The sequence below is a fragment of the Variovorax sp. YR634 genome (genome assembly GCF_900106655.1).
Lineage (GTDB): Bacteria > Pseudomonadota > Gammaproteobacteria > Burkholderiales > Burkholderiaceae_C > Variovorax.
The window spans coordinates 113267-223903 of record NZ_FNOL01000006.1; the positions used below are offsets into that span (position 1 = coordinate 113267).

The 110637-nt window shown below is 66.8% G+C and carries 107 protein-coding genes (2 of these 107 only partly in view); 55 read left to right on the forward strand and 52 right to left on the reverse strand.

Features of this window, described 5'->3' with window-relative positions:
• The 13 genes from BLV60_RS13255 to BLV60_RS13315 form a co-directional block, all read left to right on the forward strand.
• Positions 1 to 1113, forward strand: partial view of a M20 aminoacylase family protein gene (locus tag BLV60_RS13255; protein WP_093055126.1) — the 3' portion only. It extends 93 nt beyond the left edge of the window; 1113 of the gene's 1206 nt are visible here — the last part of the coding sequence; its start codon lies off the left edge, out of view; it ends in the stop codon at positions 1111 to 1113.
• Positions 1114 to 1130: 17 nt separating this feature from the next.
• On the forward strand, positions 1131 to 2132 hold the full coding sequence (locus tag BLV60_RS13260) for a tripartite tricarboxylate transporter substrate-binding protein (RefSeq protein WP_093055128.1): 1002 nt from the start codon (positions 1131 to 1133) through the stop codon (positions 2130 to 2132).
• A gap of 124 nt (positions 2133 to 2256) precedes the next feature.
• Entirely contained in the window at positions 2257 to 2730 is a 474-nt protein-coding gene (locus BLV60_RS13265; protein WP_093055130.1) for a helix-turn-helix domain-containing protein, read from the forward strand.
• Positions 2724 to 4052: a type II toxin-antitoxin system HipA family toxin gene (locus BLV60_RS13270; protein WP_093055132.1), complete on the forward strand. Its 1329-nt coding sequence runs from the start codon at positions 2724 to 2726 to the stop codon at positions 4050 to 4052. Before BLV60_RS13265 ends, BLV60_RS13270 begins: the two co-directional genes overlap by 7 nt.
• Positions 4053 to 4142: 90 nt before the next feature.
• On the forward strand, positions 4143 to 4868 hold the full coding sequence (locus tag BLV60_RS13275; protein WP_093055134.1) for an outer membrane lipoprotein: 726 nt from the start codon (positions 4143 to 4145) through the stop codon (positions 4866 to 4868).
• Positions 4869 to 5008: 140 nt separating this feature from the next.
• On the forward strand, positions 5009 to 5923 hold the full coding sequence (locus BLV60_RS13280) for a dihydrodipicolinate synthase family protein (protein WP_093055136.1): 915 nt from the start codon (positions 5009 to 5011) through the stop codon (positions 5921 to 5923).
• Positions 5924 to 5971: 48 nt separating this feature from the next.
• A complete protein-coding gene (locus tag BLV60_RS13285) occupies positions 5972 to 7105 on the forward strand; it encodes a branched-chain amino acid ABC transporter substrate-binding protein (protein ID WP_093055138.1) in 1134 nt (377 codons plus the stop codon).
• A gap of 22 nt (positions 7106 to 7127) precedes the next feature.
• Entirely contained in the window at positions 7128 to 8063 is a 936-nt protein-coding gene (locus BLV60_RS13290) for a 4-hydroxyproline epimerase (RefSeq protein ID WP_093055140.1), read from the forward strand.
• A gap of 11 nt (positions 8064 to 8074) precedes the next feature.
• Entirely contained in the window at positions 8075 to 9178 is a 1104-nt protein-coding gene (locus BLV60_RS13295; protein WP_093055142.1) for an NAD(P)/FAD-dependent oxidoreductase, read from the forward strand.
• Positions 9175 to 9423, forward strand: a complete 249-nt coding sequence (locus tag BLV60_RS13300; RefSeq protein ID WP_093055144.1) for a (2Fe-2S)-binding protein — start codon at positions 9175 to 9177, stop codon at positions 9421 to 9423. The genes BLV60_RS13295 and BLV60_RS13300 overlap by 4 nt, the downstream gene beginning before the upstream one ends.
• Positions 9420 to 10712 (forward strand): NAD(P)/FAD-dependent oxidoreductase, encoded by a 1293-nt coding sequence (locus tag BLV60_RS13305; RefSeq protein WP_093055146.1) that lies wholly within the window; start codon positions 9420 to 9422, stop codon positions 10710 to 10712. The genes BLV60_RS13300 and BLV60_RS13305 overlap by 4 nt, the downstream gene beginning before the upstream one ends.
• A gap of 29 nt (positions 10713 to 10741) precedes the next feature.
• Positions 10742 to 11428: a GntR family transcriptional regulator gene (locus BLV60_RS13310; protein WP_093055148.1), complete on the forward strand. Its 687-nt coding sequence runs from the start codon at positions 10742 to 10744 to the stop codon at positions 11426 to 11428.
• 82 nt (positions 11429 to 11510) lie between these two features.
• Entirely contained in the window at positions 11511 to 12437 is a 927-nt protein-coding gene (locus BLV60_RS13315; RefSeq protein WP_093055150.1) for a fatty acid desaturase family protein, read from the forward strand.
• On the opposite strand, the gene BLV60_RS13320 is transcribed toward BLV60_RS13315, so the two are convergent.
• Complete coding sequence (locus BLV60_RS13320) at positions 12434 to 13321, reverse strand: EamA family transporter (protein WP_093055152.1); 888 nt, start codon at positions 13319 to 13321, stop codon at positions 12434 to 12436. The genes BLV60_RS13315 and BLV60_RS13320 overlap by 4 nt on opposite strands.
• A gap of 81 nt (positions 13322 to 13402) precedes the next feature.
• Here BLV60_RS13320 and BLV60_RS13325 point away from each other — a divergent pair, with 81 nt between their 5' ends.
• Positions 13403 to 14290 carry a LysR family transcriptional regulator gene (locus tag BLV60_RS13325; protein WP_093055154.1) on the forward strand — a complete coding sequence of 296 codons (888 nt, stop codon included), beginning with the start codon at positions 13403 to 13405 and terminating at the stop codon, positions 14288 to 14290.
• Here BLV60_RS13325 and BLV60_RS13330 read toward each other — a convergent pair.
• The 4 genes from BLV60_RS13330 to BLV60_RS34380 all read right to left on the reverse strand — a co-directional run bounded on the left by BLV60_RS13330 (position 14227) and on the right by BLV60_RS34380 (position 17106).
• Positions 14227 to 15441, reverse strand: coding sequence for an acyltransferase family protein (locus BLV60_RS13330; RefSeq protein ID WP_093055156.1), 1215 nt, complete (start codon positions 15439 to 15441; stop codon positions 14227 to 14229). The genes BLV60_RS13325 and BLV60_RS13330 overlap by 64 nt on opposite strands.
• Before the next feature lie 33 nt (positions 15442 to 15474).
• Positions 15475 to 16509, reverse strand: a complete 1035-nt coding sequence (locus BLV60_RS13335) for a MerR family transcriptional regulator (RefSeq protein ID WP_093055158.1) — start codon at positions 16507 to 16509, stop codon at positions 15475 to 15477.
• Positions 16510 to 16528: 19 nt separating this feature from the next.
• The gene (locus BLV60_RS13340; RefSeq protein WP_093055160.1) at positions 16529 to 16849 is read right to left on the reverse strand and encodes a hypothetical protein; all 321 of its coding nucleotides are present in this window, start codon (positions 16847 to 16849) and stop codon (positions 16529 to 16531) included.
• An 86-nt stretch (positions 16850 to 16935) separates the two neighbouring features.
• Positions 16936 to 17106, reverse strand: coding sequence for a hypothetical protein (locus tag BLV60_RS34380; RefSeq protein ID WP_176928792.1), 171 nt, complete (start codon positions 17104 to 17106; stop codon positions 16936 to 16938).
• 58 nt (positions 17107 to 17164) lie between these two features.
• On the opposite strand from BLV60_RS34380, the gene BLV60_RS13345 reads away from it, so the two are divergent.
• Positions 17165 to 18634, forward strand: a complete 1470-nt coding sequence (locus BLV60_RS13345; protein WP_093055162.1) for an MATE family efflux transporter — start codon at positions 17165 to 17167, stop codon at positions 18632 to 18634.
• On the opposite strand, the gene dbpA is transcribed toward BLV60_RS13345, so the two are convergent.
• The 4 genes from dbpA to BLV60_RS13365 form a co-directional block, all read right to left on the reverse strand.
• On the reverse strand, positions 18600 to 20051 hold the full coding sequence (dbpA, locus tag BLV60_RS13350; protein WP_093055164.1) for an ATP-dependent RNA helicase DbpA: 1452 nt from the start codon (positions 20049 to 20051) through the stop codon (positions 18600 to 18602). The two genes, BLV60_RS13345 and dbpA, sit on opposite strands and share 35 nt — an antisense overlap.
• Before the next feature lie 87 nt (positions 20052 to 20138).
• Complete coding sequence (gene infA / locus BLV60_RS13355; protein ID WP_015867950.1) at positions 20139 to 20411, reverse strand: translation initiation factor IF-1; 273 nt, start codon at positions 20409 to 20411, stop codon at positions 20139 to 20141.
• Positions 20412 to 20469: 58 nt separating this feature from the next.
• Positions 20470 to 20730 (reverse strand): hypothetical protein, encoded by a 261-nt coding sequence (locus BLV60_RS13360; RefSeq protein WP_093055166.1) that lies wholly within the window; start codon positions 20728 to 20730, stop codon positions 20470 to 20472.
• A 390-nt stretch (positions 20731 to 21120) separates the two neighbouring features.
• Entirely contained in the window at positions 21121 to 22380 is a 1260-nt protein-coding gene (locus BLV60_RS13365) for an MFS transporter (protein WP_093055168.1), read from the reverse strand.
• A gap of 84 nt (positions 22381 to 22464) precedes the next feature.
• Between BLV60_RS13365 and BLV60_RS13370 the strand changes: the two genes are divergently transcribed.
• Entirely contained in the window at positions 22465 to 23943 is a 1479-nt protein-coding gene (locus BLV60_RS13370; RefSeq protein ID WP_093055170.1) for a MocR-like pyridoxine biosynthesis transcription factor PdxR, read from the forward strand.
• A gap of 7 nt (positions 23944 to 23950) precedes the next feature.
• On the opposite strand, the gene BLV60_RS13375 is transcribed toward BLV60_RS13370, so the two are convergent.
• A complete protein-coding gene (locus BLV60_RS13375; RefSeq protein WP_093055172.1) occupies positions 23951 to 24427 on the reverse strand; it encodes an Lrp/AsnC family transcriptional regulator in 477 nt (158 codons plus the stop codon).
• Positions 24428 to 24543: 116 nt separating this feature from the next.
• Here BLV60_RS13375 and BLV60_RS13380 point away from each other — a divergent pair, with 116 nt between their 5' ends.
• Positions 24544 to 25842: an aspartate aminotransferase family protein gene (locus tag BLV60_RS13380; protein ID WP_093055174.1), complete on the forward strand. Its 1299-nt coding sequence runs from the start codon at positions 24544 to 24546 to the stop codon at positions 25840 to 25842.
• A 9-nt stretch (positions 25843 to 25851) separates the two neighbouring features.
• On the opposite strand, the gene BLV60_RS13385 is transcribed toward BLV60_RS13380, so the two are convergent.
• Complete coding sequence (locus tag BLV60_RS13385; RefSeq protein ID WP_093055176.1) at positions 25852 to 26907, reverse strand: sugar phosphate isomerase/epimerase family protein; 1056 nt, start codon at positions 26905 to 26907, stop codon at positions 25852 to 25854.
• A gap of 140 nt (positions 26908 to 27047) precedes the next feature.
• On the opposite strand from BLV60_RS13385, the gene BLV60_RS13390 reads away from it, so the two are divergent.
• Entirely contained in the window at positions 27048 to 27929 is an 882-nt protein-coding gene (locus BLV60_RS13390; RefSeq protein ID WP_093055178.1) for a gamma-glutamyl-gamma-aminobutyrate hydrolase family protein, read from the forward strand.
• A gap of 14 nt (positions 27930 to 27943) precedes the next feature.
• On the opposite strand, the gene BLV60_RS13395 is transcribed toward BLV60_RS13390, so the two are convergent.
• Positions 27944 to 28132 (reverse strand): hypothetical protein, encoded by a 189-nt coding sequence (locus tag BLV60_RS13395; RefSeq protein WP_093055180.1) that lies wholly within the window; start codon positions 28130 to 28132, stop codon positions 27944 to 27946.
• A 45-nt stretch (positions 28133 to 28177) separates the two neighbouring features.
• Positions 28178 to 29119: a LysR family transcriptional regulator gene (locus tag BLV60_RS13400; RefSeq protein ID WP_093055500.1), complete on the reverse strand. Its 942-nt coding sequence runs from the start codon at positions 29117 to 29119 to the stop codon at positions 28178 to 28180.
• Positions 29120 to 29247: 128 nt separating this feature from the next.
• On the opposite strand from BLV60_RS13400, the gene BLV60_RS13405 reads away from it, so the two are divergent.
• Positions 29248 to 30105 carry an oxidoreductase gene (locus BLV60_RS13405; protein WP_093055502.1) on the forward strand — a complete coding sequence of 286 codons (858 nt, stop codon included), beginning with the start codon at positions 29248 to 29250 and terminating at the stop codon, positions 30103 to 30105.
• A gap of 12 nt (positions 30106 to 30117) precedes the next feature.
• Here BLV60_RS13405 and BLV60_RS13410 read toward each other — a convergent pair whose 3' ends face one another.
• Both BLV60_RS13410 and BLV60_RS13415 read right to left on the reverse strand, forming a co-directional pair.
• Positions 30118 to 30990 carry an N-formylglutamate amidohydrolase gene (locus BLV60_RS13410; RefSeq protein WP_093055182.1) on the reverse strand — a complete coding sequence of 291 codons (873 nt, stop codon included), beginning with the start codon at positions 30988 to 30990 and terminating at the stop codon, positions 30118 to 30120.
• Between the two features lie 13 nt (positions 30991 to 31003).
• Positions 31004 to 31966: a tripartite tricarboxylate transporter substrate binding protein BugE gene (locus BLV60_RS13415; RefSeq protein WP_093055184.1), complete on the reverse strand. Its 963-nt coding sequence runs from the start codon at positions 31964 to 31966 to the stop codon at positions 31004 to 31006.
• A 124-nt stretch (positions 31967 to 32090) separates the two neighbouring features.
• Here BLV60_RS13415 and BLV60_RS13420 point away from each other — a divergent pair, with 124 nt between their 5' ends.
• Positions 32091 to 33011, forward strand: a complete 921-nt coding sequence (locus tag BLV60_RS13420; RefSeq protein ID WP_093055186.1) for a LysR substrate-binding domain-containing protein — start codon at positions 32091 to 32093, stop codon at positions 33009 to 33011.
• 18 nt (positions 33012 to 33029) lie between these two features.
• Here the strand turns inward: BLV60_RS13420 and BLV60_RS13425 are convergent, their stop codons facing one another.
• On the reverse strand, positions 33030 to 34016 hold the full coding sequence (locus tag BLV60_RS13425) for a tripartite tricarboxylate transporter substrate binding protein (protein WP_093055188.1): 987 nt from the start codon (positions 34014 to 34016) through the stop codon (positions 33030 to 33032).
• A 3-nt stretch (positions 34017 to 34019) separates the two neighbouring features.
• A complete protein-coding gene (locus tag BLV60_RS13430; protein ID WP_093055190.1) occupies positions 34020 to 36983 on the reverse strand; it encodes a DNA topoisomerase III in 2964 nt (987 codons plus the stop codon).
• An 85-nt stretch (positions 36984 to 37068) separates the two neighbouring features.
• Here BLV60_RS13430 and BLV60_RS13435 point away from each other — a divergent pair, with 85 nt between their 5' ends.
• The 3 genes from BLV60_RS13435 to BLV60_RS13445 are packed head-to-tail and all read left to right on the forward strand — an operon-like array spanning position 37069 to position 38728.
• Positions 37069 to 37707 carry an SET domain-containing protein gene (locus BLV60_RS13435; RefSeq protein ID WP_093055192.1) on the forward strand — a complete coding sequence of 213 codons (639 nt, stop codon included), beginning with the start codon at positions 37069 to 37071 and terminating at the stop codon, positions 37705 to 37707.
• A 2-nt stretch (positions 37708 to 37709) separates the two neighbouring features.
• A complete protein-coding gene (locus BLV60_RS13440) occupies positions 37710 to 38525 on the forward strand; it encodes a biotin--[acetyl-CoA-carboxylase] ligase (protein WP_093055194.1) in 816 nt (271 codons plus the stop codon).
• Positions 38526 to 38530: 5 nt separating this feature from the next.
• Positions 38531 to 38728 (forward strand): sporulation protein, encoded by a 198-nt coding sequence (locus BLV60_RS13445; RefSeq protein WP_093055196.1) that lies wholly within the window; start codon positions 38531 to 38533, stop codon positions 38726 to 38728.
• A 13-nt stretch (positions 38729 to 38741) separates the two neighbouring features.
• Here the strand turns inward: BLV60_RS13445 and BLV60_RS13450 are convergent, their stop codons facing one another.
• From BLV60_RS13450 to BLV60_RS13460, 3 genes are all read right to left on the reverse strand, one after another.
• On the reverse strand, positions 38742 to 40184 hold the full coding sequence (locus BLV60_RS13450; protein WP_093055198.1) for a sensor histidine kinase: 1443 nt from the start codon (positions 40182 to 40184) through the stop codon (positions 38742 to 38744).
• 55 nt (positions 40185 to 40239) lie between these two features.
• On the reverse strand, positions 40240 to 40911 hold the full coding sequence (locus BLV60_RS13455; RefSeq protein WP_093055200.1) for a response regulator transcription factor: 672 nt from the start codon (positions 40909 to 40911) through the stop codon (positions 40240 to 40242).
• Positions 40912 to 40974: 63 nt separating this feature from the next.
• Positions 40975 to 41460, reverse strand: a complete 486-nt coding sequence (locus BLV60_RS13460; RefSeq protein ID WP_093055202.1) for a MarR family winged helix-turn-helix transcriptional regulator — start codon at positions 41458 to 41460, stop codon at positions 40975 to 40977.
• Between the two features lie 146 nt (positions 41461 to 41606).
• Between BLV60_RS13460 and recA the strand changes: the two genes are divergently transcribed.
• Genes recA through BLV60_RS13475 form a run of 3 tightly spaced genes read left to right on the forward strand, consistent with a single transcriptional unit; the run spans position 41607 to position 43626 of the window.
• Positions 41607 to 42713: a recombinase RecA gene (recA, locus tag BLV60_RS13465; protein WP_093055204.1), complete on the forward strand. Its 1107-nt coding sequence runs from the start codon at positions 41607 to 41609 to the stop codon at positions 42711 to 42713.
• A 42-nt stretch (positions 42714 to 42755) separates the two neighbouring features.
• On the forward strand, positions 42756 to 43214 hold the full coding sequence (gene recX / locus BLV60_RS13470) for a recombination regulator RecX (RefSeq protein ID WP_093055206.1): 459 nt from the start codon (positions 42756 to 42758) through the stop codon (positions 43212 to 43214).
• Positions 43198 to 43626, forward strand: coding sequence for a polyketide cyclase (locus BLV60_RS13475; protein ID WP_093055208.1), 429 nt, complete (start codon positions 43198 to 43200; stop codon positions 43624 to 43626). Before recX ends, BLV60_RS13475 begins: the two co-directional genes overlap by 17 nt.
• A 9-nt stretch (positions 43627 to 43635) precedes the next feature.
• Here the strand turns inward: BLV60_RS13475 and BLV60_RS13480 are convergent, their stop codons facing one another.
• Genes BLV60_RS13480 through BLV60_RS13515 form a run of 8 tightly spaced genes read right to left on the reverse strand, consistent with a single transcriptional unit; the run spans position 43636 to position 49969 of the window.
• Positions 43636 to 44745: a mandelate racemase/muconate lactonizing enzyme family protein gene (locus BLV60_RS13480; protein ID WP_093055210.1), complete on the reverse strand. Its 1110-nt coding sequence runs from the start codon at positions 44743 to 44745 to the stop codon at positions 43636 to 43638.
• A 5-nt stretch (positions 44746 to 44750) separates the two neighbouring features.
• The gene (locus BLV60_RS13485; RefSeq protein ID WP_093055212.1) at positions 44751 to 45563 is read right to left on the reverse strand and encodes a transporter substrate-binding domain-containing protein; all 813 of its coding nucleotides are present in this window, start codon (positions 45561 to 45563) and stop codon (positions 44751 to 44753) included.
• A 32-nt stretch (positions 45564 to 45595) separates the two neighbouring features.
• Positions 45596 to 46324 carry an amino acid ABC transporter ATP-binding protein gene (locus BLV60_RS13490; RefSeq protein WP_093055214.1) on the reverse strand — a complete coding sequence of 243 codons (729 nt, stop codon included), beginning with the start codon at positions 46322 to 46324 and terminating at the stop codon, positions 45596 to 45598.
• Positions 46308 to 46964, reverse strand: coding sequence for an amino acid ABC transporter permease (locus BLV60_RS13495; protein WP_371127368.1), 657 nt, complete (start codon positions 46962 to 46964; stop codon positions 46308 to 46310). Before BLV60_RS13495 ends, BLV60_RS13490 begins: the two co-directional genes overlap by 17 nt.
• Positions 46965 to 46986: 22 nt before the next feature.
• Positions 46987 to 47670, reverse strand: coding sequence for an amino acid ABC transporter permease (locus tag BLV60_RS13500; protein WP_093055216.1), 684 nt, complete (start codon positions 47668 to 47670; stop codon positions 46987 to 46989).
• 49 nt (positions 47671 to 47719) lie between these two features.
• Positions 47720 to 48961, reverse strand: coding sequence for a UxaA family hydrolase (locus BLV60_RS13505; RefSeq protein WP_093055218.1), 1242 nt, complete (start codon positions 48959 to 48961; stop codon positions 47720 to 47722).
• Between the two features lie 14 nt (positions 48962 to 48975).
• Complete coding sequence (locus BLV60_RS13510) at positions 48976 to 49302, reverse strand: UxaA family hydrolase (protein WP_093055220.1); 327 nt, start codon at positions 49300 to 49302, stop codon at positions 48976 to 48978.
• A gap of 7 nt (positions 49303 to 49309) precedes the next feature.
• Positions 49310 to 49969 (reverse strand): RraA family protein, encoded by a 660-nt coding sequence (locus BLV60_RS13515; RefSeq protein ID WP_093055222.1) that lies wholly within the window; start codon positions 49967 to 49969, stop codon positions 49310 to 49312.
• Between the two features lie 229 nt (positions 49970 to 50198).
• Between BLV60_RS13515 and BLV60_RS13520 the strand changes: the two genes are divergently transcribed.
• Both BLV60_RS13520 and BLV60_RS13525 read left to right on the forward strand, forming a co-directional pair.
• Positions 50199 to 50969, forward strand: a complete 771-nt coding sequence (locus BLV60_RS13520) for an SDR family oxidoreductase (RefSeq protein ID WP_093055224.1) — start codon at positions 50199 to 50201, stop codon at positions 50967 to 50969.
• Positions 50970 to 50979: 10 nt separating this feature from the next.
• Entirely contained in the window at positions 50980 to 51822 is an 843-nt protein-coding gene (locus tag BLV60_RS13525) for an IclR family transcriptional regulator (protein ID WP_093055225.1), read from the forward strand.
• A 23-nt stretch (positions 51823 to 51845) separates the two neighbouring features.
• Here BLV60_RS13525 and yiaA read toward each other — a convergent pair whose 3' ends face one another.
• Positions 51846 to 52283, reverse strand: a complete 438-nt coding sequence (yiaA, locus tag BLV60_RS13530) for an inner membrane protein YiaA (RefSeq protein WP_093055227.1) — start codon at positions 52281 to 52283, stop codon at positions 51846 to 51848.
• Between the two features lie 129 nt (positions 52284 to 52412).
• On the opposite strand from yiaA, the gene BLV60_RS13535 reads away from it, so the two are divergent.
• Positions 52413 to 53141: a hypothetical protein gene (locus BLV60_RS13535; RefSeq protein WP_093055229.1), complete on the forward strand. Its 729-nt coding sequence runs from the start codon at positions 52413 to 52415 to the stop codon at positions 53139 to 53141.
• A 17-nt stretch (positions 53142 to 53158) separates the two neighbouring features.
• Here the strand turns inward: BLV60_RS13535 and argC are convergent, their stop codons facing one another.
• On the reverse strand, positions 53159 to 54082 hold the full coding sequence (gene argC, locus BLV60_RS13540; protein ID WP_093055231.1) for an N-acetyl-gamma-glutamyl-phosphate reductase: 924 nt from the start codon (positions 54080 to 54082) through the stop codon (positions 53159 to 53161).
• A 203-nt stretch (positions 54083 to 54285) separates the two neighbouring features.
• On the opposite strand from argC, the gene sucC reads away from it, so the two are divergent.
• The 10 genes from sucC (at position 54286) to BLV60_RS13590 (ending at position 65773) form a co-directional block, all read left to right on the forward strand.
• Positions 54286 to 55452, forward strand: a complete 1167-nt coding sequence (sucC, locus tag BLV60_RS13545) for an ADP-forming succinate--CoA ligase subunit beta (RefSeq protein WP_042577345.1) — start codon at positions 54286 to 54288, stop codon at positions 55450 to 55452.
• A gap of 10 nt (positions 55453 to 55462) precedes the next feature.
• Positions 55463 to 56356, forward strand: a complete 894-nt coding sequence (gene sucD, locus BLV60_RS13550; protein WP_007828710.1) for a succinate--CoA ligase subunit alpha — start codon at positions 55463 to 55465, stop codon at positions 56354 to 56356.
• Positions 56357 to 56460: 104 nt separating this feature from the next.
• On the forward strand, positions 56461 to 57144 hold the full coding sequence (locus BLV60_RS13555; RefSeq protein WP_093055233.1) for a TerC family protein: 684 nt from the start codon (positions 56461 to 56463) through the stop codon (positions 57142 to 57144).
• Positions 57145 to 57172: 28 nt separating this feature from the next.
• Complete coding sequence (locus tag BLV60_RS13560) at positions 57173 to 57982, forward strand: Stp1/IreP family PP2C-type Ser/Thr phosphatase (RefSeq protein WP_093055235.1); 810 nt, start codon at positions 57173 to 57175, stop codon at positions 57980 to 57982.
• A 66-nt stretch (positions 57983 to 58048) separates the two neighbouring features.
• Entirely contained in the window at positions 58049 to 58702 is a 654-nt protein-coding gene (locus BLV60_RS13565) for an FHA domain-containing protein (RefSeq protein WP_093055237.1), read from the forward strand.
• Between the two features lie 51 nt (positions 58703 to 58753).
• The gene (locus tag BLV60_RS13570; RefSeq protein WP_093055239.1) at positions 58754 to 61009 is read left to right on the forward strand and encodes a CHASE2 domain-containing protein; all 2256 of its coding nucleotides are present in this window, start codon (positions 58754 to 58756) and stop codon (positions 61007 to 61009) included.
• A gap of 29 nt (positions 61010 to 61038) precedes the next feature.
• The gene (locus BLV60_RS13575; protein WP_093055241.1) at positions 61039 to 61842 is read left to right on the forward strand and encodes a 3',5'-cyclic-nucleotide phosphodiesterase; all 804 of its coding nucleotides are present in this window, start codon (positions 61039 to 61041) and stop codon (positions 61840 to 61842) included.
• Between the two features lie 208 nt (positions 61843 to 62050).
• Complete coding sequence (locus BLV60_RS13580; RefSeq protein ID WP_093055243.1) at positions 62051 to 62551, forward strand: pilin; 501 nt, start codon at positions 62051 to 62053, stop codon at positions 62549 to 62551.
• A 103-nt stretch (positions 62552 to 62654) separates the two neighbouring features.
• Positions 62655 to 63925, forward strand: a protein-coding gene (locus BLV60_RS13585; protein WP_218132225.1) for an IS3 family transposase whose coding sequence is annotated in 2 segments (ribosomal slippage) — positions 62655 to 63014 and positions 63017 to 63925 — 1269 coding nt in all. Because the reading frame shifts where the segments join, the coding sequence is not laid out codon by codon here.
• Between the two features lie 123 nt (positions 63926 to 64048).
• A complete protein-coding gene (locus BLV60_RS13590) occupies positions 64049 to 65773 on the forward strand; it encodes a PglL family O-oligosaccharyltransferase (RefSeq protein WP_093055245.1) in 1725 nt (574 codons plus the stop codon).
• 44 nt (positions 65774 to 65817) lie between these two features.
• Here the strand turns inward: BLV60_RS13590 and BLV60_RS13595 are convergent, their stop codons facing one another.
• The 7 genes from BLV60_RS13595 to moaC form a co-directional block, all read right to left on the reverse strand.
• A complete protein-coding gene (locus tag BLV60_RS13595) occupies positions 65818 to 69954 on the reverse strand; it encodes a pilus assembly protein (RefSeq protein ID WP_176928793.1) in 4137 nt (1378 codons plus the stop codon).
• Positions 69955 to 69979: 25 nt separating this feature from the next.
• Entirely contained in the window at positions 69980 to 70660 is a 681-nt protein-coding gene (locus tag BLV60_RS34385; protein ID WP_176928794.1) for a pilus assembly PilX family protein, read from the reverse strand.
• On the reverse strand, positions 70654 to 71820 hold the full coding sequence (locus BLV60_RS13600; RefSeq protein ID WP_093055249.1) for a PilW family protein: 1167 nt from the start codon (positions 71818 to 71820) through the stop codon (positions 70654 to 70656). The genes BLV60_RS34385 and BLV60_RS13600 overlap by 7 nt, the downstream gene beginning before the upstream one ends.
• Positions 71821 to 71828: 8 nt before the next feature.
• Positions 71829 to 72317: a type IV pilus modification protein PilV gene (pilV, locus tag BLV60_RS13605; protein WP_093055251.1), complete on the reverse strand. Its 489-nt coding sequence runs from the start codon at positions 72315 to 72317 to the stop codon at positions 71829 to 71831.
• 12 nt (positions 72318 to 72329) lie between these two features.
• The gene (locus tag BLV60_RS13610) at positions 72330 to 72959 is read right to left on the reverse strand and encodes a GspH/FimT family pseudopilin (RefSeq protein ID WP_093055253.1); all 630 of its coding nucleotides are present in this window, start codon (positions 72957 to 72959) and stop codon (positions 72330 to 72332) included.
• Positions 72960 to 73436: a type IV pilin protein gene (locus BLV60_RS13615; protein ID WP_371127369.1), complete on the reverse strand. Its 477-nt coding sequence runs from the start codon at positions 73434 to 73436 to the stop codon at positions 72960 to 72962. It lies immediately after the preceding gene.
• A gap of 177 nt (positions 73437 to 73613) precedes the next feature.
• A complete protein-coding gene (gene moaC / locus BLV60_RS13620; protein WP_093055257.1) occupies positions 73614 to 74096 on the reverse strand; it encodes a cyclic pyranopterin monophosphate synthase MoaC in 483 nt (160 codons plus the stop codon).
• Between the two features lie 53 nt (positions 74097 to 74149).
• Here moaC and BLV60_RS13625 point away from each other — a divergent pair, with 53 nt between their 5' ends.
• Positions 74150 to 75715, forward strand: a complete 1566-nt coding sequence (locus tag BLV60_RS13625) for a M48 family metalloprotease (RefSeq protein WP_093055259.1) — start codon at positions 74150 to 74152, stop codon at positions 75713 to 75715.
• A gap of 24 nt (positions 75716 to 75739) precedes the next feature.
• Here BLV60_RS13625 and BLV60_RS13630 read toward each other — a convergent pair whose 3' ends face one another.
• From BLV60_RS13630 to BLV60_RS13640, 3 genes are all read right to left on the reverse strand, one after another.
• The gene (locus tag BLV60_RS13630) at positions 75740 to 76093 is read right to left on the reverse strand and encodes a phage holin family protein (RefSeq protein WP_093055261.1); all 354 of its coding nucleotides are present in this window, start codon (positions 76091 to 76093) and stop codon (positions 75740 to 75742) included.
• 88 nt (positions 76094 to 76181) lie between these two features.
• On the reverse strand, positions 76182 to 76646 hold the full coding sequence (locus BLV60_RS13635; protein ID WP_093055263.1) for a hypothetical protein: 465 nt from the start codon (positions 76644 to 76646) through the stop codon (positions 76182 to 76184).
• 70 nt (positions 76647 to 76716) lie between these two features.
• Complete coding sequence (locus tag BLV60_RS13640; protein ID WP_093055265.1) at positions 76717 to 77466, reverse strand: TerC family protein; 750 nt, start codon at positions 77464 to 77466, stop codon at positions 76717 to 76719.
• Positions 77467 to 77957: 491 nt separating this feature from the next.
• Here BLV60_RS13640 and BLV60_RS13645 point away from each other — a divergent pair, with 491 nt between their 5' ends.
• Together BLV60_RS13645 and BLV60_RS13650 are read left to right on the forward strand one after the other, a co-directional pair.
• Complete coding sequence (locus BLV60_RS13645; protein WP_093055267.1) at positions 77958 to 78428, forward strand: DUF3717 domain-containing protein; 471 nt, start codon at positions 77958 to 77960, stop codon at positions 78426 to 78428.
• 2 nt (positions 78429 to 78430) lie between these two features.
• A complete protein-coding gene (locus BLV60_RS13650) occupies positions 78431 to 78736 on the forward strand; it encodes a putative signal transducing protein (RefSeq protein ID WP_093055269.1) in 306 nt (101 codons plus the stop codon).
• A 10-nt stretch (positions 78737 to 78746) separates the two neighbouring features.
• Here BLV60_RS13650 and BLV60_RS13655 read toward each other — a convergent pair whose 3' ends face one another.
• Together BLV60_RS13655 and purB are read right to left on the reverse strand one after the other, a co-directional pair.
• Complete coding sequence (locus BLV60_RS13655; RefSeq protein ID WP_093055271.1) at positions 78747 to 79307, reverse strand: YaeQ family protein; 561 nt, start codon at positions 79305 to 79307, stop codon at positions 78747 to 78749.
• Positions 79307 to 80686, reverse strand: a complete 1380-nt coding sequence (gene purB, locus BLV60_RS13660; RefSeq protein ID WP_093055273.1) for an adenylosuccinate lyase — start codon at positions 80684 to 80686, stop codon at positions 79307 to 79309. The genes BLV60_RS13655 and purB overlap by 1 nt, the downstream gene beginning before the upstream one ends.
• 130 nt (positions 80687 to 80816) lie before the next feature.
• On the opposite strand from purB, the gene BLV60_RS13665 reads away from it, so the two are divergent.
• Entirely contained in the window at positions 80817 to 81428 is a 612-nt protein-coding gene (locus BLV60_RS13665; RefSeq protein ID WP_093055275.1) for a glutathione S-transferase N-terminal domain-containing protein, read from the forward strand.
• 44 nt (positions 81429 to 81472) lie between these two features.
• Here BLV60_RS13665 and BLV60_RS13670 read toward each other — a convergent pair whose 3' ends face one another.
• From BLV60_RS13670 to BLV60_RS13685, 4 genes are all read right to left on the reverse strand, one after another.
• Entirely contained in the window at positions 81473 to 82687 is a 1215-nt protein-coding gene (locus tag BLV60_RS13670; RefSeq protein WP_093055277.1) for an SAM-dependent methyltransferase, read from the reverse strand.
• Entirely contained in the window at positions 82684 to 83484 is an 801-nt protein-coding gene (locus tag BLV60_RS13675; protein WP_093055279.1) for a DUF1365 domain-containing protein, read from the reverse strand. The genes BLV60_RS13670 and BLV60_RS13675 overlap by 4 nt, the downstream gene beginning before the upstream one ends.
• On the reverse strand, positions 83481 to 84827 hold the full coding sequence (locus BLV60_RS13680) for an NAD(P)/FAD-dependent oxidoreductase (RefSeq protein WP_093055281.1): 1347 nt from the start codon (positions 84825 to 84827) through the stop codon (positions 83481 to 83483). The genes BLV60_RS13675 and BLV60_RS13680 overlap by 4 nt, the downstream gene beginning before the upstream one ends.
• 293 nt (positions 84828 to 85120) lie before the next feature.
• Positions 85121 to 85735, reverse strand: coding sequence for a glutathione peroxidase (locus BLV60_RS13685; protein ID WP_093055284.1), 615 nt, complete (start codon positions 85733 to 85735; stop codon positions 85121 to 85123).
• Between the two features lie 129 nt (positions 85736 to 85864).
• On the opposite strand from BLV60_RS13685, the gene BLV60_RS13690 reads away from it, so the two are divergent.
• The 3 genes from BLV60_RS13690 to BLV60_RS13700 all read left to right on the forward strand — a co-directional run bounded on the left by BLV60_RS13690 (position 85865) and on the right by BLV60_RS13700 (position 88232).
• Complete coding sequence (locus tag BLV60_RS13690) at positions 85865 to 86722, forward strand: ferritin family protein (RefSeq protein ID WP_093055286.1); 858 nt, start codon at positions 85865 to 85867, stop codon at positions 86720 to 86722.
• An 80-nt stretch (positions 86723 to 86802) separates the two neighbouring features.
• Entirely contained in the window at positions 86803 to 87684 is an 882-nt protein-coding gene (locus BLV60_RS13695; protein ID WP_093055288.1) for an RNA polymerase sigma-70 factor, read from the forward strand.
• An 86-nt stretch (positions 87685 to 87770) separates the two neighbouring features.
• Entirely contained in the window at positions 87771 to 88232 is a 462-nt protein-coding gene (locus tag BLV60_RS13700) for a carboxymuconolactone decarboxylase family protein (RefSeq protein WP_093055290.1), read from the forward strand.
• Positions 88233 to 88238: 6 nt separating this feature from the next.
• On the opposite strand, the gene BLV60_RS13705 is transcribed toward BLV60_RS13700, so the two are convergent.
• Together BLV60_RS13705 and glnE are read right to left on the reverse strand one after the other, a co-directional pair.
• Complete coding sequence (locus tag BLV60_RS13705; RefSeq protein WP_093055292.1) at positions 88239 to 89396, reverse strand: septal ring lytic transglycosylase RlpA family protein; 1158 nt, start codon at positions 89394 to 89396, stop codon at positions 88239 to 88241.
• Complete coding sequence (gene glnE / locus BLV60_RS13710) at positions 89389 to 92184, reverse strand: bifunctional [glutamate--ammonia ligase]-adenylyl-L-tyrosine phosphorylase/[glutamate--ammonia-ligase] adenylyltransferase (protein ID WP_093055294.1); 2796 nt, start codon at positions 92182 to 92184, stop codon at positions 89389 to 89391. The genes BLV60_RS13705 and glnE overlap by 8 nt, the downstream gene beginning before the upstream one ends.
• 25 nt (positions 92185 to 92209) lie before the next feature.
• Between glnE and BLV60_RS13715 the strand changes: the two genes are divergently transcribed.
• From BLV60_RS13715 to BLV60_RS13730, 4 genes are read left to right on the forward strand one after another with little or no spacing between them, the layout of a single operon-like run.
• Positions 92210 to 96385: a YhdP family protein gene (locus BLV60_RS13715; RefSeq protein WP_093055296.1), complete on the forward strand. Its 4176-nt coding sequence runs from the start codon at positions 92210 to 92212 to the stop codon at positions 96383 to 96385.
• Positions 96382 to 97197: a carbon-nitrogen hydrolase family protein gene (locus tag BLV60_RS13720; protein WP_093055298.1), complete on the forward strand. Its 816-nt coding sequence runs from the start codon at positions 96382 to 96384 to the stop codon at positions 97195 to 97197. Before BLV60_RS13715 ends, BLV60_RS13720 begins: the two co-directional genes overlap by 4 nt.
• Positions 97198 to 97199: 2 nt before the next feature.
• Positions 97200 to 99245 carry an ATP-binding protein gene (locus BLV60_RS13725; protein ID WP_093055300.1) on the forward strand — a complete coding sequence of 682 codons (2046 nt, stop codon included), beginning with the start codon at positions 97200 to 97202 and terminating at the stop codon, positions 99243 to 99245.
• A 48-nt stretch (positions 99246 to 99293) separates the two neighbouring features.
• Positions 99294 to 99920: a response regulator transcription factor gene (locus tag BLV60_RS13730; protein WP_093055302.1), complete on the forward strand. Its 627-nt coding sequence runs from the start codon at positions 99294 to 99296 to the stop codon at positions 99918 to 99920.
• A gap of 4 nt (positions 99921 to 99924) precedes the next feature.
• On the opposite strand, the gene BLV60_RS13735 is transcribed toward BLV60_RS13730, so the two are convergent.
• The 3 genes from BLV60_RS13735 to BLV60_RS34390 all read right to left on the reverse strand — a co-directional run bounded on the left by BLV60_RS13735 (position 99925) and on the right by BLV60_RS34390 (position 101590).
• Entirely contained in the window at positions 99925 to 100488 is a 564-nt protein-coding gene (locus BLV60_RS13735; RefSeq protein ID WP_093055304.1) for an OmpA family protein, read from the reverse strand.
• An 84-nt stretch (positions 100489 to 100572) separates the two neighbouring features.
• Positions 100573 to 101232 (reverse strand): YiaD family glycine zipper/OmpA-like lipoprotein, encoded by a 660-nt coding sequence (locus BLV60_RS13740; protein WP_093055306.1) that lies wholly within the window; start codon positions 101230 to 101232, stop codon positions 100573 to 100575.
• 196 nt (positions 101233 to 101428) lie between these two features.
• Positions 101429 to 101590 (reverse strand): hypothetical protein, encoded by a 162-nt coding sequence (locus tag BLV60_RS34390; protein ID WP_176928796.1) that lies wholly within the window; start codon positions 101588 to 101590, stop codon positions 101429 to 101431.
• On the opposite strand from BLV60_RS34390, the gene BLV60_RS13745 reads away from it, so the two are divergent.
• Positions 101589 to 102737, forward strand: coding sequence for a murein transglycosylase A (locus BLV60_RS13745; protein WP_093055308.1), 1149 nt, complete (start codon positions 101589 to 101591; stop codon positions 102735 to 102737). The genes BLV60_RS34390 and BLV60_RS13745 overlap by 2 nt on opposite strands.
• Positions 102738 to 102886: 149 nt before the next feature.
• Positions 102887 to 105127, forward strand: coding sequence for a PhoX family protein (locus BLV60_RS13750; RefSeq protein WP_093055310.1), 2241 nt, complete (start codon positions 102887 to 102889; stop codon positions 105125 to 105127).
• A gap of 17 nt (positions 105128 to 105144) precedes the next feature.
• Here BLV60_RS13750 and BLV60_RS13755 read toward each other — a convergent pair whose 3' ends face one another.
• Positions 105145 to 105618, reverse strand: a complete 474-nt coding sequence (locus tag BLV60_RS13755; protein ID WP_093055312.1) for an Lrp/AsnC family transcriptional regulator — start codon at positions 105616 to 105618, stop codon at positions 105145 to 105147.
• Positions 105619 to 105723: 105 nt separating this feature from the next.
• On the opposite strand from BLV60_RS13755, the gene mdeB reads away from it, so the two are divergent.
• The 3 genes from mdeB to BLV60_RS13770 form a co-directional block, all read left to right on the forward strand.
• On the forward strand, positions 105724 to 108378 hold the full coding sequence (gene mdeB, locus BLV60_RS13760; RefSeq protein WP_093055314.1) for an alpha-ketoglutarate dehydrogenase: 2655 nt from the start codon (positions 105724 to 105726) through the stop codon (positions 108376 to 108378).
• Positions 108379 to 108437: 59 nt separating this feature from the next.
• Positions 108438 to 109214, forward strand: a complete 777-nt coding sequence (locus tag BLV60_RS13765) for a FadR/GntR family transcriptional regulator (protein WP_093055316.1) — start codon at positions 108438 to 108440, stop codon at positions 109212 to 109214.
• A gap of 143 nt (positions 109215 to 109357) precedes the next feature.
• Positions 109358 to 110637 carry the 5' portion of an MFS transporter gene (locus BLV60_RS13770; RefSeq protein WP_093055318.1) on the forward strand. 49 nt of this gene lie beyond the right edge of the window, so the window shows 1280 of its 1329 coding nt (coding positions 1–1280); its start codon is at positions 109358 to 109360; the stop codon falls past the right edge of the window.

Consider the following 110637-nt stretch of genomic DNA (forward strand, 5'->3'; position numbering starts at 1 on the left):
CATCGCACTTCCGAGAAGGTCGCGAACCTGCTGACCGGATGGGGCATCGAGGTGCACCGAGGCATCGCCGGCACGGGACTCGTCGGCGTGCTGCGCAAGGGCACGGGCTCGCGCACCATCGGCCTGCGCGCCGACATGGACGCGCTGCCATTGCACGAAGCCAACGAGTTCGCCCACAAGTCGACCAACCCCGGCCGCATGCACGCCTGCGGCCACGACGGCCACACGACGATGTTGCTGGCCGCCGCATGGCACCTGTCGCAGCAGGGCCCCGGCGACTTCGACGGCACGGTGCATTTCATCTTCCAGCCCGCCGAGGAGATGGGCAAGGCCGGCGCCAAGAAGATGATCGACGAGGGCCTGTTCGAGCGCTTTCCGTGCGACGCGGTCTTCGGGCTGCACAATTTTCCGGTGGGCGACGTGGGGCGCTTCGCGCTCAACGAAGGCGCGCTGATGGCGTCGAGCAACACGTACAAGATCACCGTGCATGGGCGCGGCACGCACGCGTCGATGCCGCACACGGGCATCGACCCGGTGGCGGCGGTGGTCACGCTCGCGCAGCAGCTGCAGACCATCGTGGCGCGCACCATTCCGAGCACCGAGCGTGCGCTGCTTGCGGTCACGCAGCTGCAGGGCTCCGATGCGCCGAACGTGATTCCCGACGTGGCGACGGTGGGCGGCACCATCCGCACTTTCTCCATCGAGGCCATCGACAAGATCGAGGCCCGCCTGCGCGAGGTGGCCGCGGGCGTGGCGGCGGCGCATGGCTGCACGGCCGAGGTGTATTTCAACCGCTCGTCGCCGCCGACCGTGAACCACCCGGCCGAGGCGCGTTTTGCCGCCGGCGTGATGCGTGAGGTGGTGGGCGACGACATGGTGACCGACAACTTCCCCGCCGTGATGGGCGCCGAAGACTTTGCGCACATGCTGCTCGCACGGCCCGGCTGCTATGCCTTCCTGGGCAATGGTGACGGCGACCACCGGCTGGACGGCCACGGGCCCGGCCCTTGCATCATTCACAACACCTCGTTCGATTTCAACGACGAGATCATCCCGATCGGTGCCAGCTACTTCGTGAAGCTGGTGCAGCGCTGGCTGCCGTCGGGCGTTTGAATTTTTCACTGTCGACGATGACGAAGAAAGAAGTGGCCACCCAGATGACCTCCACCCCGCTCACCCGACGTTCATTGACCGCGCTCGCAGCCGCGGCGGTGCTCTGTGCCGTTGCACCGGCGCATGCGCAGCAGCGCGTGATCCACATCGTCGTGCCCTTCGCCACCGGCGCGGTGCAGGACACGGTGGCGCGCGCCTTCAACAACGAGCTGGGCGCGGCGCTGAATGCCAGTGCCATCGTCGAGAACCGCGCGGGCGCGGGTGGCACCGTGGGCGCGGCCCTGGTGGCGCGCGCGCCGGCCGACGGCAACACGCTGATCCTGGCGGCCGCGAGCCACAACATCGCGGGCTTTCTCTACAACAAGCTGAGCTACGACCCGCTGAAGGATTTCGTCGGCGTGGCCAACGTCGGCAATGCGGGCTATGTGCTGGCGGTGGCGAGCGGCATGAATGTGTCGAGCACGGCCGACTTCATCAAGGAGGTCAAGGCCAACCCCGGCAAGTACAACTACGCCTCGGCGGGCAACGGTAGCGCCACGCACCTCGCGATGGCGTCGTTTCTGGCGAAGGCAGGGCTGCAGATGACGCACATCCCGACCAAGTCGACCGGCGAGGCCGTCAACGAGGTGCTCGCGGGCCGCGTGCAGGCGGTGATCTCGTCGAGCATCGGCGTGATCGGGTTCCAGGACGACGCGCGCATGAAACTGCTGGCTTCCACCGGCCAGTCGCGCAGCCCCTTCCTGCCGAAGCTGCCGACCGTGGCTGAAAGCGGGCTGCCGGGCTACGCCTTCGATTCGTGGATCGGTCTGCTCGCGCCGGCCGCCACGCCCAAGGCGGAGGTCGAGCGCCTGAACGCCGCGGCCAACAAGGTGCTGGCCGACCCGGCGATCCAGGAGCGCTTCAAGCGCTTGGGTGTGGAGCCGCGCAGCCAGAGTGCGGAGGAATTCCAGAAGCTGCTGCGTTCGGATTGGGATGCGATGGGGGTTGTGGTGAAGGCTTCCGGGGCGAAGATCGACTGAGGCGGTGATCGAATAACGGCCAGGCCTTGTTTCGAGGAAAAACAAGACAGGGCTTGTAATTTTGGAAAATATCCCAAAGCTGATATTTTGACAAAATAAGCTACAGCCGATATTCTGGTCGGCGATGGACTATCCCCTTCGCTTCGTCGACCAGCTGCGGCCGCACCTCAAGGCACTGCGGAAGAAGCGCGGCCTGACGCAGGCGCAGGCAGGCGCGCTGGTCGGTGTCAGCCAGGCCCGGATCGCGGAGATCGAAGCGAATCCCGGGGCGGTCAGCTTCGAGCAACTGATGAAGTTGATGGCGGCGTTGGGGGCATCCTTTTCCCTGCAGGACGGGACGTCCCCAAGTCCCATCGCGGACGCCGCGCAGCAGCATTCCGGGAAGCGCGACTCGCTGCCGGACGATGCCGTGAACCTCCCGGAGGGATGGATCGCCAAGAGGATGAGCGATCAATCGGTGCTGGTCCGCCTGCCTTCCGGGCAATCGAGCGCTCCAGGCACATCGCTTCGTGCGCTTCAGGCGCTGAATCCCGGCAAGGACATCAAGCCGACGTCTCGCCGGAGCTTCGTCGTCCGGCCGAAGAAGGAGTCATGGTGACGCAGGCGCTCGGCGCGTGGATGAACGGGGAGCCCGTTGGCACCTGGTCTGTCGACCACGGCGTCCACACCTTCCGGTACGACCCACGATGGCTCGAATCGCCCCGGCGGCGCTCGCTGTCGTTGTCGATTCCGCTCACCGGCACGCTCGAAGTCCGCGGCGAGGTGGTCCGCAACTACTTCGACAATCTGCTGCCCGACAACGACAGGGTTCGCGCGCGCCTGCGCAATCGCTTCAAGCTCAAGGACGCCAAGACTTTCGACCTGCTCGAAGCCATCGGCCGCGACTGTGTCGGGGCCGTGCAATTGCTGCCCGAAGGCGCCGCTCCGCAGGGCTGGAATGCCGTGAACTGCGAGCCCCTGGACGAAGAGCAGATCGCCGCGCTGCTGCAAGCCGTTCCGTCCGAAGACACCCCGGAAGGCATGCGCGACGAAGACCTGTTTCGCATTTCCCTTGCCGGTGCGCAGGAGAAGACCGCCCTGACTTTCTGGAACGGCGAATGGTGCCGGCCGCATGGCGCCACGCCCACCACGCACATCATCAAGCTGCCGCTGGGATTGATCGGCGGCTCCAAGCGCGTGGACGCCTCGGACTCGGTGCAGAACGAATGGCTGTGCGCACAGATCGTCGAGGCACTCGGCCTGCAAGTGGCGCCGACATCCATGGCCACTTTCGGCGGGCAGACGGTCCTGGTCGTGGAGCGGTTCGACCGCGAGTGGATGGACGGTGGCGCCTGGATCGCGCGCCTGCCGCAGGAAGATTTTTGCCAGGCCATGGGCCTGCCGTCCGACAGGAAGTACGAGCAGCACGGCGGCCCCGGCATGAGCAAGTGCCTGCAGCTTCTGCAAGGCAGCGGGAGCGTGGATGACGGCGCCCGGTTCCTGCTCGCGCAATTGGCCTTCTTTCTGCTCGCCGCCACCGACGGCCATGCCAAGAACTTTTCGATTCACCTCCTGCGCGGCGACGCCTACGAGATGACGCCGCTCTACGACATCATTTCGATGTGGCCGTACTTCGGCAACGGGCCCAATCAGTTCCAGCCGCGCAAGGCGGGTCTGGCCATGGCCATCCGTTCCAAGAATGCGCACTATGTCTTTCACACCATCCAGGCTCGCCACTGGCATGGGCTGGCCATGAAGAACGGTGGCATCGACGTCTGGAACGCCATGCTGGACATGGTGGCGTCGGTGGATGACGCACTGAGCGAGGTCGAGGCCCTGTTGCCGTCGGATTTCCCCGCATGGACCTGGGAGTCCATCTCGCGGGGCATGCGAAGCGAGGCCGAGCGGTTCCTCTCAGGTGTGACCGACATCGCTGTGTAGGACGCCGGTCAATTGACAACGCGCCGCCCGCGTTCATGCTTCCTGATGGGTTTCGGGGCATTCCGCTTCGGACCGTAAAAGGGGCTTTTCATGGATCCGACGTCGCCATTCAACCCGCCTCCGGGCCAGCCGGCGGGCAAGTCGCCCAAGGCGCTGTGGGCCGTGATCGGCGCATTGAGCGTGGCCGTGGTGGCGCTTGGCGGCGTGTTGCTTCACCGGCAGGAGCCGGTCGCGAGTGCGAGTGTTCCGCCGCCAGTCGTTGCCGCAGCATCACCCGCCGCACCGGACGATTTCAAGCCTGAAGCCATGCCGCCAGCGCCCGCAGTGCCGTCCACGGCGGCAGGCCCGGCGCCACAAGCGAGGGCGGCTGCGCCGATGCCCGCTCCCATGCCAGCCCCGGCTGTCGAGCCCGGACCTGCGCCAGGCGTGATGAATGCACCACAGGTCGCTGCCGCGCCTCCCGCCCCGCCACCTTGCGCGGTCTGCGGCCATGTCGAATCGGTTCGCCCGGTTCAGAAGCGCATCCAGAACACCTCGGGCGTGGGGGCCGTGGCCGGCGGCGTGGTGGGTGGCCTCGTCGGCAACCAGTTCGGCCATGGCAATGGGCGCGTCGCGACCACGGTGCTCGGCGCGGTGGGCGGCGGCTTCGCGGGCAACGAGATCGAGAAGCACGTGCGCACGGTCACGGTCTACGAGGTGGGCGTGCGCATGGACAACGGCACGCTGCGCACCGTCGAGACGAAGACCGCGCCGCCCATCGGCAAGCCGGTGACGCTCAAGCGGGGCCTGCTGCGCCCCGCGGACGGCCGCAAGTAGCGCGACCTACCCGCTCCCGGATATCACAGAAAAACTGGGCGCGGAAGAGCGCATGCCCGAAAGATATCTTGACCATATATCCTTAATATATTTAAAGTGCGACGCTTCCACACCACCGCACATCCACAAGGAGCGATCAAGTGAGCAATCCCCGCTGGCAAGGCATCTTCCCCGCCGTCACCACCAAGTTCCACGCCGACGAGAGCATCGATGTCGAGGGCACGGCCCGTCACATCGACTTCCAGATCCGCAACGGCATCCACGGCCTCGTCACTTGCGGCTCGCTCGGCGAAGCCAGCACGCTGACGCTGGAAGAAAAGCTGCAGGTCGCGAAGATCGCGCTCGAAGCTGCCGACGGCCGCATTCCCGTGCTGGCCAATGTGTCCGAGACCAGCACGCGCGAAGCGCTGCGCTACGTGGACGGCGCCAACAAGCTCGGCGTGGCCGGCTTCATGGTGATGCCCTCGGTGATCTACGTGGCCGACGCGCGCGAGGCGATGCTCAATGTGCGCACCATCGCCAACGCGGCGCAAAAACCCATCATGGTCTACAACAACCCGGTGGCCTACCGCGTCGACCTGAAGCCCGAGCACATGGTCGAGCTGGCCGACTGCGAATGGATCGCGGCCATCAAGGAAAGCACCGACGACATCCGCCGCATCACCGACCTGCGCAACACCGTGGGCGACCGCTACCAGTTGTTCCTGGGCGTGGACGACCTCGCCTACGAAGGCCTGGCGCTCGGCTGCGACGGCCTGCTGGCCGGCGTGGGCTGTGCCTTCCCGCGCGAGACCGTGGCGCTGTACGACCTGATGAAGGCCGGCAAGTTTTCCGAAGCGCTCAAGCTCTACCAGTGGATGACGCCGATGCTGCATCTCGACGTGTCGACCAAGCTGGTGCAGAACCTCAAGCTCATCGACGTGCTGGTGGGCGTGGGCAGCGAGCACATGCGCCGTCCGCGCCTGCCGCTCATCGGCGAGGAGCGCGCCTTCATCGAAGCCATCGTCAAGAAGGCGCTCGCGACGCGGCCCACTCAGTACCAGTCGGTCATGTAATCGCACACAACGAACGTCCTTTTCATCGTCCCCAACCTAGGAAGAAGCATGAAGACAAAAGCAGGCATGGTTCCGTTTCTAAGCCTCGTGGCCCTCGCCCTCGCAGGCCAGGCATACGCGCAGGAGCAGGTGGTCAAGATCGGTCACAGCGGCCCGCTGTCGGGCCCCAATGCCTTCGCGGGCAAGGACAATGAAAACGGCGTGCGCCTCGCCGTCGAGGAGCTCAACGCGAAGAAGCTTGTCGTCGGCGGCAAGACGCTGAAGTTCGAAATGGTGTCGGAAGACGACCAGTGCGACGCCAAGACCGGCGTGAGCGTCGCGCAGAAGTTCGTGGACGACGGCGTCAAGTACGTCATGGGCCCGTACTGCTCGGGCGTGGCCATCCCGGCTTCGCGCATCTACAGCGAAGGCGGCACCATGGTCTCGACCGTGGGCACCAACCCGAAGGTGACGCAGGGCGGCTACAAGAACCTCTACCGCATCATCGCGAGCGACAACCAGATCGGCTCCAGCATGGCCGTGTATGCGGCCAAGGTGCTGAAGGTGACCAAGGTCGGCGTGATCGACGACCGCACCGCCTTCGGCCAGGGCCTCGCCGAAGAGTTCACCAAGGAAGCGAAGAAGCAGGGCCTGACCGTGGTCGGCCAGGAGTTCACCACCGACAAGGCCGTGGACTTCACCGCCATCCTGACCAACATGAAGGCCAAGGCGCCAGAGGCCATCTTCTTCGGCGGCTATGCCCCGCAGGCCGCGCCCATGGCGCGCCAGATGAAGCAGCTGGCCGTGCCCGGCAAGCTGCTGGGCGGCGACACCGTGTGCAGCCCCGCCACCGGCAAGCTCGGCGGCGATGCGGTCAACGACCTGGTGTTCTGCGCGCAGGGCGGCTCCATCCTCGAGAAGGCGCAGAGCGGCCCGGCGTTCAAGGAAAAATTCAAGAAGCGCTTCAACGCCGACCCTGATGCCTACGCAGCTTCGTACTACGACCAGGTGCTGTTCATCGGCGAGTCGATGAAGAAGGCCAACTCCATCGACCCAGACAAGGTGGGCGCGGAGCTCTACAAGGCAACGTACAAGGGCGTGGCCGCAACCTATGCCTACGACGACAAGGGCAACATGAAGCAGGCGCCCATCACCGTGTTCACGTTCAAGAACGCGGCCCCGGTGCCCATCGCCAGCTACTGAACGAACGAACGGACGACGCCACATGCAACGCATCCAGGTCATCGACTCGCACACGGGCGGCGAGCCCACGCGCCTTGTGATCGGCGGCTTCCCCGATCTGGGCGGCGGCAGCATGGCCGAGCGCCGTGCGCTGCTGGCCGACCAGCACGACAAATGGCGCGCGGCCGCCGTGCTGGAGCCGCGCGGCAGCGACGTGGTGGTGGGCGCGCTGCTGTGCGAGCCGGTGTCGCCGGATGCGGCTGCCGGCGTGGTCTTCTTCAACAACGCCGGCTACCTCGGCATGTGCGGCCACGGCACCATCGGGCTGGTCGCAAGCCTTGCGCACATGGGGCGCATCGGCGTGGGCGAGCACCGCATCGAAACGCCCGTGGGCACCGTCACGACCACGCTGCACGAAGACGGCTCGGTGAGCGTGCGCAACGTGCCCGCGTACCGGCATCTGCACCAGGTGGCGGTCGAGCTGCCGGGCCATGGCACCGTGCGCGGGGATGTGGCCTGGGGCGGCAACTGGTTCTTCCTGGTGAGCGAACACGGCCAGCGCGTGGCGAGCGACAACCTCACGGCGCTGACCGACTACACCGCGGCATTGCGCAAGGCGCTCCCGGCCCAGGGCATCACGGGCGCGGATGGCGCGGAGATCGACCACATCGAACTCTTCGCTGCAGATGATGAAGGCGCCGACAGCCGCAACTTCGTGCTGTGCCCCGGCAACGCCTACGACCGCTCGCCCTGCGGCACCGGCACCAGCGCCAAGATCGCCTGCCTCGCGGCCGACGGCAAGCTTGCGCCCGGCGAGGTGTGGAAGCAGGCCAGCGTGATCGGCAGCGTCTTCGAGGCCAGCTACGCGATGGACGGCGACAAGGTCATTCCCACGCTGCGTGGCCGCGCGCACATCAGCGCGGAAGCCACGCTGCTGATCGACGACGAAGACCCGTTCGGCTGGGGCATCCGGCTCTGACGCCGCGCGGCATGGACGCGGATGTCATCGTCATCGGCGCCGGCATCGTCGGCGCGGCTTGCGCGCAAGCGCTTGCACAGGCGGGGCGCCGTGTGCTGGTGCTCGATGCGCGCATCGGCGGCGCCACCGGCGCGGGCATGGGCCACCTCGTGGTGATGGACGACAACGCGGCCGAACTCGAATTGAGCCGCCATTCGGTCGCGCAATGGGGCGAGCTTGCACCGCGCATGAGCGAAGACTGCGCGTACAGCGCCTGCGGCACGCTGTGGATTGCCGCCAACGACGAAGAGATGGCCGAGGCCGAACGCAAGCAGCAGCGGCTGCGCGCGCACGGCATCGACAGCCGGCTGCTCGATGCGCGCGAACTGGCGAGCGCCGAGCCCGCCTTGCGCAAGGGCCTGTCGGGCGCGCTCGAAGTGCCGGGCGACGGCATCCTCTATGCGCCGAATGCGGCGCGCTGGCTGCTTGCGCAGGCCGCTGATTCGGTCCGTGTGGAGCACGCGAAGGTCGATGCCATCGACGACGACGGCGCGCTGCGCCTCGCGGACGGCAGCCGCCGCACCGCGCCGCAGATCGTGCTGGCCAACGGCATCCAGGCGACGACGCTGTGCCCTGAGCTTCCGATACGCCCGAAGAAAGGCCACCTGCTGATCACCGACCGCTATCCGGGCACGGTGCATCACCAACTGGTCGAGCTCGGCTACGTAACCAGCGCACACCACAGCGACGGCGACTCGGTCGCCTTCAACGTGCAGCCGCGCCCCACGGGGCAGCTGTTGGTCGGCTCGTCGCGCCAGTTCGATACGACCGACCTGACGGTAGAAGCGCCGATGCTGGCGCGCATGCTCCAGCGCACGCTGGACTACCTGCCGGGGCTCGCGAATCTCAACGCCGTGCGTTCGTGGACCGGTATGCGTGCGGCGTCGCCCGATGGGTTGCCTTTGCTGGGCAAGCACCCTTGGCGCGAGAAGCTCTGGCTTGCTGTTGGGCACGAAGGCCTGGGCGTGACCACGGCGCCGGGCAGCGCGCATCTGCTTGCTGCGCTGATGACCGGCGCGACTCCTGATTTCGATGCGGCGCCATACGCACCGCGCGGACTGCGGGAGATCGCATGAGCGCCCACACCCTGTTGAACATCGACGGCCACCTGGTCCGCGTGAAGGCGGGCAGCTCGGTCGCCGCCGCGTTGCGTGTGGCTGGTGGCATGGGCGTGGCGCGCATATCCGTCACAGGCCAGCAACGCGCGCCGTTCTGCGGCATGGGCGTGTGCCAGGAGTGCCGCGTGCTGGTCGATGGCCGGCGCAGGCTCGCATGCCAGACGGTCTGCGCCGAGGGCATGCGCGTGGAGACCGCGGAATGAACATGGAACATTGCGATGTGCTGATCGTCGGCGCAGGCCCGGCCGGCATGGCTGCTGCAGTGGCTGCCGCGCCGAGCGGTGCATCGATCGTCGTCATCGACGACAACCCCGCGCCCGGCGGACAGATCTGGCGCGACGGCCCCGGCGCGACGCTGCCGCCAGCAGCGCGCAAGTGGCGCGATGCACTCGAGCGTCACGCCAACATCCGCGTGCGCAGCGGCACCCGCGTCGCTGCCGCACCTTCGCCCAACGAGCTGCTGCTCGAAGACGCGGAACGCGCCACGCGCATGCAATGGCGCAAGCTCATCCTCTGCACCGGCGCGCGCGAGCTGCTGCTGCCCTTCCCCGGGTGGACGCTGCCCGGCGTGACCGGCGCGGGCGGCCTTCAGGCGCTCATCAAGGCCGGCATGCCGGTCGAGGGCGAGCACATCGTCATCGCGGGCAGCGGCCCCTTGCTGCTTGCTGCCGCCGCGACGGCACGTGCGGCGGGTGCGAAAGTGCTGCGCATCGCCGAACAGGCTTCGTTCGCCTCGGTCGCTCGCTTCGGTGCCAGCCTCGCGCGCTGGCCGGGCAAGGCCGCGCAGGCAGTGACGCTCGCCGATCCGCAGTACCGCACTTCGTCGCGCATTGTCTCGGCGCAGGGTGCGACGCAGGTCGAGTCGGTTCGCCTTCGACAAGGCAGCGGCAGAGAAGTCGAGATCGCCTGCGAGCGCATCGCCTGCGGCTTCGGCCTCACGCCCAACACGCAGCTGGGGCAACTGCTCGGCTGTGCCCTCACGCCCACGGGCCCAGGTGCGCAGGCCCTGGCGATCGATGCCTTGCAGGCCACCAGCGTCGCCGGCGTCTATGCAGCGGGCGAGTGCACCGGCTTCGGCGGAAGCGAACGTGCGCTGGCACAGGGCACCGTCGCCGGCCATGCCGCTGTCGGCAACGAGCGCGCTGCAAAGACGCACGAGGGCGAACGCGCCCGCTGGAACGCCTTCGCCGCCCAGCTGCACCGCAGCTTCGCGCTGGCCGCCGACATCAAGGCCATGCCGCAACCCGACACGCTCGTGTGCCGTTGCGAAGACGTGCCCTTCTCCGCGCTGGCAGGCTGCAGCGGCTGGACAGACGCCAAGCTGCACCGCCGCTGCGGCATGGGCGCCTGCCAGGGCCGCGTTTGCGGCGATGCCGCGCAATTCCTCTTCGGATGGACTCCGCCCGTGCCGCGCCCGCCGCTGTCGCCGGTCCGCATAGCGACACTCGCGGGTCTCGTGGGTCTGGCGAACGACGGCGACGCCCGACAATGACGCCGCCGCATCCGCGGAAAAAGAAAACCATGGCCGCCCCGAAGAAGACTGCTCCAAAGAAGACAAGCTTGCGCCCACCGCCCAAGCGCCGCGCCGCCGACATGGCCTACGACGCCATCGAAACGCTGCTGTCGACCATGCTGCTGAAGCCCGGCAGCCAGGTCGTCGAGGCCGAACTCGCCGAGCGCACGGGGCTGGGCCGCACGCCGGTGCGCGAGGCGCTGATGCGCATGGTGTCCATCGGCCTCATCGTGCAGCAGCCGCGCCGCGGACTGCTGGTGTCGGCCATCGACCTGGCCGACCATCTCGACGTGATCCAGACCCGCCGCGTGCTCGAACTGCTGATTGCCGCCTGCTCCGCGCGCCGGGCCACCGCGCAGCAGCGCAAGGAAATCGTTCATTGCGCCGAGATGATGGTCGAGGCCGCGGGCCGCGGCGACCTGAACGACTACATGCAGGCCGACCGCGCGCTGGACCTCGTCAATCACCAGGCGAGCCACAACGATTCCGCGGTGAAGGCGGTGGTGCCGCTGATCGTGCAGTGCAGGCGCTTCTGGTACGCGTACCAGCATGAAGGCGAGATCGTCGAGGGCGCGAATGCGCACCTCGAACTGGCGCAGGGCATCGCGACGGGCGATGAGGCCGCGGCCATCGCGGGCGCCAACCGGTTGATGGACTATCTCGAAGTCTTCGCCCGCAAGATCATCGACAAGTAGCGGCGAGTAGGCCGAAGGGCCTCGCCCGGCACCCGGGGAATTCCGCGTGTTCCACAGCGGCTCGCGGCGCCATACTGGCTTCATGGCCACCGCTCCCCGTGCCCAACCCGAAGACTTCTTCACCACCGACGAGTGGCAGTCGCTCACCGCGCGTTCGTCGTGGAAGGGCCTGTGGCTGGTGCTGCACTGCTGGGGCGTGATCGGCGTCGCCATGCTGGTGGGCATCGTGTGGCCGTGGACCATTCCGCTGGTGGTGCCCATCGTCGGCGCGCGGCAGCTGGGGCTCTTCATCCTCATGCACGACGCGGCGCATGCGGGGCTGCACCGCAATCGCAAGGTCAACGACTGGGTGGGCTACTGGCTGTGCTCGTCGACACTGCGCGACTACCGGCCGTACCACCTGCAGCACCATCGCTTCGTGCAGCAGACCGAAGACCCCGACCTCGTGCTGTCGGCGCCCTTCCCGATCACTCGGGCCTCGATGTGGCGCAAGGTGGTGCGCGACCTGAGCGGGCAGACTTTCTACAAGCAGCGCTTCGGGCACATCGCCGAGGGCATTCGCAAGCGCGCGGCGGGCGAGTCGGCCTTGAAGGTGCTGGGCCGGGAGCTTGCGAAAGACCGCCGCTTTCTCGTCGCCAACGGCCTCGGCTTCCTGGCCTTCGCCGTGGCCGGCTACTGGTGGGCATGGCTGCTGATGTGGCTGCTGCCGATGGCGACGTGGCTGCCGCTCGTGAGCCGCGTGCGCAACATCGCCGAACACGCGCTCGTCGCGCAGAACGAGGCCGATCCGCTGCGGCAGGCCCGCACCACGCACGCCGGCTGGCTCGAACGCATCCTGGTGGCGCCCTACTGGGTCAACTACCACTGCGAGCACCACATGTTCACCAACCTGCCCTGCTGGGCCCTGCCGAAGGCGCATCGCCTGCTGCAGCGGCAGGGCGCGATCGTGCGCATGGAAGTGCAGCCCGGCTACCTGAGCCTGCTGAAGCACGCCACGGCGCTTGCCTAACGGGTGGCCGCAGCAGGCCGCACCTGCGGCTGCGCGCCGCGCTGCGCATGCTGGCTGAGCCAGATGCTCGCGATCACGATGCCGATGCCCGCCACCTGCCACGCCGAAAGGCTCTGCCCCAGCAGCGCCCAGCCGAGGATCACGGCCGTCACCGGGCTGAGAAAGGCCAGCGGCGCGATCGCTGATGGCTCAAGCTTGGCCACACCACGGAACCACACGATGTAAGTCAGCGCGGCGCCCACGAGGCCGAGCCAGCCGAAGCCGATCCAGTTCTGCACCGTGAGCGCGGGCAGTGGCGGCTCCAGCAGCAGCGCCACCGGCAACAGCAGCAGGCCGCCCGCGGTGAGCTGCCAGGCGGTGAAGGTCAGCGCCGACACCGGCGGCTGCCAGCGGCGGCTCAGCACTGTGCCGAAGGCCATCGACACGGCCGCGGCGACGGCTGCGGCAATGCCGATGGCGTCGAGCGCTGCATTCGGCGTGAGCACCAGCAGCGCGACTCCGCCGATGCCGACCACCGCCGCCGCCACCGACAGCGCACGCACCGGCGAGCCCAGGAAGACGCTCGCGAGAAACACCACGAGCAGCGGCTGCACCGAGGTGATCGTCGCCGCCACACCGCCCGGCAGTCGATACGCCGCGAGGAACAGCATGGCCCAGAGGATCGAGAAATTCAGCGCCCCGAGCACGAAGATGCGGCCCCACCAGGCGCGTTCGGGCAGCTTGCGCACGATCAGCAGCAACAGCAGGCCCGCGGGCAACGCGCGCAGCAAGGCGACGGTCAGCGGGTAGTTCGCCGGCAGCAGCTCGGTGGTGACGATGTAGGTGCTGCCCCAGATGGCGGGCGCGGTCGCGGTGAGGAGGATGTCGGTGGTGCGGCTGGTCATGCCTCGAATCTAGTGAGTTGACCCTTGGTTGTGAATGCTCGAATAATGAATTGATTCTTTACTGTCGGTCGTCAATCCAGCATGGACCATCTCACGGCTCTCAAGGTCTTCCGCACCACCGCCGCCGCGGGCAGCTTCGCCGGCGCCGCGCGGCAGATGGGGCTCTCGGCCGCGGCCATCAGCAAGAACATCGCGGAGCTGGAGGCGCATTTGAAGGTGCGGCTCATCAACCGCACCACGCGGCAGATGAGCCTGACGGAAGCGGGCGCAGCCTACTTCGAGCGCCTGTCGCGCATCCTCGACGAACTCACCGAGGCCGATGCCGCGCTCGCGCCCATGGGCAGCAGCCCCGGCGGCGTGCTGCGCGTGAGCGCACCGCTGACCTTTGCGCTCACCTCGCTGTCGCCGGCCATTCCCGAGTTCATGAAGCGCTACCCGAACCTGCGGCTCGAACTCAACCTGCAGGACAGCCGCTCGGACATCATCGGCGAGGGCTACGACCTCGCCATCCGCGGCAGCGACCGGCTGGAAGATTCGAGTCTCGTCGCGCGCAAGCTGATGACCATGACCCACGTGCTGTGCGGCGCGCCCGGCTACTTCGCCTCCGCCGGCCGGCCTGCGCAGCCCGAAGACCTGAAGGCCCACGAGTGCGTGCAGTTCACGCTCTCGGGCCACGCGAACAAGTGGACCTTCAGCCGCGCCGGCCGCAGCGTGGCGGTGCCCATCGACGGGCGCTACAAGGTCAGCTCCAGCATCGCCGTGCGCGACGCGCTGCTTGCGGGCTTCGGCCTGAGCCTGATCCCGCGCATCTATGTCGAGAGCGAGCTGGCTTCAGGCCGGCTGCAGGCTGTGCTCGAAGACTGGGAGGCCGACCGGACGCCGATCTACGCCGTCTACCCTTCGCGTCACTTGGCAGCCAAGACCCGCGCCTTCGTCGACTTCCTGGTCGAGCGCTTTTCCGCGCGCTGACCGTTCAGCAGCGAGCCGAGGCGGGTGTGGCGCACCAGCAGCTGGTAGCTGGCGAGCGCCACCAGCGACGTGGCCGCGATGTTCAGGCCCATCTTCGCAACCGCGCCGAGGGGCGCGTTGAACAGCAGGATGCCGAAGCCGATGGTGCCGAGCATGTGCACCAGGTACACCCAGTACGAGCTTTGCGACAGGTAGGCCAGCACGGCGTTCTGGCGTGGCAGGTAGCGCACGAAGCCGCCGATCAGGGCCAGGCTCCAGAGCCATGCGGTCGCGTTGTAGACGAAGGCGATCCAGAACTCGGGATGCGGCAGCGACTGGAGACGGTTGCCGCGGAATGCACCCAGCAACACCACCGTTGCCACCAGGAATGCGAGGCCGGCCACCGCGTGGCCTTTGCAGCGCGACGCGAACAGCGCCAGCAGCCGCTCCTGCTGGCCGTGCACGTACCAGCCGACCACGAAGAAGAGCCCGCTCTGCACCCATTCGGCCAGCGGCGGCAGGAACGAGCCGCTTTCCGTCACCATGCCGGACGGATAGAAAGTGCCGACGAGCGCCAGTGGCAACGCCAGCACAGCGAAGCCCCAGCGCCGTTCGGCCAGCGTCACGAAGCTTCGGGCCAGCGTCTCGCGCAGCCGTGTCGGCACGAAGCGCTGCAGCCGCACGCCGGCCCAGGCCATCACGCTGAACCAGAACAGCTGGTACAGGAACCACAGGTGCATGGTGTTGAAAGGCGAGCCGCCAGGCTGCCGCGCGGGCGCCAGCGCGGGGTCGATGCCCGGCACGCCGCGCGCCGTCAGGTGGATGTAGACCATCGCCAGCACGGTGGTCGCCACGAACAGCGGCGGCCAGAAAATCGCGAAGGGCAGCGCCAGCCGCAGCGCGCGGTTTCGCAGCATGCCGCCGGCGCCGCGCCGCGCGACCAGCAGCGCAACGAAGAAGCCGGCCAGTACGAAGAACACCGGCATGCGGAAGCTGTGGATGAAGAGCAGCAGCAGGTCCGCGACCGGCGATGTCTTCGGGTCGCGCCATGGCAGCGGCGAATTGATCGTGAGGTGGTTGATCGCCACGTGCAGCACGATGCCGAGCCACATCATCAGGGCGCGGAGGTTGTCGAGCGCGTGGAGCCGTTGGGGCGTGGTTGGGTTGTTCATGCGGCCACTGTCGGGCCTCACGCAACGTCAGGGTCAAGCGCTGCCGGCGGGCGGCGGCGGATTTTTCTGCTGCAGCACGGCCATGGCGCGCATCAGGTACTCGCGCACTTCGGGCGTGGTCACGGCGGCCGCCTGCAGCACCGGCTCCGCGTTCATGGCCCGCATCAGGCGTGCCGCCAGGCCGGGGTCGTGGTTGGTGAACGCGGCGAACAGGCGCGCCCATTCGCGCGCGATGGCCTGCACCGACTCGTCTTCAGGAGGGACGGCGCGCGCCCGCAGCACGGCGAGTTCGCCCGCCAGGCGCCGCCATTCGTCCTCGGGCGGGCGGCTCAGGTGCGCGAGATCGTCGGTGCTCAGGTGGCGCAGCAGCGCGGCCATGCGCATGCCGATGGCTTCGCCGATGTACTCCACCAGTTCGGCGGGAGGCCCGTCGTCGCTGCGAGCCACGGGCTCGCGCCGGTACATCTCGCCCCAGCGCGTGATGAGGTCGAAACTGCCGTCCATCCACTGGCCCATCAGCGTCATCCAGCGGGCGGCCAGCGGCTGCACCTCGGGGGCGCCGGCCGGCACGCCGCGCGACATCAGCGCGGCCACCTCGGCCACCAGCGGCGGCCACCGGTCGGCCACGTCCTTCCAGTTGGCCATGAACGACCTGATCTCGGCGGGGCTGAAGTAGCGCCCGTAGGTGGTCATCTTCTCGAGCGTGTCCAGCCAGTCCTTCATGTCGGGCTGGGCGCCTTCGTCCAGGCGCTGCTGCAACAGGCCGAGGCGTTCGCGCAAGGCAGTGGCCTGTGCGATCTGCTGGTCGAGCGATTCGATCTGCCGCGCGATGATGGTTGGCAGCGAGCTGCTCTCCGCGCCCAGCAGGGCGCCGATCTCCGCCAGCGGCAGGCCCAGCAGCCGCAGTGCCTGGATCGCGTGCAGGCGGGCGATGTCGGCCGCGTTGTAGAGCCGGTAGCCGGCCTCGGAGCGTGCCGAGGGCGCGAGCAGGCCGATGGCGTCGTAGTGGTGCAGCGTGCGCACCGTGAGGCCGGTGTGCCGGGCGAGTTCTCCGACCTTGAGCAGCATGGGTCGCTCCGGCGGGGGCTCAGTCCGCTTCGGGCGCCGGCTCGGGCCCTTGCCAGCCCAGCAGCTCGGCCAGCCGCTGCACGATCCAGCCCGCCTCGGCCGCCGATACGCCCGATTCAGGCGTGGCCAGCCCGGCGTGGATGCGCCGCAGGATCTCGCTTTCGACCGGCACCTCGGTGTGGTGCTGGATCTGCGCATGGCCCACGAGGTGGCTGGCGAGGTCTTCGCAGATCTCGTAGCGCTCGCGCACCACGCCGATCGGCTCGCTCAGGCGCTGGCGCGCGTCGGTGTACACCGCGAAGAACGAGGGAGGGATGAGGATCTGGTTGTCGTCGGACATTGCGATTTAAAGCTGCCCCAATGACAAAACGCGCCCTGAGGCGCGTCTGTCGTGGCTCAGGTGGGAGCCAGGCGGGGGCTGATGGATCAGCCGCCCTTCTTGGCGCGCTTGCCAGGGTTCTTCTTGCTGCGCGTTGCGGTGCCGCGTTCCAGGCTGACCTTCTGGCCGCCACCGGAGCGAGGCGCCGTGTAGCCGGGCAGGGGCGTCGGCTTCGGGGTGGCAACGCGGTCGGCTTCGGTACGAATTTTCTTGGGCATGAAAAGCTCGGGTAAAAGTAATGTTCGAGCCGCAATTAGGCCACATCGAGAATTTCACATGCCAATAGCCGAAACAACCGGCGGTGTCGAGCGCGCGCGCTTCGTTTCGGGGTCGCTGCTGCGGCACGTCTGCGTGATGGCGGGCACCGGGGCCATCGGACTGATCGCGGTGTTCGCGGTCGACCTGATCAACCTGTTCTACATCTCGCTGCTCGGGGAGAAAGCGACGGCAGCGGCGGTCGGCTTCGCGGGCGTTGTGGGCTTCTTTCATGCGTCGCTGTGCATCGGGTTGACCATCGGCATCGCGGCGGTGGTGTCGCGCACGGTGGGGGCGGGACGCACCGAGGACGCGCGGCGCATCGGCACCTCGAGCCTCGTGCTGATGACGGCGGTGTCGGTGGTGGTGGGCACGGGCACGGCCTTCTTCCTGCACCCCGCGCTGCAGGCGCTCGGCGCCGAGGGCGAGACGGCGCGGCTCGCGCAGCGATACCTCTCGGTGACGGTGCACACGCTGCCCCTGCTGGGCATCGGCATGGCGACTTCCGCGCTGCTGCGTTCGATCGGCGACGCACGCCGCGCGATGACGGTGACGCTCGCGGCCGCCTTCGTGACGGCGGTGCTCGACCCGATATTGATCTTCGGCTTCGGGCTGGGGCTCGACGGCGCGGCCATCAGCGCGGTGGTCTCGCGCATGGTGCTGGCGGCCATCGGGCTGCATGGCGTGATGGTGAAGCACCGCATGCTCGGGCGCTTCGATGCGCAGCGGCTGGCCGGCGATGCGCGCGCGCTCGGCACGGTGGCCGGGCCGGCTGTGCTGACCAATCTTGCGACGCCCGTGGGCGCAGCCTTTGTCACGCATGCGGTCGCGCAGTTCGGGCCGTCGGCGGTGGCGGGCGCGGCCACCATCGACCGGCTGACGCCGGTGGCCTTCGGGCTGGTCTACGCACTCAGCGGCGCGGTCGGGCCGATCCTTGCGCAGAACCTGGGCGCAGGGCAGTACCGCCGCGTGCAGGAGGGGCTGCGCGACAGCCTGCTGTTCATGGTGGCGTCGGTGGCCGTGGCATGGCTGGTGCTGGCACTGGGCCAAGGCGTGCTGATTCGCGCGTTCTCGGCCGACGGGCTGGCGGCGGAGCTGATCTCGCTGTTCTGCAGCTGGCTGGCCGCGAGCTTCTTCTTCGCGGGCGGGCTGTTCGTGGCGAACGCGTCGTTCAACAACCTCGGGCATCCGCTGTTGTCGACGGCGTTCAACTGGGGGCGCGCCACGCTGGGCACGATTCCATTTGCCTGGTGGGGCTCGCACTACGGCGCGGCCGGCGTGCTGATCGGGCAGGCCGTGGGCTCGTCGATCTTCGGGTTGCTGGCGGTGGTGGTGGCGTTCCGGCTGGCCGCGAAGCTGGCGCGGCAGGAGGCGCCCGATGCGGCGCCGGCTCCGGTGCTCGACGCACCGGTGGCGCCGACCTCGCCGCTCGTCACGCCGCAGCCTGCTGCGGCTGCTACAGGTCCTGCAGCGTCAGCAGCCGCACCTTGACCGACTTGCCCTTCACGCGGCCGCTGGACAGCTTGCGCGCCGCCTCTTCGGCGATGGCGCGGTCGACCGCCACGTAGGTCGAGAACTCGTTGACGTTGATCTTGCCGACCTGGTCCTTCGCGTAGCCGCAGTCGCCCGTGAGCGCGCCCAGCACGTCGCCGGCGCGGATCTTTTCCTTGCGCCCGCCCACGATCTGCAGCGTGGCCATCGGCGGCTGCAGCGGTGCGCCCTTGCCCGGCGTGAGCTCGGCCAGTTCGTGCCATTCGGACTCGCGGCCTTGCAGCTGCTCGATCTTTCCGACGCTGCCCATCTCGTTCATGCTGGCCAGGTTCAGCGCCAGGCCCTCGGCGTCACCCGACTGGCCCACGCGGCCGGTGCGGCCGATGCGGTGGACGTGGATCTCCGAATCGGGCGTCACGTCGACGTTGATCACCGCTTCGAGCTGCGCAATGTCGAGCCCGCGCGCCGCCACGTCGGTTGCCACCAGCACCGAGCAGCTGCGGTTGGAGAACTGCACCAGCACCTGGTCGCGCTCGCGCTGCTCCAGTTCGCCGAACAGCGCCAGCGCGCTGAAGCCCTGTGCCTGCAGCACCTCGACGAGGTCGCGGCACTGCTGCTTGGTGTTGCAGAAGGCCAGCGTGCTCACGGGGCGGAAATGGTCGAGCAGCAGGCTCACGGTGTGCAGCCGCTCGCTGTCCTTCACCTGGTACCAGCGCTGGCGGATCTTGCTGCCTTCATGCTGGGCCTGCACCGTGATCTGCTCGGGGTTCTTCATGAACTGCTGCGCGAGCTTGGCGATGCCTTCGGGATACGTGGCCGAGAACAGCAGCGTCTGGCGTTCCTTGGGGCACTGGCGCGCCACCTTCACGATGTCTTCGAAGAAGCCCATGTCCAGCATGCGGTCGGCTTCGTCGAGCACCAGCGTGTTGAGCGCCGAGAGGTCGAGGTTGCCGCGCTCTAGGTGGTCCATCAGGCGGCCGGGCGTGCCGACCACGATGTGGGCGCCGTGCTCCAGGCTGGCGATCTGCCCGCGCAGTGCGACGCCGCCGCAGAGCGTGACGACCTTGATGTTTTCCTCGGCGCGCGCAAGGCGGCGGATTTCGGTCGTGACCTGGTCGGCCAGCTCGCGCGTCGGGCACAGCACCATCGACTGCACCGCGAAGCGGCGGGGGTTCAGGTTGGAGAGCAGCGCCAGGGCGAAGGCGGCGGTCTTGCCGCTGCCGGTCTTGGCCTGGGCGATCAGGTCCTTGCCGAGCAGCGCCGGCGGCAGGCTGGCCGCCTGGATCGGCGTCATCTGCGTGTAGCCGAGCTGCGTGAGGTTGGCCAGCATCTGTGGCGAGAGCGCCAGCGCGGCGAAGCCGTTGTCGGCAGGGGCCTGGGCTTGCGGGCCGCCGGCTGTGGGATTGGGTGTGGTCATCGTTCAGCAGCCGGACAGACGCACGAATGACAAAGGCCTTGCCGGCGCCCGTCGCGGGGCGCCGCAAGGCCTTTCGTCAGTCGCGGATCAGCGGCGGGGTGCGTTGTTGTTGCCGGAGTTGGTCGGCGGCGGGCCGCGACGTTCCAGGTGACGGAAGGTGATACGTCCCTTGGTCAGGTCGTAGGGCGAGAGTTCGAGCGACACCTTGTCACCCGCCAGGATGCGGATGTGGTGCTTGCGCATCTTGCCGCCGCTGTAGGCGATCAGCTGATGGCCGTTGTCCAGCGTGACGCGGTAGCGCGAGTCGGGCAGGACTTCGGTCACTGCGCCGTTCATTTCGATCAGTTCTTCCTTGGGCATGTGTGGTTACCTCTGAATCGTTCGATGTGTGTTGGAGATGGAATTGGGCGTAATTGTTTCAGCCCGCGCACGGAAGCGCGAGAGGGGCATTGCGGGGAGCGCGTTCGCGCACCCAGCCGAGGCCCTGGTCGATGGCGTAGCCGACGGCGGCTGCGTGGCTGGCAAAGCGCGGCGTGAAGCGCATCACGCGGTCGTGCATGCCGCTGCCGTGGCCGGAGCGGATCGAGACGGAAGCGGCGTAGTTGCCGTCGTCCTGGTGTCGAATGAGTGGGGAAACAAGGTACTTGCCCACCGCGATACTGTGTTGAATGATGTCCATGAAGCCTTGGCGCGCCGCGCGGATACAGAGCGCGAAGTGCCTGAAAAATAATTGAAAACGGGCGTGGGCCGGCCGGAATGGCGCGGCGGACGCGCTATTCGCTTCAACAGGAACGAAGGCAGTGGTGGCAATCATGGGCGCCCGGTCTGGCGCTCCAACACACTGTGAAAGCCGGCTTGGGAGTGAGAGGCCTGAATAATCCAAGGACAGTGCAGGTCAGCCGGCGGTATTGACGAAATTCTTCGTCGTGGTATCGAAACGAACCCGACATTATAGCTTGCGAGGCATGACAATTGCCGGTCTTAAAAACAACGATCCCATGAAAAAGGCCCCGAAGGGCCATGATTGGAGAGTTGTTTGCTATCAAAAGTATAGTTATTCAGCGGCCGATCAAGCCGTAGCAGCCGCTGCCAGCGCCGAACCGGCCGTCCGCGCCTTGTGCGCCGCGCGTAACAGCAGCATCAATCCCGCGAACTGGAAGGCCGCCCCCACCCAGCCCACCGCGCTGACGCCGACCAGCTCGATCGCCGCGCCGCCGGACACCGAGCCCGCCGCAATGCCGAGGTAGATTGCCGAGGCGTTGAGCGACAGCGTCATCGGTGCGCGCTCCGGTGCCAGCCGGATCAGTCGCACCGCCTGCGCCGGCCCGAAGCCCCAGCCAGCGAAGGCCCACAGCGCCGACAGCCCCACGATCAGCGGCAGCGCCAGGCCGCGCGGCAGCATCTGCGCCGAGAAAGACAGCCCGCCAAGGATCACCACCAGCATCAGCGCGAAGCCCTGCGCCGTGCGGTCGGCGCCGAGGCGGTCGGTGGCCCAGCCACCGGCCGCGGTGCCGATGGCCGCCGCCACGCCGATGGCGAAGAACATCGCGCCCACGGCCTCGGTGCCGAAGCCCAGCGTGGCTGAGAGGAACGGCGCGATGTAGGTATAGAAGCTGAAGCCGCCAGTGGTCCACAGCATGGTGGTCAGCAGCGCCGGCAGCACGCCCGGCACGCGGGCCACTGCAAAGGCCGGTGTGCCCTTCGTGGCGGCGGCTGCGACGACCGGCGCCTGCGCCAGTTGGCGCGGCAGTCCGAGCGCGAGCCCCCAGGTGGCGAGCGCTGCCACCGCCGCGATCAGCAGGTAGGCCGTGCGCCAGCCGCCCCAGCCCGCGATCCACGCACCCAGCGGCACGCCGAGCGCGACCGCCACCGTGCCGCCGCCGGTCACGATGGCCAGCGCCCGGCCGCGCAACGCGGGCGACACCATCGCGGCCGCCACGGCGCTCGCGGTCGGCAGGAACACGCCGGCCACCAGCCCCAGCGCGACCCGCGCCAGCGCCAGCTGCGCAAAGCCGTGCGCCATCGACGCCGCCAGCGTCAGCGCCGAGAAGGCCGCGAGACTGGCAATCAGCAGCGGCCGGCGCCCGAAGCGCGCCAGCAGCGCCGCCATCACCGGCGAGCCGATGGCGTAGCTCAGTGCGAACAGCAGCACCAGTTGCCCGGCCCGCGCGGCGCTGATCTGCAGGTCGGCCGCCAGCACCGGCAGCAGCCCCACGACCATGAAGCTTTCGGTGCCGAGGGCGAAGGCGCCCAGCGCAAGCCAGCCCAGGCTCAGCGGCAGGCGTTCGGTTGCCGGTTGCTGTTGCGATGTCGAGAGATCCGTGTTCATGAAGGACTCCGTGGCAAGTGTGTTCAAGGCCTCCAGAATAGGTTTGCAATTGGCTCTTAAAAAGAACCACAATCGGCGAAGTTCATGGAGCCACTTTTCGAACTCGCCATTCGCCTGCCGGGCGCCGGCTCGCGCGACCTGCTGCGCGAGGTGCACCGCCAGCTGCGCAGCGCCATCCTCGACGGCCGGCTGCAGCCCGGCGCGCGCCTGCCCGCCACGCGCGCGCTGGCGCTGCGGCTGGGCGTGTCGCGCAACACCATGCTCGCGGCCTACGACCTGCTGCTGAGCGAGGGCTACCTGCTGGCGCGCCCCGGCGCCGGCACCTACGTGGCGGACACGCTGCCGGCATCCCGGCGCGGCCGCAGCACGAAGGCCTCTACGGCCCGGCGTGACCCCCGGCTGGTGCCGCTGAACGTTCCTGGCGCCGACCTCGCCCCCACGCTGCAGCCGCAGCCCGCGCGCGACGACTTCCGCGTCGGCCTGCCCGACGTGAGCGTCTTTCCCTTCGACATCTGGCGCCGCCTGAGCGACCGCGCGCTGCGCCGCGTCGCGCGGCAGACGGCCGACTACGCCGACCCGCAAGGCCAGGGCGCGCTGCGCGAGGCCATCGCGAAGCACGTGTCCTTCACCCGCGCGGTCGGCTGCACTGCCGACGACATCGTCGTCACGGCCGGCGCACAACAGGCCTTCGGGCTGCTCGCGCGCATCCTCGTCGTGCCGGGGCGCACGGTGGTTGCGGTCGAGCAGCTGTTCTATCCCTCGCTGCGCGAAGCCATGCTGGCCGCGGGCGCGAGAGTGATGACGGTGCCGACCGATGGCGAGGGCCTGTGCGTGGACCGCATCCCGCCCGAGGCGCGCGTGGTCTGCGTGACGCCCTCGCACCAGTTCCCCACCGGCGTCGCGATGTCGCCGCAGCGCCGCGCCGCCCTGCTGGCCTTCGCGCGGGCGCGCAACGCTGTCGTCGTCGAGGACGACTACGACAGCGAATTCCGCTTCGCCGGCCGCCCGCTCGATGCACTGCAGACGCTGGACCGCGCCGAGTCGGTCTTCTACATCGGCACCTTTTCCAAGAGCCTGTTTCCCGCCTTGCGCCTGGGCTTCGTGGTGACGCCGCCGTGGGCGCGCGCGGCGCTGGTGCGGGCGCGCGAGCTGGCCGACTGGCACGGCCCGGTGCTCGGCCAGGAGGCGCTCGCCGCCTTCATCGCCGAAGGGCACCTGGCGCGCCACATCCGCAAGATGCGCAAGATCTACGGCGCGCGGCGCACCGTGCTGCTCGATGCGCTGGCACGCCACTGCGCGGGCAGGCTCGAAGCGATTCCTTCAGATGCGGGCCTGCACCTGTCGGCCTGGCTGCACGGCGATACGCGCGACCATACGGTGGTCGAACGCGCGGCCGCAGCCGGCATCACGCTGCCGCCGCTGTCGCGCTATGCGCTCGATCCGAACGCGCCCGGCGCGCCTGACGTACCTGAATTGCAAAAAAATGGCCTCGCCTTCGGCTACGGCCTGATCGCCGAGCCGCAGATCGACGGCGCCATCCAGCGGCTGGCGCGCCTGCTGTAGCGCAGGCCTACGCCCTGTCCAGCGGCAGCTGCGTCGTGAACTTGGTGGTCGACAGCACGATGTCGCTCGAATAGTTCTCCAGGGCCAGCGCGTCGCCCAGCTGCTCCTGCGCGAAGGCCTGGTAGTCGGGCAGCGAGCGCGCGCAGATCACGAGCACGAAGTCGGTCTCGCCGGCCACGCAGTGGCATTGCAGCACCTGCGGCAGCGCATGCACCTTGCGCTCGAACGCCCGGAATGCCTCGCGCGTGGTGCTTCGCAGCGAGACGCGCGAGATCACCAGCACCGGGAAGCCGACGCGCGCGGCATCGAGGATCGCGACCTCCTCGCGGATCACGCCCGCGCGCCGCAGCCGCTGCACCCGCTTGAGACAGGCTGAAGGCGAGAGGTTCACGCGCTCGGCCAGCGTCTGGTTCTGCAGGCCCGCATCGGCCTGCAGTTCGGCAAGGATGCATTGGTCGATGCGGTCGAGGGTGCCGGTTTTCATGTCGCCAGTGTGGCGCAACCAGGATGCAATCGGCTTCGTTTCAAGGCCCCTACAACGACAGCCGATTTCCCGCCCGATGGCTACGCTGGCCGCATCCCCACGACAAGGAGCATTCAATGGGCCAGGACACAGGCTACGACCCCACGGTCGCCCGGCATCTCATTCGCTACGGCATGGGCCTGAGCCCGCACGTCATCGTCAAGGCGCGGGGCGCCACGCTGTGGGACCAGCACGGCCGCGAGATCCTCGACTTCACCTCGGGCCAGATGTGCGCCACCATCGGCCACAACCACCCGCGCATCGTTGCCGCCATGCACAAGGCCTGCGAGGGCGCGTTGCACCTGTACAGCGGCTTCGTCGGGCCGGCCGTGCTCGGGTTGGCCGAGCGGCTGGCCTCGATGCTGCCGCCGCAGCTGTCGAAATCGATCTTCCTCTCGACCGGCGGCGAGGCCAACGAGGCGGCGGCGCGCATGGCGCGCGTGGCCACCGGGCGCTACGAGATCGTGGGCCTGAACGGCGGCTGGCACGGCGTGACCGGCGGCATGGCCGGGCTCACCTTCGCGGGCAGGCAGCACGTCGACTACGGGCCGCGCAAGCCCGGCACGATGTCGATCCCGCCGCCCAACTGCTTCCGCTGCCCCATCAGGCATTGCCGCGATGCCTGCGACAGCACCTGCCTGGACGTCGGCTTCGACATGGTCGATGCGCAGTCCAGCGGCTCGCTGGCCGCCTTCATTGCCGAGCCGGTGCAAAGCTCGGGCGGCGTGATCGTGCCGCCAGATGGCTACCTACCCAAGCTCAAGGCCAAGTGCCAGGAACGCGGCATGCTGCTGATCCTGGACGAGGCCCAGACCGCCTTCGGCCGCATGGGCAGCAACTTCGCCTTCGAGCAGTTCGGCGTGGTGCCCGACATCCTCACGGTGTCGAAGACGCTGGGCGGCGGCGTGGCCATCGGCGCGGCGATCACCAGCGAGGCGATCGAGCAGGAGTGCCACGACAAGGGCTTCGTGCATGTCACCTCGCATGTGTCCGACCCGCTGCCGGCTGAGGTCGCGCTGGCCGTGCTCGACGTGCTGGAAGAAGAAAAGCTCAACGCCCGCGCCAACGAGATGGGCCTGCGGCTGCGCCACGGACTGGAGACGCTGCAGGCGCGCCACGAGCTGATCGGCGACGTGCGCGGCCACGGGCTGCTGCAGGGCGTCGAGCTCGTGAAAGACCGCGAAACCCGCGAGCCCGATGCCGAGCGCGGCCGGGCCATCACCGATGCGTGCATGGCGCGCGGCCTCAGCATGAACATCGTGTCGGTCGGCGGCATGGCCGCGGTGTGGCGCATTGCGCCGCCGCTGACCGTGACGCCCGCGGAGATCGATCGCGGCCTGGAGATCCTCGACGACGCGATCCGGTCGGTGAGCTAGCTAGCCGACTCAGCCGATCCCGAGCATCCGCTTGTTTGCGGCCACGTCGACCCCGCCCGCGGCGAAGTCGTCGAAGGCCCGGTCGGCCACGCGGATGATGTGGTCGGCGATGAACTTCGCGCCCTCGCGCGCGCCGTCTTCGGGGTGCTTGATGCAGCACTCCCACTCCAGCACCGCCCAGCCCGGGAAGTCGTACTGCGCCATCTTCGAGAAGATGGCCTTGAAGTTCACCTGCCCGTCGCCCAGTGAACGGAAGCGCCCTGCCCGGTTGATCCAGCTCTGGAAGCCGCCGTACACGCCCTGCTTGCCGGTCGGGTTGAACTCGGCGTCCTTCACGTGGAAGATCTTGATGCGCTCGTGGTAGTGGTCGATGTAGGCCAGGTAGTCGAGCTGCTGCAGCATGAAGTGGCTCGGGTCGTACAGCAGGCAGGCGCGCGGATGGTTGTTCACGCGCTCCAAAAACATCTCGTAGCTCACGCCGTCGTGCAGGTCTTCGCCGGGGTGGATCTCGTAGCCCACGTCCACGCCCACGGCGTCAAAGGCGTCGAGGATCGGCCGCCAGCGGCGCGCAAGTTCGTCGAAGGCTTCCTCGATCAGGCCCGGCGGGCGCGGCGGCCACGAGTAGAGGTACGGCCAGGCCAGCGCGCCCGAGAAGGTCGCGTGCGCCGTGAGCCCGAGGTTGGCCGAGGCCTTTGCCGCAAAGTGCAGTTGCTCGACGGCCCACTGCTGGCGCCGCACCGGATCGCCGCGCACCTCGGGCGCCGCGAAACCGTCGAAGCCCGCGTCGTAGGCCGGGTGCACCGCCACCAGCTGGCCCTGCAGGTGTGTCGAGAGTTCGGTGATCTCCAGGCCGTGCTTTGCCAGCGTGCCCTTCACCTCGTCGCAATAAGTTTTGCTTTCGGCGGCGCGCTGAAGGTCGAACAGGCGGGCATCCCAGCTCGGGATCTGCACGCCCTTGTAGCCCAGCCCGGCGGCCCAGCCGGCGATGCCGTCGAGCGTGTTGAACGGCGCGGTGTCTCCCGCGAACTGGGCCAGAAAGATGGCGGGGCCCTTGATCGTTTTCATCGGCTTGTCTTCCTTATTCGTTGGGGCAGCGTTGAAAGCATACTTGGCGTGTCGTCCGACCCCGTGCGAGAGGCCAACGAGCCAAAATGGACTTTCCTTTTCGCATCAATCGCCCGGTTAGCACCGACGACAGTCCCGCGATGACACAACCTGTTTCCGCTCGGCTCAAGATCGGCCTGTCCGCCTGCTTCTCGCATGCCGACCCGGCCCGCTCGCTCTTCACCAACAAGACGCTGCAGTACGTCGAGCAATCGATCGCGCACTGGCTCATGTCCGCCGGCGCCATGGTCGTGATGGTGCCCTGCCCCACCGGCGAAACCGCGCGCGGCGATACCAAGCTGTCGCACTACGCCGAATGGCTCGATGGCGTGGTCATGCACGGCGGCGCCGACGTCTGGCCCGGCAGCTACGGCGAGGTGCCGCTGAAGGACGCGTGGATCGGCGACCAGATCCGCGACCTCTACGACCTCGCGCTGGTCGAAGCCTTCGAGCAGGCCGGCAAGCCCATCTTCGGCGTGTGCCGCGGGCTGCAGCTCATCAACGTCGCCTTTGGCGGCACGCTCTACCAGGACATCGAGGCCCAGCACGAGGGCGGCCTGCGCCACCGCGACCCGGTGACCTACGACCAGAACTTCCACGAGATCGAGCTGGTTCAAGGCACGCGGCTGTCGAAGCTCTACCCGCAGGTGGAGAAGGCGCGCGTCAACAGCATCCACCACCAGGGCATCAAGGGCCTCGCGCCGGGTTTCGAGATCGAGGCCTGGAGCCTGCCCGACCGCGTGCCCGAGGCCATCCGCCGCCGCCCAGACAAGGGCCGCAGCTACATCGCCGCGACCCAGTGGCACCCCGAATTCCACAAGTACGGCAGCACAGAGACGGTCGACGACACGCCGATCCTGCATGACTTCCTGTGGGCCTGCGCCACCGCGAAGGTCGCGCCGAAGGTGCCGCCGCGCTCCAGCTCCGGCAAGATCCGCGACCGCGCTGCGCGCGTGCTGCGCCAGGCGCTGCTGCGACGCTAGGCGGCGCGCACTGATCAGCGCGACGACTTGTTCGTCGTGCCGCTGACGCTGGCGTCGATGGTGCCGAACACCGTGACGCCGCTTCCGCCTGTCGCGCCCGATGTATTGGCGCCGCTGCTGGCTGGGGCCGAACCCGTGCCTGCGCAGCCCGACACCAGCGCGCCCATTGCGATCGCGAACACAGCAGCAATGATTGGCTTCACTGGAAACTCCAAGAGATGGTTTGGTTGACGGTTGTTGCCGGCCCACTATAGGCCGCCGGCCCGCTCGCCCTGTAACAACACACCCGGCGCCGACAAGGTTGTTTCGCGCAGCCAGTCGATCAGCGCGCGCAGCTTGGGCGGCACGCGCCTGCGGTCGGGGTAGTACAGCGTCAGGTCGGGCAGCGGCGTGGTCCAGTCGGCCAGCAGCTGCACCAGCCGGCCGTCGGCGACGTGGCGCTCGGTGTAGCTGCTGATCAGGTTGGCGATGCCGATGCCGTCGACCGCCGCGTCGAGCATCACGGCCACGTCGTTCATCACGAGGCGGCCGCTCACCGCGAGCGTCATGGCCTCGCCGTCTTTCTCGAATTCCCATCGCTCCAGCAGGCCCGAGCTCTCGAAGCGAAAGCCGATGCAGTCGTGCGCCAGCAGTTCGCGCGGGTGCACCGGCGTGCCGCGTTCGGCCAGGTAGCGCGGCGCGGCGACGATGCTGTTGGCCAGCGGCCCGCCGACCTTCACCGCCACCATGTCGCGCTCGACCATGCCGCCGAAGCGGATGCCGGCATCGAAGCCCCGGCCCACGATGTCGACCAGCGCGCTGTCGATCGACACCTCCACGTCGATCTGCGGATAGGCCCGCAGGAAGCCCCCGAGCGCCGGCTGCAGCACGAACAGGTAGGCCGCGCGAGGCACCGTGAGCCGCAGCAGGCCCGCGGGCCGCTCAGCGCTGTCGCTCAGCTCGTCGGAGGCCGAGGCCAGCTCCTGCACCGCCGGGCGGATGCGTTCCAGAAAGCGGGCGCCGGCTTCGGTGAGATTCACGCTGCGCGTGGTGCGGTTGAACAGCGGCACGCCCACGCGCTTTTCGAGCAGCCGCACCGCCTGGCTCACGGCCGAGGGCGAGACGCCCAGCCGCACCGCCGCGGCCGAAAAGCCGCGTGTTTCGGCCACGGCCACGAAGGTGACGAGTCCGTCTAGCTGGTCCTGGCGCATGGGTGGAATCCGGTTGATCTTGAAGAAAACCTTCAAGGTGCTTCATCGATTGGATGGATTATCAAAGCGATGCGGCGCGCGCACAGTCAGGCCATCGGTTCTTCCATCCACCCTTCAAGGACATCGCCATGACGGTTTCTTCTTCTCCCAGGACCTGGTTCATCACCGGCGTCAGCAGCGGCTTCGGTCGCGCGCTGGCGCAGGAGGCGCTGGCCGCCGGCCACCGCGTGGTCGGCACGCTGCGCAACGAGGCCGCGCGCGCCGAGTTCGATGCGCTGCAGCCCGGCCGTTCCTTCGGCCGCCTGCTCGACGTGACGCACGACGCCGAAGTGGCCCGCGTGGTGGCCGAGGTCGAGGCCTCGGTCGGCCCGATCGACGTGCTGGTCAACAACGCCGGCTACGGCCACGAAGGCACGGTCGAGGAATCGTCGCTCGACGAGCTGCGCCAGCAGTTCGAGGTGAACGTGTTCGGCGCCGTGGCCGTCGCCAAGGCGGTGCTGCCCTTCATGCGGGCGCGCCGGCGCGGCCACATCCTCAACATCACGTCGATGGGCGGCATCGTGACCTTTCCGGGGCTGGGCTACTACCACGGCAGCAAGTTCGCGCTCGAGGGCATCTCGGAGACGCTGGGCAAGGAGGTGGCGAGCTTCGGCATCCACGTGACTGCCGTGGAGCCCGGCGGCTTCCGCACCGACTGGGCGGGCCGCTCGATGGTGCGCGCACCGCAGACCATTGCCGACTACGCGCCGGTGATGGGCCCGGTGCGCGAGCGGCGGCTGGCGCGCAGCGGCAAGCAGGACGGCGATCCGGTGAAGGCGGCGCGCGCCATGATCCAGATCACCGAGGCCGCGAACCCGCCGGCCCACCTGCTGCTCGGCCCCGACGCGGTGAAGGTGGTGCGCGAGAAGCTTGGCGCGCTGCAGGAGGAGATCAAGGCGTGGGAGGCGCTGTCGGTGTCGACCGACTTCACGCCCGCCACGGTCTGATCGCTGAGGGGATCAGCGCGGGTCCGTGGCCAGCAGCATTTCGACCATCGAGCGCAGATGGCCCTGCAGCCGCGCCGCGCCGGCCTCGTCGAGCGCCAGCGTGGCCTCGTCCATGTACAGCTTGCGGTTGATCTCGACCTGGATGCTGTGCCGGTGTTCGGCAGGCTTGCCGTGCCGACGCACCAGTTCCACGCCCTTGTACGGGTGGTTGTAGTCCACGCTGTAGCCGAAGGCGCGCAGGTGCTCGCAGATATTCTGCGACAGCGCCGGGTCGGCCGTGCTGCCGTCGCGGTCGCCGATCACGAAGTCGGCATGCGCCAGGCCCGGGAAGTCCGTCGCATGGCTGGCCGCGATGGCCGGCATCGAGTGGCAGTTGATATGAATGCTGTAGCCGTGGCGCGCATGCGCCTCGGCTACAGCCTGCGCCACCGCCGCGTGGTACGGCCGCCAGCAGGTGTCGATGCGCTGGCGCACCTCGTCCACCGGGAGCTGGCGGTCGTAGATAGGCAGGCCTTCGTCGGTGAGCTTCCAGATCAGGCCCTTGCCCAGGCGCACCTTCGACAGCACGCGCGGGTCGGTGGAAACCGGATCGGTCCAGGAGCCGTCGAGCATCGTGGTGTCGATCTCGGTCGTGTCGCGGTTGGCGTCGAGATAGCTGCGCGGAAAGTGCGCCTCGATCCAGGCCGCGCCCATGGCGGGCGCGAAGGCGTAGAGCTTCTCGACGTGCGTGTCCTCGGCGCGGCGCAGGGTGGCCAGCTCGCGCACCGTGCGGAAGTCTTCCGGGTAGACGGTGCCGCTGTGCGGGGAGTCGAGCACCAGGGGGGTATGCCCGGCGACGCTCGTCACCTGGGCGCGGGTTTGGATCAGTTTCAGAACAGGATGCATAGGCAGGTGTCGGTCAGTCCAATCGGATGCGGGCGAATTCGGCCACCTTCTTCATCTTCTCGATCTCACCCGCGATCTGCTTCGTGAACTCGGCAGGCGTGGTGCCCGAGGCGTACAGCCCCTGCAACGCAAGGCGCTCGCGCACCGCGTGGTCCTTCAGCGCAGTGGCCACGGCCTGCTGCATGCGCAGCGCGATCTCGGCCGGCGTGCCGGCGGGTGCGACCATGCCGAACCACGAAGGATCGTTGTTGACCGGATAGCCCAGCTCGCCATACGTCGGCACCTCGGGCAGCACGTCGAGCCGGCCGCTCCAGGACACGGCCAGCGCCTTCAGCTTGCCCGACTTCACATGCGGCAGCGACGAGGCCACCTGGTCGAAATACACCGGCACCTGGCCCGCGAGCACGTCGTTGATGGCCGGGCCCGCACCGCGGTAGGGGATGTGCACCATCGAGGTTCCGGTGCTGCTCTTGAACAGCTCGCCCCACATGTGGCCGATGGTGCCGTTGCCCGGCGTGGCGTACGACACCTTGCCGGGGTTGGCCTTCAGGTACTTCACCAGCTCCGCGAAGCTGCCGACCGGCAGCACGGACGGGTTGATGACGATCACGCCCGGCGCCTTCACCAGCTCGGTCACGGCGACGAAACCCTTGATCGGGTCGTAGGGTAGCTTCTGGTATACGGCCGGGTTCACGCCGTGGGTGGACAGCGTGGCCACGCCGAAGGTCAGGCCGTCGGGCGTGGCGCGTGCCAGCTCGGCCATGCCGATGGAGCCGCCCGCGCCGGCGCGGTTGTCGATCACCACGGGCTGCTGGAGGATCTTGCCGAGGGGCTCGCCGAGCACGCGCGCCGTGATGTCGGTGGCGCCGCCGGGCGGGAACGGCACGACGAGGCGAATCGGCTTGCCCTGGGCGAAGGATATTCCTGGCACGACGGAAGCAGCGGCCAGGGTGGAAATGAAGTGACGACGTAGCATGGGTTTCTTCCAATGAAACAGAGAGTGATGGAGCGATTCGCTGCATTACCTGAAGCAAAGGATAGACCAGCTAACATTCCGATCTGGAATGTTTTAATGGGCATCCCGCCATGTCACTCCGCCCATGTCACTGCGCCGTCTCAACCCGCCTCTGAACCTGCTGCGCGCCTTCTCGACCGTCGTTCGCTTCGGCGGCGTCTCGCGCGCGGCCGAGGCGCTGCACCTCACGCAGGGCGCGGTCAGCAAGCAGGTGCAGGAGCTCGAACGCTGGATCGGCGCGCCGCTGTTCGAGCGCAGTCGCAAGCGCCTGGCGCTCACGCCGGCCGGCGAGCGCTACGAGAAGGCGGTGCGCGCCACGCTCGCGCAGCTGGAGGCGGCCACGCTGGAGCTCATTACCAGCGGCGACGGCGGCGGCGCGCTGCACCTGTCCGCCCTGCCCACCTTCGGCGCCAAGTGGCTGATTCCGCGGCTGCCCGACTTTCAGCGCGCGCATCCGCAGATCACGCTGCATTTCGTGCCCTTCGTGCATGGCTATGACTTCGAGCGGCCCGAGCTCGACTGCGCCATTCTTTTCGGCGACGGCCACTGGCCCGGCGCCCGCTCGCACTACCTCGCCGGGCAGGACGTGGCGCTGATCGCCCCGCGCGCCGCGCAGGCCGAGGTGGCCATCCGCACGCCGCAGGACGTGGCGCGCTGCACGCTGCTTCGCCACGTGAGCGTGCCGCAGTCGTGGCTGCAGTGGAGCGAGGCGCATGGCGTGCGGGGGCTCGATCCGCTGGCGGGCCCGCAGTTCGACCAGTTCCAGACCATGATCCGTGCAGTGATGGTCGGCATGGGCGTGGCGCTGGTGCCGCGCTGTCTGGTGCAGGACGAAATCGCTTCCGGGCTGGTGGACGAGCCCTTGCCCGGCGGCGGCTATCGCGGCAACGAGGGCTACTGGTTCTGCTACCCGGAAGGGCGCGGCCAGCTGGCCACGCTCGATCATTTCCGCAGCTGGCTGCTCGCGGAGGTGGATCGCGGCAAAGAGGCGCAGGCGCCTGCTTGATGCCTGCTTAATGCCTGCTTACTCGGGCTTCGCGCCCGAGGCCTTCACCGCCGCGCCCCACACCCCGATCTCGCTCGCCACGAAGCGGTCGAACTCGGCCGGCGTCGTGGGTGCGGGCTCGGAGCCGCGCTCGCGGATGAAGCGCGCCATCTGCTCGCTCTTCAGGATGTCCGTCACTTCACGATTGAGCCGCTCGACGATGTCGGCCGGCGTGCCGCGCGGCGCCATCAGGCCGAGCCAGCCCACGGCCTCGAAGTTCTTGGTGCCTGCCACGCCGCTTTCGCGCACGGTGGGCACATCGGGCAGTTGCGACGAGCGCGTGGCCGAGGTGACGGCCAGCGCCACCGCCCTGCCCGACTTGATGTGCGGCAGCGCGGCCGTCACCGAGTCGACCATCAGCGGAATCTGGTTGCCCAGGAAGTCCGACTGCGCCGGCCCGCTCCCCCGGTACGGAATGTGCGTAATGAACACATGCGCCGCCGACTTGTACATCTCGCCCGACAGATGCTGCGTGCCGCCGATGCCGGCGCTCGCGTAGCTCAGCCGGCCGGGCTCGGCCTTGGCGCGTGCCGTGAGTTCGGCCAGCGTGCGGATGCCGCTCTCGGGCGTTGCAAGAAACACCAGCGGCACCTTCGCGATCAGCGAGATGCCCGTCAGGTCCTTGCGCGGGTCGAAGCCCGGCTTGGCATAGAGCGTCTGGTTCACCGCCATCGCGCTGCCGGCCACCACCAGCGTGTAGCCGTCGGGCTGCGAGCGCACAACAAACTCGGTGCCGATGTTGCTGCCGGCACCGGCCTTGTTGTCGATGATCACCGGCTGGCCCAGCCGCTTGCCGAGCTGCTCGGCAAGCGCGCGGGCGAAGATGTCGGTGGCCTGCCCCGGCGGAAAGGGCACGACCAGCTTGACCGGCTTGTCAGGCCACGCGGCGGCGTGGGCCAGGCCCGCGCCGCCCAGCAGCGCGACGGCCATCGCAACAACGCTTGCGCTGAAGTGTCTGCGCCGCATGGCTCAGGGCGCCGAGAGGTGCTTGCCCACGATGCCCGCGAGTTCGAACATCGTCACCTGGTCCTTGCCGAACACCGGCTTGAGCTTGGCGTCGGCATTGATCGCGCGCTTGTTGGCCGCGTCCTGCAGGCCGTTGGCCTTGATGTAGTCCCACAGCTTCTTGATGACCTCGGTGCGCGCCACCGGTTCGGCGCCGATCACCGCGGCCAGCGAATCGCTGGGCTTCAGGCCCGCGCCGGGCTTGCGCGGTGCCGCGGCCTTCTTCGCTGCCGGTGCCTTCTTGGCGGCGGGCGTCTTCTTCGCAGCAACCTTCTTGGCCGCAGCCGTCTTGCCCGCGGGCGCGGCCTTGCCGAAGGTCTTGCGCGGCGGGAACTTGCTGCCGCCTTCGCGCGGCGCGAACTCGAAGGTCACCTTGCCCTCTTCGGCGTTCCACGTCAGGAAGGCCTTGAAGGCGCGGCGCGTGCGCATGCTCACGAACTTGTCGAGCAGGTCGGTCTTGCCGGTGGCGAGCAGCTTTTCCATCTGCGCGCGTTCCACCGGCTGCTGCAGGATGATCTTGCCGGTCTTGAAGGTGCAGCTCGGCGTGGGCTGTGCATTGGTCGGCACCGACTTCTCGCAGACGTAGTTGCTGCCATGCTCGAACACCGGTGCGCCGCACACCGGGCACGGGCCCACGGTGTCCTGCTCGCTGAAGTCGACGATCTCGCCGCTGTCTTCGTTCTTGTCGTCGCCGAAGTCGAACTCCAGCTTCCAGTTTTTCGCTTCCTCGTCGAACTTGATGACGATCTCGGAGGTGAAGGGCCAGCCGGCCTTGGAGCGGAAGCCTTCCAGCGGGCCGATGTGCTTGTCGCGCAGCAGCGCCTCGGCCTCGGCCACCTCGAAGGTGCGCCCGGCCGGAGACTTGCCGAACGAGAAGCCGCAGGCGTCCTCGCCGGTGCCGCTCTTGCCGGTGCAGGCGTAGCGGCGGTAGTTTTCGCGCACGATGCCGCCGCAATTGGGGCACGGCGTCTGCAGGGTCGCGTAGTCGCCCGGCACGGTGTCGCGGTCGTATTCCTTGGCCTTCTTGACGATGTGCTCGGTCATCGCCGCAATCTCGCGCATGAAGGCGTCGCGGCTGAGCGCGCCCTTCTCCATCTGCGCGAGCTTGTATTCCCACTCGCCGGTCAGCTCGGCCTTGGAGAGTTCTTCCACGCCCAGGCCGCGCAGCAGCGTCATGAGCTGGAAGGCCTTGGCCGTAGGAATCAGCTCGCGGCCTTCGCGCAGCATGTACTTCTCGGTGATCAGGCCTTCGATGGTGGCGGCGCGCGTGGCTGGCGTGCCGAGGCCCTTCTCCTGCATGGCCTCGCGCAGCTCGTCGTCGTCGATGGTCTTGCCCGCGCCTTCCATGGCACCGAGCAGCGTCGCTTCCGAGTAGCGTGCCGGCGGGCGCGTCTTCAGGCCCTTGATGTCGGCCGACTCGGTGTTCACGATCTCGCCCGGCTTCACCGGCACGAGGCGCTTGCCGTCCTTGTCGTCTTCCTTTTCGTCGTCCTGTGCTTCCTTGCCGTAGATGGCGAGCCAGCCCGGCTTCACCAGCACCTTGCCGTCGGTGCGGAAGGGATACTTCTTGCCGCCCTGCTCCACCGTGCTGATGCGCGTGGTCACCTGGTGCTCGGCGCTCGGGAAGAACACCGACATGAAGCGGCGCACCACGAAGTCATAGAGCTTCTGCTCGGCATCGCTCAGGCCGCTGGGCGCCTGCAGCGTCGGGATGATGGCGAAGTGATCCGACACCTTGGCGTTGTCGAAGATGCGCTTGTTGGGCTTGACGTAGTTGCCATCGACCGCCTGCTGCGCGAACGGTGCCAGGTGCTTCATGCCGCTCGTGGCGAGCATGCCCATGGTCTGCTTGACCACCGGCAGATAGTCTTCCGGCAGCGCGCGCGAATCGGTACGCGGGTAGGTCAGTGCCTTGTGGCGTTCGTAGAGGCTCTGTGCCAGCGCCAGCGTAGTCTTGGCGCTGAAGCCGAAGCGGCCGTTGGCCTCGCGCTGCAGCGAGGTCAGGTCGAACAGCGCGGGCGAGGCTTGCGTGGTGGGCTTGCTCTCTTCCGTCACCGTGGCGGGCTTGCCGCGCGAGGCGTCGGCGATGGCGCGGGCTTCCTGCTCGTTCCACACGCGGTCGGCGCGCTGTTCGGAGTCGGGCTCGCCGTTGGCCAGGAGCGGCGCGTTGGCCTTCTTCCAGTCGGGGTTGAACCACTTGCCCGGGTACTCGCCGGCCTCGGCCGCGAAGCTGCCGTGGATTTCCCAGTAGTCGCGCGAGACGAACTTGCGGATCTGCTCCTCGCGCTCCACAACGACGGAGAGAGTCGGCGTCTGCACGCGGCCCACGGTCGTGAGGAAGAAGCCGCCGTCGCGCGAATTGAACGCGGTCATGGCGCGCGTGCCGTTGATGCCCACCAGCCAGTCGGCCTCCGAGCGCGAGCGCGCGGCGTCGGCCAGGCCCTGCATCTGCTTTTCGGTGCGCAGCGCGTCGAAGCCGTCGCGAATGGCCTGCGGCGTCATCGACTGCAGCCACAGGCGCTTGACCGGCTTGTGAAGGCCCGCCTTGCCGCCGGCGTATTGCTCGATCAGGCGGAAGATCAGCTCGCCCTCGCGCCCGGCGTCGCAGGCATTGATGAGCTGCGTCACGTCCTTGCGCTTGGCCTGCTTGACCACTGCGTTCAGGCGCGTCTTCGTCTTGTCGACCGGCTTGAGGTCGAAGTGAGGCGGGATCACCGGCAGGTTGGCAAAGCTCCATTTGCCTCGCTTGACGTCGAACTCCTCGGGCGCCTGGATTTCGACCAGGTGACCGACAGCGCTGGTCACGACATAGGTGTCGTTCTCGAAATGCTCGTCATGTTTGTCGAATTTCCCTGCAACCGGCGTGAGGGCACGGACGATGTCCTGTGCCACCGACGGCTTTTCTGCGATTACCAAAGTCTTTGTCATCTAAGGGCTCTCTATACTCTGCGGCTTCCCGCGTGCGCACGCGCACACGCGCATGTGTGCATATTCAAACTAACAGACTTCGGCGATGCCTTCCAAATCCCCACTTTCCGCCGGTCGCCGAATCCAGACGCGGCGCTCGAATGTCCATGGCAACGGCGTGTTCGCCGTGCAGGACCTGGCCGAGGGCGAAACGCTGATCGAATACAAGGGCGAAGTCATCAACTGGAAGGAGGCGCTGCGCCGCCATCCGCATGACCCGGCCCAGCCGAATCACACCTTCTACTTTCACATCGACGACGGGCGTGTGATCGACGGCAACGTCAAGGGCAACGCCGCCCGCTGGATCAACCACTCGTGCGAGCCGAATTGCGAAGCCGACGAGGTCGATGGGCGCGTTTATATCAAGGCGCTGCGCAACATCTCCGCCGGCGAAGAGCTCAACTACGACTACGGCCTGATCATCGACGAGCCGTACACGCCGAAGCTTCTGTCCGAATTTCCTTGCTGGTGCGGCTCGGAGCAGTGCCGCGGCACGCTGCTGACGCCCAAGGACGATGAGGACGAGAAGAAGAAAAAGAAGAAAAAGAAGAAGGCTGAAAAGAAAAAGGCCGAGAAGAAAGAAGCCAGGAAGGCGGAAAAGAAGGCCGACAAAAAAGCCGAGAAGAAATCCGAAAAGAAGGCGGAGAAAAAATCCGCCAAGAAGGAAAAGTCCGCCGAGGACTGACCATGAGCAGCAGCACCTCGGCCGCCTGGTTCGAAGACCGGATCGCCGCGTCGGTCGCTCCGCTGCTGCCCGGCTTCGCGGTCGAGGCCGTGGCCGAAATCGATTCCACCAACACCGAGCTGATGCGCCGCGCGCGTGCCGGCCGCATCGAGCCCGTGCTGCTCGTGGCCGAGCGCCAGACCGCGGGGCGCGGCCGTCTCGGGCGGCCCTGGCAGAGCGCGCCACAACAGGAAGAGTCGGCCTCGCTGACTTTCTCGCTCGGCATGCCTCTGGCCCCGGCCGACTGGTCGGGCCTCTCACTGGCCGTCGGTGTCAGTGTGGCCGAGAGCCTCGATCCCTCGGGCACGCACAAGGTCGGCCTCAAGTGGCCCAACGACGTGTGGGTGAACGACTGCAAGCTGGTCGGCATCCTCATCGAAACCGCGCTGCCGTCCGCCGGCCGCGCCGATGCGCCGCGCTATCTCGTGATCGGCATCGGTATCAACATCGGCGCGCGTGAAGGCGACGGCATGCGTACGCCGCCGGCCTGGCTGCGCCAGTGGCGCCCCGAAGCCACTGCGCCCGAAGTGCTGCGCGAACTGGCCGAGCCGCTGGTGCGCAGCGTGCTCGAATTCGAGGCCAGGGGCTTTGCGTCCTTCGCCGAGCGCTTTGCCGCACGCGACGTGCTGCGGGGCCGCGAAGTGGTGCTCAGCGACGGCACCGCCGGCCTGTGCGAAGGCGTGGCCTGGGGTGGAGAGCTGCAGGTGCGCACCGACGCCGGCCTGCAGCTGATTTCCAGCGATGAAGTGAGCGTGCGCCCTCGCGGCATGACCCTCTGACACGTATGAAGCTGCGCCTGCTCCTCATCGTCCTGCTGCTGGCCAATGCCGGCTATTTCTTGTGGGCGCGCGGCGATCTTGCCGGCTTCGGCTTGGCTCCGGCCGCGCTCAACGAGCGAGAGCCGCAGCGCATGTCGCGCCAGATCCACCCCGAGTGGCTGCAGATCCGCAAGGAAGCGAAGCCGGGCGCGCCTGCTCCCTGACTCCCCTGATCAATCAAGGTGCCGCTTCACCCTCGAAGCGCACCGTGAACAGCGCGCCCGGCGGCTGCTTGCCGGGATGCGCATCCTCCAGCTTCACCTGCGCGCGGTGCTGGTTCGCAATCTCCAGCACGATCGGCAGCCCCAGCCCCGAACCGTCGGCCTCGTTGCCGAGCACGCGGTAGAAGGGCTCGAACACCAGCTCGCGGTCGACCTCGGCGATGCCGGGGCCGTTGTCCTCCACCTGCAGCAGCAGCACGTGGCCGAAGGGGTCGGCCAGCACGCGCACGGTGATCAGGCCAGGGCGCTCCGGCGTCGAGGGCGTGTAGTTGATCGCGTTGTCGACCAGGTTGCGCACCAGCTCTTTCAGCAGCGTCGCGTTGCCGTCGAACATCACGCCTGGTGCGCCGGCTTCCGCGCCGTCGTAGCCCAGGTCGATGCGCTTCTCGATCGCGCGCGGCACGGCCTCGCGCACCACCTCGATGGTGAGCTTCGCCAGATCGCAGGGCTGGTGGTGCGCATTGGCGCTGTTGCCTTCGGCGCGCGCCAGCGACAGCAGCTGGTTCACCGTGTGCGTGGCGCGCTTGCTGGCGCGGCCGATCTGCTTGAGCGACTGCTTCAGCTCGTCGGCGTTGGCGCCTTCGCGCTGCGCCAGGTCGGCCTGCATGCGCAGGCCCGCGAGCGGCGTCTTCAGCTGGTGCGCCGCGTCGGCCAGAAAGCGCTTCTGCGTGCCTATCGAATCGTTGAGCTTGTCGAGCAGTTCATTCACCGACGACACCAGCGGCACCACTTCCAGCGGCACCGACGATTCGTCGAGCGGGCTCAGGTCGCCCGGGCGCCGCTCGCGGATGCGCGCCTCCACCACCGACAGCGGCTTGATGCCGCGCACCAGCGCCAGCCAGATCAGCAGCACTGCCAGCGGCAGGATGGCGAACTGCGGCAGCAGCACGCCCTTGATGATCTCGGCCGCGAGCACCGACTGCTTCTCGCGCGTCTCGGCCAGCTGCAGCAGCGTGGGCGGCACGTCGTCGGTGCCGCTGGCGATCCACATCGAGGCCACGCGCACTTCCTTGCCATGCAGGGCGCTGTTGTGCAGGAACACCTGGCCGGCCGGCAGCGGCTCGTCGAGGCCGGGCATCGGAATGTCGCGCTCGCCGCTCAGCAGCGTGTCGTGGCCGTCGAGCAGCTGGTAGTACACGTGGCCGGCGTCGTCGGCCCGCAGGATCTCGCGCGCCGATTGCGACAGCACGAACTGCGTATGCCCTTCCTTCACCGTCACCAGCTCGGCAAGGGCCTTCACGTTGTGTTCGAGCGCGCGGTCGAAGGGCGCGTTGGCAATGCCCTGCGCCACCAGCCAGGTGACGCCGATGCTCACCGGCACCAGCAGCAGCAGCGGCGTGAGCATCCAGTCGAGGATCTCGCCGAAAAGCGAGCGCTGCGCGCGCTGAAAGAGCTTCATCGCGCCGAGTCCTCCGGCGTGCCGCCGCCCGCGCGTGGCGGCTGCCGCGTCGTCGTCACTGGATCTTTTCGAGGCAGTAGCCCAGCCCGCGCACCGTCGCGATGCGCACCGGCCCCTTCTCGATCTTCTTGCGCAAGCGGTGGATGTAGACCTCGATGGCGTTGAGGCTCACCTCCTCGCCCCATTCGCACAGGCGGTCGACCAGCTGGTCCTTGCTCACCAGCCGGCCGGCGCGCTGCAGCAGCACTTCGAGCAGCCCCAGTTCGCGCGCCGACAGCTCGATCATCTTGCCGTCGATGGTGGCCACGCGGCCGGCCTGGTCGTACACCAGCGGGCCGTGGCGGATGGCGTTGCTGGTGGTGCCCATGCCGCGCCGCGTGAGGGCGCGCACGCGCGCTTCGAGCTCCTGCAGGCTGAAGGGCTTGGCCATGTAGTCGTCGGCGCCGTGGTCCAGGCCCTTGACGCGTTCCTCGACGCTGTCGGCCGCGGTGAGCACCAGCACCGGCAGCTGCGAGCCGCGCGCGCGCAGGCGCTTGAGGATCTCGATGCCGTGCAGGCTGGGCAGCCCGAGGTCGAGGATCAGCAGGTCGAACTCGTCGTGCGTCATGAGCGCGGTGTCGGCCTGCGAGCCGTTCGCCACGTGGTCGACCGCCGCGCCCGAGGTGCGCAGGCTGCGCAGCAGGGCATCGGCCAGCACCTGGTCGTCTTCGGCAATCAGAATCCGCATGCGTCACCTCCGGCCTGTTCGAGCGCCGAAACGGCGCCGTTCACATTTGTCTCTGGGGCGAGTCTAGCCCGCTGTGTAGGCTTCCAGTCCGATGGTTACCACGGTGGCGATCTCGTCGCCGACGCTGCTTCGGAACTCGCTCTCGGCCTGCGTCACCGCGCTGCGGAAGGCGTCTAGCCAAGCCAGCCCGTCGGCGGTGAAGAGCACGCGCCGCGCCCGCGCGTCGAGCGGATCGGGCCCGCGCGTGACCAGCCCCCAGGCCTCGCACTGGTCGACCAGCGCCCCCATTGCCTGCTTGGTCATGCCCGCGCGCTCGGCCAGTTCCGTGAGGCGCGAGCCCTCGCGCGCCAGGTGCCGCGTGATGTGGATGTGCGCCGCGCTCACCTGCGCGCGCGCCGCGAGGTTCGACAGCGCCAGCGGCACGTCGACGTCGTGCGCCATCAGCTCCAGCACGCGCTCGTCGAAGCGGCGCATGGCGTGGCCGAGCAGGCGGCCCAGGTGGGTCTGGCGCCAGGCATCGGGGTCGGTCGGGAAAGCAGCTTCGGCCATGGCGGTAAATGGTAAAGCAAACTGACCAAAAAATGGGTTTACGCCAACCCATCAGCCCCTACACTACTGTTCAAGCATCCAGCCTGTAGTTAAAAGCAGATCGGATGAAACCCAACACAAACCGTTGATTTTCAAGGAGTTTCCACATGGACGCAGTCGTCAAGGGCGCAAGCATCTCGGTCGCCAACAGTGAAAAAGCCAAGGCGCTGCAAGCCGCGCTGGCCCAGATCGAAAAGCAGTTCGGCAAGGGCACGATCATGCGGCTCGGCGAAGGCGAGGCGCTCGAAGACATCCAGGTGGTTTCCACCGGCTCGCTGGGCCTGGACATCGCGCTGGGCGTCGGCGGCCTGCCGCGCGGCCGCGTGATCGAAATCTACGGCCCGGAATCGTCGGGCAAGACCACGCTCACGCTGCAAGTCATTGCCGCCATGCAGAAGCAGGCCGGCACCTGCGCCTTCGTCGACGCCGAGCACGCGCTCGACGTGCAGTACGCCCAGAAGCTCGGCGTGAACCTGTCCGACCTGCTGATCAGCCAGCCCGACACCGGCGAGCAGGCCCTTGAAATCGTCGACTCGCTGGTGCGCTCCGGCGCCGTCGACCTGATCGTCATCGACTCGGTGGCCGCGCTCACGCCCAAGGCTGAAATCGAAGGCGAAATGGGCGACTCGCTGCCCGGCCTGCAGGCCCGCCTGATGAGCCAGGCACTGCGCAAGCTCACGGCCACGATCAAGAAGACCAACTGCATGGTCATCTTCATCAACCAGATCCGCATGAAGATCGGCGTGATGTTCGGCTCGCCCGAAACCACTACCGGCGGCAACGCGCTGAAGTTCTACGCCTCGGTGCGCCTGGACATCCGCCGCATCGGCACCATCAAGAAGGGCGACGAGGCCATCGGCAACGAAACCAAGGTGAAGGTGGTGAAGAACAAGGTCTCGCCCCCGTTCAAGACGGCGGAGTTCGACATCCTGTTCGGCGAAGGCATCAGCCGCGAAGGCGAGATCATCGACATGGGCGTGACCGCCAAGATCGTCGACAAGTCGGGCGCCTGGTACGCCTACAACGGCGAGAAGATCGGCCAGGGCCGCGACAACGCCCGCGAGTTCCTGCGCGAGAACCCCGAGCTGTCGCGCGAGATCGAGAACAAGGTGCGCGAGTCGCTGGGCATCCCGCTGCTGGCCGCCGATGCCGGCGCCACGCCCGAGAAGCCGCAGAAGGCTGCCAAGGCCGAGAAGGCCGACAAGGGCGAATAAGCCAGAGCGCGGCTCCCCGGGGGCCGCGCGAGCGACCCCCGAATGGCATTCAACGCCCCGTCCCTCAAAGGCCGCGCACTGCGCCTGCTGAGCCAGCGCGAACATTCGCGCGCGGAGTTGGAGCGCAAGCTGGCAAAGCATGAAGAAGAGCCCGGCACGCTGGCAAAGGCGCTCGACGAGCTGGCAGCGAAAGACTTCATCAGCGAGCCGCGCGTGGTGGCCTCTGTACTCAACCAGCGCGCTGCCCGCTCGGGCGCGCTGCGGGTAAAGCAGGAGCTGCAGGCCAAGGGCATCGCGCCCGAGGCCATTGCCGAAGCGATAGCTGGTCTGCAGGAAACAGAAGTCGAACGCGCCACGGCCCTGTGGCGCCACCGCTTCGACGCGCCGCCCGCCGACGCGAAGGAGCGGGCCAAGCAGATGCGATTCCTGATGGCGCGCGGGTTCTCCGGCGCCGTCGTGTCCAAGGTACTCAGGAGCGATTTCGATGAAACCGACGAATGAAGACCACGCCGCGCAGTCCCGCGTCATCACTCAGCGCGTGCAGTGCGAATGGCGCCGCGCCTATGTGCTGGCGGCCGACCCGAAGCGCCTGCCCGACTGGGCCAGCGGCCTCGCCAAGAGCGCGCTGGTGCCGCACGGCGACCACTGGATCGTGCGCACGCCCGAGAGCGGCGAGGCCCGCATGCGCTTCGCGCCGCGCAACGATCTCGGTGTGCTCGACCACTGGGTCGCGCCCGAAGGCGTGCCCGAGGTCTACCTGCCGTTTCGCGTGATCGGCGTTGCGCCGGACGCCTGCGAGCTGCAGTTCACGCTGCTGCGCCAGCCGCACATGGACGATGCGGCCTTCGAGCGCGATGCGCAGTGGATCGCCCGCGACCTGCAGGCGCTGCGCAATCTGCTCGAAGCAGACTGACTGACCGCCTCAGCCGCGCACCACGATCGGCGTGAACTTGCGCCGCGCCTTCAGCTGCTCGGCATCCCACTCGATGCCCAGCCCCGGCGTCTCCGGCGCCACCGCATGGCCGCCTTCGATGCGCAGCCGGCTCGTCGTGAGGTCGTCGAGCTGCGGGATGTATTCCACCCAGCGCGCGTTCGGCACGGCCGCGCACAGGCTCACGTGCAGCTCCATCAGGAAGTGCGGGCACATCGCGATGTTGTGCGCCTCCGCGAGGTGCGCAATCTTCAGCCAGGGCGTGATGCCGCCCACGCGCGCCACGTCGGCCTGCACGATGGAGCAGGCGCCCTGCTGGATGTATTCCGCGAACTGCGACGGGTGGTACATCGATTCGCCCACCGCGATCGGCACCGAGGTGCTCGCCAGCAGCTGCGCATGTCCGCGCACGTGCTCGGCCGGCATCGGCTCCTCGAACCATGCCAGGTCGAGCGGCGCGTATTGGCGCGCGCGGCGAATGGCCTCGGCCGCGGTGAAGCTCTGGTTGGCATCGACCATCAGCTCGAAGTCCGCCCCCACGGCCTCGCGCACGGCCGAAAGGCGCGCGATGTCCTGCGCCACGTGCGGCTTGCCGACCTTGATCTTCGCGCCGAGAAAGCCGTCGGCCTTCGCAGCGAGCGTCTGCTCGACGAGTTGCGCGGGCTCGATGTGCAGCCAGCCGCCCTCGGTCGTGTAGACCGGCACGCGCGCCTGCGCACCACCTGCCAGCCGCCACAGCGGCAGGCCCGCCGCGCGCGCGTTGCGGTCCCACAGCGCAGTGTCGATGGCCGCCAGCGCCAGGCTGGTGATGGCGCCCACGGCGGTCGCGTGCGTGTGGAAGAACAGGTCGCGCCAGATGGCCTCGTACTGCTGCGGGTCGCGCCCGATCAGCCGCGGCGCCAGGTGGTCGTTCAGCAGCGCCACGATGGACGAGCCGCCCGTGCCGATGGTGTACGTGTAGCCGGTGCCCGACGAGCCGTCGTCGCAGCGCACGGTGACCATCACGGTCTCCTGCGTCACGAAGGACTGGATGGCGTCGGTGCGCTTGACCTTGGGCGCGATGTCGATCTGCGCGATTTCTACCTGGTCGATCTTCGTCATCGTGCTCAGGCTCCGTTGCGCATCACGTCCGCGGGCAGGTCGGCGCCGTGGAATTTCTTGTAGATGGTGTTGAGCTCGCCGCTCTTGAGCTGTGCCTTCACGAACTCGTCGAGCTTGGCCTTCAGGCGCGGCTCGTTCTTGCGCATGCCGATGGCCAGCATGTTGACCTTCATCGTGAACTTCGGCTCCATCTGCTTGGCAGGGTTCTTCTCGTTGATGGTCTTCAAGAGCGGCGGCGCGGTCGCGAAGATGTCGGCCTGTCCGCTCACCACGGCGGTGATGGAGGTGGCGTCGTCGTCGAAGCGCACGATCTGCGCGCCGGCCGGCAGGATCTTCGTCACTTCCTGGTCGTTGGTGGTGCCGCGCGTGGCAATCACTTTCTTGCCCGCCAGGTCGGCCGGGCCGGTGATGCTCATGCTCTTGGGCGCGCCCACCACGGCCAGGATGGCGGCATAGGGCACAGAGAAGTCGACGACCTTCTCGCGCTCCGGCGTGACCGACATGCTGGAGATCACGATGTCGGCCTTGTCGGTCTGCAGGAAGGGAATGCGGTTGGCGCCGGTGGTGGGCACGATCTCCAGCTCGAGGCCCAGGCTCCTGGCCAGCAAGCGCGCGGTCTCGACGTCGGAGCCGGTGGCGTTGAGCTTCTCGTCCTTCAGGCCATAGGGCGGCACTGCGAGGTCGATGGCCACGCGGATCTTCTTGGCGGCGGTGATGGTGTCGAGCTGGTCGGCATGCGCCGCACCTGCAAAGCCGAGGGCCAGCACGAGCGCGGACAGCAGCGCGCCGCGGCGCTTGAACGAGAGGGAAGAAGTCATCGAAGGTCTCCTGGAGTTGTCTGAAAAGAAAATCAAAGCCCGGTGCCGATGAACTGGCGCAGCTCGGGCGTCTGCGGGTCGCTGAGGATGCCGGCGTCGCCTTCCTCCCACACCAGCCCCTGGTGCATGTAGATGACCTTGTCGGCCACGCCGCGCGCGAACGCCATCTCGTGCGTGACGAGGATCATGGTCATGCCCTCGGCAGCGAGCTTTTCCATCACCTTGAGCACTTCGCCGGTGAGCTGCGGGTCGAGCGCGGAAGTCACTTCGTCGAACAGCATCAGCTGCGGCTTCATCGCGAGCGAGCGCGCAATGGCCACGCGCTGCTGCTGGCCACCCGAGAGCTGTTCGGGGTAGGCGTCGGCCTTCTCGGCCAGACCCACGCGTTCGAGCACTTCCATGGCGATGGCGCCGGCTTCCGATGCGCTCATCTTCTTCACCGATTGCGGCGCGAGCGTGATGTTCTGCTTCACCGTGAGGTGCGGGAACAGGTTGTAGCTCTGGAACACGATGCCCACGTCCTTGCGCAGGTCGCGCAGGTTCAGTGCCGCATCGTGCACCGCGTGGCCGCAGCACTGGATGGTGCCGCTGTCGATGGTCTCCAGCCGGTCGATGCAGCGCAGCGCGGTGCTCTTGCCCGAGCCGCTCTGGCCGATGATGGCGACCACCTGCCCGCGCGTCACCGAGAACGACACGCCCTTGAGCACATGCAGCTTGCCGAAGTGCTTGTGGACGTCGTTGAGTTCAACCACGGGCTGCATTGAGCTTCCTTTCAAGGGCGCGACTCCATCGCGACAGCGGATAACAAAGAATGAAATACAGGACCACCGCGCACCCGAAATACAGGAAGGGCTGGAACGTCGAGTTGTTCAGCACCTTGGCGTTGTAGGAGAGCTCGGCATAGCCGACCACCAGCGACGCGATCGACGTGTTCTTGATGATCTGCACCAGGAAGCCCACTGTGGGCGGCGTCGCGATGCGCAGCGCCTGCGGCAGGATCACGCGGCGCATGCGCTCCCAGCGGGTGAGCGCCAGGCACTCGGCGGCTTCCCACTGGCTGCGCGGCACGGACTGGATGCAGCCGCGCCAGATCTCGCCCAGGAAGGCGCTCGCATAGATGGTGATGGCCAGCGCTGCCGCGACGATCGCCGGCACCGAGCCGATGCCCGCGATGTTGGGTCCGAAGAAGCACACGCCCATGAGCACCAGCAGCGGCGTGCCCTGGATGACCTGGATGTAGCCCGCCGCAATGCGCCGCACCGCCTTCACCGGCGACACGCGCGCCAGCGCCACCGCCAGCCCGATGAGCCCGCCGCCCACGAACGCAAGCGCCGAGAGCTGTACCGTGCCCCACGCGCCCATCAACAAAAAGCCGAAGTGATCGATTGGCATGAAGGTCATGTCGAAACCTCTTTCGCCCGCCTCACAGCGGCGTGCCCAGCTTGCGCCGGCGCGGGAAGATCAGCACGCCCAGCAGCCAGAAGCCCAGGCGCATGGCGTACGACAGCGCCAGGTACACCACCCACAGCACGATGAAGATCTCGAAATTGCGGAAGGTGTCCGACTGGATGCGGTTGGCCACGCCGAAGAGCTCTTCCGCGCCGATCGACGACATGATGCTGGAGGCCAGCATCAGCAGCACGAACTGGCTGGCGAGCGCCGGATACACGCGCTCCACCGCGGGCCGCAGGATCACGTGCCAGAACACCTGCAGCTTCGACAGGCCCAGGCATTGCGCCGCCTCGAGCTGGCCCTTGTGGATCGACTCGATGCCCGCGCGGATGATTTCGCAGCTGTACGCGCCGATGTTCACCACCAGCGCCAGCACCGCGCCCACCATGATCGGCATCGTCACGCCGGCGCTGGAGAGGCCGAAGATGAGGAAGTAGCTCTGGATCAGCAGCGGCGTGTTGCGGATGGCTTCCACGTAGCCGCCCGTCAGGCGCCGCAGCCAGCCGTGGCGGCTGTTGCGCCCCAGCGCGCAGACCGTGCCCAGCGCAAAGCCCAGCACCGTCGCGATGAAGGACAGCTGCACGGTGGTCCACGCGCCTTCGAGCAGCAGCGGCCACTGCTCGAGCACGGGCATGAAGTCGAACTGGTAGTTCAATGCGTTGGGCTCCGGAAGTCCAATGGAAGAAAGCAGGGGAGGGTGCCGCTCACGCAGCGCGAGCAATACTGGCGAGCGGCAGGCACGAAGGGCCGAGCGGTTCGAAGGCCTTGTAGGTCAGGATGAATTCGCGATGCCCCAGCGCCTCGGACTTGGTGGCCGCGCCGTCGGCAACGCTGCGCACAGCGTCGAAGATCTCCTGGCCCACCTCCTGCAGCGTGCCGCGCCCTTCAAGGATGCGGCCGGCATCGACGTCCATGTCCTCGCCGAGCTGGCGGTAGGTGTCGGGGTTGGCGCAGACCTTGATGACGGGCGACACGGCAGAGCCCACCACAGAGCCGCGGCCCGTGGTGAACAGGATGAGGTGCGCGCCGCAGGCGATGAGTTCGACGATCTCTGCGTTGTCGCTGATGTTCGGAAAGCCGAAGCGCGGCTCGCCGTCGGGCACCACGTCGAGCAGGTAGAGGCCGCCCTGCGGCGGAACGTCGCCCGGCTTCACGATGCCGTTGATGGGCGAGGCGCCGCTTTTCGCATATGCGCCCAGCGATTTTTCCTCGATGGTCGAGAGCCCGCCGTCGGCATTGCCCGGCGCGAAGCTGCCGTGGCCCATGGTGCTGTAGTAGCGCGCGGCCTTGTTCACGCATTCGACGATGGCCTCGCCGAGCTCCGGCGTGGCGGCGCGGCGCTGCATGTGGAATTCGCAGCCGATCAGCTCGCCGGTTTCCTCGAAGATGCAGCGCGCGTCCTGTTCGATCAGCAGGTCGAAGGCGCGGCCCACGGCCGGGTTGGCGGTGATGCCGCTGGTGCCGTCGGAGCCGCCGCAGATCGTGCCCACCACGAGCTCGCTCAGGTCCATGGGCACGCGCTGCTGCTGCGCGAGTTCGGCCAGCGCCCACTGCACCCACTGCGTGCCTTCGCGGATGGTGGTGCGCGTGCCGCCCTTCTGCTGGATGGTGAGCGTGTGCACCGGCCGGCCCGATGCGGCAACGGCCTCTTCGAGCTTGCGCTTGTTCATGCTCTCGCAGCCCAGCGAGATCAGCAGCGCCGCGCCCACGTTGGGGTGCGTGGCAATGGCTTGCATCATGCGTTCGGCGTACTCGTTCGGGTAGCAGCCGGGGAAGCCGACGAGATGCACTTCCGATTCACCGTCCTGCTGGCGGAAGTTGAGCGTGATCTCGCGGGCGACGTGGTGCGCGCATTCGACCAGGTAGGCCACGACCACGACGTTGCGGATGCCCTTGCGGCCGTCGGCGCGCGGGAATCCGTTGATCTGGAAATTGGGAGCGTTCATGCGGGGAGGGCGTCTCAGGCGTGGCCGACGAAGGTCTTGCCCTCGTCCAGCGTGTAGGTGGGCGTGTAGTCGCTGTCGAGGTTGTGCGTGTGGATGTGCTCGCCGGCCTCTACGGCCAGGCGCAGGCTGCCGATGACGGCGCCGTACTTCAGCACCTTCTCGCCGGCCGCGATGGCATGGCGCGCGAGCTTGTGGCCCAGGCCGATTTCTTTCGGCAGGGTCACGGCACCGTCTTCGAGCTGCACGGACGTGCCGGCGGCAAGGCGGGTGCAGGCGATCAGGCAGTTGTCGCCGGGCGAGAGCAGCACCAGCCGGGCGTCGATGGATTGCGGGTTCGACATCCGGCGCTCAGAACTTGCGGTACTTCAGGTAGGCCTCTTGCGGGTCGGTGCCCGCGAGGATGGCGGTGCGCACGAGGTTCTCGCGGCCCATCATGTGTTCGGCCTCGGTAACGATCGCCTCGGCCTGCGCGAGCGGCAGGCAGATCACGCCATCGGTGTCGGCCAGCAGCAGGTCGCCGGGGTTCACCGTGACATCGCCGATGCGCACCGGCACGTCCATCGCGTCTGGCAGCCAGTAGCCGACGATGTCGCGCGGCGTGAAGTAGCGGTGCCACACCTGGAAGCCCTGCTGCAGGATGAATTCGGCATCGCGTACGCCGCCGTCGGCGATCACGCCCAGCACGCCCTTGCGGCCCAGCGTCTCGGCCGAGAGCTCGCCCATGTGCGACACCGTCGAGTCGTTCGGCTGGATCACGGCGATGTGGCCGGGCTTGGCACGCGAGAGAAAGCCGGTCCACGCCATCAGCGTCTCGTGCGGATCGGCCGTCGGGTCGACGCGGCCGTTCACCGTGAAGGCCGGCCCGCACATCTTCTGGCCGGCGATCAGCGGGCGCAGCGTGGGCGGCAGCGTGAAGTCGCGCAGGCCCGCGGCGCGCATCACGTCGTGGAGGATGCCCGTGTAGCAGGCTTGCAGGCGGGTGAGCAGCGAGGAGGGTGCTTGGGCCATGGGTGAATCTCGTTTTCTTAGGTAAAACTACTTTTCACAGATGAGGTTAGCAGCAGGCCTTCGAATGGAAGCTGGGGTTTGCGCCAATTCAAGGGTATTCACCAATGATTGAGCGACTGATCCCGGGTTTTTGAGGGGATGCAAAGGCTTGCGGGTCGCGTATATTTGATTTCATCAGTGAAATTGATATTTCACATATGCGCCGACACTCACTCAAAGGACATTGCCAATGACTTCTCGCGTTCAGGGAAAGAACATCCTCGTCACCGCTGCCGGCAAGGGCATCGGCCGCGCCAGCGCACTGGCGCTGGCGCGCGAAGGCGCCGCCGTATGGGCCACCGACGTGGACGAAGCCGCGCTGGCCGAACTCGCCGCGCTGGCCCGCGAAGAAGGCCTGTCGGGTCTGAAGACCGCCACGCTCAACGTGCGCGACAGCGCCGCGCTACAGGCCTTCGCGCAGACCGCGGGGCGGCTCGACGTGCTCTTCAACTGCGCCGGCTTCGTGCACAGCGGCAACATCCTGGCCTGCGAGGAAGCCGACTGGGACTTCAGCATGGACCTCAATGTGAAGTCGATGTACCGCACCATCCGCACCTTCCTGCCGGCGATGCTGGAGCGCGGCGGCTCGATCATCAACATGGCCTCGGCCGCGTCGAGCGTGAAGGGCGTGCCGAACCGCTTCGTCTATGGCGCCTCGAAGGCCGCGGTCATCGGGCTGACCAAGGCGGTGGCCGCCGACTTCATCCAGCAGGGCGTGCGCTGCAATGCCATCTGCCCGGGCACGGTCGAATCGCCCTCGCTGCGCGACCGGATCGCGGCCCAGGCCGAGCAGGCCGGCGCCGACGAAGCCGCGGTGCGCGCCGCCTTCGTGGCGCGCCAGCCGCTCGGGCGCGTCGGCAAACCGGAAGAAATTGCTGCGCTGGTGGTGTACCTGGCTTCCGACGAATCGGCCTTCACCACCGGCGCGATCCATATGATCGACGGTGGATGGTCGAATTGAGCAGGGAACAATGAAGCAAGCACCAGCGCCGGAAGAACTACAGAGCCAGGAAGAGGCCGCGCCCGAAGGGGAGGGCGCGCTGCGCTACGCCGCGCCGGCGCTCGAGAAGGGGCTGGACATCCTGGAGGCGCTGGCCGACAGCGCCACCGGCTACACGCTGAACGAACTGGCGCAGAAGGTCGGGCGCAAGGTCAGTGAGATCTTCCGCATGGCGGTGACGCTGCAGCGGCGCGGCTATGTGCAGGTCGACGAGAACGACCGCTACACGCTCACACTGCGCATGTTCGAACTGGCGCATCGCCAGCAACCGCTGAAAAGCCTGGTGAGTGCGGCGCTGCCGCTGCTGCGCGAGCTGGCCAACCGGGCGCGCCAGTCGTGCCACCTCACCATGTACCAGGGCGGGCGCGTGGTGGTCATCGCGCAGGTCGAGAGCCCCGAGCGTTGGTCGTTCGGGCTCAAGGTGGGGGTGGTGATGGGGCTGACGGATACGTCGTCAGGCCACGTGCTGCTGGCCTTCCGCGACGAGATCGACCGCGCCCGCATGCTGCGCGCCCACATCGGCGTGGAGGGCGAGCTCGACATGGACCCGGGCGAGCTCTTCGCCATCCTGCAGGAGGTGCGCGAGCGCGGCTACTCGGCCATGCCGAGCAAGCAGACGCGCGGCATCACCAACATCGCGTTCCCGGTGATGGGGGCGGCCGACCACGTGATCGCGTCGATCAACGTGCCGTACATCGAGCGCATCGACCAGAAGTCGGCGCCGGACGTGGTGCAGGTGCGCGGCATCGTCGGCAACATCTCCGCGCGCCTGTCGGCGCTGATGGGGGCCAGCGGCTACAACGACAACGAGTAGCGCCCGGCCCCGGGTGCTGCCGCTCAGTTGGCTTCGGGCGAGTCGTCGAGCGACGGCATCTCGCTCTTGTGCGCGACGATGTCGCGCACGTTCTTCTGCACGGCCACAGCGCCGAACAGGCTCAACAGGAAGGCCATGGCGTAGAAGCCCTTTTCGCTCGCGGCCAGCGTGGCGTTGAAGAGGCCGACGGCCAGCAGCGCCACCGACAGCAGCAGCGAGATCCAGCACAGGCCGTAGTAGATGCCGGTGACGGCGGTGCCTTCGAGGCGGTCGCGCACGGTCTTCTGCAGCGACACGGCGGCGAACAGGCCGTACATCAGGATGGTGAAGTAGTAGCCCTTCTCGTTGAGCTGCATGGAGGCGTTCCACAGCCCGATCAGGTAGACGATGGCGCCGATGAGCAGCGCGGCCCAGGATGCGGCGACGAATGCCGCGGTCGGTTTCTGGAATTTGACGGCCATGAAGTCCTCCTCGTGTGGTTGGTGCGCGATTATGGTGTGGGGCGCCGATGGCATGATCCGCGGCAGGCCGCCGGATTGCACGGCAAGCAGTCGAGCAGAGCGGCCGTCAATCAACGGAGGAGTTTTTCCATGTCATCCGACCCCGTCGGCCAGCCGTCTCTCGTTCGCACCGGCGCCAAGGCCGGCTTGTCTTTCGCCGGTTCCGTGATCAAGGGCGGCCTGCTCGGCGTCATCCTGGGCGGCGGCGTTTTCTTCTTCTATCTGAGCCAGTTGCAGGGGCCGGGCAACACGGCTGCGCGTGCCGGTGGAGCCGGAGCCATCGTCGCGCTCATCACCTCGCCGCCGCTGCTGGTGGCGGTCCTGCTGCTGCTGTTCGTGGTCGTCTACGTGATGCTGGGCGTGCAGCAAGGGCGCGCGCGTGCGATGCAGCATCTGGTCGCGGCGCGTGGCGAGGCCGTGTCGCAGCGGCTCGGCGGTGCGATTGCCGGGCGCATCGAAGCGATGCCGCGCGCCCACGGCACTTTGCAACGCGCGGCCGACTGGCTGTCGGTCGATGCCTTGAGCAAGCAGCTCGCACCGGTGCTGGGTGAAGGCAAGGCGGTGCGTTCGGTGGTGGGCTTCGTGCTCAACAGGCTACCGCTGAGCGAGATGCTGGCCGAATGGCAGCAAAGTCGCGCGGAGCATGGCGAGCCGGTGGCAGGCGAGGGCGCTGTGCAAGACCCGGCGCTGCGCGCGCTGCTCACGCGCCGCATCCACGAGACGCTGCAGGACATGGCGACGCCTTCGCGCAAGCCGCTGTACATCGCGCTGGGCGCGCACGCGGCCCTGCTGGGCGTCGGGCTCTGGCTGGTGAACTGACTGAAGAGGCGTGGCGCTCAGAGCGCCAGCATCAGCTTCAGGTTCTGCACCGCGGCGCCGCTGGCGCCCTTGCCGAGGTTGTCGAGGCGGGCAATCACCACGGCATGGCGATGGTCCTCGTTGGGGAACACGCGGATCTCGAGTTCGTTGGTGTCGTTGAGCGCCAGTGCTTCGAGCTTGCCGTCCTCGGTGGGCGGCAGCACCTTCACGAATTTCTCGGGCGTGTTGCTGCGCGCGTAGTGCGCGGCCAGCGCATCTTGCAGGTCGCCGGCCTTCGGCTTGCCGGGCAGCAGGTCGAGATGCAGCGGCAGCTGCACCAGCATGCCCTGCTTGAAATTGCCCACCGACGGAATGAAGACCGGCCGGCGGGTGAGGCCGGTGTAGGTCATGATTTCGGGAATGTGCTTGTGCTTCAGGCCCAGGGCGTAGATCTCGTACGGCGGCGCTTCGCCTTTTTCGTAGGCCTCGATCATGGTCCGGCCGCCGCCCGAATAGCCGCTCACGGAGGGCAGCGAAACGGGGAAGTCGACCGGCAGGATGCCCGCGTCGACCAGCGGGCGCACCATGGCGATGGCGCCGGTGGCGTAGCAGCCGGGGTTGCCGACGCGCTCGGCCTTGGCCACGGCCTGCCAGTGGCCTTCGGTGAGTTCAGGGAAGCCGAACACCCAGCCGGGGGCGATGCGGTGTGCCGTGGAGGCGTCGATGATCTTGGGCTTCTTGCCGGGCAACTGGTCGATCAGCGCGACCGATTCGCGCGCCGCGTCGTCGTGCAGGCACAGCACCACCAGGTCGACGCCGGCCATCAGTTCGCGCTTGGCGTTCACGTCTTTTCGCAGCTCGGGCGCGATGCTCACGAGTTCGATCTGCGGCATCGCCTGGAGCCGTTCGCGAATCTGCAGGCCGGTGGTGCCGGCTTCGCCGTCGATGAAAACCTTGGCCATGATGGAGGGTGCCCCGGGTAACTAGAAGAAAGTACGTATTGCCCGCAACCCCACGTACAGTATTGGTGCGGCGCACCATGATACAGTCCGCGGTTGTTCGCCGCCCCCGGCCGTCAGGCCGCCGTCGCCCGCGAGCAACAGAGCAGAAACACTCTCACCCAGATCTCCCGTTCTCAACCTCCTCCTTCCGAGAGACATCCCTCATGAAGATTCACGAGTACCAAGGCAAGGAAATCCTTGCCAAGTTCGGCGTGCCGGTGCCGCGCGGCATCCCGGCCTATACGGTTCAGGAGGCGGTGGAAGCCGCCCAGAAACTTGGAGGCCCGGTCTGGGTCGTCAAGGCCCAGATTCACGCGGGTGGCCGCGGCAAGGGCGGTGGCGTCAAGGTCGCCAAGTCCATCGAAGATGTCAAGAAGCTCGCCGGCGAAATCCTCGGCATGCAGCTCAAGACGCACCAGACCGGCCCCGAAGGCCAGAAGGTCCGCCGCCTCTACATCGAAGACGGCGCCGACATCAACAAGGAATACTACGTCTCGGCCGTGACCGACCGCGCCACCCAGAAGGTGGCCTTCATCGCTTCGAGCGAAGGCGGCATGGACATCGAGGAAGTGGCTCACTCCTCGCCCGAGAAGATCATCACGGTGTTCGCAGACCCCGAAAAGGGCCTGACCGACGAACAGGCCAAGCAGATCGCCGACGGCATCGGCATGCCGGCCGATTCGACCGCGCAAACGGTCGACATCCTCAAGAAGCTCTACACCTGCTACATGGAGACGGACGCCTCGCTGGTCGAGATCAACCCGCTCAACCGTGACAGCAAGGGCAACGTCATGGCGCTGGACGCCAAGTTCAACTTCGACAGCAACGCGCTGTTCCGCCACCCCGAAATCGTGGCCCTGCGCGACCTCGACGAAGAAGACGCAGCCGAAGTCGAAGCCTCCAAGTTCGACCTCGCCTACATCTCGCTGGACGGCAACATCGGCTGCCTGGTGAACGGTGCCGGCCTGGCCATGGCCACCATGGACACCATCAAGCTGTTCGGCGGCGAGCCGGCCAACTTCCTGGACGTGGGCGGCGGTGCCACCCCCGAGAAGGTCACGGAAGCCTTCAAGATCATGCTGAAGAACAAAAACGTCGAGGCCATCCTCGTCAACATCTTCGGCGGCATCATGAAGTGCGACACCATCGCCACCGGCGTGATCGCAGCCTGCAAGGCCGTGAACCTGCAAGTGCCGCTGGTCGTTCGCATGAAGGGCACCAACGAAGTCGAAGGCAAGAAGCTGCTGGCCGATTCGGGCCTGCCGATCATCAGCGCCGACACCATGGCGGAAGCGGCCCAGAAGGTCGTGGCAGCAGTCAAGAAGGCCTAAGGAACAAGTCATGTCGATCTACATCAACAAAGACACCAAAGTCATCACGCAAGGCATCACCGGCAAGACCGGCCAGTTCCACACCGAGAAGTGCCAGGAATACGCGAACGGCAAGAACGCCTTCGTGGCGGGCGTGAACCCGAAGAAGGCCGGCGAGTCGATCTTCAACATCCCGATCTTCGGTTCGGTGAAGGAAGCCGCTTCGCAAACCGGCGCCACCGTGTCGGTGATCTACGTGCCGCCGGCAGGCGCCGCGGCCGCCATCTGGGAAGCCGTCGAAGCCGACCTGGACCTGGCGATCTGCATCACCGAAGGCATCCCGGTTCGCGACATGCTCGAAGTGCGCAACAAGATGAAGGCCAAGGAAGCCGCCGGCGGCAAGAAGACCCTGCTGCTGGGCCCGAACTGCCCCGGCCTGATCACGCCCGACGAAATCAAGATCGGCATCATGCCCGGCCACATCCACCGCAAGGGCCGCATCGGCGTGGTCTCGCGCTCGGGTACGCTGACGTACGAAGCCGTGGCTCAACTGACCGAAATCGGCCTGGGCCAATCGTCGGCAGTCGGCATTGGCGGCGACCCGATCAACGGCCTGAAGCACATCGACGTGATGAAAGCCTTCAACGACGACCCGGACACCGACGCCGTCATCATGATCGGCGAAATCGGCGGCCCGGACGAGGCTGACGCAGCCCGCTGGTGCAAGGAACACATGAAGAAGCCGGTCGTCGGCTTCATCGCCGGTGTCACCGCCCCTCCCGGCAAGCGCATGGGCCACGCCGGCGCGCTGATCTCGGGCGGCGCCGACACGGCTGATGCCAAGCTCGCCATCATGGAAGAATGCGGCTTCACCGTGACGCGCAACTTCTCGGAACTGGCCAAGCTGCTCAAGGCGCAGCTCTAAAACGGAAAACGGCAGCAACATGCCGTAGGACCACGCAGAAACAAAGAAGCGCCCGCACTGGATTGCGGGCGCTTTTTTCAATAAAACACAGTGGGATCAGAGACATGGAAATTCTTCAAAGCACAGACTTCTGGTTAGGTCTGCTCAAGATCGTCTGGATCAACATCATCCTGTCGGGAGACAACGCGGTGGTGATTGCCATGGCGGCGCGTTCGTTGCCGCCTGCGCAGCAGAAAAAGGCCGTGCTCTTCGGCTCGGGCGCGGCCGTGGTGCTGCGCATCGTGCTCACGGTGGTGGCAGCCAAGCTGCTCGCCCTGCCTTACCTGCAGATCATCGGCGGCCTGCTGCTGCTGTGGATCGGCCTGCAGCTGCTGAGCGAGGACGACGAGGGCGAGGGCGAATCCAAGGAATACGGCAGCATGATGGCGGCCGTGCGCACCATCCTGCTGGCTGACCTGGTGATGAGCCTGGACAACGTGATTGCCGTCGCGGCCGCCGCGCAGGGCAGCATGGTCCTGCTGGTCCTCGGCTTGGCAATCAGCATCCCCTTGGTGATTTTCGGCAGCACGCTCATGATCAAGCTCATGGAACGCTTCCCGATCATCGTCATGCTGGGCGCCGCGCTGATCGGCTGGGTTGGTGGCGAAACCATCGTGCAGGACGCGGTGCTGCGCGACACGCTGGCGGCCAACCCCTGGTTGCACTACGCGGCGGCTGCTGCTGGTGCGTTGCTCGTCGTGGCCGGTGGCCGCTTGTTGCAACGGCGCGCACGCGCCGCTGCGCACTGAGTTTTCAAGAAGTCGGCACTGACAAACCATGGCGAGTGTCGGCGTTTCCCTGTTCTCCACCCGCCCTCCGCTGACCTGGGAATTCGCCGCCCTGACTGACGTCGGGCGGACGCGGGCCCATAACGAGGACGCCGTGCACGTGGACTCCGCCCTGGGGTTGGCCTTGCTGGCCGACGGCATGGGCGGCTACAAGGGCGGCGAAGTGGCGAGCGCGATGGCTGTCTCGCTGATGCACGCCAGCTTCGGCCGGTGGTTCGCCCAGGCCGGGATGCAGGCGCCGACCCGCGTGATCCGGCGGGCGCTGCAGGCGGCCACGGACGAGGCCAACAGCTCGATCCTGCACGCCGGCATGACCAATCACGAACTACAGGGCATGGGAACGACGCTGGTGCTCGCGGCATTCCGGCCGCAGCGCGTGCTGGTCGGCCACATCGGCGATTCGCGGTGCTACCGGGTGCGCAACAACAAGCTGGAGCTGCTCACCCGCGACCACTCGCTGCGCCAGCAGCAGCTCGACGCCGGCGCCATCACCGCCGAGGAAGCCCTGAATTCGCCCACCCGCAACCTCGTGACGCGCGCCGTGGGCGTGGAGGCCCAAGTCTTGCTGGAGATGCACGAACACAGCGCAAGACCGGGCGATCTCTATATGCTTTGCTCCGACGGGCTCAGCGAGATGGTTTCGGATGAGCAGCTTTTCACGCTTCTAGGACACGATGTCGGGCTTCAGAAAAAAGCATCACTTTTGGTTTCAATTGCCAATGACAATGGTGGACGGGACAACATATCGGTTGTCCTTGCCAGCGCGAGCGTTGCAGAAGCGCCTCGCACGGCCAAGTAGCAGGCCCTGGCGGCAATCCGCCAATGTGCTTGCCGTCATTCAAGCTCTGGATTCGGGGAGTCGGCAATGCCGAAGATGATCATCTCGGTCGATGGCGTTGTCATCGGGCAAGTGGCGCTTGCCAAGGAACGCACGACGCTGGGACGCCGTGCCTACAACGACATCGTGATCGACAATCTGGCGGTCAGCGGCGAGCATGCCGTGCTGCACATGAGCGGTGGCGAAGTCGAAATTGAAGATCTCAACAGCACCAACGGCACCTACGTCAATGCGCTCGCCATCCAGAAGCAGGCGCTCAAGGACAACGATGTCATCGAGGTCGGGGGCTGCCGCATCCATTTCCGCGCGCGCAGCAATCTGCCCATTGGCACCGGCTCGGTCCGCTCCCCGTCGGCCGAGTACCCCTCGGGGTCCATGCCGCTGTCGTCGGCGCCAACGGAATCCGGCGCCTTGGTCGAGCTCGGCATTCCGTTGCTGCGCGTGCTCTCCGGCGCCAACGAGGGGCAGGACGTGGCCCTGCAGAAGGTCGTCACCACCATCGGCAAGCCCGGTGTCGCGGTGGCTGTGGTCACGCGCCGCCGACAGGGCTACGTGGCTGCGGGCGTCGAAGGCAACGTCACGCTCAACGGCCTGCAGCTCGGCGCCGAGGCGGTTGCGCTGCAGGAGCGCGACGTGCTCGAGCTGGGTGGCGCCACGCGCATGCAGTTCGTGCGCATCTGAGCCGCCTTTTCTTCCGGCCTGCCGCGGCAACGTCCGCACGGACGCCGCGCCGTGAGGGAACTGCGGCGGCACTGGCCGCGCATCGCCATCACCTTGCTGCCCGTGCTGCTGGCGCTGGCGCACGCCACCGGCGCCTGGCCGCTGACCGCGATCGAGCGCCTTGACCGGCTGATCTACGACATCCGCCTGCGCGCCACCATGCCGGGCACGCCCGATGCGCGGGTCGTGATCGTCGATGTCGACGACGCCAGCCTGGCGCGCCAGGGCCAATGGCCCTGGGCACGCGACAAGATCGCCCGCCTCACCACGGAGCTGATGACCCGCCAGCAGGCGGCCGTGCTCGGCTTCGACGTCATGTTTCTCGAGCCGGACCGCAGCTCGGGCCTCGACAGGCTGCGGGAGATGGCGAGCGGGCCGTTGAGCAACGTGCCGGGCCTGTCCGCCGAGGTCGAGCGACTGGCGCCTGGCCTCGACCATGACGCCACCTTCGCCGCGGCGCTGAGTGGCCGGCGCGTGGCGCTGGGCTATTACTTCACGCGGACCGAGGCGCCGAGTGCCAAGGGACAGCTGCCTGCTGCCCCCTTGCTGCCAGCCGGGGCCTTCCCCTCCGGCGGGATCTACGCAACGACCTGGAACGGCTTCGGTGCCAGCCTGCCGGCACTGGCGCAGGCCGCGCCAATGGCGGGTTTCCTGAATACGCTGGTCGGTGCCAACGGCGACGGCGTCATTCGCAGCGTGCCGCTCATCGCCCGCTACGAGGGCGACAAGGCGCAGCCGGGTTACTACGAGTCGCTGGGGCTCGCCGTCTACCGCCTCGCAAACGGATCGCCGCCCGTGCAGCCGGCCTTTGCGCCCGGAGGAGGCGCCGCGCCGCAGCTCGAATCGCTGAGAGTGGGCCGCCTGCGAATCCCGGTCGACGGCACGGGCAGCATGCAAGTGCCGTTTCGCGGCCCAGGCGGCGCGGACGGAGGATCGTTCCGCTACGTGCCTGCAGCGGACGTGCTCGAAGGCCGGCTCGGACCGGGCGAATTGAAGGACAAGATCGTGCTCCTGGGCGCCACGGCCCCGGGGCTGCAGGATCTGCGTGCCACACCCGTCGAGGCTGCGTTTCCGGGGGTGGAAGTGCATGCCAACGTCGTCTCCGCCCTGCTCGACCATCGCCTGCTCAGCGTGCCCGATTACGCGGTGGGCTACGAAGTGCTGCTGGTCGCCGTGACGGGGCTCGTGCTGGCCTTCGGGCTGTCGTTGCTGTCGGCGCCGCGCGCCCTGCTGCTGGCCGCAGGGACGATCGCCGCGCTGATCGGTCTCAACACCTGGTTGTACGTGAGCCACAGGCTCGTGCTGCCCCTGGCGTCGGCGCTGACGATGACGGCGCTTGCCTTCGTGTTCAACATGAGCTGGGGCTACTTCGTCGAATCGCGCGCGCGGCGCGGCCTGGTGCGGCTCTTCGGCACCTACGTGCCGCCCCAACTCGTCAACGAAATGATGGAGCACCCCGGCCGCTACAGCATGCGCGCCGAGAGCAAGCCCATGACCGTGATGTTCTGCGACATGCGCGACTTCACCCGCCTGTCGGAGCAGATGGCGCCGGCCGAACTGCAGGCCTTTCTCAACACTGTTTTCAGCCGACTCACCAACGTGATCAGCGCGCACCGCGGCACTATCGACAAGTACATGGGCGACTGCGTCATGGCCTTCTGGGGCGCACCCATCGACACACCCGACCACGCCACCCTCGCTGTGCGGGCCGCGCTCGACATGGCCGACGCCGTGCACGACATCAACCGCATTCACCGCGCCAGCGGCCGGCCCGAGATCAGCGTGGGCATCGGCATCAACAGCGGCCTGATGAGCGTGGGCGACATGGGCTCCGCCGCGCGCCGCAGCTATACCGTGGTCGGCGACGCGGTCAACCTCGCGTCCCGCCTCGAGGGCCTGAGCGGACACTACGGCGTGCAAGTCGTGGCCAGCGGCGCGACATGCGAGCTGGCGCCCGACTACATCTGGCAGGAACTCGACAGCGTTCGCGTCAAGGGAAAGGCACAAGCCGTTGCCGTTTTCACGCCCCTGGCCGTGCGCACGCCCGAGGCGGTGGCGCAGACCCGGCAACTGCTCGGCCGCTGGAGCGAAGTGCTCGCGGCCTACCGACGGCAGGACTGGGCGATGGGCCGAAACTTGCTGGCCCCCCTGCTCGCCGCGGATGCCAAAAAAGTCCTTTACCAGCTCTATGCCCAGCGTTTAGCCTCGATGGCGTTGCGACCGCAAGACCCGGATTGGGATGGCGCAACCCGGTTCGAAACCAAATGACGACAGACACACACAAGGGGTCTCTCACAATGCAGGTTCGTGTGCTGGGTTGCTCAGGCGCCATCGCCAAAGACTGCCGCACCACCTCTTTCCTGGTCGACACGGACCTGCTCGTCGATGCGGGCACGGGCGTCGGAGATCTCACGCTCGAAGAAATGGTCTGCATCGACGATGTCGTGCTCACCCACAGTCATCTCGACCACATCGCAGCGCTCCCCTTGATGCTCGACGCCGTCGGCAGCCGCCGCAAGCGGCCGCTGCGCGTGCATGCGCTGAGGGCCACCATCGATGCGCTGCGGGCGCATGTGTTCAACAACGTCATCTGGCCGGATTTCGAGAGTATTCCCAGCATCGAGGCGCCGTTCGTGAGCTTTCACGTCATTGCCGTCGGGCAAATGCTGCCGCTGGGTAGCCGTGAGCCCAAGCTGGTCGAGGTGCTGCCTGCGGTTCATACCGTGCCGGCGTGCGGCTTTGCCGTGCGGCGGGCCGAAGGCGGTGCCCACTGGGTGTTCAGCGGGGATACCGAGCGCAACGCGCCCTTCTGGGAACGTGTGAATGCGCTCGACGTCGCGATGCTGGTGATCGAAACAGCCTTCAGCAGCCGCGAGCAGGCGCTGGCCGAGCGCAGCCTGCATCTGTCGCCCGCTGTGCTGGCCGACGAGCTGGCGCACATCGGGCCGGGGAAGCAGTACCCGATCTACATCACCCACACCAAGCCCACCGAAACCGACGAGATCATGAGCCAGATCGAGGCGCTGATGGATGAGCAGGTGGCGGGGCTGGCGCAGCGGGATATTCGCTGGCTGAAGGCGGATGGGATCCTGATTTGCTGATGGCGAGTGATGCGTTGGCATGACAAATTTGTCACCAAGCGTGGCATCTTGAAGCAACTTGTGTCACATGTCGTAACGACAATGTGATCAAAGTTGACGTGTTCGGTCAGCAGGAAGCTCTGGGGATGGGTGGCACAGATGCTGCGGAAGGTACCTCGCTCCGGGCAGGTTCCCGGGCGTAACAACCAACCAACCTGGAGTTTCTTAAATGAACGTTCGTACCGTTGCTCGCCGCGCTCAGGCCGGCTTTACCCTTATCGAATTGATGATCGTTGTGGCGATCATTGGTATCTTGGCTGCGATTGCGCTTCCCCAGTACCAAACGTATATCGCCAAGTCGCAAGTTTCCCGCGCGATGGGCGAAGCAGGTGCACTTAAGACCGCCGTGGAAGACTGCGCGAACAACGGTCGCCTCACGGTCGGCGCCGCCGCCGGGAACTGTGACCCGCAAGCCACGGCTTCCAGCATTCTGGCTGGTGACGCGCAAGCTGGTGCAACTGCAGCAGTCGCAGGCACGAACGGTTACCCCCAAGTGAGCAACATTGCCGCTGACGGCACTGCTACCATCACGGCGACTTTCGGTAGCAAGGCCTCGACGGCTCTGACCGCAACGCCCGCCACTCTGACGTGGTCGCGTACTACGGGCGGCACCTGGACCTGCGCAACGACCGCCGATCAAAAGTATCGCCCGGCTGGTTGCGGCGGCTAATTGAATTAGCAACGAAAGAAGGCCGCCCTTGGGCGGCTTTTTTGTTTTTCTTGACCCGTCCTGACCTGGGTTGACACCTTTTCCCTGAAGAAAAGGCAAGTCAATGGAATCAAGCGTCAAACGCACGCAGCGGGACTACACGCTGGCTTTTAAGCTGTCGGTGGTCGACCAAGTGGAAAAAGGCGAACTCACGTACAAACAGGCCCAGGAGCGTTACGGCATCCAGGGCCGCTCGACCGTGCTGGTGTGGCTGCGCAAGCATGGTCGCCAGAACTGGAGTTCGGCATCATCTGGGCTTGCCATGCCAGTACCGATCAAGAAGCCCTCATCTGCACCTGCCGCACCGCTGACTCCCGAACAGAAGATCAAGGCCCTCGAGGTCCAGCTTCGCGAAGCCAACGAGAAGGCCCAACTGTTCGAGGCGGTGATCGATGTCCTGAAGAAGGACTACGGGGTGCGCATCGTAAAAAAGCCTTCGGGCAAGTCCTCTCGCAAAAGCTCCTGCCGGGGCTGAGCGTGGCGAGGGCTTGCCGCCATTGGGGCGTTAGCCGCCAAGCCTACTACCAGCAGTTGCAGCATCAGCAGCAACGCCGTGCCCGTGACGACACCGTGATCGAGCTCGTTCGCGGTGTGCGCCTGCGCCAGCCCCGGGTGGGCGCGCGCAAGCTGCACCATCTTCTCAAGCAGCCGCTGCAGCACGCCGGTGCGAGCCTGGGGCGCGATGCGCTGCTGGACGTGCTTCGCCAGGCGCGCATGCTGGTGGCGCCGAAGCGGGCATATCACAAGACCACCGACAGCCATCATCGATTCCGACGCCATCCCAACTTGCTCAAGGAGGGGCCGCATCAGGTTCGAGCGACTGCCAGCGAGCAGGTGTGGGTGGCCGACATCACGTACTTGCCCACCGACCAGGGGGTCGTCTATCTCAGCCTGGTCACGGATGCGTGGTCGCGCAAGATCGTGGGCCATCACGTGCACCACAGCCTGCACACCGAGCAGGTCAGGCGGGCGCTGAAGGTAGCGCTCAAGGACCGGCAGACGCGGCAAATGCTTGTGCATCACTCGGACAGGGGCATCCAGTACTGTTCGAACGACTATCAGGAGATTCATCGACGCCACGGCATCGCCTGCTCGATGACCGATGGCTACGACTGCTACCAGAACGCGCTGGCCGAGCGCGTCAACGGGATCTTGAAGATGGAGTTCCTGCTGCACCGGCCTGCCGATCTGGCCCAGGCCAGCCGGATGGTCCAGCAGGCCGTGCAGATCTACAACCAGGAGAGACCGCACCAGTCCCTAAAATTGAAAACGCCCGATGAGGTTCATCGGGCGTCTCTGGCCGGCTGGATTACGTCGGCTACCAGTCCTTCGTAGGTGTCAACCTATGGCAGGACGGGTCATCTTGACCCGCTTCTTAACGCCAACTACGTTTCAACGGCGTGCCCGCAGTAGTGGGCGACCTGCCTTGGCCCAGCAAGCGCAGGCAAAATCCCTTGGATGAGTTTCTTTGCAACGCAAGCCAACGCAGACGACACAGGCCAGCAAGATTTCTCTTCCTCGATCCGCAGTGCGTTGATCGCGCTGCCTTTTCTCTTTCCAATTGCGGCCGGCCCTTCGGTCAGCGTCTGGCAACAGTTGGCGTCTTGGCTGTGTGTCGCAGCCCTGTTTCTGTTGTCCAGGGCGAAGGATTTCAAGCCCGCTCCCTCGACAACTCTGTGGCTCATCGCGAGCGTGGTACTCATCGCGATCTTCCGAAGCGCTCATCTCGGGCCCGCTCCATGGCTGTCCTCCATTACGGTCGTCTTCGCTATCGGCATGGCCGCCTTCATGGGCGCTGGTCTTGCGAAGGACCGTGCCCAGGTGCAAACAGCCCTGGCTCAGGGTCTGCTGTGGGCGGGCGTGGTCAGTGCCGTGATAGGGCTGCTCCAGTACTACGATCTTGCCGGCTTCCTCTGGCCATGGGCCACTGAGCCCGGCGCCGGCCAGGCTTTCGGCAACTTGCGTCAACGCAATCAATTCGCGAGCCTGATCAGCATGGCGCTGATCGCTGCGCTGTGGCTCTACGCACGCTATCGCATCGGACCGTTGCAGCGGCGCCTGCTTTGGGCGGGGATGGTTTCGCTTCTGCTGGTCGCCGCCGCTGCTTCGACATCGCGCACAGGTTTGCTTGAAGTTCTGAGCATCGTCGGAGTTGCGGCCTTCATTGCGCGGCGAGAGCGGCAGGCGCGTCGTGCCGATCCCGCCTCCGCGATCCGTTTGCCGGCGCCTTTGATTCTTCTGTCATGGATTCCGCTGTACTTCGCCATTGCCTGGCTGCTGCCTCAACTCGCGGGCAGTGGCGTCGACAGCATGATGCAACGTCTCAGCGCAGGAGCACCTGTCGGGCACAGTCGGTTGATTCTTTGGGGCAACGTGCTCGCCCTGATCTCTGAACATCCGTGGGCCGGATGGGGTTGGGGCGAGTTGAGCTACGCCCACTACATGCACAGCACACTCTATCCAGGCGCGCGCTTTGTCGAGATTCTCGACAACGCTCACAACTTGCCGCTGCACCTCGCTGTGGAGCTCGGAATCCCCGCTGCGACGTTGATATGTGGCGGATTTCTCTGGTTGCTGATCACAGCAAAACCCTGGCGCGAGCGTGATCCGTTCCGGCTCATGGCGTGGGGCCTGCTTGGAGTGATCGTGCTTCACAGCCTGCTCGAATACCCGCTGTGGTACGGCCCCTTCCAACTGGTGTTCGGTCTCTGTCTAGGTGTTCTGTGGCCAGCCGCGGACCGTCGTGACAGTGAGGTCCGACGTTGGACTCGAAAACTACCTGCAGCATCCGCCGCCGTGCTGATCGCAATCGTCGGCTATGCGGGGTGGGACTACATCCGCATCAGCCAGATCTATCTGCCGCGCGACGAGCGACTGCCCGCTTATCAGGACGATACGCTCGCCAAAGTGCAGAGCTCCTGGCTGTTTTCGAATCAGGTGGACTTTGCCAAGCTCACGCTGACATCAGTCACGTCTGCCAATGCTGCAGAGATGCATGCATTGGCCACGCGCATCTTGCATTTCTCGCCCGAGCCGCGTGTGATCGTGAAGCTGATCGAAAGCGCGGAACTGCTGGGCTACAAAGCAGAAGCCCGTACCGAGGCGGAGCGATTCAGCATCGCGTTTCCGCTCCAGTACGAGCTTTGGATCGAAGCCCGGCCGATCGACTCATCGGCACCTTGACCTTCGGCTCGAATCAAGGCTTCTTCTCTTGCCTCTCTCCGATATCACTGCGTCACAAGCTCGCGCCAGGAAATTCGGCGCGTACCAGGACCGCCAGCACCCGGAGGCAGTTCGATGTTTTCAAGCTTCCCTGTCGAAAGCTTCACACTCCCGATCAGCTGGCTGCCCTTCCGTGCAAACACCGAGGCCGCCGCGCCAAGCCCGTTGCCACCCGCTAGGATAGTGCCGACCACCTGCGCCTTTGTCGCGGGGAACAGTGACAGCCCTGTCTTGTAGTCTACGTAATTCAAGTACCCCGAACCACCGATGCCGCAGGCATTGGCGTTGTTCGGAATATTCGACACGAACACCAGCACACCCAGTTGCAACGTCGAGTCGGTGTTGATCCGCTCACCCGTGTTCGGCAGGTCGATGAACCAGCCGTACATGTTGCTCAGGTTGGTGGCATAGCTCATCGAACTCGAAACAGTGCGCACACCATCCGTGTCCGTGAAGGTCTGCTTCATGAAGCACTTGCTCTTGAGCGTGGTCGAGCACGCGGTCGAGCGAGGGCTTCCGTAGATGCTCGCGGTTGGGCTGCTTCCGGTCAGCGGGTCCTTGATGGCGTAGATGGTCTGCACCTGCGTGGCACCCGCACTCTTGGCATCGATGTCCGACACCCCCAGGTAGCTGCCGGTGCCGACGTAGATGATGTGGCTGCCGCTGGCAAAGCCGAGTTCGATCCAGCTCGTGATGGGCTGCGGATTGTTGTTGCCGTCCTGGAGTGTGGCGAGCAGCTGCACCGTGGGTGCTCCCGAACCGTCCGCCTTCAGATTGCTGAGTTCGAAGCGCCAGACATTGCCGTAGAGGTCGCCGCTGTACACCTGGGTCACAGTGTTGTTGAGGTTGATGTTGTCCATCCACGCACTGATGCGCGACAGGCCGCTGGGGCATGGTGCCACCGTGCATCCGGAGCCCGCGACTGCGGCCGTGGCGCTGCCGGCGCCGGTGTTGAGCTTCTTGATGACCGCGCCGGTCTTCGCATTCAACACCCACAGATGGCCGCCGCCATCGCCTGGTGAGACGTTGTTGTAGCCTGAGGTCACGATCACGGCCCAGGTGCCATCGTTCAGCTTGGTGATGATCGGGATGCCGTACGTGTATCCGAGGTCGTTGTCGCTGTCGACCGTGAACTCCCACAGCACCTTGGGTGTGTCCGGCGTGGTCACGTCCAGCGCGTAGTAACCACGGCCGCCTGCGGCCAGTCCGCCGACGAGCAGGGTGTGCCATGCACCGTCGAAATACGCTTCGCCCTGTTGCGGCGAACCGTTGACGAAGTAGGTGTGATTGCGGCTGTAGTTCTTTTCTGCGAGCTTGTAGAGCTTGGGCAGCAGCACCGACGGAATGTAGGCCCAGCTTTCGACCCCCGTATCGGCGTTGAATGCGTGCAGCATGCCGTCGTTGGCGCCAACATAGAGCATGCCCTGCCGCGTTTCGTTGGTCTTCTTGAACGCGGCATAGCCGGTGTCGGTATAGTTGAAATTCGACTTCTTCACATAAGCCGATTGCGAACCGACGATGTCACCGAGCACGTGGGTGCGCTTGAAGTAGTACTTGCCGCCACCGCCATCTTCGTTGCTGCGGTCGCCGCGCAGGAAGTTCACGAGGTTGATCCCGCCCATGCCCTTGTCCGAACCCGCTGTGGTGCTATCGATCTGTTGCGCCGTGGGAACGCAGGAACTGCCTGCCGCGCAGACCTGCGACAACGAACCGATGGCCGACATCTTGAAGTAGTTCTTCATCGTGTCGGTCAAGGAGTCCCAGGCGAAGTTGATCAGCGTGCTGCCATTGTTGGTGTAGATTTTGCGCGCGCTGTAGGTCGTGTTGTCCAGAAGTGCAGTTGGCGGTGTCGCGGAGGTGGTGCTGGCTGTGCCTGATTGCGACCACAGTGGCACCGTGCCGGGAATGCCGGTTACTGGATCGATGGTGTAGCGTGCGACTTCTCCGAACCACTGTACCGAAGTGAAGCCGGAGTCGAACAGGAAGTTGTCGGAGCTCGTCACGTTCGCCGTGCTGGGCGAGACGGCTGCGCCGGCGCTGTTCTGTGCATCGACGTTGTTGAGGAAGTTGGTGATGCCATCTTTGACCGCGACTGGGTCACCTGCGCTGTAGTAAGTACCGCGCCCGTTGACGGCGGCATGCCACAGATCGTCCACTGTGGTTTGCGAATTGCTGACCGGAACTGGCCAGTTGCATGCGCCGCTGCTTTGCCAACGGCACTTGGTGTTCGAGGCTGTTGTGCCCTTGAGGACGTCGTAGTAATCGCCGCTGGTCGCTGTCTGATAGTCCGACTGGTACTGCATGTAGCCCGATACACCGAGTCCGATGGTGTAGGTGTACATGCGCTGTTGGCCGGCCAGGGTGTTGTCCGCACCGACGTCCACGCCGCTGCTGTTCTTGCTTGTGCCCAGAATGGTCGATCGGATGTCGGTGGTGTAGTAGTACTGGGCCACGTCGGCCAGCGTGTTCGCGATCTTGCCGCCTTCGTAGTAAGGCCGTTGCACGGTCGCACTATCGCTGTCCTGGTCGCCGATGGTAGTCGTGCCGTCGACTTGCGTGATCGTGTTGTATGGAGTCCCATTCTTGGGCGTTTTCGTTTCAGCTTCGTTCCAGTAACCGTCGGTTGACAGCATGGTGTAGTTGCGCTGGCAGGCGTACTGCATCGGGTCCTTGACCGTGACCGCGGTGGTGTCGCCGCTGGATGCATTGGCCCAGAGCTTCTGGCTGCCAGTCAGCTTGCCCGCATACATGCGACCGGCCGTCGAGAGTGCCACGCGAAGGCCGGTGCCATTGCTTGGTATCGCGGCGGTCAGTTTTTGGTACCACAGATCTTTCTGGCCGCCCGCCGCAGTCGTGATGTCGTCGACATTGAGGAAGTCGGAGCTCGTGTTGTTGTTGAGGCTCATGTACCCCAGCCGGTAACTGCTGGACAGCCCCGAGAAACCGAGGCCCGCGGCCGTTTTGGTCATCTGCATGCGCGTGCGGTAGTAGGCCCACCAGTTGGCGAAGTTGGTCATCTCCTCCGTATACGTGCATGTCGCCACGGCAAGGCAGTCGGTTCGAGTGTCTGCTCGTGCATAAGAGGTGGTGCCCGATGCGATATCGGTCCTTGCGTTCTGCCCGGGAACACTGGCGTAACCACTGAATGCCGTTGCGGCCACAGGTGCGCTTCCAGTCCGGGAAACGGCCGGCGTGGCGGTCACCGCACCGGAAGATGCTGGCGCGGTGATGACCACGTTGTTGCCTGACCTTGACGCACTGTATCCACCAACGGTGCAGTTCCCGGTGGCGGAGGTCGTGCAGGCGTTGATGTTGTCGACAATGGCCTGTGCCAAGTCACGCAGACGGCCAGAAGCTGCGATCGAGGCGGTGCTGGAGAGGATTTGCAGTGCATCCACGGTAATGCCGGTGACTGAGGCTGCACCACTACCAGTGATAGATAGTGTGGACTGCGCCGGCGCGGTGATCTGGCCAGGATAACGGGCATACGTGTAGGTGCTTCCTCCCGACGGCGCTGTGTCGATTCGAGTGGCTTGGCAGTCCGTCAGCGTCGAATCGGTGCACCAACGCAAGAGTGCGGCAACGGGATAGGTGCTCGAGGGCGTTGTTTGCGTCGCACAACTCCGGAGGCTCTGATCGGTGCAGTACTCGCCCGGCACGAAGGTGTAGTAGAACGCGTTGCCTACGAGGTTCTGCGTAGTGCCCGAGCTTGCGTTGGTGAAGAGATTGGCCTGCGTGCCCGTGAATCCCGTATCGGCCTCCTGTACGCCGTAACCGTCATAAGGTACGGCGGTCCATTTATTCGATCCCATTGAGGCAAATCGATCTCCGTTGTATTTGATCGGCGGCGAGTAGGTCGTGCGCGGGTTGTAGTAGATCTTGTTGTAGCCGCTGTTGCGAACCAAGCCTGGGGTATTCCGGTATTTCGAGTCCTGCCCTGCCGTATCTGGCAGATAGTCCCAGGTCATACTGCCCGAGTCGTCGAGCACGAAGAACAGGTTGGGCTTGACCAGCGTCGGACTCGAGGTTTCGAGCGGTGCAGTGGCAAGGTCGGTCTGCGCTGCCGTCGCGGTGTACATCGCCGCCAGCAGCGGCACGATGCAGAGCGTGGCCTGCAGAAGATGGAGGGTGCTGCGTTTCATGAAGAAGTGCTTCCTATTGCGACGACTAGATCGCCACCATGGCCTGGACCATGCTCTGGGTGTTGCGTGGTCCATCGACCACAACGGTGATGCGGTAGTAGGTCTGCTTGGGCGAGTCCACGTTGCTGCCGGTACCGCCGCGGCCGCCGCCGCCCGTGCACGAGGTGCCGCCCGGGCAACTGCCGGCGGTGGCGCGCGGCGATGTGGCACAGATGTTGGTGCCGACGTTTGCTTCACCGGTCGCAGGACACATGCGATGAATGACATAGCTCACGGTGTTGCCGGTCGTCGTGTCTTTGGTCATGGCCTTGGCATTGGCCGCCAGCTTCGTCTTCCAGAAGTCGGCCCAGGTCTGGCCGCTCGCGGGGTCAGCCCTGGACGCTAGATAGCCTTGGGTCGTCTGGTCGCATGTCACGGTGCTGCCCGCGGCACAGACGCCGACTGCATTGACGTTGTCTTCCAGCCATTTGACGGCCGTTTCGACACCGACGTCCGCCGAATGCGTGGCTGCCTGCTGGAAGGCCAGGTTACCCGCGACGGTGTTGGATGTGCCGACCGAACGCGTCAGCGCAACGGCTGCCAGGGTCAGTGCAATCAGAACGATCAACGCAAGGATCAGCACCACGCCACGCTGCGATTGGTGGCCTTGCATGCCGCGCGCGCGCGTCGAGCGGCGCTCTCTTTGAAAACTCTCGTTGCTCAGCATCCGCCGGTCCCTCCTTGTGCTGTGGTCTGCGATCCCTGCCAGACCAGATTGCGGACCGGTACCGTGGTTTGCAGCGTCTTGTAGCGATAGTTTTTCCATTCCGTGTTGCCGCTCAGGTCGAACGGCGCGGAGGCGCTTCCGGCCCAGGTGGGCGCGGCGCTTGTCGGGGGTGTTTCGCCGGCAGCGGCGTCGTACTTGGTGTATTGCCCGCTGCGTGCCACCAGTGCGATCCGCAGCGCCAGCGTGCGTGCCCAGCCGCATTGAACGGCAAGGCCGCTCTTGTCTGCCGTGCTTCCCGGCGTGATCTGGTCGTAGGTATCGACGATCCCGGCCATCTTGTTGGCACCGATGCCCGAGGTATCGCGCCCGTATTGCGCGCGCAAGCTGACGATGTTGGAGGCAATGGAAACCCAGACAGTCGGATCGACCTTTGGAGAGACATAGGTCGCGTCAGCGCAGTTGTAGGCGGTGTAGTCGCAGACGGTCAGGTTGCCGTCTCGTACGGCGTACGCCCGCGCAACCAATGACTGGCCGATGTTGTAGACCATGCTGCCCAGCGCCAGGCCGGCGGGGTCACCCGGATCTACCGTGAGGGTGGTATCAGCCTTGGCGGTGACCTTGTCGAGGGCAAGGTTGCACGGCGATGGGCGGCTCGAAGGCTGTGCGATCACATAGTCGTTGACCGCGAACGATCCAGCCGTGGTGATCGGGTAAGTCTTGGAAGATGGCGCAGTGGCAATCAGATCGCCCTCGGCAGGACTGTCGCTCGTGCCAGAGATCACCAGCAAGGTGTCTGTGCCTGCGGTGCCTGCGGGCACGATCGTGGTTGCAGGATTAATGGCGACGGGCGCCAGGGCGTCGAGCTTGACAGTCTTGCTGTCCTTGCTTGTCTTGAAGGCCAGGCTGCAACCCAGCAGGCTGAACGCATTGATCCCGTAGCCGGCCTCGCGCGCATCGCGTTCCAGGCCATACAGTGCGATGGAGCCATTTATCTGCGCATCGTCGCCGCCAGTGGTCGTACGTTTGTTGCCTTCGAAGACGCCGAAGACCTGCATGATGACGATCACCGACAGCATGCCGATCAACAGGCCGACCAGGATCTCGATCAGGCTGAAGCCCGAGGTCGCATGGCGTCGGCGGGAACGGTTGGATTGGTTCATTGCTGGGCTTACTTCTGCGGCTGATCGAGTCGTGCGACCATGGTGTATTGGCGCTTGTCATCACCCGGCGCTTGCCAGTAGATGGTGATGGTGACTGTGTTGGTGCCGAGGGTTGCTGCGGCACCCTTGTCCTCGCTCTTGATGACTACGTCGGGCGGATTGCTGGTGGTTCCGGGCAGTGCGCTGGTCCAGGCATCTTTCCAGGCCTTGTAGCCATCGCCAGTAGCCGCGAATTGGGCTTGCAGAACCGTGTCGGAGCGGTCGCTGACCCACATGCGGCTGATCAGGTCATTGGCTTGCAGCACTGCGGTCGATCGATACTCCGCCGCCGATGCCTGCTTGACGGAAGTGGCCTGCAGGCCGATCAACCCGAGCACGCCGACCGAGAAGATCAGCAGTGCGACAAGCGCTTCCAGCAGCACGATGCCGCGCTGGTCCTTGCGTGCACGGGGCGCACTGGCGCGACGGGTGCCTCGATGATGAGGATGTGCATTCATGGTCGGTCGTCTTCAAGGAGTGCAAGCCATCGGGTCGCCGCTGCCACGCTTTGGATCGCACATGCGAACCTGTCCGCCGGCGGAAACCAGGACCCGCAGGCAGCGCAGGGTGCCACCGGATTCGGCTGCGCAAGTGCCTTTGCTGGACTTGATGTCGATAGCGCCGTCGACGATGTCGGTATCGGGGGATGTCGTCTTGACGATGCGCCCCAGGCCGTTGAAGCCGAAGGTTCCGCCGTGGTCGCTGCTGATCGTGGTGCTGGCCCGACCCGCTACCGGCTGCCCCGATTGAAGGACGGTGGCGTCGTCGTTGCATTTCGAGGCAGGCGTGCCTGCCGATGCAAGACTCACGACCCAGCTGGTGCCCGTTGTGGAGATGGCGCAGGAACTATCCAGCGAGGTGGTGAACTGCATTCGCACCGGCGTGTTGCGCCGCACGGCTTCGGCGCGCGCGAACTGGAGTCCGTTTTGTACGGATTCCGCTGTGCTGCGGATCTGTGAGTTGTAGATCCACTCCGTGAACGAGGGCGCACTCATGGCAACGGCGATCGCAATGATCGCAATGCCAACCATCAATTCGATCAACGACACGCCCCGCAGGGCGCTTGCTGCTGGCCGTCGAGAACGCAAGGCCGCCGACATTCAGCACCCGCCCTTGTTGGTGATCCAGCAATTGGTACCTGCCGTCCAGCCTGTCTTGCCCTTGGAGGTCTTGCCTCCCTTCTGGTCGATCGTGAATTCAAACCCGGGCATAGTCGCGGTCTTGCCGCTCGCCTTGATCGTGAAGGTGTCGGCCGTGGCTACGCAGGAGAAGTCGAAGCTCTTGTTTGTGCTGGTGAGTGCTGTAGTCTGCGTGTCGATCAGGCACTTGGTGGTAGAGCCGGCCAGGTTGTAGCTGCGACTGTCCTGATAGCCTTGCTCCATCTTCACCGACAGCGCGGAAAGATTGGACGTGGCATCGGGAATGCGACCACGCAGCACATATTCACCATAAAGCGGCACGGCGATCGCCGCCAGGATGGCGACGATCGCGACCACGATCATGATCTCGATCAGAGTGAAGCCTCGCGCCCGGCGGCACAGGGACGGGACGCGGTTGCAAGAAGACGAGTGATTCACAGCGGGTTCCTGGTGTTTCCCGCTCGGGTCGAGGGGAATCAATCTAGTGACAGTAGTCACGAATTGTCACCAGCCGCCTATTAGTCGCAAAAGCCGCTTGTCAGGGGCCGTGCGCCGCTCGTCCCCCTCCGGCTCAGGCTCCTTGTGGCCTTTTCGTCCTTATTTCTTACTTGTCGCTCAACCTGCCACCCAACTCCCCGACTTCCCCCCATGCTTCTCCAACACATGCACATCGGTGATCCGCATCCCCCGGTCCACCGCCTTGCACATGTCGTAGATCGTCAATAGCGCCACCTGCACTGCTGTCAAAGCCTCCATCTCCACCCCCGTCGGTCCGACGGTCTCGACGGTCGCCGTGCAGACCACTTGCGGCGCACTTCCCGCGTCCGCCATCGCGAATGCCACCGCTACCCGTGTCAACGCCAGCGGATGACACAGCGGAATCAGATCGCTGGTCTTCTTCGCCGCCTGAATGCCAGCGATTCGCGCGATGCCCAGCACGTCGCCCTTCTTCGCCGTCCCCGATTCGATCAGCGCCAGCGTAGCCGCCTGCATCTCGATGCGGCCCGTGGCCACGGCCACGCGGTGGGTGGCGGGCTTGCCGGCCACGTCGACCATGTGGGCCTGGCCCTGGGCGTCAAAATGGGTGAGAGTGCTCATGGTGAACGTTCGTTTTGAAGATGCATCATACGAGCCCGAGCCACAGACGAGGAATGCCGCGCTTGACTCTCCATCGCCCCACGAAAAGCCCGTCGATGCCTGCTTTGCGGTCGTTATGCGCTACTTTTTTAATAGCTTCCCAGGTGCTGCTGCCGGTGCCCGCGCTGGCGCAGATGCAGCAGATCCTGCCCGGCATGGGCGATGGCGGTGAGATGACCGCCAGCGCGGAGCGCCACCTTGGCGACCAGATCGCCCGTGAGCTGTACCGCGACACGGACTACATCGACGACCCGGTGATCGCCGCCTACGTGCAGGACATCTGGCAGCGTCTGCTGACGGCCGCCCGCGCGCGCGGCGAGCTCACGCCCGAACTCGACGAGCGCTTCGCCTGGACGATCCTGCTGGGCCGGGACCGCAACATCAATGCCTTCGCGTTGCCTGGCGGCTACCTGGGACTCAACCTCGGCCTGGTGGCGGTGGTCGGCAGTCGCGACGAGCTGGCCACGGTGCTCGGGCACGAACTCTCGCACGTCACGCAGCGCCACATCTCGCGCATCATGAGCAAGCAGGGCAAGCAGATGCCATTGATGATCGCGGGCCTGATCCTCGGGATGATCGCGGCCGGCAAGAGCCGCAACGGCGACGCAGGCCAGGCCGTGATCATGGGCAGCCAGGCGCTGTTCATGCAGAACCAGCTGAGTTTTTCGCGCGACATGGAGCGCGAGGCCGATCGCATCGGCTTCGGCGTGATGACGCAGGCGGGCTTCGCGCCGCAGGGCGCGGCCGCGATGTTCGAGAAGCTGCAGTACGCCTCGCGCCTCAACGACAACGGCTCGTACCCTTACCTGCGCAGTCACCCGCTGACCACGGAGCGCATCTCCGACATGCAGGGTCGCTTCCAGTTCCGCATGGACGCGGCGCCGCCGGTTCCGCTGGCGATGGACCACGCGATGATCGCTGCGCGCGCACGCGTGCTGACGCGCCCGGGTGTCGACGTGCTGCGGCTCTGGATCGAATCGGCCTCCAGCGGTGAGTTCGCGAAAAGCTCGCCGGCACAGCAGGCCGGCACGCTCTACGCGGCGGCGATGTCGGCCAAGGAAATGCGCGACTACAAGAACGCGCGCACGCTGGTCGAACGACTGGTCGCGCGCACGGCGGACGATGCGGCCGCGGCGAAGCAGGCGCGTTGGCTCAACGCGGAGATCGAGCTCGCCGCGGGCGCCGCGCCCAAGGCGGCTGCGCTGCTCGATGCCAAGTCGAAGGAGCGGCCCGAGATGATGCTCGCTGCCGAAGCCGCCACGGCGATGCGCCAGCCCGCGCCGATGATTCCTGTATTGCGCGACTGGGTCGCCGCGAACCCGCGCGATGCCACGGCGTGGCGCACGCTCGCCAATCTCTACGGTGCCCAGAATGACACGCTGCGCGCGGTGCGCGCCGACGCCGAGGCGAACGTGGCGATCCTCGACTACCCGGCCGCGCGCGACCGTTTCAAGGCTGCACAGGAACTCGTCCGCCAGTCCAAGGCGGTCGACCACTACGAGGCGTCGATCATCGACACCCGTGCGCGGGCAGTGGAGGCGTTGGTGAAAGAGCAGGCTGCGGAGCCGCCGCTGAAGTGACGTAGCGCGGCAGCCGCTGCAGATTCAGCGCTTGGACAGCAGCCCGCCCAGCGCGGACTCGATCAGCAGCCCCAGCAGCGAATACAGCAGCGAGCCGATCAGCGCGGCCAGGAAGCCGCTGACGTGAAAGCCGCTCAGCAGCCCCGACGCGGCCCAGAACAGCAGCGCGTTGATGATGAACAGGAACAGCCCGAGCGTGACGATGGTGACCGGCAGCGTCAGCACCACCAGCACCGGCCGCACGACCATGTTGAGCAGGCCGATCACCGCGGCCGCGATCAGCGCGGAGCCGAAGCTGTTGACCTGGACACCGCTGTAGAGATAGGCAACCGCCAGCAGCGCCACGGCGCTGAGCAGCCATTTGATGATGATGCGCATAGGGCGCTCAGGATACCCCAGGGCCCACAAAACAACGAGCCCCGGTGCGTTGCCGCACCGGGGCTCGTCCAGAGAGACTCGTCCTGCCTTACTCGGCCAGTTCGTTCGCCAGCACCAGCAGCGCGCCCATGCCCATCACTGCGCCGGGAAAGGCCCAGCCCGATTGATGGGCCGGTGTCTGGTCGGGCGTTACCGGCTCCAGGTCGACGCCGATCTTCGGGCGGCGTGCATCGACCACGTGGACGGCCGAGTGCTCGCGCTTGAGCTGTGCCGTCAGTTCGGTCAGCGGGCCCTTGGCCAGCACCGGGGTCACCTGGCCGCCATTGCGCTCCAGCAGCGGCAGCATCTGCGCCTGCACCTTGCTGAACCACTTGGCACGCCAGTTCTCGCGCGCGCTGTGGCTCACCCACTTGCTGATGCGATGCGTCATGCGCGGCGCGCAGGCCACGAGCACCCAATGGCGCGCCACGACGGTGCTCGCGTCCGGAGCAAGTTCGGCGAACTGCTCACAGGCGTAGGTGACGTCGTCGACATAAAGAATGATCTTTTCCATGGCGTGCTCCTTCAGGTAGTTAGAGTGAGAGACGAGGTGGGACAGGAAGTTTCTCGAAAGCGACGCCGGCTCAGCCGGTCGTCACCGCCTGTTCTTCAGGCTTGTTGCGGGCGTGGCGCGCAGCCACCCACTTGCCGATTGCCAGCACCAGCAGCGCACCGGCGATACCGGCGGCGTACTTGACCACGTCGGTCTGCGGCACCTTCGGCACCCAGGTCCAGGCGGCGGCGTTTGCCAGTGCGGGGTCGGACACGGCCATCGTGCCGGCGATCCAGCCGAGCAGCATGCCGCCCAGCGTGATGATCATCGGGAAGCGGTCCATCAGCTTGATGACCAGTTGGCTGCCCCAGACGATGATCGGGATGCTCACGAGCAAGCCGAAGATCACGAGCGGCATCTGGTGGCCGTCGCCCGCGCCTTGCGCGGCACCGGCAATGGCGATCACGTTGTCGACGCTCATCACGAGGTCGGCCACGATCACGGTCTTGACCGCGCCCCACAGCTTGTCGCTGCCGGTGATGTTGCCATGCGCGTCGTCGTGTTCAGGGGCCAGCAGCTTGACGCCGATCCACAGCAGCAGGATTGCGCCCACCAGCTTCAGGAACGGAATGGCCAGCAGCGTGAGCGCAAAGAAGATCAGGATGACGCGCAGGATGATGGCGCCCGCTGTGCCCCAAAGAATGCCCTTGGTGCGTTGGGCCGGCGGCAGCTTGCGGCAGGCCAGCGCGATCACGACGGCGTTGTCGCCACCCAGCAGGATGTCGATCATGATGATCTGACCGACCGCGACCCAGAACTCCGGGGTCATGAACATTTCCATAGATTCCTCTTTTGTCTTTGCGCCCCAGCCTCTCCCTTCAGGGGCGACGACGGAAGGCGCATGCCGATGCGTTTCGATTCATCCCGTGCGGGGAAGATCGAAAGCGAGGAATGAAGTCCGGGGGTGACACCGGGAGCTTGCGAACGCTTCGACCAAACCTGCACAGGTTCAAATCGAAGGTCTCGCTCGACAGCGCTCGCGCGAGTGCGCGTACGTTGTCCGGCAGGCCGGAAGTGTTTTGCTTCGTATTGACGACCTGACGATTCGCGCTGCCGTGGACAGCGGTCGGGAGCTACTCCCCTTCGTGGGGCGGATTAGAGCATCGAAGCTCCCGGCGCTGCAATCGAAAGTTTCCACGGGTTTAAAGAGAACGCCTTGGAAATGCTGATGGATAGGGCGTGTGGCGCTCTGTTTTTCATAGCAATCTTGTCCCTTCGGCGTTTCAGGACATTGCCGGACTATGATCGCCGTCCGCTGCTTTTTCACGTTCCATGGCCGCCATACACATCACCGACATCGAGGCCGCCATCAACCACTGGCGCGAGAAGACGCCGTCGCCCGACGGGGTCACGCTCGGTCCCGAATTGCGCGCGCTGGCCGAGGTCTACGCGCTCATGGTTTTTCACCACGAGGACGAGGTCGACGAGGTCGGCTTTCCGCCCAAGGCCTGGGCCGCCTGGATGGCCTGGTACGAGAGCACGCCCGACACGCCCTGCATCGCGATCTGCTCCACCAGCCAGGGCGACGACGAATGCAAGGGCTGCGGCCGCACCTTCGACGAGGTGCAGTTCTGGCCCGGCATGACACCCGTCGAGAAGCGCGCCACGTGGCGCCGCATCACGATGGAAGACTCGGCCTGGCGCTTCAACCGCTATGCCGAACGGGCACGCGAGGCGGAACCGCCGCCGTCCGCCGCCGAGCCTGAGCTCGATCCCGACGACGAGAAAAACTGGGCCCCCTGACCATGCGCCGCCTCGCGCAAGCCCCCAACCTCGCGATCGCGACCGTGTGGGTGCACGCGCTGCGCGAAGAGGGCGTGGCCGCTACCGTGCAGCGCGAATTCCTCGGTGCAGTGATGGGCCAGTTGCCGCCCGACCAGTGCCTGCCCGAGATCTGGATCGACGACGAGGCCCAGTTCGATCTGGCCAGGAGGCTGCTGCACGAGCTGCAGCACCGCCCGCAGCGCAGCTGGCTGTGCGTGTGCGGCGAGCAGGTCGAAGGCGGCTTCGAGCAGTGCTGGCAGTGCGGCGAGATGATGCCGGCCGCCTAGCCGCGCGGTATTACTTCCAGCGAAGCAGTTCCACGTCGATGCTGTTGACGCCGTCGCCCAGCGTCAGCGTGTTTTCCTGAATGGTCGCCTGCAGCTGCATGCTGCGCTGCGCCAGCGCGGCCAGCGCCTGCGAGGCATTCGTCGGCACGCGATAGACCTTCAGGTTCTGCGGCCGCGTGAGCTTGTTCTCGATGCCGCGCCACCAGATTTCTGCCGCGTGGTTGAAGCAGTAGACGATCACCTCGTCAGCCTTGCCGCAGGCCTTGATGATGGGCTTGTCTTCCGGCTGGCCGACCTCGATCCAGATCTTGACCTCGCCCGTGAAGTCGCGCAGCCACACGTCGGGCTCGTCAACGTTCGACAGGCCAGCGCCGAAGGCCAGCGTGCCGTCGCCCTGGCAGATGTCCTGCAGCTGGTGCGCATTGAGCGCGAGCGCGACCAGCCGGATCATCATCCGCTCGTCGGTTTCGCTCGGGTGGCGCGCCAGGGTCAGCGCATGGTCGGCGTAGTAGCCGTGGTCGATGTCGGCCACCGCGAGGGTGGCCTTGAAGATGGTGGACTTGAGGGCCATCAGATGCGCTTGGCCAGCTCGGCAGCCTTGCCGACGTAGCTGGCCGGCGTCATCGCCAGCAGGCGGGCCTTTTCGTCTTCCGGAATCTCCAGCGAGCGGATCAGCCCGTGCAGCGCCTCGGCCGTCACGGTCTTGCCGCGCGTCACTTCCTTCAGTTGCTCGTAGGCGCCCTGCACGCCGAAGCGGCGCATCACGGTCTGGATCGGCTCGGCCAGCACTTCCCACGAGGCGTCGAGGTCTTCGGCCAGCGCTTCCTCGTTGAGTTCGAGCTTGCCCAGGCCGGTGGCCAGGCTGGCGTAGGCCAGAGTGGCATAGCCGAAGGCCACGCCGATGTTGCGCAGCACCGTGCTGTCGGTCAGGTCGCGCTGCCAGCGGCTGATGGGCAGCTTCTCGCTCAGGTGGCGCAGCACCGCGTTGGCCAGGCCCAGGTTGCCTTCGGCGTTCTCGAAGTCGATCGGGTTGACCTTGTGCGGCATCGTCGAGGAGCCGATCTCGCCCTTCTTCAACCGCTGCTTGAAGTAGCCCAGGCTCACGTAGCCCCAGATGTCGCGCGAGAAGTCGATCAGGATCGTGTTGGCACGGGCCACCGCGTCGAACAGCTCGGCCATGTAGTCGTGCGGCTCGATCTGGATGCTGTACGGCTGGAAGCTCAGGCCCAGGCCCAGCGGCGCGGGCGTCTCGATGACCTTGCGGCTGAAGGCTTCCCAGTCGAACTCGGGCCAGGCGGCCAGGTGGGCGTTGTAGTTGCCGACCGCGCCGTTCATCTTGCCCAGCAGCTGCACCGAGGCGATCTGCGCGCGGGCCTTCGACAGGCGCACCGTGACGTTGGCGATTTCCTTGCCGACCGTGGTCGGGCTGGCGGTCTGGCCGTGCGTGCGCGACAGCATCGACACGTTGGCGAACTGGTGCGCCATCTCGCGCAGCTTGGTGATCAGGCCGTCGATGGCCGGCAGCACCACCTTGTCGCGCGCGGCCTGGATCTGCAGGGCGTGGCTGGTGTTGTTGATGTCCTCGCTGGTGCAGGCGAAGTGCACGAACTCGGCGGCCGCAAGCAGCTCGGGCCGGGCCTCGAACTTGGACTTGATCCAGTATTCGACCGCCTTCACGTCGTGGTTGGTGGTTTTCTCGATTTCCTTGATGGCCAGCGCGTCGGCCTCGGAAAAGTGCGACACCAGGCCCAGCAGGTACTTGCGGGCGCCGCCCGTCAGGGGCTTGAATTCGGCGAAGCCGCAGTCGGACAGCGCAATGAACCACGCCACCTCGACTTGCACGCGCCGGTGCATATAGCCCTGTTCGCTCATCAGCGGACGCAACGCCGCGAGTTTGGCCGCGTAACGGCCATCAAGGGGGGAAAGGGCGGAAACGGTGGAAAAGCTCATGCCCGAATTTTAGGCGGCCGGCGGTCCGTGGGGCGGTACCGACACATTGGGGTCGATTTGGGGCTCTGGTTTTCCCGTTCACCTAAAATGACTATTAACAAACGTCATTAAAGCTAGGGAGAGAGCCTTCATGAAACTGATCGGATCCGCCGCCAGCCCTTATGTGCGCAAGGTGCGCGTGGTGCTGGCCGAAAAGCGGCTCGATTACCAGTTCGTGATCGAAGACGTCTGGGCTGCCGACACCACGATCTCCAATTCCAACCCGCTCGGCAAGGTTCCCTGCCTGATCATGGAAGGCGGTGAGGCGATGTTCGACTCCCGCGTGATCGTCGAATACCTGGACACCCTGTCGCCGGTCGGCAAGCTGATTCCGCAGCAGGGCCGCGAGCGCGCCGAGGTCAAGACCTGGGAGGCGCTGGCCGATGGCGTCATGGACGCCGGCGTGCTCTGGCGCCTGGAAGCCACCTGGGCCGGCCGCAACGACGGCGAGCGCAGCGGGGCCTGGATCGAGCGCCAGCGCACCAAGGTCGAGGACGGCGTTGCCGCCATGTCCAAGGGCCTGGGCGACAAGCCCTTCTGCAGCGGCATCCACCTGAGCCTTTCAGACATCGCAGTGGGCTGCACGCTGGGCTGGCTGGACCTGCGCTTCCCTGAAATCGACTGGCGCGGGGACCACGGCAACCTCGCGAAGCTGTTCGACAAGCTGATGCTGCGGCCCAGCTTCATCGACACCAAGCCCTGAGAAACGAGCCCTGAAGAAAGGCGCCACGCGGCGCCTTTTTCTTTTCAGCGCTTGCGCAGCGTGTACTGCACCACGTCGATGTTCGCCTGCGAGAACGCGGCCTCGCAGTAGGCCAGGTAGAACTCCCAGATACGCATGAAGCGCTCGTCGAAACCCAGCTGCAGGATGCGGCCGCGTTGCCCGAGGAAGCTCTCGCGCCAGCGGCGCAGCGTCTCGGCGTAGTCGGCGCCGAAGGCGAATTCGTCCACCACCTCCAGCCCCGCGGCCTCGGCCTCGCGGCGGAACTCGCGCGGGCACGGCAGGCAGCCGCCCGGGAAGATGTACTGCTGGATGAAGTCGGTCGAGTCGATGTAGCGGTCGAACAGCAGATCGTCGATCACGATGCTCTGCACGCAGGCGCGGCCGCCCGGCTTGAGCAGCCGGCTCACGCTCTGGAAGTAGGTCGGCCAGTACGCGCGGCCCACGGCTTCCACCATTTCGATGGAGCACACCGCGTCGAAGGGGGCGTCGGCGATGTCGCGGTAGTCCTGCAGGCGCAGGTCGGTGACCAGTCCGGCGGTGCGCTCGCGGGCGTAGGCGAGCTGCTCGGTCGACAGCGTCACGCCCGTCACCGAGGCGCCGAAGTCCGTCGCCGCCATCTCGGCCAGCGCGCCCCAGCCGCAGCCGATCTCGAGCACGCGGTCGCCGGGTTGCACGGCCGCCAGTTCGAGCGCGCGGCGCACCTTGGCGCGCTGCGCCTCGGGCATCGGCTTGGACAGGTCGCCATCGAACCAGGCCGACGAGTAGTTCATCGTCTCGTCGAGCCAGAGTTTGTAGAACGCGTTGCCCAGGTCGTAGTGCGCGTGGATGTTGCGCGAGCTGCCGGCCTTGCTGTTGCGGTTCATGAGGTGCCGCACGCGGTACAGCAGGCGGCCGGGCCAGCTGCCGTACACCACGTCTTCGATGGCGCGGCGGTTGGCGATGAACACCTTGATCAGCTCGGTCAGGTTGGGCGTGGTCCAGTCGCCGGAGATGTAGCTCTCGGCAAAGCCGATGTCGCCTGACTTGAGCGCGGCCTTGCAGGCGTTCCAGTTGCGCAGCGTGAGCGAGGCCGTGGGGCCGCTGCCCGGCGTGGCGCCGAAGTGCCGCACCGAGTCGTCGGGCAGGCGCACGGTGAGCGAGCCATGGGCCAGCCGCTGCAGCAGGCCGAGTACGGTGCGCGCGGCGGCGGGCGCGCCCTGGGGCAGCGAGAAGCGGGACGCGGTTGTTGTGGACGTCATGGATTCACCTGCTGCTGCTGGTTGTCGCGTGAAACGAAGTGCGTGGGCGGCGCCGGCCTGGCGACCAAGGGCACGCGCTTGACCCACAGCTTCGCGGCCTGCCAGTGGATGCGCGCGATCAGCCCGAAGGTCATGGCCGGGTAGCGCCACAGCGCACGGCGCACGCTGGCCGCGGTCATGGGACCGAGGTCGCCGCTCACGCTGGTCTGCAGCAGCGGGCCGTCGGTGTCGTCGTGGTCGATGCGCACCACCGTACGTGCGCGGCCGGCATCGACGAAGAAGCGGAAGCGGTAGCTGCCATGGACGCTGCAGAACGGCGAGACGTGGAAGGCTTTCGTCGCCTGGAGTTCTTTGCCGTACACCGGGCGGTCCAGCAGGTAGCAATGGCGCTCGCCGAAGGTGTTGTTGACCTCGACCACGATGGCCCGCAGCACGCCTTCGGGCGTGTGGCAGTACCAGAAGCTCACCGGCTTGAAGGTGTAGCCGAACACGCGCGGATAGCAGTGCAGCCAGGCTTCGCCGCCGGCGTCGTGGATCTGGTGGGCGGCCAGCAGGTCGTCGAGCCAGGCCAGCGCGCCGCCTTGCTCGGGCGGTCGGCCGTCGCCGTGATCGACGTCGTGAAAAGAGATGGCGGCCGCGCGGTTGAGTGCCACGGCTTTGCTGCCGTGCTCGCGCAGGGCGCGCATCGGCAGCATCAGGAAGTAGGTCGGATAGACGAAGGCGTTGCGCGCAGGGCGCAGGCGTGTGTGGCGGACTTCGCCGAAGCCCATCAGCGGCGCGGCCTGCGTGGGTGTCATGCTGCAAGCCTCGCGATCGCGTCGTTGCCAGAGGACAGCCGCGCGCGCAGGCCCTCGGCCACGGTCAGGCCGGCCTTCAGGCCGTCTTCATGGAAGCCGTAGCCCATCCACGCGCCCGCGAACCAGGTGTTGCGCTGGCCTTGCAGGGCGGGCACCTCGGCCTGCGCGCGGATCGCGGCAAGGTCGAGCACCGGGTGGTCGTAGTCGTATTCGGCCATGACCTGACTACGCTGGATTTCGCGCACCGGATTCAACGAAACGACGACCGGTTGTTCCCAGGGCAGCGGCTGCAGCTTGTTCAGCAGGTAGTGCAGGCAGACACGGCCCGATTCGCGCTCGCCGGCTCGTTCGTAGTCGGCGCGCTCGTAGTTCCAGGCGGCCCAGGCCGCGCGGCACTGCGGCAGCACCGAGGCATCGGTGTGCAGCACGGCATGGTTCGACTGGTAGCGGATCGCGTCCAGCACCGCAGCCTCGGCGGGGCTCGCATCGCCCAGCATGGCGAGCGACTGGTCGGAGTGCGTGGCCAGCACGACGTGGTCGAAGCGCTCGACGCCCGCGTCGGTGGCCACCAGCACCCCGGCGTCGCTGCGGGTGATGCCGCGCACGGACGTGTTCAGGCGCTTGTCGGGCAGGCCCGCGACGATCTTCTCGACGTAGTGGCGCGAGCCGCCGCGCACGGTGCGCCACTGCGGCCGGTTGGCGATCTGGATCAGGCCGTGGTTGTGGCAGAAGCGGATCATGGTCGCGACCGGGAACCTCAGCATCCGCGTGGTCGAGCAGCTCCAGATGCAGCCCATCATCGGCAGGAAATACCACTCGCGAAACGCCGCGCCGAAGCGGTGGGCGTCGAGAAATTCGCCCAGCGGCTGGGCCATTTCTCCCTCGGTGCCGGCCTCGGCGATGCGCGTGGTCAGGCGGTTGAAGCGCAGCAGGTCGCCGAGCATTCCCAGGAAGCGGCGGTCGAACAGGTTGCGCCGCTGCGCGAACACGGTGCCGAGGCTGTTGCCGCTCCACTCCAGCCGGCCGCCGCTGTTGTCGCGCGCGGCCTGGACCGAGAACGACATGTCGGAAGCAGCCGTCTCGACGCCGAGTTCGGCAAAAAGACGGATCAGGTTCGGGTAGGTGCGGTCGTTGTAGACCAGGAAACCGGTGTCGACGCCATGGGCGACCCGGGTGGTGTCGGTGGAGGAGCGTGGAAGCTCGATCGTTGCCGTATGGGCGTGGCCACCGAAGTAGTCACTGGCTTCATAGAGGGTGACGGCGGCCGCGTCGCGCAGCGAATGCGCTGCGGCCAATCCTGAGATGCCGGCGCCGATGACGGCGATGCGAGGGGGCCGCGTCATCGCGAAACCCCAGCCCGGCTGGAAGACAAAAATGCTGCGAGGCGCCCCGACGCGAAGGAGGGAGGGAGGGAGGAGGAGAAGAATCGCCTCGGGATTTCGACCAGACGGCAGGCGCCCGGAAGACCTCGCAACATGAAAACTGCTGGGCAATCACTGCCCACGCAAGTTAGGAGCGCGACATCCGCGGCACGGTTCCCGCGCGTTTGGTAAACGTTTGTGACGCCGAGTTCACGATGATTTAGACGCATCGGTAAATAATATTACCGATTCGTTTTCTTGTGAACTGCTCAGTCTCAATTTGACCCGAGTTGCTTCTCGATGACGTTCACAAAGCCGTTTTCATCGGGCGCCGTCATGCTCGACCACGCTTGCACGACCTTGCCGTCGCGCCCGATCAGGTACTTGTAGAAGTTCCACTTCGGCGTGGTGCCGGAGGCCTGCGCGAGCTGCTTGAACAGCGGGTTCGCCTCGGTGCCGCGCACCGACGACTTGGCGAACATCGGGAATTTCACGCCGAAGGTGCTTTCGCAGAAGTCGGCAATTTCCTTGTTGGAGCCCGATTCCTGGGAGAAATCGTTCGATGGGAAGCCCAGCACCACGAGCCCGCGCGAGCGGTATTTCATGTCCAGCGACTCCAGCCCCTTGTATTGCGGAGTGAATCCGCAGAAGCTGGCCGTATTGACCACCAGAACCACCTTGCCGGAGTACTGGCACAAAGACTGGGGTTTTTCATCCTGCAGCCGCGGGAAGGTGTGTTGCAGGATTGCCGGGCATCCTGCGGCCTCTGCCGGAGCGGGCGCGGCGGACGCCGTCTGGGCGTGGGCGGGAAGGGTCGAAAAGAGGCTCGCCACGAGGGAAATCGCGGGGGCGCAGCGCCAGAGCGTCGACAATCGGAAGAGGGTTCGCATGGCGGGCTCCTGGGTCAAAAAGGGGGGTGTGCATCCGTGCCGCAACGGCGCACGTATTCGCATCATCGCGCGTCTGTCATGGTCGCGCCAAACTGGCCGACTAAAATCGGCGGCCATAGAAAGACATTGATGCTCTATCCGGAACTCTTCAGACAACTCGAATCCGTCCGCTGGGACATGGACAAGGACATTCCCTGGCAGTCGTTCGACGCTTCCTTGCTGTCGGAAGAGCAGGCGCAAACCATCAAGATGAATGCCATCACCGAGTGGGCGGCGTTGCCGGCCACCGAGATGTTCCTGCGCGACAACCGCCACGATAGCGATTTTTCCGCTTTCATGTCGATCTGGTTCTTCGAAGAGCAGAAGCACTCGCTGGTACTCATGGAGTACCTGAAGCGCTTCAGCCCCAAGCACGCCCCCACCGAAGAAGAGCTGCACGAAGTGCGCTTCGACTTCGACCCGGCCCCGCCGCTCGAAACCCTCATGCTGCATTTCTGCGGCGAAATCCGCCTCAACCACTGGTACCGCCGTGCCGCCCAGTGGCACACCGAGCCGGTCATCAAGCACATCTACACCACGCTGAGCCAGGACGAAGCCCGTCACGGCGGCGCCTACCTGCGCTACATGAAGCGCGCGATGGAAAAGTTCGGTGACGAGGCCCGTGCCGCGTTCACCAAGGTCGGCGTCCTGATGGCCAGCGCGCGGCGCACGGCGCAGGCCCTGCACCCGACCAACCTGCACGTCAGCAAGGCGCACTTCCCGCGCGACACCATCCAGAGCCGCATGCCCGATCCGGACTGGCTGGAGCACTGGCTCGACAAGCAGATCAAGTTCGATGCCGTCTGGGAAACCAAGGTTGGCGAGCGCATCCTGCACAACCTGAGCCTGCTGATGAACCGCAGCTTCAAGACGGTCCAGGAACTGAACCGCTACCGCAAGGAACTGGCGGCCACCCTGGGTCCCAAGCCCGAATACCAGGGCGCATAAAGAAAAACGCCCCGCACGCCGGGGCGTTCTTTCTTGAAGGACCCGTGTCACAAACCGGGGACGCCAGCCGTCTAGCTCCCATGGACGACGCCACCCTCACCTTCGACCGCCACCGCCCTCGCCTGCAGGGCATCGCCTACCGCATGCTCGGCTCCATGGCCGAGGCAGAAGAGGTCGTGCAGGACGCCTGGCTACGTTGGCATGAAGCCGCCAAGGACACCTTCGACAGCGCCGAAGCCTGGCTCGTGACCGTGGTCACGCGCCTGTCGATCGACCGGCTGCGCGCCGCCAAGGTCCAGCGCGAGCATTACATCGGCGCCTGGATGCCCGAGCCCATGCTGACCGAGGCGCCCGACACGCCCGAGCAACTGCTGGAGCGCGCCGACAACATCTCCGTTGCCTTCCTCGCCGTGCTGGAGCGCCTCGCCCCCGAGGCCCGCGCCGCCTTCCTGCTGCGCGAGGTGTTCGACGCCGACTACGAAGAAGTCGCCCGCACCCTCGGCAAGAGCGAGGCCGCCTGCCGCCAGCTCGTGCACCGCGCCAAGGTCCAGGTGCAGGAAGGGCGCCCGCGCTTCACCGTGCCGCGCGAAACCCACGAGCGCCTGTTGCGCGCCTTTGCCGACGCCGCCGCGCGCGGCAGCCTGCAGGACCTGAAGGCGTTGATGGCCGAGGACGTCGAACTCATCGGCGACGGTGGAGGCAAGGTGCAGACCTTCAGCAAGATCCTGCGCGGCAGCCAGCGCCTGGCGCAGCTGTACTACTCGCTGTGGCGCCGCATGGGGCCGGCGGTGCGCATGGAAATGGTCGATATCAACGGCGAGCCGGGCATGCTGCGTTTTCTCGACGGCGAACTCGAATCGGCCCAGACCTTCGAAATCGAGAACGACCGCATCGTGCGCATCCGCGCGCAGCGCAACCCCGACAAGCTGGCGCGCATCGCACAGCTTTTTTCTTCGAAATAGTTCGCGCGGCGTGTCACAGGGCGCATGGCTCGCCCGTCTTCAGTGGGTAGCAAGCAGATTTCATCGCAACCCACCTGGAGAAACCCATGAACACCACCGCACGCCTGAACTGGTTCAAGCTCGTCCCGAAGTCCTTCGAGGCCATCCTCGCCGTCAACACCACCATCGAGTCGAGCACGCTCGGCAAGACACTGGTCGACTTCGTCTTCGCCCGCGTCTCGCAGATCAACGGTTGCGCCTACTGCCTCGACATGCACGTGCGCGACCTGCGCAAGCAGGGCGAGGAGTGGCAGCGCATCAACAGCCTGCCCACCTGGCGCGAGGTGAGCTTCTTCAACGAGCGCGAACGCGCTGCGCTGGCCTGGGCCGAATCGCTCACGCGCCTGGCCGACGACCATGACGAACGCGAAGCAGAATTCGCCGCGCTGAAGGCCAATTTCAGCGACGTGGAAATTGCAGAACTCACCGTGGCAATCGCGCAGATCAACACCTGGAACCGCCTCAACGTCGGCATGCGCGTGCCGGTCGCGGTCAAGCCGTTGGCCTGAACGGGCTTACCTGCGCTCCACCACCATCGGCGAGATGCGCAGGCTCTCGCGCAACTGCGCGACCGCTTCGCCGGCCGCATTGCGCGAGGCAAAAGGCCCGGCCTGCAGCCGGTGCGTACCGGCTTCGCTGAACACATGCAGCTGCGGCGCCAGCGAAGGCAGCCCACGCGCGGCCTGGTTCAGCAGGCTCTGTGCACCGTCGCGTTCGCGAAAGGCGCCGAGTTGCACCCAGAAGCCCGGCAGCGCCAAGGGCTGTGCAGCGCCGGCAGGTGGCTGTGACGCAGGCGCCGCCTGCAGCGGGGCCAGGTCGCTCACCACGATGGCCTGCCGGGTCGGTGGAATGGACGGCGGCGACTGTGCCGACTCCGGCTCGGTACCTGGCGGCAGCGCCGCGGCCATCGGCGTCTGCGGCGTGACGGGCATCGTCGATGCCGGTGGCGGCAGGTCGTCATTCACCGTCGCGACCGGCGCCACCCATTCGGCCGGCACCCGCACCTGCTGCGCGCTCGCCACACGCACCGGCGCTGCGCGCACGGGAGCAGGCGCTTCAGCCGCCGCATACGCCGTCCCCGAATCCCGCCGCCATGCGCCCGTGCGGATGTCCTCGTTCGTGATCCGCTCGATCTCTACCGGCGCGACGCCGCGTAGCAGGTCGAGCTTGAGCGCGGCCGTGTAGCTCAGGTCGATGACGCGGCCGTCCACGAACGGGCCGCGGTCGTTCACGCGCACGATCACCTCGCGCCCGTTGGCCGGGTTGCGCACGCGCACATAGCTCGGCAGCGGCAGCGTCTTGTGCGCGGCCGTCATGGCGTACATGTCGTAGGGCTCGCCACTCGAGGTCGACGCCGCGTGGAACTTGCGGCCATACCAAGAGGCCAGTCCCGACTCGCGGAACGGCCGATCGTCGGTGAGCGGCGCATAGCCGCGACCCAGCACTGTGTACGGCTTGCTGGTGCCGCCGCTGGTGCGGATGGGCTCGATGCGGGGTTCGGCATCGGGCACGTTGGCGAGGTCCGGCGGAATGTTGGTGCCCGGCCCGTCGCGGCCGCTGGCCACACCGCTCCCGCTGCGCGGACCGCTCGCGCAACCGGCCAGAAGGACGGCGACAGCCACCGCGCACGCAGCCAGCGCGGTGGCGGCGGAGGAGCGAGCGCCGTCAGCCAAATACCGCCTTCCAGAGCGCCAGCATGGCCTCGCGCTCAGGGGCCAGTGCGGGCGGGGTGACCTGCGTCGGTTCTTCGTTCAGGCGTGCGCGATGCTGCACGCGGCGCAGCTCGCGATAAGCCCGCGCCGCGCTGCGGCCCACGCCTTCGGGCAGCAGCCCCGCCAGTTCGGCGCGCAGCAGCAGCGCGATGTTGCCCACGTTCGGAATCAGCTCGGGATGCTTGCCCGACGACGACAGCACCAGAAACTGCACCGCGAACTCGGCATCGACCATGCCGCCGGGGCTGTGCTTCACGTCGAAGCGATCGGCCTTCACCGGCCGCGCGCCGCGCAGCTTCTCGCGCATCGCGATGATCTCGGCCTTCAGCGCCTCGCGGTCGCGCGGCGACACGAGCACGGCCTCGCGCACCTGGTCGAAGCGCGCGCCCAGTTCGGCGCCGTGGTCTTCGCTGCCGAGCACGAAGCGCGCGCGCGTCATGGCTTGGTGCTCCCAGGTCCACGCGGTGTTGCTGCCGCGGCCGAGCTGGTATTTCTCGTAGGCCTCGAAGCTGGTGGTGAGCAGGCCCGAGTTGCCGTTGGGCCGCAGGGCGGTGTCGATCTCGAACAGGTCGCCCTCGCGCGTCTTCACCGTGAGCCAGTTGATGAGCTTGCGCACATAGGCTGCATAAACTTCGCCGGCGCGCTCGTCGTCATCGTCGTAGACGAACACGATGTCGAGGTCGCTGCCGTAGCCCAACTCTTTTCCTCCCAACTTGCCGTAGCCGATGATCGCGAACTGCGGCACCTCGCGGTGCCGGTTGCGCACGTGCGGCCAGCACCAGCGGGCGGTCACGCGCAGCGTGGTGTCGGCCAGTGCGCTCAGGTCGTCGGCCACCTGCTCGACGGTGATGCGGCCGTCCACGTCGCGAGCCAACGTGCGGAACACCTCGGCGTGGTGCGCGTGGCGCAGCAGGTTCAGAAGGCGCTCTTCGTCGGCCTCGCCGGTGCGGGTGAGCGATGCGTGGCGCGCTTCGAGCTCGCGCTCGAACTCGGCGGCGACGAAGCGGCCCGACAGCATTTCGTCGCTCGCCAGTTCGTCGATCACGCCTGGGTGCTGCATCAGGTAGCGCGCGGGCCACTTGGCCGCACCCAGCAGGCGCAGCAGGCGTTCCTGCACGGCCGGTCGTTCGACCAGCAGCGCGAGATAGCTCTCGCGGCGCATCAGCGGCTCGATCCAGTCGGCCCAGCGCATCGCGGCATCGACGTGGCGCGGCGTCTGCCCGGCGCCATCGCCATCGGGCTCCTTGAGCCACTGGCCGGTGCGCTGCACCAGCTGGCGCAGCCGCCCGCGTGTTTCTTCGCGCAGGGCCAGCACGCGGGGCTGTTCGCACCAGTCGCGGATGCGCTCGGCAAACACCGGGGGCAGGTCGTCGAGCAGGTCGGCCAGATCGGCGGGCGCGGCGGTCTTCTTGCCGCTGCACTTGCCGTTGCAGGGCTTCTCGCCGCCGAGCAGCTTGTCGAACTCCTGCGCGACGAACTCGCGGTGCGTGTCGAGCTGCGCCAGGAAAGGGCAGCACTCGGGATAGTCCAGGGTCTGGGCGATCCAGCGCAGATCGTCGTCGGACACCGGTAGCACATGGGTCTGCTGGTCGTCGAGGTATTGAATACGGTGCTCCACGCGGCGCAAAAACTCATAGGCCGCGGCCAGAGCATCGGCCGTTTCCTGTGGCATGAGGTTGGCGCGCGCCAGGCGCTGCAGCGCATCGAGCGTGGGCCGCGTGCGCAGCTCGGGAAACTGGCCGCCGCGCACCACCTGCAGCAGCTGCACGGTGAACTCGATCTCGCGGATGCCGCCGCGCGACAGCTTCACGTCGTTCGCGCGCTCGGGCCGCCCGGCGCTGCGGCGCGCCGACTGCTCGCGGATCTGCCGGTGCAGCACGCGCAGCGAATCGAACACGCTGTAGTCGAGATAGCGACGGAACACAAAAGGGAGCACCGCGCCGCGCAATCCCTGGGCCTGGCCCGCGAGCACGATGTCGCGCGGAGCCACCACCCGGCTCTTCATCCAGGCAAAGCGCTCCCATTCGCGGCCCTGCACCTGGAAATACTCTTCAAGCGCATCGAGCGAGACCACGCTCGGGCCCGAGTTGCCGTTGGGCCGCAGAGCCAGGTCGACGCGGAACACGAAGCCGTGCTCGGTGGTGTCGCCCACCAGCGCATAGATGCGCTTCACGGCGCGCGCAAAGTACTCCTGGTTGGCCAGCCGGCCGCGCCCGTCGGCGTCGCCCTTGGTCTCGCCGTCCACGTCGTAGAGATAGATCAGGTCGATGTCGCTCGACACGTTGAGCTCGCGCGCGCCGAGCTTGCCCATGCCGACGATCCACAGCTGAGCGCGCTGGCCTTCGGGGCCGAGAGGGGCGCCGTGCACTGCGTCGAGTTCGTGGCATGCGTCCTGGCACGCAATATCGAGTGCCAGTTCGGCCAGCTCGGTGACGGCGGTGGTCACCACGGCCAGCGGCGCCTGCTCGTCGCAATCAAGCGTTACAAGCCGCTCCATCACAAGCTGCCGCACAATTCGCAGTGCATCGCCAACGCTGTCCCCACGTTGGCGCAATGCCTCGTAAGCCACCGTCATCGACTCGCGCCGCGGCGCACCAGGGGGAAGCAATGAAAGCTCGGCCGCATACCTGCGACGCAGGCGCTGCACGAAGCGTGAGTAAGAAGAGAGCGCGCTGCGCGTCGAAGTGGCTGGCAACTGGTTCACACTGATGCTGGTTTCCGTGGAACCCCTCTGAATGCTGGCGGTCATAATTCCCGACACAGCGCGATCCTCAATGAACGACACGGCGTCTACCCCTTCACGTCTGCTCAAAATCACCGCTGTGACGGCGCGCTGGCTGCTGGGTCTGTTGATCGCTGCATGGCTTCTGCTGGCGCTGTCAGTCGTTGTCCTACACGCGTGGATTGTGCCGCGAATCGGCGATTTTCGCGGCGCACTGGAGGCACAGGCTAGCAAGGCCATCGGCGTGCCGGTACGCATCGGATCGATCACCGCCCGCTCCGAAGGGCTTTTCCCGGCCTTCGAACTGCGCGACGTGGTGCTGCAGGATGCAGACAAGCGAGAGGCGCTGCGCCTCGTGCGCGTGGTGGCCAGCGTGTCGCCGCGCTCGCTCTGGCGGCTCAACTTCGAGCAGCTCTACGTAGAGGGTCCGGAGCTCGACGTGCGCCGCGACACTCAGGGAAAACTCCATGTGGCTGGATTGCACATGGCGACCGATACGACCGGAGAGACCCGCGGTGCCGACTGGTTTTTCGCCCAGCGCGAGCTGGTCATCGAAGGCGGCACCGTGCGCTGGACCGACGAGCAGCGCCAGGCCGAACCCCTGCTGCTGACCGACGTGCGTTTCGTCGCGCGCAACAGCGCCCGGCGCCATGGCCTGCGGCTCGACGCCACGCCGCCGGCCGGCTGGGGCCAGCGCTTCACCCTTCGCGGCCAGTTCCGCCAGCCGCTGCTGTCGATGCGCAGCGGTCACTGGCAGACCTGGGACGGCCAGCTCTATGCCGACCTGCCCTACATCGACGTCACCCGGCTCGGCCAGTACGTCTCGCTCGACGCCCGCATTCGCCAGGGCAACGGCGCGCTGCGCCTGTGGGCCGACGTCGACGACGGCCAGGTCGTCGGCGGCGCGGTCGACCTGGGGCTCGACAAGGTCGACGTCTCGCTCGACAAGGGCCTGCCGCCGCTGGTGCTGAACGCCGTCACCGGTCGTCTCGCGGGGCGGCTCTCCGAGGAAACGCTCGAGTTCTCGACCACTGCGCTGCAGTTCGACACCAGCGACGGCCTGCGCTGGCCCGGTGGCAACCTGTGGCTGCAGCACACGCCGAACAGGGGCCGCACGCCCGAGCACGGCGCGCTGCGCGCCGACCGCCTCGACCTGGCCGCGCTCGCCCTCATCGCCGACCGGCTGCCGCTGGGCGACGCCACGCACCGCGTGCTCGACGCCTATGCGCCGCGCGGCCTCGTCGAGCACGTCGACCTGAACTGGCAGGGCTCGCTGGGCGCGCCCAGCCGCTACCAGGCCAAGGGCCGCGTCAGCGGCCTGCGCATCGCCTCGCAGCCCGGCGCGGCGGATGAGGCTGCGGGCCCGCCCGCAGCGGCGGCCTCGGCACCGTCGGCGACCACCGCTGCGGCCACCCCGCCCAGGGTCCATGCGGGCACCCCCGGCCTGAGCGGCGCCACGATCGACTTCGACGCCACCCACACCGGCGGCACCGCCACGCTCGCCATTGCAAAGGGCACGCTCGAATTCCCGGGCGTGTTCGAGGAGCCTGTCATTCCCATCGACCGGCTCTCGACCCAACTGCAATGGAAGCTCGACAACGGCAACGCGCAGCTGCAGATGTCGAAGCTGAGCTTCGCCAACGCCGACGCCGAGGGCGACGCCCAGGCCAGCTGGCGCACCAGCGACCCGGCCACATCGAGCAGCAAGGCCCGCTTTCCCGGCGTGCTCGACCTGCAGGGCAAGCTGACTCGCGCCGACGGCACGCGCGTGTTCCGCTACCTGCCGCTCGACATTCCCCAGCACACGCGCGACTACGTGCGCGAAGCCGTCACCAAGGGCGTTGCCAGCAGCGTCGACTTCCGCGTGCGCGGCGACCTGCACGACATGCCGTTCAAGGACCCGAAGCAGGGCGACTTCCGTATCGCGGCCAAGGTTGCGGACGTCAACTACGCCTACGCGCCGCCGTCCATCGCGGCGCCGTCGCGCAACGGCGTGCCCGCCCCGGTGTGGCCCCCGCTCACCGGCCTTTCGGGTGAGCTGGTGTTCGAGCGCGACGGCATGCTGGTGCGCAACGCGCGCGGTCGCCTGGTCGGCGCCACCGGCGTGGAGGTGACCAAGGGCGAAGCGCAGATCCCCGAGCTGTCGCACCACGCGCAAGTGCTGCGCGTCGATGTACAGGCCAAGGGCCCGCTCGGCGAGGTGCTGCGAGCGGGCGCGCCGCTGGCCGGCGAAACCGGCGAGATCATGCGCACCGCGCGCGCCACCGGCTCGGCCGACTACAAGCTGCACCTCGAGCTGCCCCTTGCGGCCATGGAGAACGCAAAAGTGCAGGCCTCGGTCGTGCTGGCCGACAACGAACTGCAGGTCGTGCCCGAGGCGCCTTCGTTCACGCAGGCCAAGGGCACGGTCAGCTTCACCGAAACCGGCTTCTCGCTGGCCGGCGTGCAGGCCAGGCTGCTGGGCGGGGACATCCGTGTCGAGGGCAAGGGCCGCTTCAGCGGCCCCAACCGCGAAGTCGCCCTGAAGGCGCAGGGCACGGCCACCGCCGAGGGCCTGCGCGGCGCGCGCGAGATCGACTGGCTCGCTCGCCTCGCGAAGAACTCGACCGGCAGCACGCCCTACGCAGCCACCTTCTCGGTGCGCGACGGCACACCCGAGTTCTCGCTCACCAGCAGCCTGCAGGGCCTGGCGCTGCAACTGCCGCTGCCGCTCGTGAAGACCGCCGAAGAGCAGATGCCGCTACGCATCGAGAAGAAGGTGCTCGCGCGCGAAACCCGCCAGGGCACGAGCGTTGCCACGCAGGACCAGCTCTCGCTCGACCTTGGCCGCGTCGGCGCCGTCCAGTACGTGCGCGATCTCGTCGGCAACGAGGCGCGCGTGCAGCGCGGCAGCATCGGCGTCGGCCTCGCGCAGGGCGAGACGGCCAGCCTGCCCGACAAGGGCGTGTTTGCGAACGTCAACGTCGCCAAGCTCGACATGGCCGCATGGCAGGCGCTGATCGGCGACGCCGCCAGCACCGGCACCGAGGCCGCGGAGCGGGCCGACGATCCGTCGCAGGCCTACCTGCCCACGCGCATCGCAGTGCGCGCGCAGCAGCTCGGCATTGCGGGCCGCACGCTGCACAACGTGGTGCTCGGCGGCACGCGCGAGGGCGCCGTCTGGCGCGCCAACATCGACGCCACCGAACTCAGCGGCTACGCCGAATACCGCCACACGCAGGCCGGGCGCCTCTACGCGCGGCTTGCGCGGCTGAAGATCGCGCCGGCCGAGGCCACGCAGGTCGAGGCCCTGCTCGACGAGCAGCCCGGCACCCTGCCGGCCCTGGACATCGTGATCGACGACTTCGAGCTGCTCGGCAAGCGCCTCGGCCGCGCCGAGATCGACGCCGTCAACCGCGGCGGCGCGGGCCGCGAATGGGCGCTCAACAAGCTGGTCTTCACCATGCCCGAGGCCAGCTTCGCGGCCAAGGGCAGTTGGGCAGCCGTGCCCGGCGCCGCGGCCGGCCAGCGCCGCACCGCCATGACCTTCAAGCTCGACATCGCCGATGCCGGCGAACTGCTCACGCGCTTCGGCATGCCGGGCGTGCTTGCGCGCGGCCGCGGGCGGCTCGAAGGCGACGTCAACTGGCGCGGCTCGCCGTTCTCGCTCGACTACCCGAGCCTGGGCGGGCAACTGCAGGTCGACGTGGAGCAAGGCCAGTTCCTCAAGGCCGACCCGGGCCTGGCCAAGCTGCTCGGCGTGCTGAGCCTGCAGGCGCTGCCGAGGCGGCTCACGCTCGACTTCCGCGACGTCTTCAGCCAGGGCTTCGCCTTCGACTTCATCCGCGGCGACGCGAAGATCAACAAGGGCATCGCCAGCACCAACAACCTGCAGATGAAGGGCGTCAACGCCGCCGCGCTGATGGACGGCTCGGCCGACATCGTGCGCGAGACGCAGAACCTGCGCGTGGTGGTGGTGCCCGAGATCAATGCCGGCACGGCCGCGCTCGTGGCCACCGCCATCAACCCCGCCATCGGCCTGGGCACATTCCTGGCCCAATGGGTGCTGAGCAAGCCGCTCGCGGCGGCGGCCACGCAGGAGTTCCACGTCGAGGGCACCTGGGCCGACCCCAAAATAGCGAAGGTGCCGCGCACCCTGCAGCTGTTGCCCCAGAGCATTCCGAACATCCCCGGCCTGCCGGGCTCGTCGACAGCAGACGAAGGCAAGAAAACGGAGATCACGCAATGAAAGTCGCAGCCATCCAGATGGTGTCGGCCATCGCCCGCGAAGCCAATCTGGCGCGCGCCCACGACCTGCTCGCGCAGGCTGCTGCGGCCGGTGCCGAACTGGCCGTGCTGCCCGAGTACTTCTGCATGATGGGCGCGCGAGACACCGACAAGCTCGGCCTGCGCGAGACCGCCGGCGCGGGTGCGGTGCAGGGCTTCCTGGCCGACGCGGCGCGCGAGTTCGGCCTGTGGATCGTCGGCGGCACGCTGCCCATCGAGAGCACCGACGCCGAGCACGTGTTCAACAGCTCGCTGGCCTTCTCGCCCGAAGGCCGGTGCGTGGCGCGCTACGACAAGATCCATCTCTTTTTCTTCGACAACGGCACCGAGCGCTACGACGAGCGCCGCGTCATCGCGCCGGGCAAGGAGCCAGTGGTGTTCGACCTGCCCTCGCGAGACGGCCACAGCTGGCGCGTGGGCATGAGCGTGTGCTACGACCTGCGCTTTCCCGAGCTGTACCGCGCGCTCGCCAAACAGGGCGCCGACCTGCTGCTGGTGCCCAGCGCCTTCACGCGCACCACCGGCGCCGCGCACTGGGAGGTGCTGCTGCGCGCCCGCGCCATCGAGAACCTGGCCTGGGTGGTTGCGCCCGCGCAGGGTGGCACGCACGAGAACGGTCGCCACACCTGGGGCCAGTCGCTGGTGATCGACCCCTGGGGCACGGTGGTGGCGCAGCAGGCCACTGAAGAGGGCGTGGTGCTGTTCGACATCGACGCTGCGCAGGTCGAGCGCACGCGAACCCAGCTGCCCGTGCTCTCGCACTGCGTTCTCTAGCGATGTCCGATGCGCTGCTGACCGTCGCACCGCAGCGGTGGGCGCTGCTGGCGTACGCGCGGCTGCGCTCGCTGTGGCAGCGCTGGTTCTTGTGGCTGCTGCTGGCGGTGCTGGTGTCGGTGCTGCTGGTCACGGTGGTGTGGCTCGCGGGGCGGCACGAGGTCGAGCAGGTGCAGGCGGCGCTCGACCGCGACACCGCCGACGCCGTCTCCGACCTGCGCAGCGGCTTCCAGCGCAATGCGCAGAGCCTGCGCGCCACGCAGGCTCCGGGCGTCGACCGCGCGCAATGGTCCGAGGTTGCGGCCGCGCTGCTGCGTGAGCATCGCGAATGGCTGCGGCTCGAATGGCGCGACGCCGCGCTGCGCCCGCAGCAGGCCGTCAACACGCCCTATCGCATGCGCATCCTCGACGAGGAGAGCCGCGGGGCCGAGCAGTCCGACGTGACGCTGGCCTGCGCCGCCGCGCGCAAGCTCGGCGCGCCGGCCTATTCGCCGAGCCACTACGTGCCGATTGCCGGCGGCGGCGGCATCGAAGTGATGGAGCTGTGCGTGCCCATCGATGCCGGGGGCTATCTCGTGGCCAGCTACTCGCTGCGCGACGCGCTGATCGAACTGGTCGGCCCCACGCTCACGCGCGGCCAGGAAGTGGCCTTCACCGAGGCCGACGGCACGCGGCTGGTAGCGCTCGGCACCTCGCGGCGCACCGGCACGCGCGTGTTCACCTCGCAGCAGCTCATCGACCTGCCGGGCACCGCGCTGATGCTGCGTGTCGACGGCTGGCGCGCCGCACCAGACCTGTTCCCGAACATGCTCACGGCGCTGGTCACGGCGATCTCCATCGCGCTGGTGTCGGTGCTGGTGCTGCTCGCGCGCGACACGCGCCGCCGCCTGCGCGCCGAGCGCGACCTGGCCGATGCGCTCGCCTTCCGCAAGGCGATGGAAGACTCGGTCATCACCGGCCTGCGTGCGCGAGATTTGCAGGGCCGCATCACCTACGTGAACCCGGCCTTCTGCGAGATGGTCGGTTTCAGCCCCGAGGAGCTCATGGCCGACAACGCCGATGCGCCCTACTGGCCCACCGAGCTGGCGCACGAGTACCAGCAGCGGCAGGCGCGGCGCCTTGCGGGCGGCATGCCGCCGCGCGAAGGCTTCGAGTCGGTCTTCATGCGCAAGGACGGCACGCGCTTTCCGGTGCTGATCTTCGAGGCGCCGCTGATCAACGCGCACAAGGTGCAGACCGGCTGGATGAGCGCGTTCATCGATGTGAGCGAGCAGCGCCGCATCGAGGAGCTTTCGCGTGCCAGCCAGGAGCGACTGCAGGCGAGCGCGCGGCTTGCAACGGTGGGCGAGATGGCCTCGCTGCTGAGCCACGAGCTCACGCAGCCGCTGGCCGCCATCGCCAGCTACGCGAGTGGTTCGCTCAACCTGCTCGGGCCGCATGCCAAAGGCGACCAGGGCGAGGTCGCGATGGCGGTGAGGCGCATTGCCGAGCAGGCCGACCGCGCGGGCCAGGTCATTCGCAGCGTGCACGACTTCGTGCGCCGGCGTGACCGCACGCGCGAGGCCGTGGCGCCGCAGGCGCTGATCGACGCGGTGCTGCCGCTGGTGCGGCTGCAGGCGCGCAAGCTCGGCGTGATCATCGAGGTGGTGCTGGAAGACCGCCTGCCCGCGGCCATGTGCGACCGCACGCTGGTCGAGCAGGTGCTGCTGAACCTCGCGCGCAATGCGATGCAGGCCATGGACGGCCCCGACAATGTCGGCAGCCGCGTGCTGCGGCTGCGCGTGGCGCGCGCCAACGCGGTGGGCGCCGCGGTGCAGGAAGACGGGCGGCGCTGGCTCGAGTTCTCGGTGGCCGACCTGGGCAGCGGCATCAGCGAGGAAGTTGCCGAGCGGCTCTTCACGCCCTTTTTCACCACGCGTGCCGATGGCATGGGGCTTGGCCTCAGCCTGTGCCGCACGGTGGTGGAGCAACATGGCGGGGCGCTGGTGTTCGAGCCGAACAAGCCGCGCGGCACCGTGTTCAGATTCACGCTGCCGGCCGCGGGCTGACGGCGTTTCAATCAATCAATCAAACAATCTTCTGCTGGATCTCACCGCATGCAACCGCTGATCGATGGCTTGATCTTTATCGTGGACGACGACGCCAGCGTGCGCGAGGCGCTGGCTTGGCTGCTGCGCTCGCGGCGCCTGGCCAGCGAGCACTTCGCAAGCGCCGAGGCCTTCGAGCAGTTTCTCGACCAGGGCCCGTTGCCCGAACAGCCGCTGTGCCTGTTGCTCGACGTGCGCATGCCCGGCACCAGCGGACTGGTGCTGTTCGACCGGCTGGCCGAGCGCGGCCTGCTGCCCTCGATGCCGGTGATCTTCCTGACGGGCCACGCCGACGTGCCGACGGCCGTCGACGCGGTCAAGCGCGGTGCTTTCGATTTCTGCGAGAAGCCGTTCTCGGACAACGCGCTGGTCGACCGGATCGAGCATGCGTTGAATGCGTCGCTTCAGGCGCTGGAAGTGCAGCGCGTGCGGCGCGGGCTGGCCGAGCGCATCGGCGAGCTGACCGACCGCGAGCGCGACGTGATGCGGCTGGTGATCGAGGGCCTGCCCAACAAGCTCATCGCCGACCAGCTCGCGATCAGCGTGCGCACGGTGGAAGTGCACCGCGCGCGCGTGTTCGACAAGATGGAAGTGAAGTCGGCCGTCGAATTGGCCAACCGACTTCGGGATCTCTAGAAGATCAGACCTTTTCCGCGACGAAGATTTCGACGCGGCGGTTCTGGGCGCGGCCTGCTGCCGTGCCGTTGTCGGCCAGAGGCTCGCGCGAGCCGCGGCCGTCGGTGGTGATGGCCGTGGTCGACACGCCGCGGCCCACCAGGTGATTGCGCACGCTGTCAGCGCGGCTCACCGAGAGGCGTTCGTTGCCTTCTTCGCTGCCCGTGTTGTCGGTGTGGCCGACCACGCGCACGCTGGCGGCGGTGGCGTTCTTCAGGCCGTCGGCGACCTTGTCGAGTACCTGAGCCAGGTTGCGCTTGACGTTGGCGCGGCCGGTGTCGAACGACAGCTCGTTCGGAATCACCACGTGCAGCTGGTTGTCGGCGGTCTGTTCGATCACCGCGCCCGTGCCCTTGGTCGAGGCTTCCAGGTCGGTCTTCAGTGCGGCCAGGCGGGCCGTCCAGCTGTTGGCTGGCGCAGCCGGTGCAGCAGCCGGAGCGGCGGCTGCCGGCGGCGGCGACTGCGAAGCGCAGCCCGCAATAAAAAGCAAAGCGGCCGCAGCCGCACTAGCAACAACAAACTTCCTCATGAATTTCCCTCTCTATGGACCAATGGAACGGTAGTGGTGGGAACCGGCCTTTCAGCGCGGCCGGTTTCCCGGGGTGGTGAACGCTCAGCCCTGCGGCGCGCGCTCGCCCACGTAGATTTCGACTCGGCGGTTCTGCGCACGGCCGGCATCGCTGTTGTTGTCGGCAATCGGTTCGTGCGAGCCGCGGCCCTCGATGCGGAAGGCCGCCGCGTTCACGCCGCGCGCCACGAGGTAGTCGCGGGTACTGGTGGCACGCTCGACCGACAGCGGGTTGTTGATGGCGTCGGAGCCGGTGCTGTCGGTGTGGCCGATGATGCGCACCTCGGCGTTCGGGTTGTTGCGCAGGCCGTTCGCGAACTGGTCGAGCACCGGCGCGAAATTCGACTTGATGTTGGCGCGGCCCACGTCGAAGGACACGTCGCTCGGGATCTGCAGCTTCAGCTCGTTGTTCGGCGTCTGCGTCACGGCGATGCCGGTGCCCTGCGTGGCAGCTTCCATCTGGCGCTTCTGATTTTCCATGCGCTGCGACCACAGGTAGCCGCCGAGCGCGCCGGCTGCCGCGCCGAGCACCGCACCCGTACCGATGGCGCCGCGGTTGCCGCCCGTGGCCGAGCCGATGGCGGCGCCGCCGAGCGCGCCGATACCGGCGCCGATGCCGGTGTTGCGCTGCGTGTCGGTCATGCCGCCGGCGCAGCCGGACAGGATGAGCGCTGTGGCAGTGGTGGCGAGTACAAACTTTTTCATGGCGATCCCTTTCTAGGTTGAATCAGGCGGGCCACAGCTTAGCTTCCGGGCGTACGCGATGGTACGGGCTCAAAGCCCCACAGAAAATAAGAAAAGTTTCGCCATAGCGCATGAATGCTACGATGATTGCTACTAAAGTAATAGCGATGGGGTAGTTGTCCGACATGGCGGCGCGGCGCGGGACTGCACAAGCAATTCACGTTTCCGGCGGCGGGTTTCGATCGGTGGCGTCGCGGCCTGCTTCAGGCTCGTCGTCGTCATGCAATTCACCCTTGTTGCGGCCGGAAAACATGGTCCACCAGATGATCAAGATGAACACGAGTCCCGCGGCGAGGGCTTCAAGCAGAATCAAACCCATGAGAAATGGACTCCAGTGGCTGGTCGGGCTTGTGATCGTAGCAACGCTCGCGGCCTGTTCCACCGGCCCGCGCGCGCCCGAGGCCCCCACCCGCCCCCCCGCCACCCAGCCGCGAGACCTCGGTCCGCTCACCGGCTCGCTCGCGCACCCCAAGAGCCGCTGGGTGCCGGTCGGGTGGGGCGAGCTGCCCGGGTTCGGCGAAGACCCGCTGCACGAGGCCTGGATCGCGCTGCTGGCGAATTGCTCGCGCCCCAACGCCGCCTTCGCGCCGCTGTGCCGCGACGTGCGCCAGCTGACCATTGCCACCCCCGAAGAGCAGCGCCAGTGGATGACCGACCGGCTGCAGCCCTATCGCATCGAGGCGCTCAACGGCCAGACCGAAGGCAAGCTCACCAGCTACTACGAGCCGGTGTACGAAGCATCGCGCGTGCCCACCGCCACCTTCAACGTGCCGATCTACCAGGCCCCCGACGGCCTGGTGCCGCGCCGTCCCTGGTACACGCGCCAGGAGATCGAGACCCTGCCCGAAGCCCAGGCTGCGCTGCGCGGCCGCGAGATCGCATGGATGGCCGACCCCATCGACGCGCTGATGCTGCACATCCAGGGCTCCGGGCGCCTGCGCATCACCGAGGCCAACGGCTACCAGCACACCGTGCGCGTGGCCTTCTCGGCCACCAACGAGCAGCCCTACCGCAGCGTGCAGCAATGGCTGATGAGCCAGGGCGTGAGCAAGGTCGGCAAGTGGCCCGACGACACCAAGGCCTGGGCAGCGCAGAACCCGCAGCGCGTGACGCAGCTGATGTGGAGCAACCCGCGCTACGTGTTCTTCCGCGAAGAGACGATGAGCGAGGTCGACGCCGCCTTCGGCCCGCGCGGCGCCCAGGGCGTGCCGCTCACGGCCGGCCGCTCCATCGCGGTCGACCGCGAGAGCATCCCGTACGGCACCCCGGTGTGGCTTGCGTCCAACGGGCCGGCGGCGCAACTGCAGAAACTGGTGGTGGCGCAGGACACCGGCAGCGCCATCCTCGGCGCCGTGCGCGCCGACTACTTCGCGGGCACCGGCGCGGATGCGGGCAGGCTTGCGGCGAGCATGAACCAGCCGCTGCGCCTGTGGGCGCTGTGGCCGCGGCAACTGCCCGCGCCCTGAGCCTCGCGGGCCTGAAGGGTTGATGAAGAGGTACTGAAAACAGCCTGATTCAACCTGACTGGAGCCTGAGCAATTCACGGAGTCGTCATACGAAGTGCCTAACTTCGCGGGCTGGTTTCTCCCCCAACCCACGAAGAAAGACATTGCGCATGACCGCAAATACCCGCACCGACGATCCCTCGGTCGACCTCGACGACATCGGCACCAACCCCACGTCGAACCCCTCGTTCACCGACCTGATCGCCTCGCGCCTGAGCCGCCGCCATCTGTTCGGCCTGGGCGTCGGCACTGCCGGTACCGCGCTGCTCCAGGCATGCGGCGGCGGTGGCGGCGGTGGCACCAGCTTCCCGGTCCTGCCCCCGGCCCCCGCACCCGCCCCCCCTGCGCCGGCTCCCGCTCCTTCCCCCGCTCCGATGAAGCTCGGTTTCAATGCCGTCGCAAAGAGCCTCGCCGACGTCGTGACCGTGCCTGCCGGCTACACCGCCAGCGTGCTGTATCGCCTGGGCGACCCGATCGCCTCGGGCGTCGCTGCCTACAAGAACGACGGCACCGACGACGCCACCACCTACGACCGCCGCGCCGGCGACCACCACGACGGCATGACCTTCTTCGGCATGAATGCCTCGAACAAGTGGGATGCCGCCAACGCCTCGCGCGGCATGCTCGTGATGAACCACGAGGCCATCACGCCGCTGTTCCTGCACCCCGCCGGCCAGACCATCACCGGCACCGGCAATGCCGCCGTGCGTACCGTCGCCGACGAAGTGCTGCGCGAGTTCTACCTGCACGGCGTGAGCGCGATCGAGGTCAACAAGAGCGGCAGCACCTGGAGCTACAAGCAGGACTCGACTTTCAATCGTCGCGTCCACACGCTGACCGAGATGACCTTCTCGGGCCCGGCCGCCAAGACCGACTACCTGAAGACCAAGTACTCGACCGACGGCAGCAAGACCCGCGGCACGCTCAACAACTGCGCCAACGGCACCACGCCGTGGGGCACGTACCTGACCTGCGAAGAAAACTGGGCCGGCTACTTCCGCCGCATCAAGGCCAACGACGACCCCCAGCGCACCGCGAAGGAAATCGCAAGCTTCACCCGCTATGGCGTGGCCAGCGCTGGCCGCGAGCTCTGGGCCACCGTCACGCCCGACACTGCCGACAACCTGTATGGCCGCTGGAATACCGAGGTCATCGGCGCGACTGCCGTCGACGACTACCGCAACGGCTCCAACACATACGGCTGGGTGGTCGAGATCGACCCGTTCGCTCCCAGCAGCACGCCGAAGAAGCGCACCGCGCTCGGCCGCTTCGGCCATGAAGGCGCCTGCCTCGGCCCGGTCGTGGTCGGCAAGCCGCTGGTCTGGTACATGGGCGACGACTCGCAGAACGAGTACCTCTACAAGTTCGTGTCCACCAAGAACTGGGACGCGGCCGACGTCGGCGGCGGCATTGCGGCCGGCGACAAGTACATGGACGACGGCAAGCTCTACGTCGCCAAATTCAAGGCCGACGGCACGGGCGACTGGCTCGAACTGAAGCTCGGTGTCAACAACATCACCTCGAGCTACGCCGGCTATGCATTCGCCGATGCGGCCGATGTCGTGATCAACGTACGCCACGCAGCCGATGCGGCTGGCGCCACGAAGATGGACCGCCCGGAATGGACGGCCGTCAACCCGAAGAACGGCGAGGTGTACCTCACCCTCACCAACAACTCGGCACGTCCGGTCACTGGCACCGACGCGGCCAACCCGCGTTCGTACAACGACCCGAAGAACGGCGTCGATCAGAAGGGCAACCCGAACGGCCACATCATCCGTTTCGCGGATGCCGGTGGCGACCCCGCCGCCGCCACCTTCAAGTGGGACGTGTACCTGTTCGGCGCGCGCTCGACCGCGTCGGCCGACGTGAACCTGTCCGCCCTTGGCGCTGACAACGACTTCTCCAGCCCTGACGGCATGTGGTTCAGTCAGGCCGCGCCCGGCCTGCTGTGGATCGAGACCGACGACGGCAAGTACACCGACGTGACCAACTGCATGCTGCTCGGCGCCCTGCCGGGCAAGGTCGGCGATGGTGCCGCGAAGACCATCACCAACGTCGATGGGGGCACCACCGCCACGCAGGCCACCTTCGTCGGCAAGGCCCCGGGCACCGACGGCCTGCGCCGCTTCCTCGTTGGCCCGGTTGATTGCGAAATCACCGGCATCGCCGAATCGGGCGACGGCCGTGCGCTGTTCGTGAACATCCAGCACCCGGGCGAGAACACGGCCAAGGCCAACATCAGCGATCCGACGAAGTTCCTCAGCCACTGGCCGCAGGGCGGCACCGCCCGTCCTCGCTCGGCGACCGTGGTCATCACGAAGGACGACGGCGGCCTGATCGGCCTCTGATCAACCTTTGAGCGTCCCTACAGCGGCGCTGCCGGCAACGGCAGCGCCGTCTTGTATCGCACTTGCTTGAGCGCAAAGCTCGAGCGGATCTTCTCGATTCCCGGAATCGGCGTGAGCTGTTCCAGGATGAATTTTTCCAGCGCCGCCATGTCCGCCACCGCGATACGGATCAGGTAGTCGCTGTCGCCCGTCATCAGGTAGCACTCCATCACCTCGTCGTGCTCGGCGATGCGTTGCTCGAAGTCGGCGAGCGACTGCTTGCTCTGCGTCGTGAGGCTGATCGAGATGAACACGTTGAGCCCCAGGCCCAATGCCTTCGCGCTGACGAGCGCCACATAGCGGTCGATCACGCCGTTCGCTTCGAGCACCTTCACGCGCGCCAGGCAGGGCGACGGCGACAGGTGCACGCGCCGCGCCAGCTCCACGTTCGACAGCGCACCGTCGCGCTGCAACTCATCCAGAATGCGCAGGTCGATGGCGTCGAGTTGCATGAAATGCTTTGAATTCAAGAAATGGCGGAATTTTATGCTGCGAGGCTGGCGTGGGATTGCCCGCGCCAGTAGCTAATTTTCCGCAAGGCGGCCTAAAGTGCCGGTATGAACGCCCCGATTTCCGCCGACCAGATGCGCGCCTTGCTGCTCGACCCGCAGCTTTCGCACGACCCCGATCCCGCCGAGACCGCCGAATGGCGCGACGCCTTCGTGGCGCTGGCGCAAACACAGGGGCCGCAGCGCGCCAGGCAGATGCTGGTCGAGCTGGCCCGCCTCGCGCGGCAGCAGCGCATCGGCTGGCAGCCCGAACTCGCGACGCCGTACGTCAACACCATCGCCGCGGAAGACCAGCCGCCGTTCCCGGGCGACCTTGCCATCGAGGAAAAGCTCGCCTCGCTCATGCGCTGGAACGCACTCGCGATGGTGGCCAAGGCCAACCAGGCGTATGGCGAACTCGGCGGCCACATCGCCAGCTATGCCAGCGCGGCAGACCTGTTCGAGACCGGCTTCAACCACTTCTTTCATGCGCGCAGCGAGCAGCACCGCGGCGACCTCGTGTTCTTCCAGCCGCACAGCGCCCCAGGTGTCTATGCGCGGGCCTACCTCGAAGGCCGCCTGAGCGAAGAAGACCTGAAGCACTACCGCCAGGAGCTCACCGCTCCCGCCTTCGTCGACGGCAGCGGCGCGCGCGGCCTGTGCAGCTATCCGCATCCGTACCTGATGCCGGACTTCTGGCAGTTCCCCACCGGCTCGATGGGCATCGGCCCCATCAGCTCGATCTACCACGCGCGCTTCATGCGCTACCTCACGCACCGTAACCTGCTGAACTGCGAAGGCCGCAAGGTGTGGGGCGTGTTCGGCGACGGCGAGATGGACGAGCCCGAGTCGATGAGTGCGCTGACGCTCGCCGCGCGCGAAAAACTCGACAACCTCGTGTGGGTCGTCAACTGCAACCTGCAGCGCCTCGATGGCCCGGTGCGCGGCAACGGCCGCATCATCGACGAGCTCGAAAAGCTGTTTGCCGGCGCGGGCTGGAACGTCATCAAGCTCGTGTGGGGCAGCGACTGGGACGGCCTCTTCGCGCAGGACACGAGCGGCGCGCTGGCCCGCGTGTTCGCCAACACCGTCGACGGCCAGATGCAGACCTTCGCCGCAAAAGACGGCCGCTTCAACCGCGACAACTTCTTCGGCCAGAACCCCGAGCTCGCGCGCCTGGCCGAGGGCATGACCGACGAGCAGATCGACCGCCTCAAGCGCGGCGGCCACGACCTCGTGAAGATCCATGCGGCTTACGCGGCTGCGGCCAAGCACAAGGGCCAGCCCACCGTGATCCTCGCCCACACCAAGAAGGGCTACGGCATGGGCAGCGCCGCGCAGGGCAAGATGACCACGCACTCGCACAAGAAGATGGGCGACGTGGACCTCATCGAATTCCGCGACCGCTTCAACCTGCCGCTGACCGATGCGCAGGCCACCGCGATGGACTTCTATCGCCCCGCCGAAGACAGCGCCGAGATGCGCTACCTGCGCCAGCACCGCGAATCGCTCGGCGGCGCCATGCCGCGCCGCGACACTGTTTGCGACGTGGTGGCCAAGCCCGACATCGCGAGCTACGCGCAGTTCGCCACGGCCGCCGCCGGCAAGGAAATGAGCACCACCATGGCCTTCGTGCGCATGCTGGGCAACCTCATGAAGGACAAGGCCCTGGGCCCGCGCATCGTGCCCATCGTGGCCGACGAGGCGCGCACCTTCGGCATGGCCAACCTGTTCAAGCAGGTGGGCATCTATTCGAGCGTGGGCCAGCGCTACGCGCCGGAAGACATCGGCTCGGTGCTGAGCTATCGCGAAGCCACCGACGGGCAGATCCTCGAAGAAGGCATCAGCGAAGCCGGCGCCATCGCGAGCTGGACGGCGGCCGCCACCAGCTACAGCGTGCATGGCCTGGCGATGCTGCCCTTCTACATCTACTACTCGATGTTTGGCTTCCAGCGCGTGGGCGACGCCATCTGGGCCGCGGCCGACCAGCGTGCGCGCGGCTTCCTGCTCGGCGCCACGTCCGGGCGCACCACGCTCGGCGGCGAAGGCCTGCAGCACCAGGACGGCAGCAGCCACCTCGTGGCCGCGACCATTCCCAACTGCAAGGCCTACGACCCGGCCTACGCGGGCGAGATGGCGGTGATCGTCGATGCGGGCATCCGCGAGATGATGGTCGAGCAGAAGGACGTGTTCTATTACGTCACGCTCATGAACGAGAACTACGCGCAGCCCGATGTGCCCGAGGGCGCGGAAGGCGACATCCTGCGCGGGTGCTATCGCTTCGGCACGTATGCGCCGGCATCGGGCAAGGCGAAGAAGAAGGTCACGCTGATGGGCTCCGGCGCGATCCTCACAGAGGTTGTGAAGGCCGCGCAGCTGCTGGCCGAAGAAGGTATCGAGGCCGAGGTGTTCAGCGTCACGAGCTGGAGCGAACTTGCGCGCGACGGGCTGGCTTGCGAGCAGCGCGCGTTGTCGGGTGAAGAAGCCGGCACCGCGTTCATCGCGCAGCAGCTCGGCAAGGGCAGCAAGGCGCCCATCATTGCCGCCACCGACTACGTGCGCGCCGTGCCTGAGAGCGTGCGTGCCTTCCTGCCGGAAGGCCGCCGCTACATCACGCTGGGCACCGATGGTTTCGGCCGCAGCGACACGCGTGCGGCGCTGCGCGGGTTCTTCGGTGTCGATGCGGCCAGCATCGCGCGGGCTGCTCGCCACGCGCTGAACTGAGGCCGCGGCGGTCGCGCAGGGCCTGCGTTAGAGTCGCAGGCCCCACCCCATTCGCGCCCATGACTGCCCGCTTCCAATCCCTCGCCCCCAGCGTCCGCCTGGCCGACCAGGTCGCCGATGCATTGGCCGCCGAGGTGCGCAGCGGGCGCCTTTCCGAAGGCGACCGCCTGCCGACCGAGACCGCGCTGGCCGAGCAGTTCGGCGTGAGCCGCACCGTGGTGCGTGAAGCGGTGTCGCGGCTCAAGTCGCTGGGCCTGCTCGACTCGCGCCAGGGCAGCGGCGTGTATGTGCGTGCCGCCGGCGTCGAGCCGCTGCGCTTCGAGATGCCGCACGTGGCCTCGCGCGAAGCCGTCATCCAGATGGTCGAGCTGCGCCGTGCGCTCGAAGCCGAAGTGGCAGCGCTGGCCGCCGAGCGCCGCACGCCAGACGATGTGCAGCGCATCCGCGACGCCATCGACGCGCTGCACGCCGCCGCGGAAGCGGGTGGCAACGGAGCCGACGAAGACGTGCGCTTCCACCGCGCTATTGCCGAGGCTGCGCGCAACCCCTTCCTCATCGGCACGCTGCAGTACCTGCGGCAGTTCCTTCACGGCGCCACCCGCGTCACGCGCGCCAACGAGGCGCGCCGCGCCGACTTCGCGCGCGAGGTGGCGCAAGAGCATGCGCGCATCGTCGAAGCCATCGAGGCCGGCGATCCGCTGCGGGCGCGCGAGGCGGCCAAGAGCCACATGGACAACGCGATCCGCCGCATCGAGCAGGCCGATCCCGCGTTCTGGCAGCAGGAAGGCGCGCAGCTCGCGCGGCCCTTGGTCGAAGGCTGGCCAATAGGCAGCTAAAGCGAGCTGTAGGCAGCCGAGCCGACACAGAAAGACACCAGAAAGTCGCCGCGAACGGCGCGATCTCCGGGTTTACCCGGGTCAGTTCACAAATCTCAAATTTGTATGATGACCTGACAAATCAACCGAGACAAAGCTTTCTCATGACTTCCTCGACCCTCCAGGCCGGCGCCATGCCGTCGTCCGCCGCAGCCGATGCCGCGCTCGAAAAGCGCACTTACGCCAAGGTGTTCTGGCGCCTCGTGCCTTTTCTCATGCTTTGCTATGTGGTCGCGTACCTCGACCGCGTCAACGTGGGCTTCGCCAAGCTGCAGATGGGCCAGGACCTGGGCTTCAGCGAAACCGTGTTCGGCCTGGGCGCGGGCATCTTCTTCCTCGGCTACTTCCTGTTCGAGGTGCCGAGCAACCTGCTGCTCAACCGCGTGGGCGCGCGCATCTGGATCGCGCGGATCATGATCACCTGGGGCCTGCTCTCGGCCTGCTTCATGTTCGTGAAGACGCCGACCAGCTTCTACATCCTGCGCTTCCTGCTCGGCGTGGCCGAGGCGGGCTTCTATCCGGGCGTGATCCTGTACCTCACGCACTGGTATCCGGCGCACCGGCGCGCGCGGATCATCGCGGTGTTCATGTCGGCCATTCCGGTGGCGGGCATCTTCGGCAACCCGCTGTCGGGCTGGATCATGGACAGCTTCCACGGCGTCTCGTCGATGAGCGGCTGGCAGTGGATGTTCTTGATCGAAGCCGTTCCCGCCGTGCTCGTGGGCGTGATGGTGCTGGTCTACCTCGACAACGGCATCGCCCAGGCGCGCTGGCTGAGTGCTGAAGAAAAGGCGCTGCTGCAGCGCGAGGTGGCGCGCGACGCCGCCCACGGCGCCAAGGGCCCGCACTCGGTGGCTGGCGTGTTCCGCGATGCGCGCATATGGTGGATGGCGTTCATCTACTTCGCCTTCGTCATGGGCCAATACGCACTCACTTTCTGGCTGCCCACGCTGGTCAAGGCCACGGGCGTGCAGGGCAACCTGAACATCGGGCTGCTCAGCGCGATCCCCTTCGTCTGCGCCATCGTCGCGATGAACCTCTTCGGCCGCAGCGCCGACCGCCGCCAGGAGCGCCGCTGGCACCTGATCGTGCCCGCGCTGATGGGCGCGATCGGGTTCACGGTCGCGGCTTCGTATACGCAGAACACGGTCGTGTCGCTGGCGTTCCTCTCGCTCGCAGCAGCCGGCGTGCTGACCTGCGCGCCGCTCTTCTGGTCGCTGCCCACCGCTTTCCTCACGGGCACGGCTGCTGCTGCCGGCATCGCGGCCATCAACTCGGTGGGCAACCTCGCGGGCTTCGTGAGCCCGTACCTCATCGGCTACCTGAAAGACCTGACCGGCAGCACGCAGATCGGCATGTACGTGCTGGCCGGTGCGCTGGTGCT

What these genes read in the sequence shown, in the direction of transcription:
- BLV60_RS13310 (WP_093055148.1), top strand. Translation starts at nt 10,742, where the DNA reads ATGGCCGCCCCGAAGAAGACTGCTCCAAAGAAGACAAGCTTGCGCCCA.
- BLV60_RS13415 (WP_093055184.1), bottom strand. Translation starts at nt 31,966, where the DNA reads ATGCTACGTCGTCACTTCATTTCCACCCTGGCCGCTGCTTCCGTCGTG.
- recA (WP_093055204.1), top strand. Translation starts at nt 41,607, where the DNA reads ATGGACGCAGTCGTCAAGGGCGCAAGCATCTCGGTCGCCAACAGTGAA.
- BLV60_RS13590 (WP_093055245.1), top strand. Translation starts at nt 64,049, where the DNA reads ATGAGTTTCTTTGCAACGCAAGCCAACGCAGACGACACAGGCCAGCAA.
- infA (WP_015867950.1), bottom strand. Translation starts at nt 20,411, where the DNA reads ATGCCCAAGGAAGAACTGATCGAAATGAACGGCGCAGTGACCGAAGTC.
- BLV60_RS34385 (WP_176928794.1), bottom strand. Translation starts at nt 70,660, where the DNA reads ATGCTGAGCAACGAGAGTTTTCAAAGAGAGCGCCGCTCGACGCGCGCG.
- glnE (WP_093055294.1), bottom strand. Translation starts at nt 92,184, where the DNA reads ATGACCGCCAGCATTCAGAGGGGTTCCACGGAAACCAGCATCAGTGTG.
- BLV60_RS13735 (WP_093055304.1), bottom strand. Translation starts at nt 100,488, where the DNA reads ATGAGGAAGTTTGTTGTTGCTAGTGCGGCTGCGGCCGCTTTGCTTTTT.
- BLV60_RS13475 (WP_093055208.1), top strand. Translation starts at nt 43,198, where the DNA reads ATGAAACCGACGAATGAAGACCACGCCGCGCAGTCCCGCGTCATCACT.
- BLV60_RS13425 (WP_093055188.1), bottom strand. Translation starts at nt 34,016, where the DNA reads ATGCGGCGCAGACACTTCAGCGCAAGCGTTGTTGCGATGGCCGTCGCG.
- BLV60_RS13700 (WP_093055290.1), top strand. Translation starts at nt 87,771, where the DNA reads ATGAACACCACCGCACGCCTGAACTGGTTCAAGCTCGTCCCGAAGTCC.
- BLV60_RS13515 (WP_093055222.1), bottom strand. Translation starts at nt 49,969, where the DNA reads ATGGCCCAAGCACCCTCCTCGCTGCTCACCCGCCTGCAAGCCTGCTAC.
- BLV60_RS13400 (WP_093055500.1), bottom strand. Translation starts at nt 29,119, where the DNA reads ATGCGCCAGGACCAGCTAGACGGACTCGTCACCTTCGTGGCCGTGGCC.
- BLV60_RS13625 (WP_093055259.1), top strand. Translation starts at nt 74,150, where the DNA reads ATGCCGCGCTTGACTCTCCATCGCCCCACGAAAAGCCCGTCGATGCCT.
- purB (WP_093055273.1), bottom strand. Translation starts at nt 80,686, where the DNA reads ATGAGCTTTTCCACCGTTTCCGCCCTTTCCCCCCTTGATGGCCGTTAC.
- BLV60_RS13345 (WP_093055162.1), top strand. Translation starts at nt 17,165, where the DNA reads ATGCCAATAGCCGAAACAACCGGCGGTGTCGAGCGCGCGCGCTTCGTT.
- argC (WP_093055231.1), bottom strand. Translation starts at nt 54,082, where the DNA reads ATGGCCAAGGTTTTCATCGACGGCGAAGCCGGCACCACCGGCCTGCAG.
- BLV60_RS13460 (WP_093055202.1), bottom strand. Translation starts at nt 41,460, where the DNA reads ATGGCCGAAGCTGCTTTCCCGACCGACCCCGATGCCTGGCGCCAGACC.
- BLV60_RS13270 (WP_093055132.1), top strand. Translation starts at nt 2,724, where the DNA reads ATGGTGACGCAGGCGCTCGGCGCGTGGATGAACGGGGAGCCCGTTGGC.
- BLV60_RS13375 (WP_093055172.1), bottom strand. Translation starts at nt 24,427, where the DNA reads ATGAAAACCGGCACCCTCGACCGCATCGACCAATGCATCCTTGCCGAA.
- BLV60_RS13360 (WP_093055166.1), bottom strand. Translation starts at nt 20,730, where the DNA reads ATGGACATCATTCAACACAGTATCGCGGTGGGCAAGTACCTTGTTTCC.
- BLV60_RS13340 (WP_093055160.1), bottom strand. Translation starts at nt 16,849, where the DNA reads ATGTCCGACGACAACCAGATCCTCATCCCTCCCTCGTTCTTCGCGGTG.
- BLV60_RS13640 (WP_093055265.1), bottom strand. Translation starts at nt 77,466, where the DNA reads ATGGAAATGTTCATGACCCCGGAGTTCTGGGTCGCGGTCGGTCAGATC.
- mdeB (WP_093055314.1), top strand. Translation starts at nt 105,724, where the DNA reads ATGAACGCCCCGATTTCCGCCGACCAGATGCGCGCCTTGCTGCTCGAC.
- BLV60_RS13755 (WP_093055312.1), bottom strand. Translation starts at nt 105,618, where the DNA reads ATGCAACTCGACGCCATCGACCTGCGCATTCTGGATGAGTTGCAGCGC.
- BLV60_RS13535 (WP_093055229.1), top strand. Translation starts at nt 52,413, where the DNA reads ATGTCATCCGACCCCGTCGGCCAGCCGTCTCTCGTTCGCACCGGCGCC.
- BLV60_RS13490 (WP_093055214.1), bottom strand. Translation starts at nt 46,324, where the DNA reads ATGCAGCCCGTGGTTGAACTCAACGACGTCCACAAGCACTTCGGCAAG.
- moaC (WP_093055257.1), bottom strand. Translation starts at nt 74,096, where the DNA reads ATGAGCACTCTCACCCATTTTGACGCCCAGGGCCAGGCCCACATGGTC.
- BLV60_RS13595 (WP_176928793.1), bottom strand. Translation starts at nt 69,954, where the DNA reads ATGAAACGCAGCACCCTCCATCTTCTGCAGGCCACGCTCTGCATCGTG.
- BLV60_RS13750 (WP_093055310.1), top strand. Translation starts at nt 102,887, where the DNA reads ATGACCGCAAATACCCGCACCGACGATCCCTCGGTCGACCTCGACGAC.
- BLV60_RS13520 (WP_093055224.1), top strand. Translation starts at nt 50,199, where the DNA reads ATGACTTCTCGCGTTCAGGGAAAGAACATCCTCGTCACCGCTGCCGGC.
- BLV60_RS13305 (WP_093055146.1), top strand. Translation starts at nt 9,420, where the DNA reads ATGAACATGGAACATTGCGATGTGCTGATCGTCGGCGCAGGCCCGGCC.
- BLV60_RS13275 (WP_093055134.1), top strand. Translation starts at nt 4,143, where the DNA reads ATGGATCCGACGTCGCCATTCAACCCGCCTCCGGGCCAGCCGGCGGGC.
- BLV60_RS13555 (WP_093055233.1), top strand. Translation starts at nt 56,461, where the DNA reads ATGGAAATTCTTCAAAGCACAGACTTCTGGTTAGGTCTGCTCAAGATC.
- BLV60_RS13715 (WP_093055296.1), top strand. Translation starts at nt 92,210, where the DNA reads ATGAACGACACGGCGTCTACCCCTTCACGTCTGCTCAAAATCACCGCT.
- BLV60_RS13260 (WP_093055128.1), top strand. Translation starts at nt 1,131, where the DNA reads ATGACGAAGAAAGAAGTGGCCACCCAGATGACCTCCACCCCGCTCACC.
- BLV60_RS34380 (WP_176928792.1), bottom strand. Translation starts at nt 17,106, where the DNA reads ATGCCCAAGAAAATTCGTACCGAAGCCGACCGCGTTGCCACCCCGAAG.
- BLV60_RS13405 (WP_093055502.1), top strand. Translation starts at nt 29,248, where the DNA reads ATGACGGTTTCTTCTTCTCCCAGGACCTGGTTCATCACCGGCGTCAGC.
- BLV60_RS13695 (WP_093055288.1), top strand. Translation starts at nt 86,803, where the DNA reads ATGGACGACGCCACCCTCACCTTCGACCGCCACCGCCCTCGCCTGCAG.
- BLV60_RS13645 (WP_093055267.1), top strand. Translation starts at nt 77,958, where the DNA reads ATGGCCGCCATACACATCACCGACATCGAGGCCGCCATCAACCACTGG.
- BLV60_RS13335 (WP_093055158.1), bottom strand. Translation starts at nt 16,509, where the DNA reads ATGCTGCTCAAGGTCGGAGAACTCGCCCGGCACACCGGCCTCACGGTG.
- BLV60_RS13740 (WP_093055306.1), bottom strand. Translation starts at nt 101,232, where the DNA reads ATGAAAAAGTTTGTACTCGCCACCACTGCCACAGCGCTCATCCTGTCC.
- BLV60_RS13505 (WP_093055218.1), bottom strand. Translation starts at nt 48,961, where the DNA reads ATGAACGCTCCCAATTTCCAGATCAACGGATTCCCGCGCGCCGACGGC.
- recX (WP_093055206.1), top strand. Translation starts at nt 42,756, where the DNA reads ATGGCATTCAACGCCCCGTCCCTCAAAGGCCGCGCACTGCGCCTGCTG.
- BLV60_RS13495 (WP_371127368.1), bottom strand. Translation starts at nt 46,964, where the DNA reads ATGACCTTCATGCCAATCGATCACTTCGGCTTTTTGTTGATGGGCGCG.
- sucD (WP_007828710.1), top strand. Translation starts at nt 55,463, where the DNA reads ATGTCGATCTACATCAACAAAGACACCAAAGTCATCACGCAAGGCATC.
- BLV60_RS13675 (WP_093055279.1), bottom strand. Translation starts at nt 83,484, where the DNA reads ATGACACCCACGCAGGCCGCGCCGCTGATGGGCTTCGGCGAAGTCCGC.
- BLV60_RS13290 (WP_093055140.1), top strand. Translation starts at nt 7,128, where the DNA reads ATGCAACGCATCCAGGTCATCGACTCGCACACGGGCGGCGAGCCCACG.
- BLV60_RS13320 (WP_093055152.1), bottom strand. Translation starts at nt 13,321, where the DNA reads ATGACCAGCCGCACCACCGACATCCTCCTCACCGCGACCGCGCCCGCC.
- BLV60_RS13655 (WP_093055271.1), bottom strand. Translation starts at nt 79,307, where the DNA reads ATGGCCCTCAAGTCCACCATCTTCAAGGCCACCCTCGCGGTGGCCGAC.
- BLV60_RS13690 (WP_093055286.1), top strand. Translation starts at nt 85,865, where the DNA reads ATGCTCTATCCGGAACTCTTCAGACAACTCGAATCCGTCCGCTGGGAC.
- BLV60_RS13380 (WP_093055174.1), top strand. Translation starts at nt 24,544, where the DNA reads ATGGGCCAGGACACAGGCTACGACCCCACGGTCGCCCGGCATCTCATT.
- BLV60_RS13635 (WP_093055263.1), bottom strand. Translation starts at nt 76,646, where the DNA reads ATGGAAAAGATCATTCTTTATGTCGACGACGTCACCTACGCCTGTGAG.
- BLV60_RS13560 (WP_093055235.1), top strand. Translation starts at nt 57,173, where the DNA reads ATGGCGAGTGTCGGCGTTTCCCTGTTCTCCACCCGCCCTCCGCTGACC.
- BLV60_RS13295 (WP_093055142.1), top strand. Translation starts at nt 8,075, where the DNA reads ATGGACGCGGATGTCATCGTCATCGGCGCCGGCATCGTCGGCGCGGCT.
- BLV60_RS13565 (WP_093055237.1), top strand. Translation starts at nt 58,049, where the DNA reads ATGCCGAAGATGATCATCTCGGTCGATGGCGTTGTCATCGGGCAAGTG.
- yiaA (WP_093055227.1), bottom strand. Translation starts at nt 52,283, where the DNA reads ATGGCCGTCAAATTCCAGAAACCGACCGCGGCATTCGTCGCCGCATCC.
- BLV60_RS34390 (WP_176928796.1), bottom strand. Translation starts at nt 101,590, where the DNA reads ATGGGTTTGATTCTGCTTGAAGCCCTCGCCGCGGGACTCGTGTTCATC.
- BLV60_RS13445 (WP_093055196.1), top strand. Translation starts at nt 38,531, where the DNA reads ATGAAGCTGCGCCTGCTCCTCATCGTCCTGCTGCTGGCCAATGCCGGC.
- BLV60_RS13285 (WP_093055138.1), top strand. Translation starts at nt 5,972, where the DNA reads ATGAAGACAAAAGCAGGCATGGTTCCGTTTCTAAGCCTCGTGGCCCTC.
- BLV60_RS13670 (WP_093055277.1), bottom strand. Translation starts at nt 82,687, where the DNA reads ATGACGTCCACAACAACCGCGTCCCGCTTCTCGCTGCCCCAGGGCGCG.
- BLV60_RS13665 (WP_093055275.1), top strand. Translation starts at nt 80,817, where the DNA reads ATGAAACTGATCGGATCCGCCGCCAGCCCTTATGTGCGCAAGGTGCGC.
- BLV60_RS13685 (WP_093055284.1), bottom strand. Translation starts at nt 85,735, where the DNA reads ATGCGAACCCTCTTCCGATTGTCGACGCTCTGGCGCTGCGCCCCCGCG.
- BLV60_RS13480 (WP_093055210.1), bottom strand. Translation starts at nt 44,745, where the DNA reads ATGACGAAGATCGACCAGGTAGAAATCGCGCAGATCGACATCGCGCCC.
- BLV60_RS13455 (WP_093055200.1), bottom strand. Translation starts at nt 40,911, where the DNA reads ATGCGGATTCTGATTGCCGAAGACGACCAGGTGCTGGCCGATGCCCTG.
- BLV60_RS13650 (WP_093055269.1), top strand. Translation starts at nt 78,431, where the DNA reads ATGCGCCGCCTCGCGCAAGCCCCCAACCTCGCGATCGCGACCGTGTGG.
- BLV60_RS13300 (WP_093055144.1), top strand. Translation starts at nt 9,175, where the DNA reads ATGAGCGCCCACACCCTGTTGAACATCGACGGCCACCTGGTCCGCGTG.
- BLV60_RS13600 (WP_093055249.1), bottom strand. Translation starts at nt 71,820, where the DNA reads ATGAACCAATCCAACCGTTCCCGCCGACGCCATGCGACCTCGGGCTTC.
- BLV60_RS13420 (WP_093055186.1), top strand. Translation starts at nt 32,091, where the DNA reads ATGTCACTGCGCCGTCTCAACCCGCCTCTGAACCTGCTGCGCGCCTTC.
- BLV60_RS13430 (WP_093055190.1), bottom strand. Translation starts at nt 36,983, where the DNA reads ATGACAAAGACTTTGGTAATCGCAGAAAAGCCGTCGGTGGCACAGGAC.
- pilV (WP_093055251.1), bottom strand. Translation starts at nt 72,317, where the DNA reads ATGAATGCACATCCTCATCATCGAGGCACCCGTCGCGCCAGTGCGCCC.
- BLV60_RS13575 (WP_093055241.1), top strand. Translation starts at nt 61,039, where the DNA reads ATGCAGGTTCGTGTGCTGGGTTGCTCAGGCGCCATCGCCAAAGACTGC.
- BLV60_RS13315 (WP_093055150.1), top strand. Translation starts at nt 11,511, where the DNA reads ATGGCCACCGCTCCCCGTGCCCAACCCGAAGACTTCTTCACCACCGAC.
- BLV60_RS13435 (WP_093055192.1), top strand. Translation starts at nt 37,069, where the DNA reads ATGCCTTCCAAATCCCCACTTTCCGCCGGTCGCCGAATCCAGACGCGG.
- BLV60_RS13440 (WP_093055194.1), top strand. Translation starts at nt 37,710, where the DNA reads ATGAGCAGCAGCACCTCGGCCGCCTGGTTCGAAGACCGGATCGCCGCG.
- BLV60_RS13745 (WP_093055308.1), top strand. Translation starts at nt 101,589, where the DNA reads ATGAGAAATGGACTCCAGTGGCTGGTCGGGCTTGTGATCGTAGCAACG.
- BLV60_RS13630 (WP_093055261.1), bottom strand. Translation starts at nt 76,093, where the DNA reads ATGCGCATCATCATCAAATGGCTGCTCAGCGCCGTGGCGCTGCTGGCG.
- BLV60_RS13370 (WP_093055170.1), top strand. Translation starts at nt 22,465, where the DNA reads ATGGAGCCACTTTTCGAACTCGCCATTCGCCTGCCGGGCGCCGGCTCG.
- BLV60_RS13680 (WP_093055281.1), bottom strand. Translation starts at nt 84,827, where the DNA reads ATGACGCGGCCCCCTCGCATCGCCGTCATCGGCGCCGGCATCTCAGGA.
- BLV60_RS13525 (WP_093055225.1), top strand. Translation starts at nt 50,980, where the DNA reads ATGAAGCAAGCACCAGCGCCGGAAGAACTACAGAGCCAGGAAGAGGCC.
- sucC (WP_042577345.1), top strand. Translation starts at nt 54,286, where the DNA reads ATGAAGATTCACGAGTACCAAGGCAAGGAAATCCTTGCCAAGTTCGGC.
- BLV60_RS13510 (WP_093055220.1), bottom strand. Translation starts at nt 49,302, where the DNA reads ATGTCGAACCCGCAATCCATCGACGCCCGGCTGGTGCTGCTCTCGCCC.
- BLV60_RS13385 (WP_093055176.1), bottom strand. Translation starts at nt 26,907, where the DNA reads ATGAAAACGATCAAGGGCCCCGCCATCTTTCTGGCCCAGTTCGCGGGA.
- BLV60_RS13765 (WP_093055316.1), top strand. Translation starts at nt 108,438, where the DNA reads ATGACTGCCCGCTTCCAATCCCTCGCCCCCAGCGTCCGCCTGGCCGAC.
- dbpA (WP_093055164.1), bottom strand. Translation starts at nt 20,051, where the DNA reads ATGACCACACCCAATCCCACAGCCGGCGGCCCGCAAGCCCAGGCCCCT.
- BLV60_RS13725 (WP_093055300.1), top strand. Translation starts at nt 97,200, where the DNA reads ATGTCCGATGCGCTGCTGACCGTCGCACCGCAGCGGTGGGCGCTGCTG.
- BLV60_RS13580 (WP_093055243.1), top strand. Translation starts at nt 62,051, where the DNA reads ATGAACGTTCGTACCGTTGCTCGCCGCGCTCAGGCCGGCTTTACCCTT.
- BLV60_RS13720 (WP_093055298.1), top strand. Translation starts at nt 96,382, where the DNA reads ATGAAAGTCGCAGCCATCCAGATGGTGTCGGCCATCGCCCGCGAAGCC.
- BLV60_RS13610 (WP_093055253.1), bottom strand. Translation starts at nt 72,959, where the DNA reads ATGTCGGCGGCCTTGCGTTCTCGACGGCCAGCAGCAAGCGCCCTGCGG.
- BLV60_RS13265 (WP_093055130.1), top strand. Translation starts at nt 2,257, where the DNA reads ATGGACTATCCCCTTCGCTTCGTCGACCAGCTGCGGCCGCACCTCAAG.
- BLV60_RS13365 (WP_093055168.1), bottom strand. Translation starts at nt 22,380, where the DNA reads ATGAACACGGATCTCTCGACATCGCAACAGCAACCGGCAACCGAACGC.
- BLV60_RS13730 (WP_093055302.1), top strand. Translation starts at nt 99,294, where the DNA reads ATGCAACCGCTGATCGATGGCTTGATCTTTATCGTGGACGACGACGCC.
- BLV60_RS13330 (WP_093055156.1), bottom strand. Translation starts at nt 15,441, where the DNA reads ATGAACAACCCAACCACGCCCCAACGGCTCCACGCGCTCGACAACCTC.
- BLV60_RS13410 (WP_093055182.1), bottom strand. Translation starts at nt 30,990, where the DNA reads ATGCATCCTGTTCTGAAACTGATCCAAACCCGCGCCCAGGTGACGAGC.
- BLV60_RS13325 (WP_093055154.1), top strand. Translation starts at nt 13,403, where the DNA reads ATGGACCATCTCACGGCTCTCAAGGTCTTCCGCACCACCGCCGCCGCG.
- BLV60_RS13450 (WP_093055198.1), bottom strand. Translation starts at nt 40,184, where the DNA reads ATGAAGCTCTTTCAGCGCGCGCAGCGCTCGCTTTTCGGCGAGATCCTC.
- BLV60_RS13390 (WP_093055178.1), top strand. Translation starts at nt 27,048, where the DNA reads ATGACACAACCTGTTTCCGCTCGGCTCAAGATCGGCCTGTCCGCCTGC.
- BLV60_RS13485 (WP_093055212.1), bottom strand. Translation starts at nt 45,563, where the DNA reads ATGACTTCTTCCCTCTCGTTCAAGCGCCGCGGCGCGCTGCTGTCCGCG.